The sequence below is a fragment of the Massilia sp. Se16.2.3 genome (assembly GCF_014171595.1).
Lineage (GTDB): Bacteria > Pseudomonadota > Gammaproteobacteria > Burkholderiales > Burkholderiaceae_D > Telluria.
Genome location: NZ_CP050451.1, coordinates 1,417,850 through 1,533,192 on the forward strand (window position 1 = coordinate 1,417,850; position 115,343 = coordinate 1,533,192).

Consider the following 115,343-nt stretch of genomic DNA (forward strand, 5'->3'; position numbering starts at 1 on the left):
GGCCACCAGGCCGTGCGAGCGCGAGATCAGCTCCAGGCCGAGCTCGCTCTTGCCCAGGCCCGAGTCACCGGTAATGAGCACGCCGACACCGAGCACGTCCATGAAGACGCCATGCATGATCACGCGCTGCGCCAGCTTTTTCGACAGATACACGCGCAGGAAGTCGATTACCTGGGCGGCCGGCAGCGGCGTGGAAAACAGGGGGATGTTCTGCTCGTCGCAGATGGCGAGGATGTCGGGCGGCGTTTCCAGGCCTTGCGCGATGATCAGCGCCGGCGGGCCGCCGCCGATGAGTTCGCCAATCACGTGGCTGCGCGAACTCGATTTCAGGCGGGTGTAGTAATTCAGTTCCTGGTGTCCAAACACCTGAATCCGGCCCGGGTGGATCAGATTCAGGTGGCCGACCTGGTCGGCGGCCGAGGCGACGTCGCCCGAGATCAGCCGCTCGCCACCGGGAAAACCGGCAAACCAGCCCAGTTGCAGGCTGTCCCGGTTATCGTCGTACAGCCGTTGGATAGTGAGGGGAGTCTGCAGCATGGTCTTGGTCGGTAGGGAAGGCCTGGAAGAGTCGGCCCCCCAAGTTTAACCCATGGCCTGCAAGCTTGGTTGCCAGTTGATAATACGCTCGTGCACGCTGCGCGGATCGGCATCGGTAGCCAGCGCCGTGCGGATCGCCTCGTCCGAGAACAGCTCGGCGATTTCCGACAGGATTTCCAGGTGCTGCTGGGTCACGTGGTCAGGAATCAAGAGGAAGAACAGCAGGCTGACCGGCTGGCCATCGGGCGATTCGAAGGGAATCGGCGAGGCCAGGCGGACAAAGGCGGCGATCGGATTCTTCAGGCTCTTGCTGCCCTTGACGCGGCCGTGGGGCACCGCGACGCCATGCCCGAGTCCGGTGGAACCGAGGCGTTCGCGTGCGAACAGGTTGTCCGTCACGGTCGAACGGGCAATGCCGCAATTGTTTTCAAAGATGAGTCCGGCCTGCTCGAAAGCACGTTTCTTGCTCGACACTTCGATATCGAGCTGGACGTTTTCAAGCGAAAGGATTTTGCTGAGATTGGTCATAACACGCTTCAAATGTTGCGGCGCACAACAGGCCACTTGCCGTGCAGAATTATAGGCCTGTTTCCCGGCCGTGGCTTGCGATTTCGCGTCGGTATGCTACCCCCGTCCGGCCCGCGTTTCGAGCCTCTGGTCAGCCGTGCGCAAAGGCTTGTTTGCGCTTCCACAAGAGGTGGCGCAATTTCTGATACGAAAAGTAATGCGCGCTGGGTGAATCGCGGGAGCGGGGCCGGTTTTGCCGTCTTTTCCCTGTATTTGCACAAAATTTGTGCAAAATTCAAACACTCTGTAACTGTTGTTTTCTCGTCAGTTTCTGTGGCGCAAAAGGTACGGCGAACCCGGCTGTAATGGCGCAGTGCCTACTGGCGCGCGCCGCGCAGGTTATGGGGACGGCCTGTACTGAAATTGGCGCGCCATGGATTGATGTCGAGGCCGCCACGGCGGGTATAACGGGCATACACCGACAGCTTGCTCGGCTTGCACTGGCGCAGGATGTCCATGAAGATGCGTTCCACGCACTGTTCGTGGAATTCGTTGTGTTCACGGAAGCCGATCAGGTAGCGCAGCAGGCCTTCCTGGTCGATCTGCGGGCCGGCGTACTGGATCTGCACGCTGCCCCAGTCGGGCTGGCCCGTCACCAGGCAGTTCGACTTGAGCAGGTTCGACACCAGGGTTTCTTCAACCGGGGCTTCCTCGAAATTGGCAGTCAGCAAGTGCGGCGCGGGGGCATAGTTGTCGACGTCGATGTCGAGACGGTCGAGCGACAGGCCTTCCAGCTCGCCCATCTTGAGCTTGCCGAAACCTTCCGGTTCCGTCAGCGTGATGTGGACCGGCGCGCCAAAGGCGTTCGACAGGTCCTCGCGCAGCAGCGCCTGCAGGGCCTCGATGCCCGCGACCCGGGTCTGGTTGAAGGAATTCAGGTAGAGCTTGAAGGACTTCGACTCGACGATGTTCGGCGAATCCGCCGGGGCGCTGACGGTGGCGATCGCGATCTGCGGTTTGCCGCGCATGTTCAGCCACGACAATTCGTAGGCATTCCAGATGTCCAGGCCAAAGAAGGGCATCGTGCCGGCGATGGCCAGCTCGTCGCGCTTTTGCTGGCGCGAAATCGGGAATAGCAGCTCCGGCGCGTACTCGGTCTGGTAGGCGGAGGATTTGCCAAGGGGCGATTGATCGGGGGTATTGTTCATGGTCTCTCTCGATACGCCGGCACCGCGCGAAAGCTTGCTCGCGCGTAATGAATGCCGGGCCGGCGGCGGCAAAGCGGCGTATCGTACACCTTAATCGCGGGTGCTGCGCGTCGGGGTTGCTTGCGGTGCGGAGAGACACGTGACGCGTGCACAAGGCGTAGGGTAGGCGGCTCGACTGCGACGGCTGAACATGGTGAACGCATGCGCCGCCTACGCGTTCAGCGCACGCATGAACGGGTGCGAGTTTTCCGAGGGCGCTTGAACGCGTAGGCGGCGCCAAGGTAAGCGATGATCTGATGGTCGGGTAGAGCCGCCTACCCTACAGGCTTCATCGCGCTTGCATTGTTACAAGAACAGCTTGTACACCGGATTGCCGCTCTCGTCCCAATACCGGTAGCCCAGCGTCGCCAGGAATTCGCGGAACTCGCCCATCTCCCCGGCCGGCACCTGCAGCCCGACCAGGATGCGCCCGACGTCGCCGCCCTGGTTGCGGTAGTGGAAAAGCGAGATATTCCAGTTCGGCGCCATGCTGTCGAGGAAGCGCATCAGCGCGCCGGGGCGCTCGGGGAATTCGAAGCGGTACAGCAATTCGTCGCGCGCCAGTGCGCTCTTGCCGCCGACGAGGTGGCGTACGTGCAGCTTGGCCAGTTCGTCGTGGGTGAGGTCGAGCGTGGGGAAATCGTGCTCCTCGAAGGTACGTGCCAGCAGCTTCGATTCGCCGCGGCTGCCCACCTGCACGCCGACAAAGATGTGGGCTTGGCGTTCGTCGCTGATGCGGTAGTTGAACTCGGTGACGTTGCGCGGGCCGACCAGGGCGCAGAAGCGGCGGAAGCTGCCGCGCTGCTCGGGGATCGTGACCGCGAACACGGCTTCCCGCGCTTCGCCCAGTTCGGCGCGCTCGGCGACAAAACGCAGGCGGTCGAAATTCATGTTGGCGCCGCAGGCCACGGCCACCAGGCTTTGTTCGCGCAGCGCCTGTCCTGCCGCCTGCGCGCGCTCCAGGTAAGCCTTGGCGCCGGCCACCGCCAGCGCGCCGGCCGGCTCGAGGATGCTGCGCGTGTCCGGAACACGTCCTGGATCGCGGCGCAGATCGCATCGGTGTCGACCAGGATGATCTCGTCCACCACCTGCTGCGCCACGCGGAAGGTCTCTTCGCCCACCAGGCGCACGGCGGTGCCGTCGGAGAACAGGCCGACGTCCGGCAGCGTCACGCGCTCTCCGGCCTGCAGGCTCCTGGCCATCGCGTCCGAGTCGACGCTCTGCACGCCGACGATGCGGATATCCGGCCGCACCGCTTTTACATAGGCACCGATGCCGGAGATCAGGCCGCCGCCGCCGATGGCAACAAAAATCGCGTGGATCGGACTGGAATGCTGGCGCAGGATCTCCATGCCGATCGTGCCCTGGCCGGCGATCACGTCGGGGTCGTCGAACGGATGCACGAACGTCAAACCCTGCTCGCGTTCGAGGATGAGGGCGTGGTGGTAGGCGTCGGTATACGAGTCGCCGTGCAGCACGACTTCCACCGCTGCGCCGCCGCGCGCCTTGACGGCATCGATCTTCACCTGGGGAGTGGTGGTGGGCATGACGATCAGGGCCCGGCAGCCGAGGCGGGAGGCCGACAGGGCCACGCCCTGCGCATGGTTGCCGGCCGAGGCGCAGATCACGCCGCGCGCCAGCGCTTCCTGGGGCAGGTGCGCCATCTTGTTGTAGGCGCCGCGCAGCTTGAAGCTGAAGACGCTCTGCATGTCTTCGCGCTTGAAATAGATGCGGTTGCCGAAGCGCTGGGACAGGGTAGGGGCGAGTTCGAGCGGGGTTTCCTCGGCCACGTCGTAGACGCGGGCGGTGAGGATTTTTTTCAGGTAGTCGATGGTCATGGTCGGGTCAAAAAGCGGGGCAGGCGTGAATGGGCGGCCAGTGTCCTGGTTCCTGTGACGCGAGACTGTGTTCCCTTGGCGGATGACCGGGGTGTGCAGTGCGATACGCGGCGCTGGGTGACAGCGCACCGTATCGTGTCGGGGCGATGAGTTTTCATCTCTATAATAAACACCTCCCACTCGAAATTCCACCGATGATCGAAACCGCCGTCCTTTGGCTGCTCAAGGTCCTTGCCGCTCCCACAGTCGGTCTCACATCGGTATTCCTCATCGCGTTCGTGTCGGCCACCCTGGTGCCGCTCGGCTCCGAGCCGGCCGTGTTCGCCGTCGTGAAGGCCAACGAGGCCATGTTCTGGCCGGCGATCATCGTCGCCACGATCGGCAATACCCTGGGCGGCGCGGTCGACTACTACCTCGGCTACCGCGCGAAGATCGCCTTCGCCAGGGAGCGCCAGAGCCGCTGGTTCGGCTGGCTGGCGAAATACGGTTCGAAAACCATGCTGCTGTCCTGGGTGCCCGGCATCGGCGACCCCTTGTGCACGCTGGCCGGCTGGCTGCACCTGCCGTTCTGGTCGAGCGTGATGTACATGGCGATCGGGAAGTTCGGGCGCTACCTGACGATGACGGCGGTGCTGCTGTATGTGCCGGACGGATTCTGGAAGCGGGTGGGCGACATGATCACGCAGGTGACCGGGTAGGCGGACGCGGCGATGTAGGGTAGGCGGCTCCGCCCGGAGCCTGCACCTACGGGGCATATGCGCCGCCTGCGCGTTCAAGCGACGCGTGATCGGTCTACACCTTGCGCTCTCCCTTCGTGAAGCTTCCTGGTGCATCAAGCATGCATTGGACGCGCAGGCGGCATGGCCGCCTACCCTACGCGATTTGGGTACTATCTACACACGAGATATATTCCATGCTCAACCGGCGTTTTTTGCAAAGCAAATTTGCATGCAGGGCTGCCTATGCAAATATAGTTGCGTAGCGGCCTTGGATGCAATAACCCGAACCCAGCGTTGTGCGCCGCAATAAGCTAGAATGGTTGTCCTTCGGGCCAGTCCTATACCGCGATCTCATCCATGAACGCCCCAGCACACGTCCACACCCTGCTCGCCGATAACGCACCGGCACGCCTGCGCGAAATCCCCTACAACTACACCTCGTTCTCGGACCGCGAAATCGTCATTCGCCTGCTCGGCGAATCCTGCTGGCAGCTGCTCGATACGCTGCGCGGCGCACGCCAGACGGGGCGCTCGGCGCGCATGCTCTACGAGGTCCTGGGCGACATCTGGGTAGTGCGCAGGAACCCCTACCTGCAGGACGACATGCTGGACAACCCGAAGCGGCGCCAGAAGCTGATCGACGCGCTGCACCATCGCCTGGCCGAAGTGGACAAGCGCCGCACCAGTGTGGATGCGAGCGAAGGCGGGAGCGAAGGCGAGGGCGCCAGCGCGCTCGCCCGCAGCGAAGCTGTCGCCCAATTGCTGGCCGCCGCACGCCAGGCCGTGGACGACTTCGGCCGCGAGTTCCGCGAGATGTACGACCTCAGGAAGCGCGCCCGCGCCGTGCTCGGCGCCTATACCGACAAACGCAACATCCGCTTCGACGGCATGCACCGCGTCTCGCACGTGACCGACGCCACCGACTGGCGCGTCGAATATCCCTTCCTGGTGCTGGTACCCGACAGCGAGGAAGAGATGGCGGGCCTCGTGAAAGGCTGCATCGAACTCGGGCTGACCATCATTCCGCGCGGCGGCGGCACCGGCTACACGGGCGGCGCGATTCCCCTGACCGCCAAGTCGGCCGTCATCAACACCGAAAAGCTGATTGGTCTCGGCGAAGTCGAGATGACACGCCTGCCGGGCCTCGAGCGCGACTACGCGACCATCCATACCGGCGCCGGCGTCGTCACCCAGCGCGTCTCGCAGGCAGCCGAAAAGGCCGGCTTCGTGTTCGCGGTGGACCCCACCTCGGCGCACGCGTCCTGCATCGGCGGGAACATCGCGATGAATGCCGGCGGCAAGAAAGCGGTGTTGTGGGGCACTGCGCTCGACAACCTCGCCTCCTGGCGCATGGTCGACCCGAACGGCGACTGGCTGGAAGTCACGCGCATCAATCACAATCTGTCGAAGATCCACGACGCGCCGACCGCCGAATTCCTGCTCGAATGGACCCATCCCGCCGTGAAGGGTGCGCCGAAAGGCGAACCATTCCGCACCGAGACCTTGACCATCGAAGGCCGCAAGTTCCGCAAGGAGGGCCTCGGTAAGGACGTCACCGACAAGTTCCTCTCGGGCCTGCCCGGCATCCAGAAGGAGGGCACCGATGGCCTGATCACCTCCAGCCGCTGGATCCTGCACAAGATGCCGAAGTTCACGCGCACGGTGGCGCTGGAATTCTTCGGCCAGGCGCGCGACGCGATTCCCTCGATCGTCGAAATCAAGGATTACCTCGACAGCCTGCCGAAAAGCGGCAAGCCGGAATTCGAGACACTGCGTCTCGCCGGCCTCGAGCACCTCGACGAGCGCTACCTGCGCGCGGTCGGCTATGCCACCAAGTCCAAGCGCGGCGTGCTGCCCAAGATGGCGCTGTTCGGCGACATCGTCGGCGACGACGAGAACGCGGTGGCAATCGCGGCCTCGGAAGTCGTGCGCATTGCGAACACCCGCGTCGGCGAAGGTTTTATCGCCGTCAGCCCGGAAGCGCGAAAAAAATTCTGGCTCGACCGCGCCCGCACCGCGGCGATTGCCCGCCACACCAACGCGTTTAAAATCAACGAGGACGTCGTCATTCCGCTGAACCGGATGGGCGAATACACCGACGGCATCGAGCGCATCAACATCGAGCTGTCGATCAAGAACAAGCTGCAACTGGCCGAACAGCTGCACACCTATCTCTCGGGCGGCCACCTGCCGCTGGAGAAGAGCGATGACGCCACCGGCGACGGCGTGGCACGCGACGAGATCATGGGCGACCGCCCGCAGCAGAACCGTGGCCCTCGTCGACGCCGTGCGCGCGCGCTGGAGCTATGTGCTGGCCAATCTCGACCAGCCGCTGCGCGCCGTCCACGCCCGGCTGGACGAACTCGGCCTCGGCCAACTGTCGAACGCTGTTGATGTGCGCATCGGCCAGCATCCCCATGCCACCCTGTTCGACCTGGTCCAGGACCATACGCTGCGCATCTCGTGGAAGACGGACCTGCGCGCGCCGCTGCGCCAGATCTTCAATGGCGCGGCCTACAAATGCATCCTCGACGAGTGCACGGCCATCCACGGCCGCGTGCTGCGCTCGCGCGTGTTCGTCGCGCTGCACATGCACGCGGGCGACGGCAACGTCCATACGAACCTGCCGGTGAACTCCGACGATTACGCGATGCTGCAGGACGCCCACAAGGCGGTGGAGCGCATCATGAAGCTGGCGCGTTCGCTCGACGGCGTGATCTCGGGCGAACACGGCATCGGCATCACCAAGCTCGAATTCCTGATGGAAGACGAAATCCAGTCCTTCCGCGACTACAAGCTGCGCGTCGACCCGGAAGGGCGCTTCAACAAGGGCAAGCTCCTCAATTTGAAGGATGCCCACGCCGACCTGCGCAACGCCTACACGCCGTCCTTCGGCCTGATGGGGCACGAGTCGCTGATCATGCAGCAGAGCGACATCGGCGAGATCGCCAATTCCATCAAGGACTGCCTGCGCTGCGGGAAGTGCAAGCCGGTCTGCACGACCCACGTGCCGCAATCGAATCTGCTGTACTCGCCGCGCGACAAGATCCTGGCGACGTCCGCCCTGATCGAAGCCTTCCTGTATGAGGAGCAGACCCGCCGCGGCGTGTCGATCCGCCACTGGGAAGAGTTCGAGGACGTGTCGGATCACTGCACCGTATGCCACAAGTGCGTGACCCCGTGCCCGGTGAACATCGACTTCGGCGACGTCTCGATGAACATGCGTAACCTGCTGCGCAAGATGGACAAGCGCAGTTTCAAACCGGCCAACCGCGCAGCGATGTTCTTCCTGAACGCGACCGACCCCACCACCATCAACGCCACCCGCGCGGCGATGGTCGGCATCGGCTTCAAGGCCCAGCGCATGGGCAACCGCCTGCTGAAGAAGTTCGCAAAAGAGCAGACCGCGGCACCGCCACCGACCACGGGCAAGGCGCCCGTGCGCGAGCAGGTGATCCACTTCATCAACAAGAAAATGCCGGGCAACCTGCCGAAGAAGACGGCGCGCGCGCTGCTCGACATCGAGGACGACAAGGTCATCCCGATCATCCGCAATCCGAAGGCGACGAATGCCGACAGCGAAGCGGTGTTCTACTTCCCCGGCTGCGGCTCCGAACGCCTGTTCTCGCAGGTGGGACTGGCGACCCAGGCGATGCTGTGGGAAGTGGGCGTGCAGACCGTGCTGCCGCCGGGCTACCTGTGCTGCGGTTACCCCCAGCGGGGAGCGGGCCAGTACGACAAGGCCGACAAGATGATGACGGATAACCGGGTGCTGTTCCACCGTATGGCGAATACCCTGAACTACCTCGATATCAAGACGGTGCTGGTCTCGTGCGGCACCTGCTACGACCAGTTGGCGACCTACGAATTCGAGAAGATCTTCCCGGGCTGCCGCATCATGGACATCCACGAATACCTGCTCGAAAAGGGCGTCAGGCTGGAAGGCGTATCGGGTACGCGCTACATGTACCACGACCCCTGCCACACGCCGATGAAGCAGCAGGATGCGGTGAAAACCGTGAACGCGCTGGTGCAGACCTTCGATAACGTCAAAATCGAGAAGAACGAGCGCTGCTGCGGCGAGTCCGGCACCTTTGCCGTGACGCGTCCGGACATCGCCACCCAGGTGCGCTTCCGCAAGGAGAGCGAAGTCGAGAAGGGCGCGGCCAGGCTGCGTGAGGACGGCTTCGATGGCCAGGTCAAGGTGCTGACCAGCTGCCCGTCCTGCCTGCAAGGCCTGTCGCGCTACAATGCCGACGCCGGCACCTCGGCCGATTACATCGTGGTCGAAATCGCGCGGCATTTGCTGGGCGAGAACTGGCTGCCGGATTACGTCGCGCGCGCCAACAGCGGCGGCATCGAAAGGGTGCTGGTATGACCGAACAAAGCCTGCGTGAACCGGGCTGCGAATTGTGCAGCCTGTCCATGCCGACCGTATGGGAAGACGACAAGCTGGCCGTCATCATCGTCGACGACGCCAACTATCCCGGCTTTTGCCGCGTCATCTGGCGCGACCACGTGCGCGAGATGAGCGACCTGGCGAAGGATGACCGCCTGCGCCTGATGGACGCCGTGCACGCCGTGGAGCTGGCCGTGCGCGAGGTGATGGCACCTACCAAAGTGAATGTCGCCAGCCTGGGCAACGTGGTACCCCACCTGCACTGGCACGTCATTCCGCGCTACCCCGACGATGCCCATTTCCCCGCGCCGGTCTGGGCCACCGCTAGCCGCGCCACCGACGACAGCGTCCTGGCCGCACGCCGCGCGCTGCTGCCGCAACTGGCGGACGCGATTGTCCGCTACATGAAACAAGCTTGAGAGAACCACCATGCCTATCCCAACCGACCTGACCGTCCGCCAGCAATCGCGCGTCCTCGAGATCGCTTTCGACGATGGCAGCAGCTTTTCGATCCCGCTGGAACTGATGCGCGTCTATTCGCCCTCGGCCGAAGTGAAAGGCCATGGTCCGGGCCAGGAAACCCTGCAAGTCGGCAAGCGCGAAGTCAGCATCCGCGGCGTCGAGCCGGTCGGCAATTACGCGATCAAGCCGCTGTTTACCGACGGCCACGAGAGCGGCATCTTTACCTGGGATTATCTGTACAAGCTGGGCAGCGAGCAGGACGCACTGTGGCAGGATTACCTGAACCGGCTGCATGCGGCCGGCTTCGAGGGCGACAGCGGGCGCGAGACAGGGACCGTGCTGCCAGGCGCGACCGTGCGCACCGGGTGCCACAGCCATTGAGTTGTCACCCGTGGATTGGTAGGGTAGGCGGCTCGGCCGCGACCGTCATGTCCAGGCAGCAGCAATGCCGCCTACGCGTTCAACGCTTGTCCGAGCGGCCGCGATCGATCGAGGGCCGGTTGGACGCGTAGGCGGCCGAGCCGCCTACCCTACGCGAACCCGGCGTGCCAGGTGATGCACACAAAAAAGCGCCCGCAGGCGCTTTTTTTATTCCCGATGACGACGTCGCCGCCGCCACGAAAACATTACTGCGGCTGGATGTTCGCAGCCTGCTTGCCCTTCGGACCGGTGGTGATCTCGAAGGTCACGCGCTGGTTTTCGGCCAGCGACTTGAAGCCTTGTGCGTTGATCGCCGAGAAGTGGGCGAACACGTCTTCACCGCCGCCGTCAGGCGTGATGAAACCAAAACCTTTTGCATCGTTGAACCATTTAACGGTACCGCTCGTCATGTTGTTACTCCCCAAAGATTAATTGTTGTTATGCCTTGCTCGTACTACGGTGTTGAACGCATGACGCCAGCGCCGATCTCAACAAAGCGAATTAATTATAGGGATAACTTGCCCTCTGTGAAGCACATTTCGTGACATTTTTTTATTGTTGAGTTGGATAGCGACGACGGGGCACCCCGGGCGCATGAGAAGCGTTGCTCTTAGAGACTTAGTGTTTCTTTCAGTAGTGCGGCATGGCGCCGCGATATCTCGATTTTCTTTCCGGTATCGAGTGTGACGAGGTAACCGCCGCTCATCGCCTCAAGCATCGTCACGATGGCCGACAAGTTCACGATGTGCTGGCGACTGACCCGCAGGAACAAAGTGCGCGGCAGGCGTTCTTCCACGCTGCTCAGCGATTTCTTCACATACGCATGGCCGTCGCCGAAATAGACCTGCACGTGGTTCTTGCAGCTCTCGAAGCAGCGGATGCTTGCTAGCGGCACCATGTGGCAACGCTCGCCGTCCTTGATGAAGATGCGGCTGTGCTCGTCGAGCGGCGCCCGCACGGGTTCGTCCGGCACGGGCAGGGCGCGTGCTCCGAGCTTGCCGATGGCTTGCGCCAGCCTTTCGCTGCTGATCGGCTTGAGCAGGTAGTCGACCGTATCGAAGTCGAAGGAGCGCACCGCATATTCCGCATGGGCGGTGGTGAAGACGATGCGCGGATGCGGGTCGAGCCGCGCCAGCAGGTCGAAGGCATCGGCGCCGGCCATCTGGATATCGAGGAAGAGGACATCCGGGCTGCTGGCCCCGATCAGCGGCAGGGCGCTGTCGGGGTGGTCCGCTTCGCCCACGACCTCGATTTCCGGGTGCGCGGCCAGCATCCGTATCAGGCCGCTGCGCGCGAGGCGCGAATCGTCGACAACAAAGGCCTTCATGCGCTCCTCTCCAGGGGCAGGGTGAGCGTCACGCGAAACTCGCTGCCGCTGTCGGCCACGGTGTGCATGGCGCGCTCGCCGTACAGCAGCGCCAGGCGCCGGGCCAGGTGCGGCAGGCCGATGCCCAGCCCCGGGCCGCTGCCCGCTACCGGCTTGTCGTTCGCGACAAGCAGCTCCCGGGCGTTCTTCCCACTGCGCCTGCCGCTCACTATCAAGGTTCCTCCTTCGCGCTGTGGTTCGATGCCATGCTTGACCGCGTTCTCCACCAAACCTTGCAGCAGCAGGGGCGGGACCAGGCACCCGCTCAGGTCGGCGGGAATGTCGATGCGGCAGCGCAGGCGCGCTTCCAGCTGCACGCCGACAATCGCCAGGTAGCGCTCGATGACCTCGAGCTCCTCGCCCAGGCTGACCTTGCCGTGCTCGCCGGCGCGCAGCGAATAGCGCAGGATGTCCGACAGGCCGACCAGCATCGCATCGGCGCGGTCCGCATCCTCGTGGATCATGAAGCGGATGTTGTTGAGCGAATTGAACAGGAAATGGGGATTGAGCTGGTTTGACAGGCTGTGCAGCTGCGCCTCGCGCAGCGCCGCCTGCAGGCGCGCATTGTCCAGCTCGCGCTCGCGCACGTCGCGGCTGCCTGTGAAGCTGATGTAGATGAAGATCCAGGCGCAGATGAACACCTGCGCCTGCAGGCTGGCGCTGCTGACCGTCTGCAGCAGGTGCGGACCGAGCGACAGCCTGACGTCGCGCACGGCATACCAGGCGATCAGCGCATCCCAGAAGAAGGGCAGCGTGAAGGCGGCGACGGCCAGCGCTACCAGTACCGCCGTCGCGCTGGCGTAGGCGACGGCGATGGCGATGAGCCGCGCCATCGGCAGCGCCTGCCAGCGGCGTGCCCTGTACAGCCAGCGAAACCCGAGCACTGCCAGCGTGTAGGGCAGCAGCCAGACGATGGTAGCCACGCTGTCCTGTTTTACAAGCGGACTCCACAGGAAGATGGTCAGCAGCGTGACCGCCATGCAGAAGGCACTTGCGCCCAGGTGGTAGCGCCAGAACAGGGAATCACGCGGGAAGAAACGCAGGGCCATCAGGGTCTCGTTGTTGTACTGCGGCAAATTCACGCGGCGAGTATAGCCGTTCACCAGACCCGCAGGCGATCTTGCGCTGGCACGAACATGGCATCGCCCTCGCGCGTGCCGAAAGTCTCGTGGAAGCCGTCGAGCTGCATGGCGGGGAAGTTGGCGCGCAGCGAAGGCGGCGCATGCGGGTCGCTTGCCAGCAACTGCCGGGTGCGCTCGTCGCGGCGCTTGGCGGCCCATTGCTGGGCGTAGGCCGGGAAGAAGCGCTCGGCGCCGCCGGAAGCCTGGCCTGTCTCCGGCAGACTGCGCCAGGCGCGCCAGGCCAGCTGCAGGCCCATCAGGTCGGCCATGTTTTCCGGCAGGGTGAACTTGCCATTTACGCGTGCGCCGGGCAAGACCTCGATCGCGTCGAAGCGTGCCACCACCTGCGTGGTCAAGGCGTCGAAGGCGGCGTGGTCGGCCGCGCTCCACCAGTCGCGCTGCACGCCACGGCTGTCGAACTGGGCGCCGTTCGAATCGAAGGCATGGCTGATCTCGTGGGCGATCAGGGTGCCGATGCCGCCGTAGTTGGCCGCGTCGTCGGCCTTGGCGTCGAAGAACGGCGCCGGCAGGATGCCGGCCGGGAGGTTGATCTGATTGAGCATCGGGTCGTAGAAGGCGTTCGGCTCGAGGGGACTCATGGCCCAGGCCTGGCGGTCGACTGGCTTGCCCGATAGCGCGGCCAGGCGCAGCCACTCATGGCGGCGGGCGCGGTCGCGATTGCCGAGGGCATCGGCGCGGCGGATTTCCAGCGCCCCGTAGTCGCGCCAGGCCGCCGGGTAGCCGACCTTGGCCGTCATGCGCGCCACCTTTGCCGCCGCTTCCGCGCGCGCCGCCGGCGTCAGCCAGGCCATCTGCGCCACCGCTTCGGCAGCCGCCTGGCGCAGCTGCGCGAACATCGCCTCTACCCGGGCTTTTGCGCGGGAGGGAAGTGGCGTTCCATGTAGAGCGCGCCCAGCCCATCGCCCAGCGCCTCGGTCAAGGCGTCCGGGGCCCGCTCCTGTTGCGCGCGTGGAGCGGACTGGCCACCCGGGGCCTTGCCGCGGAAAGCGAAATGGGCATCGCGAAAGGCCGTGGGCAGCAAGGGCGCCGCCACGTCCGTGGTACGCAGGCGGAAATACAGTTTCCAGTCCGCGAGCGGCAGTTCGCGCTGCAAGCCGGCGATCGCGGCGGCGGCGGGGGGCTGGGCGACGTTCACGGCTTCACCCCGTGCGATGCCGGCGCCTGCCAGGAAGGCTTGCCAGTCCAGGCCGGCGGCGGTTTGCGCCAGCGCGCCGGCATCCATGGTCTGCACCTGCGCCGGATTCATTGCCTGGGCGGCGGGCAGGTGGGCCGTGGCCAGGCGCGTTTCCAGCGCCAGCCAGCGCGCGCGGCGGCGGCCTGCGGATCCGGCTCGCCCGCAAGCCGCGCCAGCGCGGCAAGGTAATCGAGGTAGGCGCGCCGCGTCGCAAGCAGGCGCGCGTCCTCGCCCGGTAATAGTCGCGCTCGGGCATGCCCAGGCCGCCCTGCATCAGGATGGCGCGGTTGAGGTCCGGCTGCTTGAAATCGGCAAAGCCGCCCCACAGCCAGAGCGGCGTTTTCAGTATGCCTTGCATCTTTCCCTGCCACGCCGCCAGTTCGCGCGGGCTGCCGATGGCATCGATGGCGGCAAGCCGCGCCCGCATCGGCGCCAGGCCGGCACGGTCGATCGCCGCCAGGTCGAGCTGGCTGTCGTGGAAGTCGAGCAGCTTGCGGCCGATGCTGCCCGCCGGCTGGGGCTGGCGGCGCAGGTCGTCGACGATGGCCAAAATGCGGGCGTTGACGGTGGCGGGGAGGTCGGCGCCATACACTTCGGCGCGGTCCGGCGGAATCGGGGCATCCAGCCAGGCCCCGTTGGCGGCGCGGAACAGGTTCTGGGACGGGCGGACGAGGGGATCGATACGGGCCGGATCGAAGGCGTGGGCATTGCAGGTGGCGGCAAGCGTCAGGAGCAGGCCGGCGCGCAGGCGAGGGAAGTAGTGGGACAAATGGGCACCCTGGTTCGGTTAAATGCCACCAGTGTCCCTGTCCGCGCGCCCGTGCGGCGAAAGAGGTGCCGGACGGCGCCGGGCCCTGATGAGCGGCGCAGGGCGCGTGCCGAACGGCTCAGCTTACCTTGTTCGTCGTCGAACGCGACAGCAGCGTCACCAGCTGCTCGATGGTGTAGGGTTTTGCAAGCACCTGCACGCCCGGCAGCGACATCTGCTGTTCGGTGTAGCCGGTCGCCAGCACGACCGGCACCGCGGGGTAGCGCTGCTGGAGGATGCCGGCCAGGTCGATGCCGCTGACCTGGCCCGGCATCACGATGTCGGAAAACACCACGTCCGGGGTGCGCACGCCGCTCTCGAGCAGGCGCAGTGCGGCTTCGCCGCTGTCGGCCACCATCACGTCGAAACCGCTTTCGCCAAGCGCGCGCATCACCGCTTCGCGCACGAGGGCGTCGTCCTCGACGAAGAGCACCGTGCCGCTGCCGCGTACCGGTACCGTGGCGGCAAGCGGCGCGGCGGGCAAGGCCGGTTCGCCTTTCGCCCTGGCGAGGTAGAGGTCGACCCGGGTGCCGATACCGGGAATGCTGTCGAGGACGAGGGTGCCGCCGCCCCGGGTGGCGAAGGCGTAGGCCTGCGGCAGGCCGAGGCCGGTGCCCTGGCCGGGCGGCTTGGTCGTGAAGAAGGGGTCGAGCGCGTGGGCCATGACGTCTGGCGTCATGCCGCTGCCGCTGTCGGTCATGCGCACCAATACATAGTCGCCGCGCGCCAGGTTGCCGCTGCCGTCGTGGGCGAGGTTGCTCGCGTCCACCCGCAGCGTGCCCCCATTCGGCATGGCGTCGCGTGCATTCAGTGCCAGGTTCAGGAGCGCCACGTCGAACTGCAGCGGCTCGACCGTGACCGGCCACAGGTCTTCCTCGCAGTGCACTTCGACGACGATATCGTTGCGCAGCGATCCCTTCATTAATTGCACGGCGCTGTGCAGCTGCTCGCAGACGTCGACCGTGGCGACGCGGGCTTCCTGCAGGCGGCCGAAGGCGCCCAGCTGGCCGGTCAGCGCGGTGGCACGCGCGACGGTGCGCTGGCAGGTCTGGACCAGGCTGCGCACCTTTTCCTCGCGCGTGCTGAACGCGGCCAGCTGCAGCGCGGTGGTGAGCGTTTGCAGCAGGTTGTTGTATTCGTGGGCGATGCCGCCGGTGAGGCGTCCCAGCGCCTCGAGTTTCTGGTTCTTCAGCAGGGCGCTTTGCGCGCGCTCGGTGGCGGCGATGGCCGCGGCGACGCGTGCTTCCATCTCGGCGTGGGCGTGCCCGATACGCGTGCCCGCTTCCGCCATGCGCGCGGCGACGCTGTCGATTTCCGCCCAGCCGGCGCGCTGGTAGGGGGACCTCGGTGCCCTTGCCGAGGGCCTCGGCGCTGCGGCCGAGCGCCTCGAGGGGGACGATGGCGCGGTTGGCGAAGCGCCGCGCCGCGGCCAGCCCGATCAGCAGCAGGAAGGCCATCAGGCCACCGAGCAGGGCGGCCGCGCGCAGCGGTGCCTGGCGCAGCTCGCTCGACGGAACGCTGAGCAGGATCTTCCAGCCGGCGCCCGGTACCGTGCCCACATAGACGCGCACGTCGACACCGTCGAGGGTGCGCGATTCGAAGGTCGTTTCCCGGGCACCCATGACGCGGGCGCGCGTCCCCTCGCTCATCGGCTTGCCGACATACAGTTCCGGAGCGCGGGTGCGCGCAACAACGATGCCCTTGCGGTCGACCACTGTCGCCAGCCAGGCATCGGGCAGGCGCTGGCGCAGCAGCAGCGGTTGCAGCGCGCTGGCATTCACGCCCATCGCGAGCCGGTAGCGTATCGTGCCGTCGATCTGGACGGGCACCTGGATGGCAAAGTCGTAGTGCTGGCCCACCTGGCCCACGAACAGATCGGATACGAGCGTGCGTCCGGCGCCGTAGCGCTGTGCCAGCTCGGCAAGGTTCGAACTGGTACGTGCGGGCAGGGCGCTGCCGAAGGGGCGGCGCGTATTGATCAGCTGGCGCATCTGCGGATCGAACAGGACCACCGTCGTCGCCGGCGGTGGCACCACGCTCCTGGCATGGCCGTAGAAATCGGCCAGCTGTCCTTCCCGCAGCGCCGGCGACGCGGCCAATGCGCGCAGGATTTCTTCCTTCTTTTCCAGTTCGTTATCGACCAGCAGGGCCATGGCCCGCGCCGTCTCGGTCATGCTGCGGTGCTGGGCCTGCTGGGCGTCGTCATAGACGTAAGCCACCGCCAGTGCCGCCGCGATGAACGAAGGAACCAGGACGGACAGCACAAGCAGCAGGAAACGGCTCCTGGTTCTCATCGAAGAGTGTTGCCTAACGGGAAAAACAAAGTGAAGAGAGGAATTATACAAGAGCTAACTATTGCCTGTCGCACTGATGAGCGCGCCGCGCGCGGCAGAGCCCGCCCCGCCGCGTGGCCCTGGCCACGCCCCAGCCGGGCGCCGGTATGCTGCACGCTTGTATAATGTGGCAAGACTAAACTGCCTACGCCTATGACCAATACCACCCATTTCGGCTACAAGACCGTTTCCGAGGACGACAAGGTCCACGAGGTCGCCAAGGTTTTCCATTCGGTCGCGTCGAAGTACGACGTGATGAACGACCTGATGTCCGGCGGCCTGCACCGCATCTGGAAGACCTTCACCATCGCCCAGGCGGGCGTGCGTCCGGGTTTCAAGGTGCTCGACATTGCCGGCGGCACGGGCGACCTGTCGAAAGCCTTTGCGAAACAGGCCGGGCCGAGCGGGGAGGTCTGGCTGACCGACATCAACGAGTCGATGCTGCGCGTGGGCCGCGACCGCCTATTGAATAAGGGCCTGGTGACCCCCACCCTGTTGTGTGACGCGGAAAAGCTGCCGTTCCCGGACAATTATTTCGACCGGGTCAGCGTGGCCTTCGGCCTGCGCAACATGACGCACAAGGATGCAGCGCTGGCGGAAATGCGCCGTGTGCTCAAACCCGGCGGCAAGTTGCTGGTGCTGGAGTTCTCGAAAGTCGCGGCGCCGCTGCAGAAGCCCTACGACCTGTATTCGTTCTCGGTGCTGCCATGGCTGGGCCAGCGCATCGCCGGCGACGCCGACAGCTACCGCTACCTGGCCGAGTCGATCCGCATGCACCCGGACCAGGAAACGCTGAAGACCATGATGCAGGATGCGGGCCTGGAGCGGGTGCAATACTTCAACCTGACGGCCGGGGTCGCGGCCTTGCATACGGGTATCAAACTCTGACGATTCACCTGGGAGGGAGCGCGATGAAAAAATTCCTGGTCACGACGATGCTGGCGCTGACCGCCGCATCGATGATTGCCGAGGCCACCGCGCGCCCGATGGGCGGTAAACGCTCCATCGGGCGCCAGTCGCAGGCGGTGCGCCAGATGCGTGCACCGGCCCCTGCTCCCGCTCCCGCCCCGATGACGCCGATGGGGCGCCAGGCGGCGCAGCCGAATCCCGCCGCGCCGATGGCGGGCGCCGCCGCCGGTGCCGCCGGTAGCCGCGCCATGCAGCAGCAAAGGCGTCCGAGCATGTGGAAGGGCTTGCTGGGCGGCGCGCTGCTCGGCCTGGGCCTGGGCGCGCTGTTTTCGCACTTCGGCATCGGCGGCGCGATGGCGTCGATGCTGTCGAGCATCCTGATGATCGCGCTGCTGGCATTGGCCGTGATGTTCATCGTGCGCATGTTCCGCCGCAAGGACACGCCGGCCAACCCGGCCTTCCGGGGCGGCTACGGCCAGCCCGTACCGGCTGGCGGCACGCCCGAGATCGGTTCCGGCCTGCGCCAGGCGCCGCAGTCGTTCAACACCCAGCCTTCCAGCTCGAGCGTATCGCTGGACAAGGGCGCCGCCGCGCCGCATGTGCAATGGGGCGTGCCGGGGGACTTCGACAGCGAGGCCTTCCTGCGCCATGCCAAGTCCTCCTTTATCCGCATGCAGGCCGCCTGGGACAAGGGCGATGTCGCCGACCTGCGCGAATTCACCACGCCGGAAGTGTTTGCGGAACTCAGGATGCAGATCCAGGAGCGCGGCGGCAATGCCGACTTCACCGATGTGGTGAACATCGACGCCCAGCTGCTCGGCATCGAGACCTCCGCCACCGACTACCTGGCCAGCGTGCAGTTCAACGGCAGCATCCGCACCGCACCGAACGCGCCGGCCGAACCCTTCGCCGAAGTGTGGAACATGGAAAAGCCGCTCGACGGCAGCAGCGGCTGGGTACTTGCCGGGATCCAGCAGCTATCCTAGCGTGGCGCACGGGGAAAATTGTTCATGCGTGCGGTGCAACGTCTCGCTGTCCGGATTTCATAATTTCTTGCAAAGTTTCCCGTGCGCTCGGGTTTGTGCCCGGCAAACTGGTAAGATCGAAACCGCCCGTTTCACAGGGCGGTTTTGTTTTTTGAGTCGATAACCATGTTCCCGAGTCCAACTTTCCTGTCGCCGCAACGTGCCCTGACGGGTTCCGCCGTCGCCACCATCAACCACCTGCTGGCCGGGGAGGACTGGGCGCGCGCGTCGCTGCGGCGCCATGCCGGCAAGACTGCCTGCATCGATACCGGCCACCTGGCGCTGCGCATGCACGTCGGCGCCGATGGCCTGCTCGAGGCCGCCGACGAAGCGCAGACGCCGACGGTGACGATCCACGTCAGGCTGGCCGACCTGCCGCTGATTGCCCAGAACCGCGAGCGCGCCTTTTCCTACGTGCGCATCGAGGGCGATGCGGAATTTGCCAACACGATTTCCCAGCTCAGCCGAGGTTTACGCTGGGAGCCGGAACATGACCTCGAGCGCCTGTTCGGCCCGATCGGCGCCGTGCGCCTGGCCGGCGGCGCGCGCGCTGCCTTCAGCCATGCGCGCACGACGAGCCGGCGCCTGGCCGAAAACCTGGCCGAATTCCTGGTCGAGGAGCGCCCGGTGCTGGTGCGCCCCGCCGACGTGGACGAGTTCGGCAGCGGCGTGGTGCGCCTGCGCGACGACATCGAACGCACCGCCAAGCGCATTGCCCGTTTGGAGCAGGCGCTGGCGCAATCCGCGCAATCGGCGTCAGCCCCCGCACCCGGCACGGCCCTGCCGCCACCGACGCCACCTGCCGCCCTCATTCCGACAACCCGCCCCAGCGGGGACACTACCCTGGATAGCTGATGATATTGAAATTCCTGCGCCTGCTTAAAATCTTCACGGTCGCAACCAAGTACGGCCTCGATGAAATTGCAATGTCCGGCTTCAACGCCCCGCGCACGGCACGCTTTGTCAGCGGCATGTTTTTCTGGCGCAGGCGCATTACCACCCCACGCGCGATTCGCCTGCGCCTGGCCCTGGAAGAGCTGGGCCCGATCTTCATCAAGTTCGGCCAGGTGCTGTCGACCCGGCGCGATCTGATGCCGCAGGATATCGCCGACGAACTGTCTCTGCTGCAAGACCGGGTGCCGCCCTTCGATTCCGCGCTCGCCATTGCCCAGATCACCGCCTCGCTCGGCGCCCACCCCGACCAGCTGTTCGCCAGTTTCGACCCGGTGCCCGTCGCCTCGGCCTCGATCGCCCAGGTGCACTTTGCGACCCTGAAAAACGGCAAGGAAGTCGCCGTCAAGGTGCTGCGTCCGGGCATGAAGAAAACCATCGACGAGGACATTGCCCTGATGCACATGGCGACCGGCCTGATCGAACGGGTGTGGGCGGAAAGCCGGCGTTTGAAACCGCGCGAAGTGGTCGCCGAATTCGACAAATACCTGCATGACGAGCTCGACCTGATGCGCGAGGCGGCCAATGCCAGCCAGCTGCGCCGGAATTTCGCGGACTCGGAACTGCTGATGGTGCCGGAAATGTACTGGGACTATTGCTCCAGTAGCGTCATCGTCATGGAACGCATGAAGGGTATTCCCGTCTCGCAGATCGAGCGCCTGGCAGCGGAAGGTGTCGACCTGCAAAAGCTGTCGCGCGATGGCGTCGAGATCTTCTTCACCCAGGTATTCCGCGATGGTTTTTTCCACGCCGATATGCACCCCGGTAACATCCTGGTGTCGGTCGAGCCGGAAACCTTCGGACGCTACATCGCGCTCGATTTCGGCATCGTCGGCACCCTGAACGACTTCGACAAGGATTACCTGTCGCAGAACTTCCTGGCCTTCTTCCGGCGCGACTACAAGCGCGTGGCCGAAGCCCACATCGAATCGGGCTGGGCGCCGAGGAATACCCGCGTCGACGAGCTCGAATCGGCCGTGCGTGCCTGCTGCGAGCCGATCTTCGACCGGCCCCTGAAAGACATTTCCTTCGGCCAGATCCTGCTGCGCCTGTTCCAGACTTCGCGCCGCTTCAATGTCGAGGTGCAGCCGCAACTGGTGCTGCTGCAAAAGACCCTGCTCAACATCGAAGGTCTGGGGCGCCAGCTCGACCCCAACCTCGACCTGTGGAAGACGGCAAAGCCCTACCTGGAGCGCTGGATGGCCGAGCAGGTCGGCTGGCGCGGTTTCGTCGAGCGCCTGAAGGCCGAGGCGCCGCGCTACGCCCACATCTTCCCGCAACTGCCGCGCCTGGCGCACCGCGCGCTGGAACAGCAGGCGCAGCCGCACCTGGCCACCCATGAACTGCTGAGCATGCTGGTAGTCGAGCAGCGCCGCACGAACCGCATGATCGGCTTCGTCGCCTGGCTGGCCGGCGGTATCGCCTCCGGCATCATCTTCGCGGCCCTGTTCGCGCGTTATGGCCAGCACCTCTGACGTCCCTGCGTTCCGGAGCCGCGATCCGCTCGCCCCTGATTTCTGGGACGAGCGCTTCGAACGTGATTTCACGCCCTACGGGACCGCGGCGGCGTGCCTGCCGCCGTGCGCGACTTCGTGGCGCGGTCGCCCGGGGCCTGCACGACCCTGATTCCCGGCTGCGGCAACGCCTATGAACTCGCTTTCCTGTGCGAAGCCGGCTGGGACGCCATCGCCATCGACTTTTCCCCGGCGGCCGTGCGCCGCGCGCGGGAACAGGTCGGTCCCTGGGCGGCACGGGTGGAAGAGGCGGATTTCTTCGCCTGGGAACCGCCGCGTCCGCTCGCGCTGATCTACGAACGCGCTTTCCTGTGTGCGATGCCGCCGGCGATGTGGCCGCGGGTCGCGGCGCGCTATGCGGCCTTGCTGCCAGTGGGCGGCTTGCTAGCAGGATTTTTCTTCATTGGAGAAACGCTGAAGGGACCGCCGTTCGGGATCGACCGCGCCGCGCTCGCGACGCTGCTGTCGCCCGATTTCGACCTGGTGGAAGAGGAGGCGGTGACCGATTCCTTGCCGGTGTTCGGCGATGGCGAGCGCTGGATGGTGTGGCGGCGCCGCTGAGCCCTCGCGCCAGCGGAACCCTGGTCCGGATCGTCGCGGACAAGCTCGGGCTTGAACTGCCCGGTGTACCCGGTCATTGAAACAACCCCGAAAGTTGGTGTCCAACTTTCGGGGTTCAGCCCGGCGAACCGGCGGGCTATGGCAAGCGGGAGGCGCTCCGATTATTCGGCGACGTCTGCGCCCACGTTGATGGCAGCATAGGCACGGGTCACGGCCTTCGCTTCCTTGCTGCCTGCACCATACAGCTCCGTCGCCGCGGCGATCATCTTGGCGCGTGCGTCAGCATAGGTCGACGACGAGGTCAGCTTGGTCGTGTTGGCGCGGAACCAGATGCGGTAGGCATGGTCGATCCCGATACCGGTCATGGCCCTGGGCAGCTGGGTCAGGTAAGACGAGTACATCTCCGAGGTGGAGGTGGCATTCGACCCCATGGACAGGAAGTAGAACATCCGGTTGTTCGGGCCCGAGCTATTGTGCACGTCCAGGTTCCTCAGGCTGGTCGACCAGGCATCCTTGGAGACGCCATCCTTCGATGGTTTCCACATCCAGCGCAGCGGGGTACCGGTCTTCGAGATTTCCTTGCCCATCATCCAGTCGTTCTTGCCCGCCGGGATCACGGTGCCGGTGCCGCCGTTCCGGGCATACGCTTCCACCGCCTCGCCATTGATGTCGGAGGAGGACTCGTTCAGGCCGCCCGACTCGCCACGGTAGGTCAGGTTCGAGGTAGCGGCAGTCACGCCATGGCCCATTTCGTGGCCGATCACGTCAATCGAACCCAGGCTGTAGAACCTGTTGCCGTCGCCGATGTACATGCACCTGCAGGTGTCGGTATAGAAGGCGTTGTCATAGGCGGTGCCGACGTGCACGGCAATATAGGTCGCCGTGTTTCTGCCGTCCAGGGACCTCCATCCCATGACGTTCTTCATGGTGTCGTAGGTGTTCATCATGCCCCACAAGGCGTTGACCGCTGCGGTCTGGCCGTTGGCATTGGTGGTGCTGCCGCCGCTGATGTATTGCTTGCCATCGCCCCAGCTGTTACTCGCGTTGGTGTAGATCAGCCCCGGCTGCGGGTTGGAAGTCGAGCTGTGGTTGGCGTTGGTGATGGCCATGCCGCCGAAAGTGCCGCCCACGCCACGGGTAGTGTCGAGCATCTTGTACTGGGTGCCGCTCAGGGTGGTCTGGATCGGGACGGTGCCGTTGTACTGGCTGTAGCCGGTGCCGGCCACGGTGTGCAGCATGCTCCACTGGTCGAGCACGGCGCCGTTGGCAGCGTCGATCACGGTGTTGAAGTAGACGGGTTTGTTGCCCTTGTTCGCACGGGTCTCGACCAGATAGGCCAGCTTGTAGCCCTCGACCACGTCTTCGACGTCCAGTGCGTTCAGCTCGGCTTCCTTCTTGTTGGCGGCGCCGGCGACACGCTGCTGCTTCACGATCGGGAAGATGATGGTTTCAGCCTTTGGCGCCACCACATGCTTGTCGGCACCGCCCAGGCCGGCAACGGCTGCCTTGATGGCTGCGTCGGCGCTGATTGCGGCAACAAGCGACACGCCCGACCTGGAAATCTTGTCGCGGCGTTCCGAATGGGACTGGCTCACGATGCTGCCGCGCGCATCCGTCGTCACCACCGATTCCGATTCAAAAATGCGGATGCCCTTGTACGTGTGATGCAAGCGCGTCACCTGCAGGCCCTCGGGCCCCGGGTATTCCATGCTTTTTGCATAGCCGTGGTTGTTGTCCAGGCCATTCCTCAGGCGTTCAGCGTTCAGTGCGTTGACCACCTTATCGGTATTGCCATTACCTGCGTAAGCTCCGGTTGCTGCCAATGCGAGGGCAGCTGCAATCAAAGTCTTCTGCAAAATCATTTTTCCGTCTCCAGTTATTAATAAAATTTTATTTCTGACTTGCCTAGAGACGATAGGTTGCTGGACTAAACGGAGTCAACAGGAAACGCATGGCGCATTATTTGCCGTGTCGGATTTGGAACACCGCCAACCGTCGAGGATATTTTCCTGGCTATTTAATACGCTGATGCAAATGCGGGTGCAGCAGCACATCGACAATATCTGCGTAGAAAGCACGTATAAAACAAATGGGCCCAAGCTATGCGATTGCGCATTCATGCGTCGATTGAATCCAGAGCGGAGCGAGGCGACATGCCGAATACGGCAGGCAACGAAGCTGTCTTGAACCGCAGCTACCGGACGCGCTTTTCGCTTCACGACGGAGATTCGCATCGTATCGATGAGCGGGCTGCGAGAAATTTAAAGATGAAATGTGACAACATTCCCAATTTGTAATAATTGGGTGTGCCATTCCGCGCGGTCATATTCCCGTCGTGTAGCGGGCCGGTTCCCTATAAAGGCTATGCCGGGCGATTGAATTGCTGAGTTCAATACTCCCGGTTTTCAATTGCGGAGGCATTAATGCGGCTATCCCATGCGGCGATATGGAATCTGTCGATCACGCTCGCAAAATGCCCGAGCGAGTGGCGCAGCTTCGCCAGGTCGACCAGCCAGTCCTGCTCGGCCTTGCGATAACCCAGCGGCAGCATAATCGGCGGCAGGTTTCCCGGCCTTCGTTGCGGAAACCGAGCATCTCGTTGGTGAGGTCGGTGACGGTGTCGACCGACGCGACGGGCGTCATCTGGCTGGCCGAGCAGGGGAGGGGGAGCGCACTGTGCCTGCGCCTGTTTGCGCAAGCCCGCCTGGCGGCGGGACGGCTGGTCGAGGTGTTGCCGCAGCCGGGTGGTCGGACGCGCACGTTCCCGGTTGCCTGTCCGCCCCGCCGCGGCTTGTCGGGGGCGTCGCGCGCTGATCGACATGTTGGTAGCCGCGCGGGAAGGGGCGACGACAGGGCCAAAAAAAATGCCCGCTGATGCGGGCGACTGAAGTACAGCGTTCTTGTACGGCCATGCGGCGATCTGCATCGCGCAAACTTCTGTTTCTTAAACCATGCGGTCGACAGGCAGGCCTGCCGACAGGTGTGCTGTTCAGGGATGGTATTTAATCACATAGTTGACGCTTGGCAAACTGTGCGCAATGCAATGCTGACGAAATACAACACCTGAGGGCGGCACCGGGGCATCCGGGGCAGGGCGTGTTCGCCATGCCAGAGGCCTTTCCGCGGAATCGGCAACACCCGCCGTAAAAGCTTTATAATTCAGGGTTTTGAAGATTTTTGCGGAGTATCAAATGCCGATTTACGCTTACCGCTGCGACGAATGCGGTTTTTCCAAAGATGTACTGCAAAAAATTTCTGATCCTGTGCTGACGACCTGCCTGTCCTGCGGCAAGCCTGCGTTCAAGAAGCAGGTGACCGCGGCTGGCTTCCAGCTCAAGGGTACTGGCTGGTATGTGACCGACTTCCGTGGCGGCAGCGCCCCGGCCACCGGCACGGCGCCTGCGGCGACGGCGGGTACGGTCGCCGCACCCGCTGCTGATGCCGCCGCTGCGCCGGCGCCGGCGCCAGCCGCGAAAAGCGAGCCGAGCGCTTCCTGATGCACTGCGGCCCCCGGGCCGCAGCAATAAGAACAACGAGAAACAATGCGCAAATATTTCCTTACCGGCTTGCTGATCCTGGTCCCGCTGGCCATCACGGCCTGGGTGCTGAACCTCGTCATCGGCACGCTCGACCAGTCGCTGCTGCTGGTGCCGGTGCGCTGGCGCCCCGCCACCCTGGTCGGCTTCAACATCCCGGGTATTGGCGCCATCCTGACGATCGCCATCGTCTTCCTGACCGGCCTGCTGACAAATAACCTGGTCGGCGGCTATGTCGTGCGCCTGGGCGAACGCCTGCTCAAGCGTATTCCCGTGGTCAGCTCCCTCTATGGCAGCGTCAAGCAGGTGTCCGATACGCTGTTCTCGTCGTCCGGCAATGCCTTTCGCCAGGCCGTGCTCATTCCCTATCCGCACGCCGATTCCTACACCATCGCCTTCGTCACCGGCGCGCCCGGCGGCGACGTGAAGAACCACCTGGTCGGCGACTACCTGAGCGTGTATGTGCCGACGACCCCGAACCCGACTTCCGGCTTCTTCCTGATGATGGAACGCAGCAAGGTCGTCGAGCTGGACATGACCGTCGACGCGGCGTTGAAATACATCGTTTCCATGGGCGTCGTCGCTCCCGAATAAAATAGCATCAAGGCCGCCGCAGGCGGCACCGATATACCAACCTGGAATAGAGAAAAATATGTCCTCCATGCGTACCAACTACTGCGGCCTCGTCACCGAAGAACTGCTGGGCCAAACCGTCAGCCTGTGCGGCTGGGTGCATCGCCGCCGCGACCACGGTGGCGTCATCTTCATCGACCTGCGCGACCGCGAAGGCCTGGTGCAGGTGGTCTGCCATCCCGACAATGCGGATGTCTTCAAGGCCGCGGAGCACGTGCGCAACGAGTACTGCCTGCGCATCACCGGTACCGTCGTCAACCGCCTGGAAGGCACGGCCAACGCCAACCTGAAGTCGGGCAAGATCGAGATCAACACCACCCAGCTGGAAGTGCTGAACGCATCGGTGCCGGTGCCTTTCCAGCTGGACGACGACAACCTGTCGGAAACCACCCGCCTGACCCACCGCGTGCTCGACCTGCGCCGCGGCCAGATGCAGCACAACCTGCGCCTGCGCTATAAAGTGTCGATGGAAGTGCGCAAGTACCTCGACAACCTGGGCTTCATCGACATCGAAACCCCGATGCTGACCAAGTCGACCCCGGAAGGCGCCCGCGATTACCTGGTGCCCTCGCGCGTCAACCCGGGCAACTTCTTCGCGCTGCCGCAGTCGCCGCAGCTGTTCAAGCAGCTCTTGATGGTGGCGAACTTCGACCGTTATTACCAGATCACCAAGTGCTTCCGCGACGAAGACCTGCGCGCCGACCGCCAGCCGGAATTCACCCAGATCGACTGCGAAACCTCCTTCCTGACCGAACAGGAAATCCGCGACCTGTTCGAAGACATGATGCGCGTGGTGTTCAAGAACGCCGCCGGCATCGACCTGCCGAACCCGTTCCCGGTGATGGATTTTGCCACCGCCATGGGCAAGTACGGTTCGGACAAGCCGGACATGCGCGTGAAACTCGAATTCACCGAGCTGACCGAGCTGATGAAGTCGGTCGAGTTCAAGGTCTTCAACAGCGCCGCGAACATGAGCGGTGGCCGCGTGGTCGGCATGCGCGTGCCGCAGGGCGGTTCGATGCCGCGCTCGGAAATCGATGCCTACACCCAGTTCGTCGGCATCTACGGCGCCAAGGGCCTGGCCTACATCAAGGTCAACGAGAAAGCCAAAGGCCGTGACGGCCTGCAGTCGCCAATCGTCAAGAACATCGCCGACGAGGTGCTGACCCAGATCCTGGAAATGACCGGTGCGCAAGATGGCGACCTGATCTTCTTCGGCGCCGACAAGGCGAAGGTCGTCAACGATGCCATGGGCGCGCTGCGCGTGAAGATCGGCCACTCGGAATTCGCCAAGAAGGCCGGCCTGTTCGACGACGTCTGGGCACCGCTGTGGGTGATCGACTTCCCGATGTTCGAGCACGACGAAGAAAACAACCGCTGGACCGCGACCCACCATCCGTTCACCGCGCCAAAGGACGGCCACGAAGACATGCTGGAAACCAATCCGGGTGCCTGCATCGCCAAAGCCTACGACATGGTCCTGAACGGCTGGGAACTGGGTGGCGGCTCGATCCGTATCCACCGCGAAGACGTGCAGAGTAAAGTGTTCCGCGCGCTGAAGATCGACGCCGAAGAAGCGCAGCTGAAATTCGGCTTCCTGCTCGACGCCCTGCAATACGGCGCGCCGCCGCACGGTGGCCTGGCTTTCGGCCTGGACCGTCTGGTCACCCTGATGACCGGTTCGGAATCGATCCGCGACGTGATCGCCTTCCCGAAAACCCAGCGCGCACAGGATCTGCTGACCAATGCGCCGTCGGAAGTGGACGAGAAGCAGTTGAAGGAACTGCATATCCGCCTGCGCAACGAGCCGAAAGTGGGCTAAACACGCTCGGCCGTACGGCTGGGTAGAATAGGGGCTGGCGCCACGTCGCAGGACGGGCTCCAGCCTTTTTTGTTTGTCCCACGGAGAAACCAAGCGTGCACAAGATTCCCGAATCGGTCCTGGTCGTCATCCACACCGCGGATTTGCAGGTGCTGCTGATCGAGCGGGCCGACCGTCCGGGTTTCTGGCAGTCGGTCACCGGTTCGCTCGATGCGCCTGACGAGCCGCTGCTGGCGACGGCCACGCGCGAACTGTTCGAGGAGACCGGCATCGTTGCCGACGGCGAGCGTATCCGCCTGCACGACTGGAAGCTGTCGAACGTCTACGAGATCTATCCGACCTGGCGCCACCGCTACGCGCCGGGCGTCACCCATAACACCGAGCACGTGTTTTCGGTCTGCGTGCCGCGCGATATTCCCATCACGCTCAGCCCGCGCGAGCACCTGCAGTACGCCTGGCTGCCGCTGCTGGAAGCGGCCGACCGCTGCTTTTCCTCGTCGAATGCGGAAGCGGTGCTGCAGTTGCCGCGGCACCTGCACGGCGCCTCCTGAGGCGAGGACGCCGCCTGTTTCAGAATAAAAGAAAGCAACACAATGAAGTGGATTATCACGAAATACCTGATCACGGCGGCCGTCGTCGTGCTCGTGTCCGAAGCGGCCAAGCGCAGCGATCGCATTGGCGGGTTTATTGCCGCCTTGCCGATGGTGACCTTGTTGACGCTGGTATGGCTGTACCTGGAACACCAGCCGCAGGCCAAGCTGGCGAACCACGCCTGGTACACCTTCTGGTATGTGGTACCCACCCTGCCGATGTTCCTGGCCTTTCCCTGGCTGCTGCAGCGGCTCGGGTTCTGGTGGACGCTGGGCGCCTGCACGGCGCTGACGGTGGCCTGCTTTGCGGCGTTTGCGATGGTGGTGAAGCGTTTCGGGATTGTTTTGCTGTAGATGACCGAGTGGGCCCGGGGAGCCCACCCTACGCCTGCCGCGCCGTAGGGTGGGCGCCCCGAGCCCACGCGGAACCTCGAGGAGCGTTAGCTGCCGCCGTCCATGCGACATGAATAGCCGCCGATGCGTTAGCACGACGTCCGCATTTCGATATAAGAAAGTGTGATCAAAATCGTTCGCTTTTGGCCCGGCTTGGAGTAGTCTGGTCAAATGAACAACGATCAGACGGAGCAGGCCGGCTCCAGCCATTGGCACCTCGGCCCCATCATCGACGCGCTGCGCACTTCGCGCGAATCGACCCACAACATCCGCCACCAGGGACGCGTGCGCGAACTGCCGTCGCGCGCGGTGCTGCAGCAGGTGATCGAAGGCGTGTCGGCGGCGCTGTTCCCCACGCATTACGGGCGGCCAGACCTGAACGACGAAAGCATCGATTACTTCGTCGGCGACACATTGAACGTCGCGCTCGACCGCCTGGTCCAGCAGGTGCGGCGCGCGCTGCGCTTCAATCCTGGCCAGGAAGACCTGGGCGAGGCCGAGCTGACGACGCGCGCCTGCGCCATCACGCGCTCGTTTGCCACCAGCCTGCCGGAAATCCGCGCGCTGCTGGTGTCGGATGTGCAGGCGGCCCTTGCCGGCGATCCCGCGGCCAGCTCGGTCGCCGAAATCATGCTCTGCTATCCCGGCACCATTGCCGTGCTCTACCACCGGCTGGCGCATTGCCTGCATCGGCTTGGGGTGCCTTTCCTGGCGCGGCTGGCGGCCGACATCGCCCATACGCTCACCGGCATCGACATCCACCCGGCCGCGCAGATCGGCGCCAGCTTCTTCATCGACCACGGTACCGGCGTCGTGATCGGCGAGACGGCCATCATCGGCCAGCGCGTGCGCCTGTACCAGGCCGTCACGCTGGGCGCGCGCCGTTTCCCCACCGACGAACACGGCGCCCGGTGAAAGGTGCGCCGCGCCACCCGATCGTCGAGGACGACGTCGTCATCTACGCCGGCGCCACCATCCTCGGCCGCATCACGGTGGGCGCCGGCTCGACCATCGGCGGCAATGTCTGGCTCACCCAGAGCGTGGCACCGGGCAGCAACGTCACCCAGGCGCAGATGCGCGGCTGCTAGACCGGGCGCCGGCCCGCCCCGCGGCGGTACCGGCCAGCGTCGGCTACACGGCGTGCATCGCATGCAGGCTGGCCAGGATGTCCGCTTTTACGGAGGAGGCCGCCAGCGCCGCGCGCGCACGCGGCCGCGCCAGGCCCACCTCGAACTCCTCGCGCGGCGGGCCCGGTAGCTTATCGAGCAGGACGACGCGGTCGCTCAGTTGCAAGGCTTCGTCGATGTCATGGGTCACCAGCAGCACCGTCAAGCGGCGCTGTTCGGCCACGCGCGCCAGCAAGTCCTGCAGGCGCATGCGCGTGAACGCGTCCACCGCCGAAAACGGTTCGTCCAGCAGCAGCACACGCGGCTCCGGGTAGAGCCCGCGCGCCAGCGCCACCCGCTGTGCCTGGCCGCCCGACAGCTGCTTCGGCAGCGCTTGCGCATAGCCGGCCAGGCCCACTTCGTCGAGCAGCGCCGCCACGCGTGCCGCGTCAAACGCCCCCGGTGCCGCACCGAAGACGATGTTCTCTTCCACCGTCAGCCGGGGAAACAGGCGCGGCTCCCGGAAGATCAGGCCGATCTCGCGCTGCGGCCCGCTGACCTGTCCGCCGCGCAGGCGCACGCCGCCGCGGTAATGGGGATCGAGACCGGCGGCGATCGACAGCAGCGTGCTCTTGCCGCAGCCGCTGGGCCCAACCAGGCTGACGATCTCGCCAGCCTCGAGGAAGAGGCGCAGTCCGCGCAGGATGGTGCGCTCGCCATGGCGCTTTTCGTCGATGGCCACATCCAGCAGGGCGCTCATCGGGCCTCCCGGTAGCCGGTGCGGTAGCCGGCGCGGTAGCCGGTGCGGTAGCCGACGCGGTTGCCAAGGCTGTCGCGCCAGGACAGCAGGCGTGTCTCCAGCGCCCCCATCGCGGTATCGCTGGCCTTGCCCAGCAGGGCAAGCAGGAAGATCGCGGCGAGCATGATGTCGGCGCGGCTCGATTCGCGCCCGTCAGACAGCAGGTAGCCCAGGCCCTGGCTGGCCGCGATCAGTTCGGCGGCGACCATGAACATCCACGCCAGGCTCAGGCCGTTGCGCAGTCCGGTCAGGATCGACGGCAGCGCCGAGGGCAGCAGCACCCGCCTTGCCAGCGCCGCCGGCCGCAGTCCGTAGAGCTGGCCGACCTCGACCAGCTTGCGGTCGACGCCGCGCATGCCCGCCACCACGCCCATGTAGACGGGGAAAAAGGCGCCGATGGCGATCAGGAGCAGCTTGGGCGTCTCGTCGATGCCGAACCAGAGCAGCAGCAGCGGCACCCAGGCCAGCGAGGGAATCGCACGCAGGGCCTGGAAGCTGGGGTCGAGCAGGCGCGCGCCATGGCTGCTCAGCGCCACCGGGGCGCCCAGCAGCAGCGCCAGCGTGGACCCCGCCGCAAAGCCTGCCGCCACGCGCAGGCAGCTGCTGGCCAGGTGCCCGCCCAGGCCATTGTGCGCAAGCCAGGCCAGGGTGCCGGCGATCTCGCTGGGCGCCGGCATCAGGTTGGCCGGCACCAGCCCGCTGCGTACGCCTGCCTCGGCGCCGGCCAGCGCCAGCGCAGGCAGGATCAGTCCTAGCGGCAGGCGCAGGCGCGGCCGCGGCCGGGCCGAGGGCGGCGCCAGTTCGATCGACTGGGGCGCGTCGCGTTTCATGCTCAGGCGCGCGCGATCAGCGATCGAGCGAAACGGGTGTCGATCAGGCTGGAGATCGCGGCGTCCAGGTCGGTACCCGGCTTGACCAATGCCTCGTCGCGCAGGATGGGCGCGGCCAGCTGCAAGGCCTTGATGTGTTCGTTGGACGGCTGCGGGTTGCTGAAGTCGCTGCGCAGCTTCACCTGCAGCAGGGCGACCGGCAGCGACACCTTCGCTTCGTTCGACAGGATCTTGGCCGCCTCGACCGGATTGGCGCGGGTCCAGGCGCGGGCGCGCTCGTAGGCCCCGATCACGCGCGCCGTCTCCTGCGGATAGTTGGCCAGGAATTCCTCGCGCACGTTCAGGAAGCCATAGGTATTGAAGGCCACGTTCCGGTACAGCAGGCGCGCGCCGCCTTCGAGCTCGCTGGCCGCCATGTGCGGATCGAGCCCGGCCCAGGCGTCGACGCGGCCCTGCTCCAGCGCCGTGCGCCCGTCCGCGTGCTGCAGGCTGACGTGCTCGATGTCCTTGCGCCCGAGTCCCACGCTGTGCAGTGCGCGCAGCAGGAAGAGATACGGATCGGTACCCTTGGTGGCCGCGATCTTTTTGCCTTTCAGGTCGGCGAGCGTGCGGATCGGCGAATGCTTCGGCACCACCAGCGCGGTCCACTCCGGGCGCGAATAGATATAGGGCGTGCGGATCGGGTTGCCGTTGGCGCGGGCCAGGAGGGCGGCGAGGCCGGCGCTCGAGCCGAAGTCGATGCTGTTCGCATTCAGGTATTCGAGCGCGCGGTTGCTGCCGGCGCTGAGCACCCATTTGATGCGGGTGCCGTCGGCCTTGAAGGCTTCTTCCAGCCAGCCGAAATGGCGCAGCACCAGGCTGGTGGGCGAATAATAGGCGTAATCGAGGCGCAGTTCTTCCAGCCGGGCCGATGCCGAACGGGCCGACAGCGGCAGGATGGACAGGGCGGCGCCGCTGGCGGCTAGCTGGAGCAGGCTTCTTCTTTTCATGGTGTTCGCTTTCGGTCAGGCTGCGGGACGCAGCGCAATGTCGATCCGGACCTGGCGGCCCGGGTGGTTTTCCTGCAGGCGCGGGCCGGTGCCGAGCAGGCGTTCGCGCAAGGTGGTGGCGCTGTCCGCACCGGCTTCGTCTACCCTGTAGCGGCCGCGCCGCCGCAGTTCCGGCACCACCAGTTCGACGACGTTGCGCATGTCTTCTTTCGCCAGCGCATAGGCCAGGTTGAAGCCGTCGATGCCGGTCTCGTCGAACCATGTCAGCAATTCGTCCGCTACCTGGCGCGGGTCGCCCACGATCACGGGGCCGCGTCCCCCAGGCCGATGAAGCGCGCCGCCTCGCGCACGGTCCAGCGTCGCGACGGATCGGCGACGGAAAGCGATGCCAGCGCCGAGCGGCCGGCCTCGGTGTCGATGTAGTCGATCGTGGCGTCGAGGTCGTAGCGGGAAAAATCGACACCGGTCCAGCCCGAGAGCAGGGTGAGGGACGCGTCGATGTCGATGTGCTCTTCGTATTCGCGCAGGCGTGCGCGTGCTTCCTCTTCGGTGGCGCCCGTGACCACCAGCGCCTGCGCATACACCAGCAGCGCCTGCGGATCGCGCCCGGCGGCGGCGACGACCGCGCGCGCGCTGTCGACATAGCGCTTGACGATGGCGCGGGTGGGCGCGCTGACAAAGGTGGCTTCGGCGTGGCGCGCGGCAAACGCCAGCCCGCGCGGGGAGGCCCCGGCCTGATACAGGAAGGGCGTACGCTGGGGCGACGGCTCGCACAGGTGGATGCCGGGGACGGTGTAATGCACCCCTGCGTGATTGATCGGGTGCACCCGGCTTGGGTCGGTGTAGACGCCGCGCGCACGATCGCGCACCACGGCGTCCTCGTCCCAGCTCTTTTCCCACAGTTTATAGACGACTTCCAGGTATTCGTCGGCCAGGTCGTAGCGGGCGTCGTGGCCAAGCTGCTGCGCCTGGCCCAGGTTGCGCGCGGCGCTGTCGAGGTAGCCGGTGACGATGTTCCAGCCGATCCGCCCCCCGGTCAGATGGTCGAGCGTCGACATGCGGCGGGCGAAAGTGTACGGATGTTCGTAGGTGACGGCGGCAGTGACGCCGATGCCGAGGCGCGTGGTCGCACCCGCGATGACGGGTGCCAGCAGCAGCGGATCGTTCAGCGGGATCTGCACGCCGTGTTTCAGCGCCGCGTCCAGGCTGCCGCCATGGACATCGTAGGCGCCCAGCACGTCGGCGAGGAAGATGGCGTCGAAGCCGCCCGCTTCCAGCAGGCGCGCCAGCTCGGCCCAGTAGCCGGCATCGCGGTAGTCGGCGCCGCGCTTGAAGCCATCAGCGCGGGGATGGCGCCACAGCCCTGGCGACTGGTGGCTGGGCGTGTTCATCTGGAAGGCGTTGAAGCGGACCGGTTTCGAAAGAGTGTGCACCGCTGTCATTTTGCGTTTTTCTCCATCGCCAGCTGGTAGTCGGTCTTGGCGTAGTCCGCGAACAGGCGGTTCGTCACCTCCAGGAACTCACGCGAGCGGTAGGCCGCGGCGATGTCGCGCGCGAAGGGCTTGTCCTTGTCGGCGGTGCGCACCGCCACCAGGTTGGCATAGCTGGGCGAAATCTTCTCGGTGCGCAGCGCGTCGCGCAGTTTCAGGCCCGAGGCCAGGGCGAAGTTGCCGTTCACGAAAGCGTAGTCTGCGTCCTGCAGGGAGCGCGGCAGCTGCGCCGCTTCCAGCGGCAGCAGTTTCACGCCGCGCAGGTTGGCGGCGATGTCCTTCTCGGACGCCCGGATCGGGTCGATGCCGGGACGCAGGCGGATCCAGCCGAGTTGGTCCAGCATCACCAGTGCGCGCGCCTGGTTGGTCGGGTCGTTCGGCAGCGCGACCGTGCTGCCCGCCCTGGCCTCGTCGAGCGAGCGGTGCTTGCGGCTGTAGATGGCGATCGGCGCGGTCGGGATCTTGACCAGTTCCGACAGCGCCAGCTTGTGCTGCTCGGCGAAGCGGGTCAGGTAGACGATGTGCTGGAACACGTTGGCATCGAGCGAGCCTTCGGCCAGCGCGAAGTTCGGCTGGATGTAGTCGTTGAATTCCACCAGCTTGACCTTGTAGCCCTGTTTTTCCAGGATCGGCTTGATGCCGAGGCGGACCTGGTCGGCGTACGGCCCGGCACTGGTGCCGATGACGAGTTCCTTCGGGTCCCTGGCCTGGGCGCCGGCGAGCAGCGACAGGCCGAGCATGGTAGCGAGCAGGGAACGGCGGGCAGAAAACATGAGGGGTCCTTGTGGGTTGGATCAGCGTTTGTCGAGGCGGCGCGCCGCGCGGTTGCCGGCGAACTGGATCAGCTGCACCAGCAGCACCAGCAGGGCGACGGTCAGCACCATGACCTCGGTCTCGAAGCGGTAGTAGCCGTAGCGGATGGCGAGGTCGCCGATGCCGCCGCCGCCCACCACGCCGGCCACGGCCGAATACGACAGGAAGCTGATCGCCAGTACCGTCAGCGACAGCACGGGGGCGGCGCGCGCTTCCGGCAGCAGCACGCGGATGACGATCTGGAATTCGGAGGCGCCCATCGCCTGCGCCGCTTCGATCACGCCGCGCGGCACGTCGCGCAGATTCTGTTCGACGAGGCGCGCGAAATAGAAGATCGCCGCCAGCGACAGCGGCACGGCGGCCGCCAGCGGGCCAATGGAAGTGCCGGCCAGGGTGCGCGTGACCGGCACCAGCGCGACCATCAGGATGATGAAGGGGAAGGAGCGCACCGTGTTGACGATCCAGCCCAGCACCAGCGCGGCGGGGCGATGCGCCAACGCCTGGCCCTGCGATACCGGGAACAGCAGCACCCCAGCGGGCCGCCGACCAGCAGGGAACCGCGCCCAGGCCGATGCCGAGCATCAGCGCGGTTTGCAGGAAAGCGGTCCAGAGTTCGGGCAGGATGGCGATGAGTTGTTCAGGCATGGGCCGCTCCCCAGGCGGCCGCGGCGAAGGCCTCGGTACCGTAATAGGCCAGTTCGCGTCCCAGTGCGGTGCGGCGCGCGACGCTGTGGTCGGCCAGCGCGAACTCCTCGGCAACGAGGCCGTGTTCGATGACGGCGACGCGCCCGCACAGCGTGCCCAGCACCGGCAGCTCGTGACTGACGATGACGACCGTCACGCCCAGCTGGGCGTTGATGGTGCGCAGGGTCTCGAGCAGGGCGCGCGTGGTTTCGGGGTCGAGCGCGGAAGTCGGCTCGTCGCACAGCAGCACGGCCGGATGGCTGGCCAGCGCGCGGGCGATCGCCACGCGCTGCTTCTGCCCGCCGGAGAGCTGCGCCGGATAGGCGGTCGACTTGTCGGCCAGCCCGACCAGTTCGAGCATTCTTCCACGCGCGCTTGCAGGCGCGGGGCGTTCATCGCATCGTGGATGCGCAGCGGGAAGGCGACGTTTTCGAAGACGCTGGCGTTCTGCAGCAGGTTGAACTGCTGGAAGATCATGCCGATGCGCCGGCGCGCCGCCCGCAGCTCGCGCTTGCCCAAGCGCGTGAGTTCCTCGCCGTCGACGCTGACCGTGCCGCGGTCGGGCCGCTCGAGCAAATTCATCATGCGCAGCAGGGTCGACTTGCCCGCGCCGCTGCGCCCGACCAGGCCGAAGATCTCGCCGCTGGCGATGTCCAGGCTCGCATCGCGCACGGCATCGAAACAGCCGCCATCGGGCAGGGCGAAGGATTTGGCGACGCCGTCGAGGCGGATCGCGCTCGCCGCCGCGGGTTTCGGATAGCTGTCCATGGGTCAGGAGTAGGGCGTGGGTTCGGGCAGGCGGCCCTCGAGCGCATAGCGTCCGAGGTCGCGCAATTTGTAGTCGACCGGGTCGTGCAGCGTGTGCACGCGGGCGTTGCGCCAGTAGCGGTCGAAGCCGAAGCGGTTCGAGGTCGAGCGCGCACCGGTCAGCTCGAACATCTCGCTGCCGATGTCGAGCGCGGCGCGGTGCGCCAGCACCTTGGCTGCGGCGACGGAAACTGCCACCTCGCCCCGTTCCTGCGCGCTCAGGGCGGCACCCTGGTCGAAGGCCGCGTCGAGCAGGCGCGCGGCCTCGTCGGCCAGCAGGAGCGCCGGGCGCAGCTTGAGCCAGAACTCGCCATAGCGGTGCTGCACGAACGGGTCGTCGCTGGACTGGCCGACGCTTGATGCAAACCAGGGCCGCGCGTGGTCCAAAGTCCAGGTGCGCGCGGCGCCGAACGCCCCTTCGGCGATGCCGAGATACAGGTTGGTCATGATCAGCTGGGCCACCTGCGAGCGCAGTGTCGACTGGGGTGTTGGTGTCTGCCCGGGCGCCTGCAGGACCAGCGCCGACGGCAGGTAGACGCCGTCGAAGTGGACGTTGCCGCTGTCGGTCTGGCGCTGGCCGAAGGCATCCCAATCCGCCTCGACGCGCACGCCCACCTGGTCGGTCGGCAGCACCCCGATCAGGGCGGCGCCTGCCTCCTCGACCCAGGCCGACACCGTCAGCCAGTCGGAACCCACCGAGCCGGACGAAAAGCTCTTGACGCCGTCGAGCACGAAGCCGCCGGGGATGGCACGGGCCGCGGTGCGCTTGTCGAGCGGGTTCAAGGCATTACCCCAGAACAGGCCCTGCTGCACGGTCGCGCCCAGCAGGTTGCGCTGCTGGACCGCGGTGCCGTACAAGAGGATGCCCGCCAGCTGCAGGTGGTGAAAGCCGAACACGTGGGCCAGGGCGCTGTCGCTGGCCGCCAGCGTGCGCACGGCGGCCAGCACGGTCTGCCAGGACGCGCCCTGGCCGCCGAAGGCGCTCGGGATCGACAAGGTCAGCAGGCCGCTGGCGCGGATCAGGTCGCGTTCGTGCGCGGCATGGCCGCCGGCGCGGTCGCGCTCGGCGGCGGTGAGGGCGAACTGCGCCGCCAGTTCGGCCGCCAGCGCCAACGGGTCTTGCGGGGCGGTGGCGGCCGGCGTAGCGTCCGCGGTGGCCTGCACGGCCGAGGAAAGAGAAGGCATGGGGAAGCATTGTCGAGAAAGTGGCGGCCAGTATTGCACCGCCCAACGGCGTTCGTGAACGAAGAAATCCGGTCTTCGATATGCGCAAAACCTTAAAACGCCGAGCGCATATCGATGTGCGAAACGATTAGTTTTCTTTCAACACGCAGGGCTCTACGCTGTCCTCATCCATATTGATCGGACAACATCATGAGCGTCATCCTGCTGGGCGGAAGCCCCTCGCCGCATTCTTCTTCCTCGCGCCTGCTGCACTACATCGGCGACCGCCTGGCCCTGCACGGCCATCGCATCGCGGCCATCGAAGTACGCGAACTGCCGGCGCAGGCGTTGCTGGCCGCCGACCTTGCCGACGCCGAGATCGCGCGCGCCCTGTCGCTGGTGCGCCAGGCGGAAGCGGTGATCGTGGCCACTCCCGTCTATAAAGCGTCCCACACGGGCCTGTTGAAAGCTTTCCTCGACCTGTTGCCGCAGGACGGACTGGCCGGCAAGCTGGTGCTGCCGCTGGCCACCGGCGGCAGCCAGTCGCACATGCTGGCGCTCGACTATGCGCGCTGCGCCCGGTGCTGGCCTCGCTGGCGGCGCGCTTCATCCTGCCGAGCATTTATGCGACGGCGGACCAGCTGGGGCGCGGCGGCGACGGCAGCCTGGTGCTGGCCGCCCCGATCGCCGTGCGCGTCACCGCGGGCGTCGAGCAGCTCGCCTCCGAACTCCAGGGCGGCGCACCGGCGCCAAGTGCCGCCATCGACCGCGTCCACGCCCACGCCTGAATTCCCATCTATATAGAAGAGAGAACACCACATGCCTCCCGACCATCCTTCGCGGCCCGCGCGCCGCCACGCCCTTGGACCTGCTTGCCGCGGGCATCGCCGCCGGCCTGCACGGCCATGTCCTTGCCCAGTCCGCCCCGCTGTCGGAAGTCCGCATCGGCTACCAGAAATACGGCACCCTGACCCTGCTCAAGGGCCGCGGTACGCTGGAAAAGCGCCTGGCGGCGCGCAAGATCGCCGTCAAGTGGACTGAATTCCCGGCCGGCCCGGTCCTGCTCGAAGGGCTCAACGTCGGCAGCATCGACTTCGGCACGGTAGGGGAGGCGCCGCCGATCTTCGCCCAGGCTGCCGGCGCGCGCCTGGTCTATGTCGGTCACGAACCGGCCTCCCCGGGCAGCGAGGCGATCGTCGTGCCGAAGGGTTCCACACTGCGCACGCTGGCCGACCTGCGCGGCAAGAAAATCGTCCTGAACAAGGGCTCGAACGTGCACTTCCTGCTGGTGCGCGCCCCGGAAAAAGCCGGCATCGCCTACAACGAGATCCAGCCGATCTACCTGCCGCCCGCCGACGCGCGCGCCGCTTTCGAGCGCGGCAGCGTCGATGCGTGGGTGATCTGGGATCCGTTCCTGGCCGCCGCCGAGCAGCAGCTGGGCGCACGCGTACTGGCTGACGGCCGCGGGCTGGTGTCGAACCACCAGTTCTACCTGGCCTCGCGCAGCTTCGCCGAGGCGCACCCGGACGTGAACCGCATCCTGCTCGAGGAAATCGCCAAGGTCGACGAGTGGGGCCGCGCCAATCCGGCCGAGGTGAGCGCAATCCTGACGGCCCAGACGGGCCTCGCGCCGAATGTCGTCGAACTTGCCGCGAAGCGCTATGCCTATGGCGTCAAGCCGATGTCGCCTGAAGTGATCCGCGAGCAGCAACGCATCGCCGACGCCTTCCACGGCCTGAAACTGATTCCGAAACCCATCGCGGTAAAAGACGCCCAGCTGGCGACCCCGCTCTGAAGGAAAGTCCATGTCCACCCCTGACGTTTTCTGGTTCCTCCCTACCCACGGCGACAGCCGCTATCTCGGCACGGCAAAAGGTGCCCGGTCGGTCGACGCCGACTATCTGCGCCAGATCGCGGTCGCGGCCGACACGCTCGGCTACGACGGCGTGCTGCTGCCCACCGGCCGCTCTTGCGAAGATCCCTGGATCGTCGCCTCCTCGCTGATCGGCGCCACCCAGAGGCTGAAATTCCTGGTGGCGATCCGGCCGGGCCTGTCGACGCCGGGCCTGTCGGTGCGCATGGCGTCCACTTTTGACCGCCTGTCGAACGGGCGCCTCCTGATCAACGTCGTCACCGGCGGCGACCCGGGCGAACTGGAAGCCGATGGCTTGGTGGCCGACCACGCCAAGCGCTATGAAATTTCGGATGAGTTCATCCGCATCTGGCGCGCCAGCATGGCCGGGGAAGGTGGCGCGGCCGGCTTCGATTTCGAGGGCAAGCACCTGCAGGTGAAGGGCGCCCGCACCCTGTACCCTCCAGTGCAGAAACCCCATCCGCCGCTGTATTTCGGCGGCTCCTCGGAACCGGCGCACGAGCTGGCGGCCGATCAGATGGACGTGTACCTGACTTGGGGCGAGCCGCCGGCGGCGGTGGCCGAGAAGCTGGCCGATATCCGTGCCCGCGCCGCCAGGCGCGGCCGCACCGTGCGCTTCGGCATCCGCCTGCACGTGATCGTGCGCGAGACCAATGAAGCGGCCTGGCAGGCAGCCGATGAGCTCATCAGTCACCTCGACGACGAGGTCATCGCCAAGGCGCAGGCCGCGTTTGCGAAGATGGATTCGGTCGGCCAGCAACGCATGGCCGCGCTGCATGGCGGGCGCCGCGACAAGCTCGAGGTGTCGCCGAACCTGTGGGCGGGCGTCGGCCTGGTGCGCGGCGGCGCCGGCACCGCCCCGGTGGGCGACCCGGAAACGGTGGCGGCGCGCATGCGCGAGTACGCCGACCTCGGCATCGAGACCTTCATCCTGTCGGGCTATCCGCACCGGAAGAGTCCTACCGCTTCGCCGAACTGGTGTTTCCGTTGCTCGGCAAAGGGAAACAGCAGGGCGAGCAGTCGCTGACCGGTCCCTTCGGCGAGATGATGGCCAGCGACATCGTGCCGAAGAAGGCGGCCTGATGGCGGCGGCCGAGCTGACTGGGGCAGCCGCGGCCGGCACGCGGCAGGCGCCGGCACGGGGAGCGTGGACGCGGCCTGGCCGCGGCGCTGGCCGGCTGGGCATTGCCGGTCGCGCTCGTGCTGGGCTGGCAGCTGGCAGCCCAGCTCGGCTGGCTGTCGAGCCGCATCCTGCCCGCGCCCTGGCAGGTGCTGACGGCCTTCTGGTCGCTGGCCGAGTCGGGAGAATTGTGGACCCACCTGCGCACCAGCCTGTGGCGCGCCACCGTCGGCTTTGGCCTGGGCGGCGGACTGGGGCTGCTGCTGGGCTTGCTCACCGGCAGTTCGCGGCGGGCGGAAACGCTGCTCGACACCACCCTGCAAATGATCCGCAACATCCCGGCGCTGGCGCTGATCCCGCTGGTCATCCTCTGGTTTGGCATCGACGAGACGGCCAAGCTGTTCCTGCTCGCCGTCGGCGTCTTCTTCCCGGTCTACCTGAACACCTTCCACGGCATCCGCTCGGCGGACCAGGGCCTGATCGAGATGGCGCGCAGCTACGGGCTATCCGGCTGGGCGCTGCACCGCGACGTAATCCTGCCGGCGGCGCTGCCTTCGATCCTGGTCGGGATGCGCTTTTCGCTGGGCCTCGTCTGGGTACTGCTGATTGTGGCGGAAACGATTTCGGCGCAATCGGGGATCGGCTACATGACCATGAACGCGCGCGAATTCCTGCAAACCGACGTGGTGCTGGTCGGCATCCTGCTGTACGCCCTGCTGGGCAAGCTGGCCGACCTGGCGGCACGTCTCCTCGAGCGGCACTTTCTGCGCTGGAATCCCGCTTACCTTTGATAGGACCCACGATGCATATCACAACGGAAGAAGCGGCCCGGGTCAGCCTGGCAGCAAGGCAGGGCGCGCGCGGCGCGGCGGTATCGCTGCGCGGCTTGTCGAAACGTTATGGCGGGCGCAGCGTACTGGAAGGGATCGACCTGCGCATCGCGCCTGGCGAATTCGTTGCCGTGGTCGGGCGCAGCGGCTCTGGCAAGAGCACGCTGCTGCGCCTGATCGCCGGCCTCGAGCGTGCCGACGGCGGCGAGCTCGTCGTCGATGCCGGCAGCGACGGCCGGGGCCTGCGCCTGATGTTCCGGGGAAGCGCGGCTGCTGCCCCGGAAGACTGTGCTGGACAATGTCGCGCTCGGGTTGAAGGGCGCCGAGGGCATCCGGAAGGCCAGGGGGGCGCTGGCGACCGTCGGCCTGGCCGAACGTGCCGGCGAGTGGCCCGCGGTGCTGTCGGGCGGGCAACGCCAGCGCGTCGCCCGGCGCGCGCGCTGGTGCATGCGCCGCAACTGCTGCTGCTCGACGAGCCGCTGGGCGCGCTCGACGCTCTCACCCGCATCGAGATGCAGGAATTGATCGCCTCGCTCTGGCGGCAGCAGGGTTTCAGCGCCGTCCTCGTCACGCACGACGTCCAGGAAGCACTGGCGCTGGCCGACCGTGTCCTGGTTGTCGAGGACGGGCGCATCGCGCATGACCTGGCCGTCACGCTCCCCCATCCCCGGGAGCGCGGCAGCAGTGCGTTTGCCGCCCTCGAGCGCGCATTGCTGGACTGCGTGCTCGGTACGGGGTCTTGAAGGCCGGGCGGGTTGCTTTACGGCCGAGTGTTCGCGCAGCCAGCGCAGGCGGCGGGCTGGCGCCGTATCGCTGTATTTACATCTCAAGAGCAATAAAAGTGCCGCAATTCTGTGGCTTTAAAAAAGTCAAGCGTTTTCGCTAGTTCATGCATGAATACAACAGTCAGAAAGTATTAATCCTACAACTTAACAAGATTTTGTCGGACAAATTGATGGCCCATGGCAAAAGTTTCCACGCTTGCGTCGCCGTCTTGTCTTTCTTGACACAGTGAAAGTTGGCCAGAACAGCGAAAAATCCGGGTGAAATCCCCTACATTTAGATACAAATATGCAGCCTGAGTAGAATATTTTCTTCTAGGAAAATTTAATATTTGCCTAATTAAATCAATTATGCAACGTAAGTTACCTATAGGAAATTCGCTATGTGGCCTAGCGCACAATAGATTCTGCGTTTGACATTCAGAAACGGGTCGCATATCGTCATCGGTTCGCGTCGAGCGAGTTTTTGAACTGCAACACAGTCCAACTAGATTCTGGAGATACGCATGGAACCATCCGAACAGAAGCACGAGGAAAAAGTGAAAGCAGTGAGCGTGGACGATGAGTGCTTTTACATCGACCTGCAATGCGGCCTGCGCTTGAGCGGCCCGCGTCTGGTTTCCGTTCCGCTGTCCGAGGCAGAGAACCTGGCGTCGCCCCGCAATGCCGCGCTGCGCCAGGAATGGGAAGCAGCCCCCGCGTTCGAATGCGCGGGAGAGTGAGCTGAACGATTTCCTCCTCGCGGGGTAGCGGCCCCAAGAGGCCGCACCCCGTGCCGCACGATTGCGGACCTTATTAAAATGAACACGGACTGATGGGGTTAGAATGTTCCCATGAAGATTCGTGTCGCAACCTACAATATTCACAAGGGCGTCTCGTCGCTGCGCAGTACCCCGCGGGTGCTGGCGCTGAAAAAAGCGATTTCCGAATTCCACGCCGATATCGTCTTTCTGCAGGAAGTGCAGGGGCGGCATGACCGCCACCAGGAGCGCTACGGCAACCACAAGCGCCCGCACCGGGTGTGGCCCGAAGCCGCCCAATACGAATATTTCGCCGGCGACTCCCACCACGCGGCCTATGGCATGAACGCCGTCTACGACCACGGCCACCACGGCAATGCGCTGCTGAGCAGTTTTCCGATCGAAAACAGCCATAACCACGACGTCTCCGACCACGCCTACGAACAGCGCGGCATCCTGCACTGCGTACTGGAAACCCCGGCGGGCAAGGTGCACTGCTATGTCGTCCACCTGGGCCTGTTCGAAGGCGGACGCGGGCGCCAGGCCGAACAGCTGATCGAGGCCGTCCAGCGATCCTCGCACGGCGAGCCGGTGATCATCGCGGGCGACTTCAACGACTGGCGCAATACCCTCAGCGCGCGCCTGCGCAATGCGCTGGGCGTTGTCGAGGTATTCGACGAACTCGGGCCGAAATCGGCCCTGGGTGACATGGTGCGCAGCTGGGCAGGCCGCCAGCCGCGCCTGGCGCCGGCGCGCACCTTCCCGGCCGCGCTGCCCTGGTTCCGGCTCGACCGCATCTATGTGCGCGGCTTCAAGGTCGACAATGCCCGGGTCATGGCCGGGCCGATGTGGGCCAGGCTGTCCGACCATGCGCCGATCGTGGCCGAACTGCAGCTAACTGAAGCATGCGTAGCGTTACCTACGTAGCGAACAACGACGTCATCCTCCTCGAAACCGGCCGCCAGCTGTTCCCGGCAATGATCGAGGCGATCGACGCGGACCCGTCACGAAATCCTGTTCGAAACCTATATTTTCGCCGAGGACACGGTCGCGCGCGGCATCGAGGCCGCGCTGGTGCGGGCCGCCGCGCGCGGCGTCAAGGTGCGCGTGCTGGTCGACTGGTTCGGCACCGGCGGCCGCGCCTGCCGGCGCCTGGGCGAGGTGTTCGCCGCCGCCGGCGTCCATTACCGCATTTTCAACCGCTGGTTCAGGCGCGGCATCGCGCGCACCCACCGCAAGATCACCGTTGTCGACGGCACGGTCGCCTTTGTCGGCGGCATCAATATCAACGACGACATGCTCTGCGATTACGATCCCGACAAGGCGCTGCCCGCGCCGCGCTGGGATTTCGCGGTACGCGTGACCGGCCCCCGGTGGCGCAGATCCATTTCGAGGCCCAGGCCCAGTGGATGCGCGCCGGCCACCTCGACCTGCGTCACCGCATGGAGCTGTTCCGGGAGACGCGGCGCCAGCCGCCGACCGAGGGCGCGCGGCCGATGCGCGCCGGTTTCGTCGTGCGCGACAACCTGCGCAACCGCCGCACCATCCAGCGCGCCTACCTGCAGGCCATCGGCCAGGCCCGTAAAAGCGTGCTGCTGGCCAATCCCTATTTTGCGCCAGGCCGCAAATTCCGCGACGCCCTGGCCCAGGCGGCCAGCCGCGGTGTCGAGGTGACCCTGCTCATCGGCGTCGGCGAATTCCACCTGCAGGACGCCGTGGCACGGTCCTTCTATCCGAAACTGCTGGCGGCCGGCATCGAGGTCGTGGAATACCGCAAGACCCAGCTGCACGCGAAAATCGCCGTGGTCGACGATGACTGGGCGACGGTCGGATCGAGCAACTGCGACGGCCTGTCGCTGTTCCTGAACCAGGAAGCCAATATCGTCGTGCGCAACGCCTCTTTTGCCCGCGCCGTACGTACCCATATACAGAAAGGTATCGCCGACGGCGTGCCCGTGCTTCCCCAGCAGTTCGAGGGCATGGGATGGGTGCGCCGTGCTGCATATGAAATGGCGTACCTTCTCTATAAACTGACGATGCGCATATTCGCCATCGGCTACGCGTGATGGGTTCGATAAACCTGCTGCGCGTTGATACAAGGGTAAGGCATGGAAGACAATAACGTACGCATCGACAAGTGGCTGTGGGCGGCGCGCTTTTTCAAGACGCGTTCGATGGCGGCCGACGCCGTCGAGCGGGGCAGGGTGCGCATCGGTGGCGAACCGGTGAAGCCAGCCCGCAACGTCAAGGTCAACGACAAGCTGGTGATCGATAACGGTTCCGATCGCTGGGAAGTGATCGTTGCCGCCGTTTCGGACAAGCGCGGCCCGGCACCGGTGGCCCGCGAGCTCTACTTTGAAACCGAAGAGAGCATCGCCAAGCGCGAGAACGACAAGACGGCGCGCCGGCTGTTCCCGGAACCGAGCCTGGACATCAAGGGGCGGCCGACCAAGCGCGACCGGCGGGCGATTTCGCGGGCGGGTGGGTAGGATGGCATCGTAGGGTGGGCACGCTGTGCCCACGCGGAACGTGGTGTCATTGACAGCTCCCTGCATTTTGCTTGCACATCACCTGCGTTAAGCGAGGCCAACACTGCTCAGATTTCCGCGTGGGCACGGAGTGCCCACCCTACACGTAGCCTGGGCACAGGGTGCCCAGGCTACTAGAACCCCACCTCTAAGTTCCCGTTTGACATTCCACGGCCGATAGATAATAGTACGAGCGTTCGGATTTTTCGATTCACGCAGGGGACAGTCATCAACACTTCAGCCAAATTCATGCGCAAGGGCGAGCAGACGCGGGCGGCGATTCTCGACGTCGCGCTGGAACTCGCCAGTCGGAATGGCCTGGAAGGCCTGACCATCGGCCTGCTGGCAGATCGCATGAACATGAGCAAGTCCGGCGTGTTCGCGCACTTCGGTTCGCGCGAAGACCTGCAGATGGAAGTGCTCAAGCTCTACCACCACCGTTTCGAGCAGGAAGTGTTTTTCCCCAGCGTGAAAGAGCCACGCGGTTTGCCGCGCCTGGAATCGATGTTCGCACGCTGGGTCAAGCGGGTATCGGTCGAAATCGCGTCCGGCTGTATCTATATCAGCGGCGCGGTGGAGTACGATGACCGGCCAGGCCCCATCCGCGAAGCGCTGGTGTCGATGGTGCGTGCCTGGCAAGGCGCGCTGCTGCGCTGTGTCCAGCAGACCATCGATTGCGGCGCCTTGCAGCCCGGCACCGATCCCCAGCAGCTGGTGTTCGAAATGTACGGGATGATCCTTGCCCTGCACCACGACGCACGTTTCCTGCGGATCCCTGGCGCCGTCGAGCGCGCCAACCGCGGCTTCGTGCGGCTGATCGAGAATTACCGTAATCCCACTCAAGGCCAACAAGCGGGCTGATGCCCGCTTCAGTCAGTCAAATCATCTTACCTTCGTCAGGAGAAAACCATGGGTCAGTACGTCGCGCCAATCCGGGATATGCAGTTCGTTCTGCACGAGTTCCTCAACGTCACCGAAGAATTCAAGAACTTGCCGGCATACCAGGAAATCGATGCCGACATCATCAACCAGGTCCTGGAAGAAGGTGCGAAGTTCACGCAGGAAGTGCTGTTCCCGCTGAACCACTCGGGCGATCGCGAAGGCTGCCATTTTGACGCGGCCACCAAGACCGTCACCACGCCAAAAGGCTTCAAGGAAGCCTATAAGCAGTATGTCGAAGGCGGCTGGGCGGCATTGGCTTGCGATCCGGAATACGGCGGCCAGGGCCTGCCTGTCTCGCTGAACAATTCGTTCTACGAGATGTTGAACTCGGCCAACCAGGCCTGGACCATGTACCCGGGCCTGTCGCACGGCGCCTACGAGTGCCTGAAGGAACACGGCACCGAAGAGCAGAAGAAGTTCTACCTGCCGAAGCTGGTCTCGGGCGAGTGGACCGGCACCATGTGCCTGACCGAAGCGCACTGCGGTACCGACCTGGGCCTGCTGCGCTCGAAGGCCGAGCCGCAAGCCGACGGCACCTATAAAATCACCGGTTCGAAGATCTTCATCTCGGCCGGCGAACACGATGTGTCGGAAAACATCGTCCACCTGGTGCTGGCACGCCTGCCAGACGCACCGGAAGGCTCGAAGGGCATCTCGCTGTTCCTGGTCCCTAAATTCCTGCCGAACGCGGACGGTTCGATCGGCGAACGCAACCCGATCTTCTGCGGCGCCATCGAAGAAAAGATGGGCATCCACGGCAACTCGACCTGCCAGATGAACCTGGACGGCGCCGTCGGCACCCTGATCGGCCAGCCGCATAAAGGCCTGAACGCGATGTTCGTGTTCATGAACGCCGCCCGCCTGGGCGTGGGCATGCAGTCGCTCGGCCTGACCGAAGTGGCTTACCAGAACGCCCTGGTCTACGCGAAAGACCGCATCCAGATGCGTTCGCTGTCGGGCCCGAAAGCACCGGACAAGCCGGCCGACCCGATCATCGTGCACCCGGACGTGCGCCGCATGCTGCTCACCGCCAAGGCCTATGCCGAAGGCGCCCGCGCGCTGACCTCGTACATCGCGCTGCAGATCGACCGCGAACTGAACCACCCGGACGAAGAAGTGCGCAAGGCCGCCGCCGGCGAAGTCGCGCTGCTGACCCCGATCGTCAAGGCTTTCATTACCGACAACGGCTGGATCGCTACCTCGGAAGCGATGCAGGTCTACGGCGGCCACGGCTACATCAGCGAGTGGGGCATGGAGCAGTACGTGCGTGACGCGCGCATCAACATGATCTACGAAGGCACCAACACCGTGCAGTCGCTCGACCTGCTGGGCCGCAAGATCCTGATGGACAACGGCACCAAACTGCGCGCCTTCGGCGAGAAGATCAAGAACTTCGTCGAAGAGAACGGCCTGGACGAAAACATGTCCGAATTCGTGACGCCGCTTGGCGAACTGGGCGAAAAAGTCACCAAGCTGACCATGGAAATCGGCATGAAGGCCTTCCAGAACCAGGATGAAGTCGGCGCCGCCGCCGTGCCTTACCTGCGCGTGGTCGGTCACCTGGTGTTTTCCTACTTCTTCGCCCAGATGGCGAAGATCGCGCTGGCCAAGAAAGACTCGGGCGACAAGTTCTACGAAGCCAAGCTGCACACGGCGCGCTTCTACTTCGCCCGCCTGTACCCGGAAACCGCCATGCTGATCCGCCAGGCACGTTCGGGCGCGAGCAACCTGCTGGCGCTCGACGCCGACCTGTTCTAAGAACTTCTAGGGATAAAAACCATGACCAATTTCACCGTCAAGAAAGTCGCCGTCCTGGGCGCGGGCGTGATGGGCGCGCAGATCGCTGCGCACTGCATCAACGCCAAGGTGCCTGTCGTCCTGTTCGACCTGCCTGCCAAGGAAGGTAACAAGAACGGTATCGTCCTGAAGGCCATCGAAGGCCTGAAGAAGCTGTCGCCAGCCCCGCTGGGCAACAAGGAAGACGCAGCGCTGATCGAAGTCGCCAACTACGAGGACAACCTCGACGTGCTGCTTGGCTGCGACCTGATCATCGAAGCGATCGCCGAGCGCATGGACTGGAAGCACGACCTGTACAAGAAGGTCGCGCCGCACATTGCGCCGAACGCCATCTTCGCGTCCAACACCTCGGGCCTGTCGATCAACAAGCTGGCCGAGGGTTTCGGCGACGAGCTGAAAGCGCGCTTCTGCGGCGTGCACTTCTTCAACCCGCCGCGCTACATGCACCTGGTCGAACTGATCCCGACCACGTCGACCAATCCGGAAATCCTCGACCAGCTCGAGACCTTCCTGACCTCGGTGCTCGGCAAGGGCGTCGTGCGTGCGAAAGACACGCCGAACTTCATCGCCAACCGCGTCGGCATCTTCGGCATGCTGGCCACCATCCACGAAGCCGAGAAATTCGGTTTGTCGGTGGACGTGGTCGACGACCTGACCGGCGCCAAGCTGGGCCGTGCCAAGTCGGGTACCTTCCGTACCGCCGACGTCGTCGGCCTGGACACGATGGGCCACGTCATCAAGACCATGCAGGACAACCTGCAGGACGACCCGTTCTTCGCCGTCTACAAGACGCCGGACGTGCTGGCCAAGCTGATCGAGAAGGGCGCGCTGGGCCAGAAGGCCGGCGGCGGCTTCTACAAAAAGGTCGGTAAAGAGATCCAGCGCCTCGACTTCGCTACCGGCGAATACGTCGCCGGCGGCGCGAAAGCGGCCGACATCGTCGCCCGCATTCTGAAGGAAAAGGATCCGGTCAAGAAGTTCAAGGCCATGCGCGAATCGACCAACCCGCAGGCACAGTTCCTGTGGGCGATCTTCCGCGACGCCTTCCACTACATCGCGATCCACCTGGACACCATCGCCGACAACGCACGCGACATCGACTTCGCCATGCGCTGGGGCTTCGGCTGGAGCGTGGGCCCCTTCGAGACCTGGCAAGCCGCCGGCTGGACGCAGATCGCCGAATGGGTAAAAGAGGATATCGAAGCCGGCAAGGCGCTGACCAATGCTCCGCTGCCAGCCTGGGTCTTCGAAGGACAAGTCGCCGAGAAGGGCGTGCACACCCCTGAAGGTTCCTATTCCGCCGCCTCGAACAGCTACGTGCCGCGTTCGAACCTGGCCGTCTACGAGCGCCAGGCCTTCCGTGCACCGGTGCTGGGCGCCGGCGTCACGGACGCAAAAACCGCCGGCACCACCGTGTTCGAGGACGACTCGGTGCGCCTGTGGCACAGCGGCGACGATGTGCTGATCATCTCGCTGAAAACCAAGATGCACGTCATCGGTGACGGCGTCATCGAAGGCCTGAAGCGCGGCCTGGCGGAAGCCGAGGCGAACTTCAAGGGCCTGGTGATCTGGAATACCGACGCGACCGAAGGCGGTGCCTTCTCGGCCGGCGCCGACCTGCAATCGGCCATGCCTGCCTTCATGGCCGGCGGCGCGAAAGCGATGGACCCGATCGTCAAGAAGCTGCAGGACACCTTCATGCAGATGAAGTACTCGAACGTGCCGGTCGTTGCGGCTGTTGCCGGCCTGGCGCTGGGCGGTGGCTGCGAGATGGCCCTGCACGCTTCAAAACGTGTCGCTTCGATCGAGTCCTACATTGGTCTCGTCGAAGTCGGTGTCGGCCTGGTGCCGGCCGGCGGCGGCCTGAAGGAAGCGGCAGTGCGCGCCTTCACCGAAGCCAAGGGCAACGACATCCTGCAATTCCTGAAGACCGGTTTCACCAACGCGGCCACCGCGCAGGTGTCGAAGTCGGCACTGGAAGCCAAGGCGATGGGCTACCTGAAGGAAGACGACATCATCGTCTTCAACCCGTACGAACTGCTGCACGTGGCGAAAGTCACCGCGCGCTCGATGTTCGACGCAGGCTACCGCGCACCGATGCAGCGCCCGGTCACCGTCACCGGCCGCTACGGCTGGGCGACGATCCGCGGCCAGCTGGTCAACATGCGTGACGGCGGCTTCATCTCGGCCCACGATTACAAGCTGGGCGACATGATCGCCGAGATCGTGTCGGGCGGCGACATCGACCAGGGCAGCGTCGTGTCCGAGCAGTGGCTGCTGGACATGGAACGCAAGGCTTTCATCGAACTGCTGAACCACCCGAAGACGCAAGAGCGGATCATGGGCATGATGCAGACCGGCAAGCCAGTGCGGAACTAACGCTGAACATACAGGACGACTAACATGAGCAAACAACTTCAAGACGCATACATCGTCGCAGCGACCCGCACCCCGATCGGTAAGGCGCCGCGCGGCATGTTCAAGACCACCCGCCCGGACGACCTGCTGGTTGCCGCGATCCGTGGTGCGATGGCCGCCGTGCCGAACCTGGATCCGGCACTGATCGTCGACGCCATCGTCGGCTGCTCGTTCCCGGAAGCCGAGCAGGGCTTCAACATCGCCCGTAACTCGGTGGTGCTGGCTGGCCTGCCGAATACCGTCGGCGGTGTGACCGTCAACCGCTACTGCGCTTCGGGCATCACGGCCCTGGCCATGGCGGCGGACCGCATCCGCGTCGGCGAAGCCGACGTGATGATCGCCGGCGGCGTCGAATCGATGTCGATGGTGCCGATGATGGGCCACCACCCGTCGATCAACATGGACACGTTCAGGGACGAGAACGTGGGCCTGGCCTACGGCATGGGCCTGACCGCGGAAAAGGTCGCCCAGCAGTGGAAAGTGTCGCGCGAAGACCAGGATGCCTTTGGCCTGGAATCGCACCGCCGCGCCATCGCTGCCCAGCAGGCAGGCTACTTCAAGGACGAGATCACCCCGGTCGAGATCATCACCCGCACGCCGAACCTGGCCACCGGTGAAGTATCGGTCAAGCGCCGCACCGTCGACATGGACGAAGGCCCGCGCGCCGACGCCAGCCCGGAAGGCATGGCCAAGCTGAAACCGGTCTTCGCCGCCAAGGGTACCGTCACCGCTGCGACCTCGTCGCAGATGTCGGACGGCGCCGGCGCCCTGATCGTCGTCAGCGAAAAGATCCTGCGCGAGCACAACCTGACCCCGCTGGCCAAGTTCTCCTCGTTCGCCGTGCGCGGCGTGCCGCCGGAAATCATGGGCATCGGCCCGAAAGAGGCGATTCCTGCCGCCTTGCGCGCCGCCGGCATCACCCAGGACCAGCTGGACTGGATCGAGCTGAACGAAGCGTTTGCAGCACAGGCGCTGGCCGTCATTCGTGACCTCGGCCTGGACACCAGCAAGGTCAACCCGATGGGCGGCGCGATCGCTCTCGGCCACCCGCTGGGCGCCACCGGTGCGATCCGCGCCGCGACCGTCGTGCACGCACTGCGCCGCAACAGCCTGAAGTACGGCATGGTGACGATGTGCGTCGGCGCCGGCATGGGCGCGGCTGGTATCATCGAGCGCGTTTAATTTTCGGCCGTGGCCGTGGCCGTGTCAGCGTGTTGCGTTGATGCGGCTTGTAATCCGCGTGGGCATGAATGCCCGCCCTACCGAACCGTAGGGTGGGCACTCCGTGCCCACGCTGTCTTTCGTGCTTCCGAAAACCACCAATGATTCGCCACTGGGGACACAAGAAATGAGCATCCAAACCACCAAAACCGACGGCATCCTGAGCATCGAATTCGACCGCCTCGAGCGCAAGAACGCCATCACCGGCGCCATGTACACCACCATGGCCGAGGCCCTGCTGGACGCGGAACAGGACCCGCAAGTGCGCGCCGTCCTGATCACCGGCAAACCGGAAATCTTCACCGCCGGTAACGACCTCGATGACTTCCTGAATAATGTGGGCGCAGGCGCCATGACCGAAGACCGCCCGGTGTTCCAGTTCATGAAGGCCCTCGAAGGCTGCACCAAGCCCGTGGTAGCGGCAGTCGCCGGCGCGGCCGTCGGCATCGGCACCACGATGCTGATGCACTGCGACCTGGTCTATGCGGCCGACAACGCCAAATTCTCGATGCCTTTCACCCAGCTCGGCCTGTGCCCGGAATTCGCGTCCTCGCTGCTGGTGGCACAAGCTGCCGGCTACACCCGTGCGGCCGAAAAGCTGATGCTGGGCGAAGCCTTCGGCGCCCAGGAAGCGCTTGAAATGGGTATCGTCGCCCGCGTGCTGCCGGCCGCCGAACTGGTCGCCTTCGCCCGCGCCCAAGCCGCCAAGCTCGTCGCCCTGCCGGCCGCCTCGATCCGCGCCACCAAGGCCCTGATGCGCCGCCCACGCGCCGCCATCGTCGCCGATACCATCGGCGTCGAAAACAAGCAGTTCAGCGCGATGCTGGTCGGCCCGGAAGCGAAGGAAGCGTTTACCGCCTTCTTCCAGAAGCGCAAACCGGACTTTTCGAAGTTCGACTGATGTGAACGAAGCGTACTGCCCGCAGATGGGCAGTGCGCTCCGGTGCGACTCCGCTTCCTTGCCTTTCCTCGCTTGCCGAGGCCTCTACTCGGCGCCGAGTGCGATCCTTCCCTCACCCAGCACCACGCTGCCCTCGACGCCGGCCGTTGCCACCTGCGCCGTGCCGGCTTTCGCCCCCCGCGCTTGCGCCATTGTCGTAGTCGACCACCTCGCGCTGTGTCCCCGGCTCGCTATGCGCGATGCGCACGTGGATCCGGTCCTTGCCGCCCGTTTTTGCACCGGCCGTCGCCGTGAGCGTGAAGCGGTAGCCTACCTTGCCGTTGACGCTGCCCTGGCCTGCGTACTGGACGCGCGTGCCATCGTTCGTCACCGACTCGACCTGGCTGCTGCGCAGCGCCATGCCGGCGACGTTCACTTCGACCGCGGCCTTGCGCGCGCCGGGTCCCTCGGACAGGAAGGCGAAGTTGCCGATCGACGGCTTGCGCACGCCCGGCGTGACCGTGGCGGCAGGCGCGGCGAACGCACCTTCGCCGGCGATGGCGGCGCCGGTGCCGCTGACGATGACCTTGCGTTCCACGCTACTGCTCTTGCCGCTGCTATCCGTGAGGGTCAGGCGCGCGGTGTAGATGCCGGCGGCGCGGTAGGCGTGCTGGCCGCTGACGCTGCCGGTGCCACCCCGTTCGCTGACGGTGCCGACCGTCTTGCTGCCGTCGCCCCAGGACCAGACGGCCTTGTGCGTGTCGCGCAGGTCGACGTCCGTGAAGCCGGCCGAGAACGAGAGCAGGGCATTCGCGCGCGCCGAATCCGTGTATTTGACGGGGCCTGCCACCGGCGCCAGTGCATGGCAGGTGTTCGGTACCAGCAGCACCAGGGTACCGGCATTGGTGGCGGCGACGATGGTCCCGTTGTCGTTGATGGCCATGCCGCTAAACAGCGTCAGCTCGGGCGGCGCACCCACGACGCGGGAGGTGAGGTCGACGAAGCCGCCGCTGCGCGTCCACAGGTAGCCGCGGCCGTTCAGGCTGCCGACCACCTGGCCGCGGTTGTTGACGTCTGCCACGTCCGACGAATCCACGGCGGGCGTCCCGACCAAGAGCAAGCCGCTGTCACGGCTCCAGATAAAGCCGTTCCTGTCGACCGGGGAAGAATACAGTTGCCCGATCACGAGTCCCTTTTCGTTGATCTGATCCGCCCAGGACAGGTAGGAAGGCTCGGTGCCCAGGCCCTGCAAGCCGCCTGCCCGTGTCCAGAAGAAGGCCTGGTCGCTCAGCCGCGCGTCGAACGCGGCGCCGCCAACGATCTGGCCGGCGCTATTGATGTCGTACCCGATCGAGGCGATGCTGGGGAAGCTGTTGAGGGGGATCACGCCGCCGCCGGCCGGCCATTTGACGGCCAGGGTCAGGAGCGGCCCCGCGGCTTCGTCGGAAAAGCCAGTAGCAGTCCCGGCATCGTTGATCGCGAGGGCAGACGAGCTCGCCGTGGGGCCGAGCGAGCCGAGATCGACCATCCCGGTGTGGGGGCTCCAGCGGAAAGCGTGGAAAATCGGCGACGCGCCGGAGAAACGCGCCGCACCGACGACCTGGCCCTTTTCGTTGATGCCGTTTGCGCTCGAATACCCGGCTCCAGGCCTGTTGAGGTCGACCAGGCCGCTGTGCCTGCTCCAGCGGAAAGCGTGATACAGCCCTTCGGTGGCCGTCGATGCCGTCCCGGCAACCTGCCCCTGCTCGTTGAGTGCGCTGGCGAAGGAGTCCGGTCCTCCGAAGGTACCCAGGTCGCGCACGATTGCTCCGTCATAGAACCGCGCGCGCGGATTGTCACCGACGAACTCGGTGAACGCCACCTGGCCCCTGTTGTTGATGCCAGCAGGGAAACTGTTGGGCGCTAGCGGGACGACACGGTAGGTCGCCGGCGCCGAGGCGGGAGCGGCAGCGATGGCGCTGCCCAGTCCCATCGTGGCGCAGGCCGTGGCGACGAGGGAAGCGAGCCGCCAGCGCTGCGGACCGCGCGCCGGACCGTTTGCAGTTCTCATTTGCATTTGTTCCTCCTGGTTCAGAATCGTGCGCCTGATCAAGATGCCACGCGGGAATGGGTGGTAGATGGGCGACTGCCTATAGCTTAGGCAGCGCTGTCGAGATAGGTGCTAATGCAGGTCAAAGGATGTGCAGGCTGGCGCAATGCGTGGCCAATGCGCTGGAGAGCAGAAAATCTGGTGCCGGTATGTTTCCCGACCGCCGGCGCCGGTAGGGCAGCAGGGCTGCCATGTTCGTTTGAACAGCGACATCGTGCCTGTCGAATGTGACCGGCGTTTGACTACCGCATGAGAATGGGCGACGAGCGCCGTGCCCTGTCGCCCTCCGTGATGCCCGCAATGGGCCGGCGCTTGACAACCAGTCATCGCCTTGCCGGTCATGCTGGAAATTGCAGCAATCTTCGCACTGTCGAGCGTCGTATTTTTGCCAGCGAAGGCATGCGCACAGTATCTTTTGTGGCTTTGCGGAAACAATTTAAGTTCGAGGAAGCCGGCGGGGCACTATACTGGCAGCGTGGAACACCGCGGGCACGACCGTGCCCGGCGCTGCCCCGTTTCTGGAGATTGCCCTTTTGATGCTCATCGGACGCTATGATCCGTCGCTCGTGCTGGTGTCGGTGCTGGTGGCGGTGTTCGCCTCTTTCACTGCGCTCAGCGTGGCCGGCCGCGTCAAGCAGTCGCGTGGTTACGGCAGCCTGGCCTGGACGGCGGGCGGCGCCATTGCGATGGGCAGCGGCATCTGGGCCATGCACTTCATCGGCATGCTGGCCTTCAGCCTGCCCATCACGCTCGGCTACGACCTGTGGCTGACGCTGCTGTCGCTGCTGTTGCCGATCGTCGTGTGCGGCATGGCGCTGTGGCAGCTGCGCGAGCCGGAACTGGCGCGCAGCCAACTCGCGTCGAGCTCGATCCTGATGGGCATCGGCATCAATGCGATGCATTACACCGGCATGGCGGCGATGCGCATGGAACCGGGCATCGTCTACGATCCCTGGCTGTTCGCGCTGTCGGTGGCGATTGCCATCGCCTCCTCGTTCGGTGCCCTGTGGATCGCCTTCCGCCTGCGCCAGGGCGCGGTGGGTGCCGGCTCGGTCCAGGCCGCGGCCGCGGTCGTGATGGGTTTCGCCATCGCCGGCATGCACTACACGGGCATGGCGGCTGCCGGCTTCCCGGCGGGCAGCGTCTGTTCGGCGGCGACCGGCTGGATCAGCCAGCACAACCTGGCCCTGATCGTCACCGTCGTCATCGTCGGCATGCTGCTCGTCGCCTTGCTGGTGTCGGTCTACGATGCGCGCCTGGAAGCCCGCGCCGCCAGCCTGTACGCGTCGATGCAGATCGCCGAGCAGCGCAAGCACCTGTATTTGCACGAACTGGAAGCACGGGTCGAGGCCGAGCGCCTGAACCAGCTGAAGGATGAATTCCTCTCCACCGTGTCGCACGAGCTGCGCACCCCCCTGAACGCCATCCTCGGCTGGTCGCAACTGCTGTCCCAGAAAGGGCCCGTCAGCGACGTCATGCTGCGCAAGGGACTCGAGACGATCGAGCGCAACGCGCGCGCCCAGGTGCAGCTGATCGACGACCTGCTCGACATGAGCCGCATCCTCTCGGGCAAGGTCAGGCTCGACCTGCAGCCGGCCTGGCCGGCCGAGATTGTCGGCGCCGTGGTCGAGTCGCTGCGGCCGACGGCGCTGGCCAAGCGCATCCGCCTCGAAGCCGAACTCGATGCCGCGGCCGGCCCGGTGCTGGCCGACGGCGGCCGCCTGCAGCAGGTGATGTGGAACCTGGTATCGAATGCCGTCAAGTTCACCCAGACCGGTGGCGAAGTGCGGGTGTCGATGCGGCGCGAAGGCGAGCAGCTGGCGATTGCCATCGTCGACAACGGCGCCGGCATCAAGGCCGATTTCCTGGCGCACGTGTTCGACCGCTTCCGCCAGGCCGATACCTCGACCACGCGCCAGCATGGCGGCCTGGGACTGGGCCTGTCGATCGTGCGCCAGCTGGTCGAGCTGCATGGCGGCACGGTCGGTGTCGAGAGCGCGGGCGAAGGGCAGGGCGCCACCTTCACCGTCCGCATCCCGCTGCAGCCGGCGCTGCCGCCCCGGGATGTGGCATCCGATACGCCGCGGGGCGACGACGGTGTCACCCCCGTCCGGGCGCAGGCCGACCTGGCCGGCCTCACCATCCTGGCGCTGGACGACGAACCCGATTCGCTCGAGGTGGTGCAGGAGATCCTGTCCGCCACCGGTGCCCGCGTGATCGCCGCGCGCAATCCGCTCGAGGCCCTGCGCGTGCTCGAGGAAGAACGTCCGCAGCTCCTGATCAGCGATATCGGCATGCCGGGACTCGACGGTTTCGAGCTCATCCGCCGCGTGCGCGCGCTGGCCGACCCGAAGCTGGCGGCGATGCCGGCACTGGCGCTGTCCGCCTTCGCGCGCAAGGAAGACCGCCAGCGCGCGGTCGAGTGCGGCTTCACCGATTACCTGGTCAAGCCGGTCACGCCGGCCCTGCTGGTGGACGCCGCTGCGGCCTTGCTGGACGACGCCGCGCGCCGCCGCACCGCCGGCCAGGGCGCCTGAGTCCAATCTTTCGGCAGCTTTGCCCGTGGGCGCCGCGCCTGTCCGGCGGTGCTCGCCTTCCTCTTCCCTACCTGCAAGAAAAGAAGCGATAATCCCGCTTCTGTCCGCTGACATCACAGGAGTAGCCAGTGCAAGACCACGACCATCACGACGAGGCCGATCAGCCCGCCAGCCCAAGCCGCCGCCGCATCTTCCAGGCAGCGGCCGCCGTCGGCATCGGCGCCGGCCTGCCGGGTGCCGCCGAAGCCGCGACCAGGCGCCCCGCGAAACCGGCTGCCTCGCTCGACGCCAAGCTCAAGGCGCATGTCAAGAACGTGGTCGTGATCTTCCTGGAGAACCGCAGCTTCAACAACCTGTTTGCCGGCTTCCCGGGACTGGCCGAGCCCATGCCTGCTACTGCACCGCAGAAGGACCGCGACGGCTCGACCCTGGCCGAGTTGCCGAAGATCTGGGGCGGCATGGTGCCGGGACGCCAGGACATCGGCGGCAAGGAATACCAGATCGGCGAGGACAAGATCGTCCACCTGCCGAACGGGCCCTGGAAGCTGGTCGATACCGAAGGCAAGCCGCTGCCGGAAGGCCTCGTCACACGCGACCTGGTGCACAATTTTTATCACAACCAGATGCAGATCAACGGCGGCAGGAACGACGGCTTCGTCGCCTGGGGCGACTCCGGCGCGCTGGTGATGGGTTATTACGGCGAGACGGCGAAAAACCTCGGCCTGTGGCAGATCGCGCGCGAGTACACGCTGTGCGACAACTTCTTCATGGGCGCCTTTGGCGGCTCTTACCTGAACCACCAGTTCCTGATCAGCGGACGCACGCCGGAATTCTTCAACGCCGCCGAGACGCCGGCGAAGAAGAAGATCACGGTGCTGGCCGACGGCCCGCTCGGCCACCGGCTGGCCGTGGCGCCCGAGTCGCCCAAGTCGGCCTTGGCGGGCAAGCCGAAGTTCGTCAACGCCGGCACCATCACGCCGGACGGCTACGCGGTCAACACGATGGCGCCGCCTTACCAGCCGAGCTGGGTGCGCCCGGCCCCGGGGGCGACGCCAACGCGGCCGATCCGAACGACCCCTCGGTGCTGCCGCCACAAAGCTACGACACCATCGGCGACCTGCTCGCGCGCGGGCGTGAGCTGGGCCTGGGCCTGGTATGGCGGCGCCTGGCAAGCGGCGCTCGACGGCCGCGGCGCCGGCCAGCGGCCGAATTTCCAGCACCATCACCAGCCCTTTAATTACTTCAGGCAGTTCGCACCGGGCACCCGCGCGCGCGAAGAACACCTGCTTGACGGCGGGCTGGGCGACAGCCCGATCTCGAACCGCTTCATCGCCGATGCGGTGGCTGGCAAGCTGCCGGCGGTGAGCTTCTACAAACCGCAAGGCAACCTGAACCTGCACGCCGGCTATTCGGACATCGAGTCGGGCGACGCCCACGTGGCGAACGTCATCGAGCACCTGAAAAAATCGCCGCAGTGGAAGGACATGGTGGTGCTGGTGACCTTTGACGAGAACGGCGGCTGGTGGGACCACGTCGCGCCGCCCCAGGGCGACCGCTGGGGACCGGGCTCGCGCATCCCGGCCATCGTGGTGTCGCCGCATGCGAAGAAGGGCGCCGTCGACCACAACTTCTACGACACGACCTCGGTCCTGCGCTTCATCACGCGCCTGCACGGCCTGCCGCTGCTGGAAGGCCTGGCCGCGCGCGATGCCGCATTCGCCAAGCGCGGTGCGCGCGGGCCTGGCGACCTGACGGCGACGCTCAGCTTCCGCTAGCGCCTGCACCGCTCGCTGCACCCACGAAGCCGGCCATGCGCCGGCTTTTTCATATGCTTATGCGATTTTCTATTGCCAAAAGGCTACCGCGCGCTGGGTTCCGGAACGCGGCGGTACACTGATTTTCGGCTCGAGAATGCGCGCACCGTGACGCAGGCAGCGTCGGGGCGTCGCGCGGAGATGCCGATGCCAATGTAAGTGGAGCGGCACAGCGAGGACGTGATGCCGGCTCCATCCCCAACCCCCAGGAGAGCATCATGCAAAAAAACAAAGCATTGAAAGGACTGCTCGCCGTATCGGCAGTAGCAGCCATGTTGAGCGCCTTCGGCGTCCAGGCACAAACGGCCACCAGCTCCACCCAGAGCGCAGCCGACCTGCAGAAGCAGAGCGACCAGGGCAAACCTAACCTGACGGGCAAGGCCGCCCGCGACGGCACCGTCGGCAACACCAACAGCCAGGGCATGGAAGACCGCAGCGGCCAGGTCGGCTCGAGCACGGCCGGTTCCACCACCGCTGCCGGCACCCACGGCGCCAGCGGGCCACCAGAGCGGCACCGCCGGTACCGCCGGCATGAGCGGCAGCACCGGCGCAGGCGCGGCCGGCATGTCGACCCAGACCTCGGGCCAGTCGGGTGCGGCTGGCGCCACCGCCGCCGGCGGCGCGACGATGAGCAAGGCCGACAGCAAGGGCATCATGGACATGGCGATGGTGAACATGGCCGAGATCGAAATGGGCAAGCTGGCCCAGAGCAAGAGCCAGAGCGCCGAGGTGAAAACCTATGCCCAGCAGATGATCGACGACCACACCAAGGGCCTGCAGGAAGTGCAGACCGTCGCCCAGGCCAAGGGCATCACCCTGCCGACCGAGCTCGACGCCAAGCACAAGGCCATGTCGGCCAAGCTGGCCAAGCTCAGCGGTGACGCCTTCGATCGCGAGTACATGAAGGTCGGCGGCGTGGCATCGCACAAGGAAGCGCATGCCCTGCTGAAGAAAAACGAGAAGTCCGCCAAGGATGCCGACGTCAAGGGCCTGGCCACCAAGATGATGCCGACTGTCGAGCAGCATCTGAAGGCTGCCCAGCAGATGCCGGCAGCGAAGTCCGGCACCACCTCGGGCAAGTAAGCAGGTAGTCAGGTGCACGCCGGGCCCTCGGGCCTGGCCGAACAGGCGTACGCAGGCAGCAGCTTGCGTACGCCTTTTTCGTTTTCCGGTTTGGCGGCGCGCAGGTTTTTCCCATGTTCAACTCGGTCCCGCGCTATGATGGCTTGTCCATACGGCCATCTTGCCTGTGCGGATGATTTTCCTTGACCAGGAGCTCGCCATGACCGCCGGCCGTACCCCCGATCCGAACACGCCCCCGTTGCCCCACCTCGAGATTCCCGTTCCCTGCACGGAGTCGTGGGACGCCATGGAGGGCGACGAACGGGTGCGGCACTGCGGGCTGTGCAGGAAGAACGTGTACAACCTGTCCGCGCTGCCGCAGGCGGAAGCGGCCGCGCTGCTGGCCGGGGATGTCGACGGCCAGCTGTGCGTGCGTTTCTACCGCCGCAGCGACGGCAGCGTGATGACGAGCGATTGCAGCACGAGCCCGCGCGTCCGGCTGCACCGCGCCATGCGTACGCTGCCACGAACGGCGGCGGGCGCTGCGGGCGTGGCCGCGGCGGCGGCGGTTGCGGTGGCCGTCGCGCATGTGGCGCCCTTGCCGCCGGGCCGCGCCAGGCCCCATCCCTCCGTGGTGGAAGTCTCGCTCGTGCCCGAAATGATGCCGCCTGTATTGATGGGGTGTACCTGCCCATCTCGGAGCCAGCGACGAAGGCGCGTTCGGCCCGCAAGGGCAAGCGGCACGCGGACACGCAGGCACGCAGGGCCACCGACGGCGATCCGGTGCGCGTCGAGTAAGCGTGCCGATAAAGGAGGAGCCGGGCTGGCGGCTGACGATGTGACGCCGCTGCGCAGGTATACTTGACCCATGACGACGCCACGCTGCCGCTGGGCCAACCCGGCCAATCCCCGCTACCTCGACTACCACGACCATGAGTGGGGCGTGCCCTGCCACGACGAGTTGCGCCTGTTCGAGATGCTCAACCTTGAAGGGGCACAGGCCGGCCTGTCCTGGGAAACCATCCTCAACAAGCGCGAGAGCTACCGTGCCGCCTTCGATGGCTGGGACGCGGAAAAGATCGCCCGCTACGACGAGGCCAAGGTGGCGCAATTGCTGGCCAATCCCGGCATCGTGCGCAACCGCCTGAAGGTGGCTGCCGCCATCGGCAATGCGCGTGCCTATCTGGCGCTGCGCGACGAGGGCCGCACGCTCGACGACTTCCTGTGGGCCTACGTCGACGGCAAGCCGCTGGTCGGTCACTGGCCTGATGGCCTGCGGCCGGCAAAAACGGCGCTGTCGGACCGCTTGTCCAAGGATTTGAGCAAACGCGGCTTCAAGTTCGTCGGCTCGACCATCGTGTATGCCTACATGCAGGGCATCGGCATGGTCGACGACCACGATCCCGGCTGTTTCCGCCATCAGGGAGCGGCGTGAACCCGGCAGACTGCTGGCAGGGACGCGAACGCTATACCGTGTTCGACACGCGCCACGAGCCGGGTGCGGTGGCAGCCTTGATTGCCGCCTGGCGCGCCGATCCGGCACGGCCGGCACGCCTGCACATCGTCGCCCTCGCTACCGGGCTGCTGCCGGGTTTCCACCGCATCCCGCAGGTCGATGCGGCCGTCACCTTCGATCTGGTGTGCGCACCGCTCGAGGAGGCGCTGGCCCAGCTGTCGGCCCGCATCGATTACGTCCAGCTGCGTGACGTGCGCGGGCAGGGCGGCGCCTTCGCGCGCGGCCTGGCGCGCCTGGTGGCGGCCGATGCCCGTTTGTCGGCCGAGGGGCTGGACGCGGAGCAGCGCGCGGCGCTGGCGGCGCAGGGTTTCGTGTTCGAGGGCGGCAGCGGGACAGAAGCCCGCGCGCGCTTCGCCAGCCGCAAGCCGCGCCTGCCGCTGGACCCCGTGCCGGCGCGCCACGCCATCGTCATCGGCGCCGGGCTGGCCGGCTGCGCGGCGGCGCACAAGCTGTGCGCACGCGGCTGGCAGGTGACGCTGGTCGAGCGCCATGCGGGGCCGGCCCGGGGCGCCTCGGGCAACCTCGCAGGCATCTTCATGCCGATCTTGTCGAAGGACGACAATATCCCGACGCGGCTCACGCGCGCCGCCTACCTGTACGCGCTGCGCTACTGGGAGACAATCGGCGGCATCGGCCGCGCGATCGAAGGCGCCGCCTGCGGCGTGCTGCAGCTGGCGCGCGACGGCGACCACGCCGAGGCTTCGCGCGCGATCGCCGCCGATGGCACGCTGCCGCCGGAGTTTGCCGAATGGCTGGAAGCGCCGCAGGCCGGGGCGCTGCTGGGCCTGCCCGCGCCGCTGGGCGCCTGGCTGTTTCGCCAGGGCGGCTGGGCCCGTCCCGGCAGCGTGTGCGAGGCCATGCTGGACGCCTGCGGTACGCGGCTGACGCGCCGCTTCGGTGTCGGCGAGGTCAGCCTGGCGCGCGATGGCGAGGCCTGGACCGTTCGTGGCGCCGGCGGCGACATCGTCGCCAGCGCCGCGACGGTGGTGCTGGCCGGCGGGGCGGAGTCCGTGCGCCTGGCGCAGGCGCAATCCCTGCCGCTGGCCGCGCTGAGGGGCCAGGTCACCCACCTCGACGCCGCCACGCTGCCACGCCTGCCCTTCGTTCTCTGCCGCGAAGCCTACCTGACCCCTGCCGCCGGCGGCATCGCCTGCGCCGGCGCCACCTATGACAGCGACGCCGACCCCGACTTGCGCGCAACCAGCCAGCAGGAGAATGTGGCGCGCCTGCGCGTGCTGGTATCCGATCCCGATGTGGCGGCGGACGCGCCACTGGCAGGCCGGGTCGGCTTTCGCAGCGTTGCCCCCGACCGCCTGCCGCTGGTCGGCGCGCTGCCCGATGTCGCGGCCCGGGGCGGCACCGAACGCCTGCGCGACGTGCCGCGCCATCCCGGCTTTGTACGGTCTGCTCGGCTACGCCTCGCGCGGGCTGATCTGGGCGCCGCTGTGCGCGGAATTGCTGGCGGCGCGCCTCGAGAACGAACCGCTGCCGCTGGAGGCCGCGCTGGTCGATGCGCTCGACCCGGCCCGTTTCGTGTTGCGTGCGCGCCGCAATCGGCGCGGGCCGGCTGCCCAAATGGGGAGTGGCGCCCTCGAATAAGCGAAGATGCGCTGGCGCAAGGCGCACCCCGGCCTCTATCTGCGTATAATTGGCGTACGGCAACTTTTTTTGCGCCAGTGGAGGGCGCCGTCGCATGGACGACACGCCTCATCCCCTGGACTGGGCCGGCAAGCACTACCGGTGGCCGACGATGTCGCCGGCGTGCGCCAGCTGCTGCGCGAGGCCCTGCGCAGCCTGGGCGCGAAGAACATCGACCAGGCCGCCAGCGGCGGCGAAGCCATCGCCCTGCTGGCCAGGACCCGCTACGACGTCGTGCTGTGCGACTTCAACCTGGGCGAAGGCAAGAATGGCCAGCAGGTGCTCGAAGAAGCGCGCGTGCGCAACCTGCTGCTGCCGTCCTCCGTGTGGATGATGGTCTCGGCCGAGAAGAGCGTCGAGTCGGTAATGGGCGCGGCCGAGCACCAGCCGGACGCCTACCTGGTCAAACCGATCACCGAGGGCGTGCTGCTCACGCGCCTGAACCGCGCCTGGCAGCGCAAGCAGATCTTCCGCCCGATCGACCAGGCCTGCGCCGAGAAGGATTACCTGCGCGCGGCGCGTCTGTGCCAGGAGCAGATCGACGGGCAGGACGGCGGTCACCGCGTGCACGAGATCGACCTGCTGCGCATGCAGGCGCGCCTGATGGAAAAGAGCGGCGAGCCGGAACGCGCGCGCGCGTGCTACGAACGCGTGCTGGCCCAGCGTGAATATCAATGGGCGCGCGTCGGCCTGGCGAAGATCCGCATGGCCAATGGCGACCTGGAAGCGGCGCGCCAGATGTTCCAGGGCGTGATCGCGGAGAACCGCTACTACATCGATGCCTACGACCAGCTGGCGCAGGTCTACGCCGCCATGGGCAAGCTGGAAGAGGCCTGCGCCATCCTCGAACGGGCGGCGAAACTGTCGCCAAACTCGGTGCCGCGTCAGCGCAAGCTGGGCACACTCGGTCTCAAACTCGGCAATGTCGCGCTGGCAGAGAGGGCCTTCCGCAAATGCATCGCCATCGGCGCCTGGTCGGTGCTCCGCTCGCCCGACGCCTATCTTGGCCTGGCGCGCGTATGCGGGCTGAAGAACGATCCGAAGGAAGCGGTCGTGCTGCTACAGGGTGCGCTGCGCGAGTTCGGAGAAGCCCATCCGGACCTGGCCCTGCGCGCCAAGATCACCGAGGGGCTGGTCTATCACGAAAGCGGCGACTACCGCCACGCGCGCAAGGCCGGCGACGAACTCGAAGCGCTGCTGGCCTCGAGCGAGGAGCGGCCCGACGTGCCGACCTGCCTGGAGATGGCGACCCTGCTGTTCGCGGTCGGCGTCAAGGACGCGCCGGTCGAGCTGCTGTGCTACCTCACCCGCAACAACCACGACAACGCCAGCTTGCTGGAAGAGGTGCAGGCCATCTTCGAGCAAGCGCGCATGGGCGACGAGGGTGGTGAACTGATCCGGGAAGCGAAGAAGGAAGCGGCGGACCTGATGAACGGCGGCGTGCTGCTCTGGAAAACGGGCAAGCTCGGTGAAGCCGTCGCGTGGATGCGCAAGGCCCGCGCGCGCCTGCCGAACAACCAGCGCATCCTGTTCAACGCCGCCCAGGTGCTGGTATCGCAGCTGCGCGAGCAGGGCTTTGACGCCGCGCTGGCGGACGAAGCGCATGCGGTGCTGATGCACGTCGACCGCTTGCAGCCGGGGCAGCCGCGTTTTGCGCAATTGATGGAGCAGCTGGCGGCGCTGGCGCCGCGGCCTGAGGCGCTTGAGGTCGACACAACGGCGTAGGGTGGACGGCTGCACCTCGTCGGACCCGCATGGTCGCGACGGTAGCGCCGTCCACGCGTTCAACGCACGCCTGATTCGTTCGCGCCTGTTCGCCGGATGCCTGGACGCGAGTGCCGACGCCTTGCCGCTGCGGGTCGAAAGCACAGTGCGTACCGCGTGGGCACGGGGTGCCCACCCTACAAGGGCAGTTCGTTACCGCATGCGGCTTCGCTCGACGGGGCTCGGCCGGATGTCGATTCCGCCAGCGCCAGCCCATGCGGCCGCATCAGATGCGCGCACAGGGCCGCGATATCGTGCCCGCCGCCCGCCATCTCCGATGCACCCGCCGCCCCTGCCAGCGCTGCTTTCGTGATGTGGTAGCCGAGCGCGCGGTAGCTCTCGAACTGCGCCTCGTCGAACCACTGGTCGGCCGTGCTCTGGTGCGGGTAGGCGGGATTCGCCTTCCGATAATTCAGGACGTCGGCGTTCTCGGAGCCGACGATCGCCGGCTTGATGTACAGGAGGGTGCCGTCGACCCCGATCGGATCGACGTGGCTGTAGCGGATCGCGCCCACGGCGCAGCTGGCGCCGCACAGGCCCGTGTCCTTCACCAGGTCCATCTTCGAGACATCGATCTCGATGCTCACATGCAGGTCGGTCGCGCACTTGCGGATCGCATTGCCCAGGTCCTCGAAAGCCATCTCCTTGTCGCTGGCGACATCGACCGCGACGACCAGGCGGCAGCGCCGCCGCACCAGTTCGTAGATGCCCAGGTTCTCGAAGTGGCCGCCGTCGGACAGGTAGACGTAGTTGGCGTCGGCGTTGGTCATGCCGAACAGCTCGGCGATGAGGCTGAACAGGCCGATGCCGGGCGAGGAGTGGGTCCAGGTGGCCTTGCGCGGGTTCGGGCACCAGCGCCCGAGGCGCACGTTAAACATCGTCATCAGGAAGTTCAGCGGCGGCGACGAGTGCGTGCCCATGTTCGGACTGGCCGCGGCGCCGGACAGGGCCACCGCCATGCCGAGGCGCACGGTGGCGTCGTCGTCGCCGGCGCCCGACTTCGACGCGTATTCGCGCGTGGGCCGGTAGATGCCACGCCGGGCGTCGCCCCTTGCGCCGGCATCAGCGGCATCTCGAAGCCGCAGAAGCGTGGCGTGAAGGCGAACGAGGCGGCGACCTTGCGGGTCTGCCACGCGAGTTCTTCGCCGCTGACCAGGTTCAGCGCCGTGTTGACGATGTGGTAGGGGCGCTGGTCGGCCATGTCGGCCAGCTGCGGGTCGTCTTCCGGGTCGAAGCCGGTGAACGGATGCGGCTTGCGCGCGGCGCTGCTGGCGCCGAAATAGGCGCGCACCAGTCGGTTCCGGTACAGCATGTAGAGCGAGAACTTGTTGATGTCGACGCGCCAGCCCAGCAGCAGCGCCGCGCCCGGGGAAGCAGCCGAACGCGATGAGCAGGGTGCCGCCATCGGTGGCCAGGGTGGCGTTTGCGTGCGCCGCGTAGACGCAGGGGAGCGACACCGGTGCCGGGCAGCGCACCTCTGGCAGCGCCACCACCGCCTGCACCAGGCTCGATAGCAGCGCGAAGATACCGATCGTGAAAAAGTAGGGCGCCAGGCGCGCGACGATTTCGCGCTTGGCGCAGTTGCCGTCGCGCGAGCCGGTGGCGCTTCCGCTGCCGGCCTTCAGGCCGATCCAGGTCATCACCAGCCAGCCGAGCGCGGTGCCGGCGTTGGCGATCGGTTCATAGGTCAGCCAGGCCCAGTGCAGGAGCGGTGCGCAGAAGAAGGCGATGCCGAACATGGCCACCCAGCCCAGCGAGAAGATCGTCGACCAGGCGCCCTGGCGGCTCCACCACTCGCGGCTGGCGTCGCTGTACAGGGAGCCGATCAGGCCGATCATCAGCGTCATCGTCACCGAGAACAGCGTCGTCATCAGCGGCATGCCGAAGCTGCCCAGCGCGATGGCGTTGTTCAGAATCGGATGCGCGGCGGGATTGGGCAGCAGCGCCAGGCCGGCCAGCAGCAGCAGGGTACCGGCCGCGAGCGCGCCGATCGCGCACAGGAAGTGGCCCAGGCCTTCGAGCAGTTCGGCGCGCGAGATGTCCGGGATCGGCCGGTGGCGGCGCAATTTCTGTTCCAGCGCCAGTCCCAGGCCATGGAGCAGCAGCACGGCGCACAGCCCGGGAAAAACGCGCCAGGCCAGCAGCTGGGCGACGTCGATCGGCACGAAGTGGGCGACCGCGCCGGCGGCGAATTCCAGCGCGGCCGACAGCGACATGGCGGCGACGGCCGCCGCGCCGGCGCCGCAGATGACGTAGCCGGCGGCGCGATACGGGCTGGTGCGGTCGTGCGCCAGGTACCAGCCGCTGGCCCAGACAATGAAGTAGACCAGTCCCGGCACCAGCAGCCAGCCCCCCCCAGCCACGGAAGCGCGCCGGCAGCCCCACTTCCCAGACGGCCGGCACCACGCCGCCATGGCGCCACAGGCCGATACTCACGAGGGAAACCGGCCGCCAGCAGCGGCAGGTTGACGTAGCGTAGCACCGCCCCCCTGCTGCAGCGGAAAGCGGCGCAGCCCGCGCGAGCTTTCCGGCTTGCTCGAAATGGAGAGGGCGATGCAGAACACGGCGAACAGGAACAGCAGCGTGCCGGCCAGCCAGATGGCGTCCGACCAGGTGGCCCGGGGCGCTCGCGGCCCAATGACCCGGTGCACGGCCCAGACGGCGAAGCGGGGCAGGAGCAGCAGCGCGCACAGCCAGGCCACCAGCATCGCCAGGTTCAGGCAGGTATTGCGCACATAGGTGCCGATCAGGGTCCAGGTATCGGCGCTGAAGGTGCCGCTGCGGGGCGACAGGTAATTGCTGTACTGGCGCAGGAACTGGATCTCGACCGGCTCGGCCGCCACCGCCTGGCCGGCCGCGCCGGGCGTGAGCAGGGCCTCGACGGCGGCCACGTCGCCGCGCCGCTCGCGGATGCATTTCGACAGCCAGCCGCCGATGAAGCCGCCTCCCGACACCGTCGACAGGTAATCGAAGTCGCGCAGCAGGCGCGCTTCGGCCAGCGCCTGCAGGGCGCCGAGGTTGAAGGTGGCCGAGCGCACGCCGCCGCCGGACGGAACCAGTCCGGCCAGCTGGGCGCCATGCGCCCGTCCCAGCAGTTCGCCCGTGCAGGCGGGGTGTACATCGTCCGCGCTGCCAGGCGCGACGGCGGGGCGCAGCAGGTCGAGCTCGTTCTGGAACACTTCGCTGAATACGCTGCCGCTGTGCGCGTTCAGGCGGCGCCAGGTGGCTTCGTCGAGCGGACCGGTCGTGTCGATGTCCTGCTGCTTGCGGAAGGCGGCAATGGCGCTGCCCAGTTCGTCGAGCGTGTGGGCGCGCGGCGGCACCGGACAACCGGCACTCTCGAGCTTGCGGCGCAGGTCGGCGACTTGCTCGGCCGACAGGTAGGAAAAATCGCGGGGAAGGTTGTGGAACTGATCAGTGGCGGACATGCCGGCCTCCAACGTGAGAACGCGGCGGCGGGAGGTCCGGGCCGCGCTGTCAAGTTCAGCACGGCGGATAGCGGTGTGATGCCCGTCAAATCAAATGACGGGCGCGGCAAGACCGATTAAGTGCCGGATGATTAAGGTTTGTCGGCTTTCGTGCGCCCCGGTTTCGGTGCCGAGGTGCCTGGCGTGCCGCCGACATCGCCACCCGTGGTGGCGCGCGGCGCCGGGTCGGGCGCGCCCCGACCTGGGCCGCCTGGTTGCCGGCCGTGCCGTCGGCGGGCATCGCGCTGCTCACCGCCTGGCGGAACTGGTCCTGCAACATGTTCCACCACGCAACTGCAGCCGGCATCGCCGCGTCGGGCGCGGGCGCATCGGCCCCGGGCTGGGCTGCCGCGGCGCCGGTACCGCCCCGGGGGGCGCCATTCGCACCGAAGAAAGCGGCGAAGGGCGGCAGGGACGCGGTCTGCTCGCCTGGTTTGCTCATGGCCTGGGCCATGCTGTCGCTCATCGATTTCAAGGCGGCAAGGGTGCCGCGCTGCACTTCGAGTGCCTGGATCGAGGTGCGCAGCATCGACAGATTCAGGTTGAGCCAGCTTTCGACGGCCTTCAGGTCGGCGATGCGCTTGTCGAGGTCCTCGGTGGACATGCTGGGCACGCCAAGGCTGGAGGATCCCATTCCCGACATGCCGACCCCGGGCACGCCCATGCCGCCCCACAAATTCTTCACGAACTCGAGCGTATCTGTCATGCCGGGAACGTTCTGCGAGGGAGGTTTGAGCATGGTGGTCTCCGATAGTGGTCGTGTTGGTGTGATGGGAAGCGCCTGGCAAAGTCCGCAGGCCATGGGCTTCATGAGGGCTCCTAGCGTAGCAGATAAATAACACGCGTACAAAGGCATGGAACAGACTGCCGGACAGCAAGCCCGGACGCGGGCGGTTACACTAGTCGTCATGGGTATTGTTTCCTACATCGCAAGCCGGCGCCGCCCCGTCCTCCTCGGAACGCTGATCGTGGTGCTGCACGCACTGCTGTTTTCGTTCATGGGCCAGGTCGGGCTGCCGCGCATGCCGGCTGCCATGCCCGGGATGGACCTGGTGCAGGTGCGCGTGCTGCCTACGCCCACGCCGCCGCCGGCTGCAGTGCCGCTGCCGCTGCCCAAGCCGCCACCGCCGCCGCCCTTGCCGGAGCTGGCGCCGATTGATGCCGCGCCTCCCGCACTTGTGGACGACGCCGTCGCGCCCGCGGTCGAGCCGGGCCAGGGCGGCGCCGGCGAGGGCAACCCGCCACCCGAGTCCACGGCCCTTGCCGCTGCCGAGCCCGCCGCACCCGAGGCAGCACCCACGCCGCCTGTGCCCGAGCCGCGCCGCTACAAGGTCGACGTGCCGCCGCCGGCCAGGGTGACGCTGGACGTCGCCCGGGTCGACGCCGACGGCACCCGCTGGAGCGGCGAAGCGCAACTTGCCTGGACTTTCAACGACGACCGCTACCGCATCGATTTCGAAGCCGGCATCCGCATCGTATTTACGCGCGTCAATCTCGCGGTGCTGACCAGCGAAGGGGCGCTTGGCGCCACCGGGTTTGCGCCGGTCAGGATGACGGAAAAGCGCCGCGGCCGGGCACTGACGGCCACGCATTTCGACTGGGGCAGCAACAAGATCACTTTTTCTTCCTCGCAGAAGAACGTGCCCTTGACGGCCGGCGCTCAGGACAAGGCCAGCGTGCCGCTGCAGTTGGCGGCGATCGCCCGGGGCGACCCTACGCAACTGAACGGCGACATCGATATCCAGGTGGGCGAAGACCGCGACGCGGTCGTGTTCCGCTTCGTCGTGGTCGGCAAGGAGGAGATCGATACCAAACTCGGCCGCCTGCAGACCGTACACCTGTCGCGTCCGCCGAAAGAAGGCTCCTACCGCTCGAGGCTGGACGTCTGGCTGGCACCGGACAAGGGCTGGTATCCGGTGCAGATTCGCAATACCGAGTCCAACGGTGCAGTGACCACGCAAACCGTGAATAATATAGCCCTCACCGATAACGGAAAACGATAATGCGAAGCAATTTTTGGATGCGGACCGGGCTGCTTGCCGCGCTGGCCCTCAACCTGGGCCTGGCGCTTGCCGCGCCCGCCAAACATGCGGTCGAGCTGCCGCCATCGGCCGACCTGGCCTATGAATTGACGGCCCAGCAGCGCGGCTTCGGCCTGAAGGGCGACGCGCAGATCGCCTGGCGCGCGGACGAGGGCAAGTACGACGTCAACGTCGAGGCCAGCGTCTCCCTGCTCGGCAAACTGACCGAATACCGCAGCCACGGCACGATCGACGCTTACGGTCTGGCCCCAAGCGAGTTCTACGAAAAGCGCTACCGCAAGGAAGCCACCACCACGAGCTTCGACCGCGAAGGCAAGACCATCGCCTTTACCGAGGGCAAGGAGCAGTACACCATGAAGGGCGGCGAGCAGGACCGCGCCTCGGTGACCTGGCAGCTCGCTTCGGTGGCACGCGCCGCCGGCGCCACCCGTTTCAAGCCGGGCAGCGAATGGACTTTCATTGTCGCCGGCCGCCGCGATGCCGAGCCCGGACCTTCAAGGTCGTCAAGCGCGAGAAAATCCAGACGGCGATGGGCGCGCTCGACACCCTGCTGGTCACGCGCCAGCCGCGCGCCGAGGGGAAAAGCGAGGGCGTCGACATCTGGCTGGCACCTGGCCAGGAGTGGTACCCGGTGAAATTGCGCTTCCGCGACGACGAGCGCGAGACGATCGAGCAGACGGTGACGAAGATTACGCGCAAGTGAGCGTCCCGGGCTCAGGCACCGCCCACCCGCGCCGCGGACCGTAGGGTGGGCGCCCCGTGCCTACGCGGCGCTGGCGTTGACGCTCGACCCGGCCTGATCCTCGTGGGCTGAGCGCGTTCAACCTGGGGACTGTGTCATTCTCGCCAACCCGCCCAGCCCGGGCCGCTTTCCGCTGCTAGTTGCCCTTCCTTAACTGTTATACTGGCGCCCCCGCGAAAAACGCCGGGCGGCCGACAAGCTGCCGGATTTTTGCGCATTCGCGAAACTGGTATCCCACATGATCGACATACAGGCAGGCGCGGCCCTCGCCGCGGAACCCCATGGAGTGGCGCAGGACGAGATCGACACCCTCGATCCGCTCGCCGCGCATTTCCAGAATGGCATCGCTCCGGACGAAATCGAGCAGGTTTTCCACCTCAAGCGTGCGCAACCGATGCTGTCCGCCTTCTCGGCGCTGTTCCACGGCAGCCAGGACGGCGTGCTGGTGCGCCTGCTGGTGCTGCGCGAGCTGGCGGCCGACACGGCCAGTTCCGCCTTTTCGCGCGCGGACATCAACCAGAAGCTGGCCTACCTGATCCCGGAAAGCACGGAAACGGTGCTCAATCGCCTGCGCTCACACGGCTTGCTGGCCTGGGACGCGCCCTCGGCCGTGTACCGCATCACGCCGCTGGCGCGCAACGTGCTCTCGGCGCTGGACACCCTGATCGCGCTGGCCAAACCCGAGGAAGACGATGCCGAGATGGGCTTCCTGCTGTCGCAGGTGGCCGGCGCCCAGGCGGTCGGCGGCGTCACCGTCGAACAGTTGCGGCACCTGCTGGGCCGCCTGGTGGAACTCACCGAGGAATTCCGCGATGCGATCGCCTCCGGTTCCGAATTCAAGCTGCGCACCTCGCAGGCAAAGTGGCACATGGCCTGCGACTGGGTCGAGAAGGGCTCCGTGATCCTGCGCGCGATCACCTCCGACGAACGCGCCGATTCGGCCACCCACAAGGCGGCCCAGGCGATCGGCCGCGCCCAGAGTGCGCTCTTGAACATGCAAGGCATGTTTTCTCGTGCGTTGAACCAGATCGAACGCCAGCGCGTACACCTGGGCCAGTCGGGCCTGTCGACCACCGACGTGAAACGCTGGCTGCTGGCGCACGAAGACCTGGCCAGCCTCGCCGCCGGTGCGATCGACCGTCCGGTGGTGCCGCTGTTCGGCACGCCGGCCGAGATGATCGACGTCGCCGAGACCGAACTGCTGACGGAACGGGTGGTCGTCGCCGGGCCCGGGGGTCTGCCGAGCGGTGCCGATGCGCCGCTCACGGTCAACGACAACCCGGCCATGCAGGCGGAACTCGACGACTGGATCAACAAGCTGGCCGACTTCGCCAACCTCGGCAACTTCCCGGAATTCTCGGAGACCGGCCCCAAAAAGTGCAGCTGCACGAGTCGCTGCTGCCGACCGGCTTCGCCGTCGCGTCCTACCGCGCCTCGCTCTTGCCGCTGCTGGGCGACGCCGCCGAGGCCAGCCTGCAGGGTGCCACGGCCGAACTGGCGCGCCTGCCGATCCGCTTCGAAGCACGCGACGAACTGATTCAATTGGACGATCCGGAAGTGGCGGCCATGTCCTTTGCAACCCTTTCACTAGATTTAGATAGCGGCACGCCCCATGAATGACGATGCACAAATCCTGATTGCGCGGCTGCTGACGCACCAGACCCTGCGCCGCGACGACAAGATGGTCAAGCGCGCGCTGTCGGACGAGCAGTTCCGCGCCGAAGTCGACAAGCGCCTGCTCGAATCCGGCCTCAAATTGCTCGACAACGTCTATGCCGACCACGTCACCATCGCGCTGCACCGCAATGTCGAACCGAAGATTTTCGGCGCCAAGGACATCTGGCAAAACAATAATTTCGGCCTGACGCGCGACGGCGTGGCCTTGCTGGTGGTGCTGTGGGCGCAGATCATCCTGCCCAAGCGCGAGCGCCAGGAAACCCACACCACGGTGGCGGACGACCAGAACGATTTGTTCGACAAGGACAACCCGATCCCGCGCGCGGAAGACGCCTCGATCGGCATTTCCTACACGGCGCTGCTGTCGGACTTCGGCGACAAGCTGGGCAAGAAGACGCGCATGGACATGAACCTGGGCGTGCTGGGTAAACTCGGCTTCATCGAGCGCCGCGGCGACGTCATCCTGGAAGGCCCCTTGCTCGACCTGATGATGGACACCGACGTGCTCAAGGAGCGCATCATCAACGGCGCGCTGTCGGACGTGTTCAAGCGCGCACCGCTGGCGGCAGTGCCGCGCAAGGTCGACGCGGCTAACGACGCCGAAGTCCTCGAGCCAACAGACACTTCGAACTGAGACAGCATGTTCCACATTAAATCACTCGAACTGGTCCACTGGGATTACTGGCAGCGGATCAAGAACATCCCGCTCGACGCCAAGATCATCACCATCGCCGGCCAGAACGGCTCCGGCAAGACGACCCTGCTCGATGCGCTGCGCACCCTGTTCGGGCTGGACTGCTCGATGGGCCGCACCTATAAACACTATGCGCGCCACTCCGGCCAGCAGAGCGCCTGGCTGCGCGCCGTGGTCGACAACAAGCCGGTCGGGCGCCAGCTGTCGAACCGCCCGTTCCGCCATTCCGGCTTCTTCGCCGACGACGAAGTCACGCTCTTCTGCCAGGTGCAGAAGAACGGCGGCGACTGGAAGCGCCAGTACCTGATGCGCCCCGGGAATGTCGAGATCGAGGAAGTGACCGAGGCCACCGACTGGCTCGGCGTCGAGAACTATCGCAAGCGCCTGGCTTCGGCCGGCCTGTCGCCGGCGATGTCGAAGGTGCTGGCGCTGGAGCAGGGCGAGACCGATAAACTGTGCGAATACGCGCCGCGCCAGCTGCTCGACCTGGTGTTCCAGGTCTTCGGCGACAAGGAAGTGCTGGATGCCTACGACGAAGCCAAGCGCCACCAGCGCGACACCGAGACGGAACTGAAGCGCTTCGAGGCCGAACTGGAAACTTCGCGCATCAACCTGGAAGGCCTGCGCCTGCGCGTGGCGAACTACCATCAGTGGGAAGACCTGCACAAGGAACGCCGCGATCTGAAAGAAGAAGTGCTGCCGAGCCTTGAGTACCACGAGGCGCGCGAAAAGGCGGCGGCGATCAGCCGCAACCTGCGCGAGCAGCGCAAGCCCATGGCGCAGGCCGACAGCATCCTGAACGAAAAGCGCCAGGCCCTGGCCGCGCAACAGCGCGCGCTGACCGAAGCGCAGCAGCAGGAAACCCTGCTCGAGCAGGAAGGCACTGTCCTGGCGAGCCGCCTGACCGCCGTCAACCAGAAACTCAAGCCGCTCGAAAACCTGCTCGAGCAAAAAGAGCGCTTGCAAAAGCTGGCGGCGGAGGCCGGCGCGGACCTGGCCGAAGTCGCGACCCAGTTGGAAGAAAAGGAAGCGGAACTGGCACGCCAGCGCGCCGCGCGCGAAGCCATCACGGCGAAGATCGCCGGCGAAATGGCGACCATCTCCGCCCTGCAGGGCAAGAGCGCGATGCCGGAGCCCGAAGCCCAGCGCCTGATGCGCCGTGCGCTGCGCGACGAGGGCATCCCGCACGCGATGCTGTCGGATATCGTCGAAGTGACGGACCCGAAATGGCAGGGCGCCGTCGAGGGCGTGCTGGGCGGTTATGCCTCGGTCGTGCTGCTCGAGCGCGCGAAGGATGCGCCGGCGGCTTACCGTCTGGCGGAGAAGGAGCGCTATCGCCACTTCATCGTCCCGGACTGCATCGACGCGCCGAAAATGAAGGACGACAGCCTGCTGTCGGTGGTGAACTTCTCGGCACCGGCCCCTGGCTGGCTGATCGACCAGCTGGCACGCATCGACCGTGTCGATTCCGTCGACGCCGGCTTCAAGTCGGGCACCGACGAGTGGATCACGCCGGACGCCTACCACCGCGAACGCCGCGGCGGCCGCTCGCTGTTCGTCGAACCCTCGCGCTACCGTTTCGGCGCTGCGGGCAAGACCCAGCGTTTAGAGGCGATCCAGAAGTCGCTCCCTGCGCTGGAAGCGAAGGAAGACGCGCTGACGCTCACTATCAGCAAACTCGCGGCGGAAGTGGGCGCCCTGAAGGCGCGCATCGCCGGTGTGGACGCGGCCAAGGAACTGGCGGCACGCCAGGCCGAATTCGAGGAAGCGACCCGTTCGATCGCGCCGCTGAAGGCCGAGCGCACGGAAGTCGGCGCGCGCCTGGGCGAGTTGCAGACGCTGACGAAAAACGCGACGGTCGCACGCACCCGCGCCGACACGGTCTGGCAGAACGCGCGCATGGCGCTGTCGGAAGCGGAAGCGGGCCTGCGCCTGAACCACCGCCGCCAGATCGAGCAGCGTGCCGAACACGCGAAGGCGCTGCTGGCCCTGCGCCGCGGCTGGCGCAATATCCCGGCCAGCTGGCGCCGTCCGGCACGGCGCGCGGCGCTGGTGTCGCAGCACCAGAACGCGCACCAGGTCAACCTGCGCATTTCCTCGCTCGAGCACGCCCTGGCGCGCGACGACTGGGAACTGGACGCCACCGTCATCGACCAGTACGCACGCCTGAACGACCAGCTGGCCGGCCGCCAGGTGGAGACCGAGGAGCGCCGCTACCAGAACAACCGTGCGATCGAAGCGACCGGCAACGCCCGTGGCGCCTACATCGAGCGCCTGCGCTATACCATCAAGACCTATTCGAAGAACATCAAGGAATTGGGCGCTCTGGCGGGTATCGACGTGCAGGCCGACCCGGTGCGCCTCGAGAACGACGACGTGCAACTGGCGCAAGCCGGCCTGCACGTGCGCTTCAAGTTTGACGGCAAGGACCAGATCGGCATGAACGACGGCGAGGCCTCCGGCGGCCAGCAGGTGATGAAGTCGCTGGTGCTGTTGATCGGCTTGCTGAAGTCGGAAGAAGGTTCCGGCGGCTTCGTCTTCATCGACGAACCCTTCGCCCACCTGGACATCCGCAACATCCAGCTGGTCGGCGAGTTCCTCAAGAATACCGACGCCCAGTACCTGATGACGACCCCGCTGACGCACAATACCGACGTCTACGATCCTTCGGAACTGACGCTCATCACGAGCAAGAAGAAGAAGGACACGCAGTGGGCGCAGCCGATTTTCGTGCTGCAGCGAAGGAAGGAAGAGGCGAAAGCCGCTTGATGGAAGGAGCCCGATGGGCTCCTTTTTTTTGTTCGTGTATTCGAGATTTGAAGTCAATCTACCCACGGTGGGTATCTATGCATGGATCATAGATAACCGAATGGGGATTGCTTATAAACGATTCATGACAGATTACAAAACGTCTAGGTGAGGAAAAGAAAATTTGACAATTGGCTTGTTTCTTTTCCTCTGTGCAAACGTTAAGATAACTTGCTTCGTGAATTCGGAAAATAAAATGAAGAATTACTCACCTTACGGTAAAAACTATACAATTTATTTGAAACAACTATTTTTTCCTGCCGGTAAGTCGCGAGCCTTTTCTTGGCCGATATGCCTATGTGGAATATTTATAATGTTTTGTTTTGGTGAGGGCAGTGCTTGGGCGCAACTTCCATCTCAACCGCCTGAGGTGAAGCCACGGTACGCCTTTTTCGAACCCGGCCGGAACGAATTAGTTTGGACTGAAGTAGGTTCGCATGCCGAAGCGTGTATTGGTTCTATGAATGCGCATAACGCGTTAGCCGCGCCAGATCCAGGTTATTCTAACCCACGTGTCGTCCCATGGCATGCAACTGGCGAAATTGACAGTGATTATGTTGCCCAGGAGCAATTAGATTGCCTTTGGTGGTACTCTGTCCAGAGCGTAGACATCCCGGCTACCGCCGGGTGGGCAATCTGCGGTGGCGATTTCTCATACCCTTTTAGCTCAAAGGGACTTGTCCTAAATATCGCAACGATTAAATGCGAATGCCAGCCACCGGCACGGTGGTTTGCCGATGTGCAACAATGCATTGAGGTTCAAAAAGTAGTCCCAACGAACGTCGGCCCACCGGATTGCGACGTTTGCAATAGTAAAGATGGTCCACAGTTCGGTGAACCGATCGATCCCGCTACGGGAAATATGTGGCACGTGGAAACGGATTTTGCGGCAGTTGCTCCAGGCGGACTCGAGGTAAAACGGACATATAACAGTTCCCCTCTTAGCGAAGAAACTCGTGGCATGCATAGTTTCGGTGCCAATTGGGTTTTTCGATACGATGCTATGCTCCGGCACGAGCAGCCCCCCCCAACGTCTGAGGATGCGTGGGGTAAGCAGTGTTGGCAACGTATGGATACTGAATTCATTTGGTGTGAACCATTCCTTTACACGAAATTCACGAACAACCCTTCTGCTATCTCTATTTTGCGCGGCAACGGTAAGCGGTCCTATTTCAAGCTGATAAATAGCGAATGGGTAAGCGGTGCTGCGACAAACGACCGTATTGCACCTCTATACGATTCCACATCTAAGGCAATCGTCGGCTGGTCTTACACAGCAGCGCCTGGCGACTTCACTGAACGTTACGATGCGGGCGGTAAATTAATTTCGATTAGCTCGAGAGCAGGTGCTCGACAGAGTTTGACATACAGTAGCGGTGACACGAATAACACTGCCATATCCAGGTGGCCTGCTGACGCCCCAGTTTGCTCACACGTGCAGGACGGTGAGACTCTACCCAGCGGGAGGCTGCTCTGCGTAACAGATCAGTGGGGACAGCAAATCCAGTTCGAGCATGATCCGGCTGGCCGAATTACAAAAGTGATCGATCCGAACGGAAAATCTTACCTGTATGAGTACGATGGGGTATCCGGAGGATGTTTGGGGCCTGGCTTCGGCGGCGCGAGCTGCTCAGCAAATAATCTAACGAAAGTTACTTTTCCAGACGAGAAAAGTCGCACTTACTTTTATCACGAATCGGCCAAAATCAATAGTGGACAGTCCTGTTCCTCAGGAGATTTTTCCGGGGCAGGTGATGTGTCGCTCAATGCATTGACTGGACTTATTGACGAGAACGGTCAGCGTTATATCACTTGGGAATACGATTGCATGGGTCGCGCTACATCTTCCTATTTGGGAAACGGTGTAGACAAGGTCAGGATCACCTATTCCAGCAACATGGGGCGAACCGTTACTGAGTATATCGGGTCTCCGGACGCTCCAAGCACTGTGACGAGTACACTCACATACAAGAGAGTGCTGGATGACGTAAAGAATTCCAAGTTAAGCGGTTCCTGTGTGGGGTGTGGACTTTTCAAGTCCAGGCTGTACGACGCCAACGGCAACGTTTCACAGACTGAGGATTGGAATGGGGGTAAAACAAGTTATCAATATAACCTCACCCGCAACCTGGAGAAAGTACGTATTGAAGCGTACGGAACGACGGCACCTAGAACGATCTCGACCGAATGGCATCCTAAATTCCGTTTGCCAGTCAGGATAGCTGAGCCAAAACGTATCACCATTAACACTTACGATAACCAAGGAAACTTGCTTTCAAGGCGACAAGAGGCGACGGACGATAGCGATGGGAGCAAAAAATTTTCCGCTGTATTGTTAGGGAAATTCCGAGTGTGGAACTACACATATAATACTGCAGGAAGAATTGCCACGGCCACCGATCCAAATAAATACACAACCATTTATGATTACGATCAGAAGGGTAATTTGGAAAAAATAACCAACGCCCTCGCTCAGATAACGACGTTATCGAACTATGATGCAAATGGGAGGGTTGGCCGTATTATCGAGCCAAATAAGGTGACCACCGATCTGACATATCATCCGCGAGGTTGGCTCGAAACCAAAACTGTTGAGGCCGGGGGAGTCAAGCACGTAACGCGTTACGAATACGATGGAGTGGGGCAGTTGAAGGCCGTGGTCAATCCGGATGAATCATATATTCGCTACGAATATGACGACGCACACCGATTGACAGATGTGACCGATAGTCGAGGAAATAAGATTCACTACACACTTGATTTGAAGGGAAATCGGATTAAGGAAGAAGTAAGTGATGCAGAGGGATTGGTGATTCGGAAAATTAGTCGGCAATACGACAAAATGAATCGCTTGCAACAAGTTACCGGGGGAACGCAATGATCGCGAACATGGCCGATAATACATGCTGGCGACATATGCCAGCCGTTATCTTGCTGGCATCCAATTCGGTGAGTGCTCAAATCCAGAACACTGTTTTCTTCCATAGCTATGGCAGGCTGGCTAACCATACCGTTATCAGGAATGCACTGGGTCAGACTGGCGGTGCCCTGTGAAGCATTCGCCTGCAAAACGCACGGTCGCGGCCGTGATGACGCTAGTTACGGCGTATTCGCCTTTGTTTGCTTCGCTCAACAGTTCAGCGGCCTATGCGCAGGCAACGCAGAATACGAGCTACAGCTACCTGTACGACGCGAACGGGAATGTCAAACAGATAACTGACCCATTAGGCAGAGTTACAAATCTGAGCTTTGACACGCTTGGACGGATCAAACAGCAGTTGCAGCCAGCACCAGTGGCTACCGCAACAAGGCCGGCAGTAGACTACACGTTTGATTTGCTCGATCAGCCAGTTACGGTAAGCGATCCACGTGCTTTGGTGACAAAGTATGGTCACGACGGCCTGGGTAATGCAGTCAGTCTCTCCAGCCCGGATACAGGCGGGACCACGCGTACCTTCGATCTGGCTGGCGCAGTAGCTACATCCAAGGATGCTCGGGGTGAGATAACGATTTATCAATACGACGCTTTGGGGCGGATCAAGAGTGAGAGCTATGGAACCGGTACCGCGACCGTTTTCGAATATGACGGAGGCACCGGCGGAGCACCCAATACGGTCGGCAAACTCACGAAGATCACCGACGAGTCGGGTTTCACCGTTTACTCCTATACCGATTTGGGCCAAGTGGCGAGCAAGACCCAAACGGTAACAGGGGGAGGCAAATCGCTGGCGCAGGTAGTGTCATATGCCTACGGTACGGAGGGCACATCGACCGGCAAGCTCACCGCGATGACCTACCCGAGCGGCAATCGAGTGAACTACCGCTACGACGACGCCGGCCGCGTGAGCATGATCACAGTGAACCCGGTGAACACGAATGGCACAGGTACCAACCTGAGCGTGGAGTACGCCCTGCTTACGAACGTCGAGTACGCGGCGCACGGTCCTGTCCAGGCTTGGAAATGGGGTAACAGCACGGACGCCAGTCCAAGTGGTTACAGCCGTGCGTTCGACCTCGACGGGCGTGTAATACGCTACAACCTCGGTAACCCCGCTTCGACTGGTGTTATGCGCACGGTGGAGTGGGACGCAGCAAGCCGTATCAAAGCCTATACGCATGTGAGCACCGGGGAGGGCACCAATGCAGCGGTGCTCAACCAGCGCTTCGAATATGACGATCTCGACCGCCTGACGAGCTTCATCGGAAACGGCGCGACCCAATCGTTTTCCTACGACGCGAACGGCAACCGAACCGCTGCCACGTTCGGAGGGACCGGCTACACGAACACGATTGCTGCTAGCAGTAATCGTCTCGAAGCCACCACAGGTCCCACGCCCGCCAAGACCAATACCCATGATCTGGCGGGAAACCTGACCAACGATGGAACCATTGTCTACGCTTATAGCGCCCGTGGTCGAATGAGCAGTGCCACCATCGGTGCGGTCAAGACTTCGTATCTCTACAACGGAATGGGACAGCGCGTCAGACAGGTGGCCGGTACGCAAGCCAATGCAGCAGGATTGCTCATGTACGACGAAGCTGGCCATATCATCGGCGAGTACAACAGCTCAACTGGGAAGGCGAGCAAGGAATTCATCTATCTGGGTGACATGCCAGTCGGGGTCCTTGAGCAGGTGGTCACGAGCACCGCTCCGAATCAGGTGCATGCAATGAACATGTACTATTTGTATGTCGACCACTTAAACACGCCGCGCTTTATCACGCGTTCGCCGGATGGGAAGGTAGCGTGGCGCTGGGACAGCACCGACCCGTTTGGCTTGCTACCACCGAACGACAATCCGGCTGGCCTCGGTGTGTTTACGATGAACCTGCGCATGCCTGGGCAGTACTTCGACAAGAACACAAATCTGTTCTACAACTATTACAGGGATTATGATCCGCAGACGGGGCGGTATGTCGAAAGTGACCCTATTGGTTTGCGCGGCGGGATCAACACCTATGGTTATGTTGGCGGAAATCCCGTAAGTAGAATTGATCCATTAGGACTGGAGCAATGTGATATTGATGCTGCCAGGGTAACAGCAAAGCGGTATCTTCCAAATTTGAATGTCGGCGCCGGTCCGCCAAAAGCAGACTACGCTGGGGGCGGCTGGTGGGGGGAAGCGCAAATTATAGGTAGGCAGCCACATTACGATGGCTATATACATATGACTATAAAATTTCTTGAACCGCTCGATCTGGCCATGCAAGCCAGAGTGTTAGAAAACTATTATCACGAGGCTGGGCATTTTACATGGCCGGATGCTGGTCACGAAACTATTTACCCTTACGCAAGAGCCAACTTGGAGAGAAGTTGGAAGGACTTTAAGGCTTTACGAGACAAACTCTGCAAATGCAAAAAATAATGTCGCTTTTATGTTGGCCTTCAATCGTTCGGGCGATAATGGCGCGCATATGTGTTGCCGAATGCTGAGTTCGCATCCTTGCCAACGTAGAGGAGTAGGCAATGCCTGAATAGTGGCCGGGCGTGCGCATGGCCTAGTTCAACAAGCAAAAAATTTCCGTCTTAGCAACTTATTCCGTAGGCTGAGCGCCTAAAAATCGACTTCGGCTGACAGCAGAAATATACCTGCTAACCTGACGGAGCAATTGGAAATTTGCGACTCGCTCAGTAGCAGATTTACTGAAGTGTTGAAGCTAAAAAATAGAAATAAATGAATACTGAAAATGAACGTTGCTTTCGAAGTTCTCTAACCGTCTTTGGCGCCGTAAGCTTGACGGTGCTCGCTGCGGTCATGCTTGTTCTTATCTTTGTCCGGCCTCATGTTCGAATGGACCCCGAAACTTCAATGGTAAGGGTGTCAAATGACACTGGCGTGCCAATAAACAATATTATTCTAAATGACGTATCATTTGGTTATTTGTCGAATAAGCAAATAAGCGAATATAAGCCATTAACTAACGCTTATCCATATGCGCACTTGCGATTAGAGGTAGCTAACAAAAAGTTCGAGTGGATGCCAGATGACCATTATGGAGAAAAACCATTAGGAAAAGGAAATTATACATATTCAATTCGGAGGGCAGAAACTCCGGTTGGTCCCCAGTTTGAAGCACATATTCGCGACGACTTCGAGCACTAAAGTTATACAACTTCTAGCGAGTACTACGATTTTAATAATATTCCGTGTCCAAGTGATGCATATTTCGTGATTCTGTTCTTAATATGGTTAGCTCTGGCAATGCTATTAATGGCTTGCTTTAAAATATGTGCGAAGAGGTTCATTGACTGAAGACGAACTAGTCATTCGTCTTGATTTTCGGTCGATCCTGATTAACTGGCTGCGAAGGCGAATCTCTCGCTTGGTATAGTGTCGGGACACAGTAGTTCAACGCGCTACCGGCCTGCACGTGCATTTCAAGTTCGACGGCAAGGACCAGATCGGCATGAACGACGGCGAAGCCTCCGGCGGCCAGCAGGTGATGAAGTCGCTGGTGCTCCTGATTGGCTTGCTGAAGTCGGAAGAGGGCTCCGGCGGCTTCGTCTTCATCGACGAACCGTTTGCCCACCTGGACATCCGCAATATCCAGCTGGTCGGCGAGTTCCTGAAAAATACCGACGCCCAGTACCTGATGACGACGCCGCTGACGCACAACACCGACGTCTACGATCCTTCGGAACTGACGCTCATCACGAGCAAGAAGAAGAAGGACACGCAGTGGGCGCAGCCGATTTTCGTGCTGCAGAGGCGGAAGGAAGAGGCGAAAGCCGCGTAAAGCGAAAGGGACCCGCGGGTCCCTTTTTTGCTGGCGGTGTTCCTTGTACCTGTCGGATGAAACGTCGATCCGTAGGGTGGGCGCCCTGTGCCCACGCGGTATGGCGTATGCGCGTCGACACGCTTGCGCGATCGGGAAGCGTTGCACCGCGTGGGCACGGGGCGCCCACCCTACGCGTGCGAGCGAGCAGGCAGTTCACGCGTGATTTGAACGCGTGGGCGGGAAACCCGCCCACCCTACAAGATCACACCCGGTCGATTTCCTGGCGCATCTTCCTGCGCCATAGCAGCAGACCAATCGAATAGCTCAGGAAATACGCCCCCGTCAGCCCCACGCACAGCATGGTCAGCGGGCTGTCGGTAAAGCCCGGTGCAGGTGCGCCGCTGCCGCGGTTGGCGTAGACGCCAAAGAAAATGTAGAGCACGCGCGCGACCAGGATCATCGCCATCAGGATCCCCAGGCGCATCGGCGGGGTGAAGAAGTAACCGCCTTCGGTGTCCTCGAACACGGTGCGGCGCAGCGCGAAGACACCCCAGAACACGCCCAGTGCGGTGCCGGCGGCCAGCGCGCCCAGCTCGTAGGGCAGCGTCAGCACTTTCGACAGCGACACCAGGATCATCGCCGCGAACACCAGCACGCCCGTGTAATGGCGCGAGACGATCGAACGCTGGCGTGACATCTGCGTCTTCAGGCGCGTGTAGACGCGCCAGACGAGAATCGGCGTCAGGAGGAGCAGGGCGAGGGTGGAAATGTCCATGTGAATCGGGTACCTGGGTTGAGCTGAAGCGGCATTGTAATCGACTGCCGGATGGGCGCGCGATGCGGGCGTCGAGACCAAGGCGCTCATGCTAAGGTGTTCACTTCACCGAATCAGGAGACCTGAAGATGATCTCAGCAAGCCCCGCAGTTAGTTCGGCACCGCTGCGCCTGCACCGCGCCCCCGACCCCGTGCCGATCGAGGAACCCGTGCCCGAGCCCTTCGATGCGCCGCATCCGCATCACACGCCCATCCATACTCCGCAAAACGAAGATCCAGTGCCGGATCCCAAACCGAGCTGAGGGAACCTCGATAAACCTACTGCGCGTCGGATTGCTGTCCTGCGATGCTCGCTGTACCGCCGTACAGCTGCGCTTCTCTGACAGCACTCCTTCCGCTCGCTACGGTTTCTCGAGGTCCCGTGGGGCTAGCTTCAATCAAAAGCCCAGGCATACAGCACGTCCAGCGCCGTATTCGTCCCCGTCTGGAACTGCAGCGTGAACTTCGGCGTCAGTTTATAGCGCAGGCGCACCAGGCTCGATGCCGTGGTCGCGCCCTGTTCGAAGCTGATGTAGGCGCGCGAGGAAATCCGCTTGCCCACGGTCACCACCGTATTCGCCAGCCCCTCGGCCTCGCCATTGCGGCCCTGGCCCACGCCGAGTTCGTCCACGCCCAGCGCATTGGCCAGCTTCGACTGGATGCCGCCGGTGCCGCCCTTGCCGCCGAGCAGGGCACCCGCGGCGGCGCTCAGCACATCCTTCTCGTTGCCGCTCGTGCCTTCCATGCCGTGCCCCAGCACCAGCCAGGACAGTTTTTCGCTGTCGGGTACGTTCGGCGTGGAGACCAGGCGCGCCTGCGGCGAGCGCGCCGTGCCGCGCACCTGCACGCCGGCCTCGACGTTGGTCTCGCTCAGCTGCTCGCCCTCGGGCTGCTTGCGCACGGCCAGCACGTCGAGTGTCGGGTTGTCGTAGGGACCGTTGAACGTAATCACGCCGCGTTCGATCGCCAGCTTCTGGCCATAGGCCGCGTAGTTGCCGCTGGCCACGCGGATGCTGCCGTTCACGCGGGGCGCCCCCCCCCGGTCATGCGCACGCGGGCGCTGCCCTCGAGCATGGCGTCGATACCGAGGCCGCGCAGGTGGAAGTTGTCGCCCAGGTCGGCCGCCAGGTTCACGCTCAAGGGCACTTCGGCTTCCTGTTTTTGCGGCGGCGCCGGCTTGCCGCGGCCGAGGACGATGACGTCGTCGGACATGGTCGGGCGGCCCCGGGGCGCGAATTCGATCAGCGCACGGTCGGCCTTGAAGCGGCCTTCGAGCGAGAACCGGGTCGCATCGCGCACCAGTGCCGCATTCCCCGTCAGCACCACGGTGCGGTCCGGCCGCGACAGCGCTTCCAGCTGATTCGCCACCAGGTTCAGCTGCATGGCCGGGTCGCCCGCGCCGAAGCGGATCGAGCCGTCGGCCGTGGCATTGCCGGTATTGCCTTCCGGGTAAAGCCGCTGCAGCACCAGGCGGTCGCCCGTCAGCTGGGCGCGCAGCTGGCCGTTGCGCAGGCGTACACCCTGCTCGGGCCAGCGCACGGCCAGCGCGTCGCTGGACACCGTACCGTTCAGCGAAGGCGTGCCAATGGTGCCGGCGCCCGTCGGGCCAGCTTCAGGTTGCCGTCCAGTTCCAGGTCGCGCTGTCCGGCAAACGGCGCCAGCCAGCCGATCGAGGCCATGTCGGCGTTCGCCGTCATGCGCAGCGGACTGTCGCGGTTGACGCGCCCGCCGATCATTTGCACGGTGCCGTCCACCTTTGCCGTGCCGGTGCGAGCGCCGTCCAGCGTCAGCTGGGTGCGCAGCGAACTGCCCTGCACATCGGCGCGCGCATCGAACGTGCGCAGGCCCAGCGGCACCGGTGAATCGACGCCGACGCTGGCGTCGCCCGCTTCGCGGAAGACGTGCACGCCGCCGGCGAGGGCAGGTGTGCCGCCGGTGGCGCTGGCCGTGCGCAGGTCCAGCGACCAGTCGGCGCCGAGGGTCAGGTTGCCGCGCACGTTCTCGCGCAGGCTCGGCGAGAACTGCGCCAGGTAGTTCAGCGGTACGCCGGCCGCGGCGCCGCGGCTGTTCCAGCGCGGCCCGGTTTTGGTCAGCGATTCGATGCGCACGGTGCCGGCCGGCAGGCGGATCAGCGCGCCGTTGAAGGCCACCGATTCCGGCTTCGCCAGGCCGGCCACGCCGGATCCCGGCGCCACGCCGATCCTCAAGGGCACCGGCTGCGCCAGCGTCAGCGCGAAACGGCCCCTTGTTCTGCAGGGCGGCCAGGGTGCCGGCCCAGGCATTGCCGCTCCAGCCGCCACGCACCTCGACCCGGGGCGTCGTAGTCGTCGCCGCGGCCTGCTGCGCGCAGGGTATGCGAAGCGCGGGTGCCGGTGGTCTGCAGGCTGGCGGCCGCCACGCGGGTCTCGCCGCTGGCGAATTCCGTGATCTGGATATCGCTGTTCAATGGGTCGGCGCCGCCGCGGCCGGAACCGAGGTTGACGTTCGCGCGCAGCGTGCGCAGCGAATGCTTGCCCATCAGGCGCAGGTTCTGGCCTTCCAGGTTGGCCGCCAGCGAAGGCGTGTCCATCGTGCCTTCGACGCGGCCGGCGCCGCGCAGCACGCCCGCGTAGTCGGGGCCGAGTGCGGCCAGCTGGGGCGCGTCGATGCGCCAATCCAGGCGGTCGCCGCCGGCGCCGAAACTGCCGTTCGCGGCCACCACGTTCGCACCCACGTGCAGGTCGACATCGGCGCCGGACACGTGACGGCGGTCGGCCGCCAGGCGCGCGCGGCCCCAGAAGGGGGATTTCGCCAGCGTCGAGTCCTGCACGGCCAGGTCGAGCGCGCCGTGCCAGTCGGCGCCCGAGCGGCCGCTGGCATCGAAACGGCCATTGATGCTGCCGGGGATCGGGCTACCAAAGGCGGCGGGATTGAAGCGTGCCATGGTGCCGCCCGCCTTGCCTTCGACAAAGCGCGCACCTTCGCCTCCGGCCAGCCAGGCTTCGCCGCTCACGTGCAGGTTGCTGGTATTGGCCTTGCGTTGTGCCGCCACCCAGCCGAGGCCATTCGCGTCGGCCACAAAAGTGGTGCGTGGATTGGCCATCGTGCCGGTGACGACGCCATTGGACCAGCAGCGCGCCATACAGATCGCTGCGCAGGGCGGCGAGATTGCGGCCGTCCACGTGCCAGGCCAGGCTTTCGCCAGGCGCGCCGAAGCTGCCTTTCAGATTCACCGTGTTCTGGCCCAAGGCCAGGTCGGCGTCGACGCCACTGACGTGCTTCGCATCGGCGGCCAGCTTGCCGCGGCCCGACAGCGGCTGGTCGAACAGGCGGCTCGGTCGCAGGGTGAAATCGGTGTTGACCTTCCATGCCGGCGCCAGCACGCCCTTCGCATTGACCAGGGCATTGATGTCGGCCTGCGGGTAGTCGCCCAGTGCCGCCGGGTTGAAGCGGCTGGCGTTGGCGGTCACCTTGAAGGCTTTGTCGTCGAGGAGCTTGGCGCTGCCGCTCAAGGCGATGCTGCCGTTGCCGGCGCTGAGGCGTGCTTCCGGCACGTCGACGACATTGTTTTCGAGTTTCGCGTGTGCGCTCAAGCGCAGGCCGCTACCGACCAGGCCTGTTTCGACCAGCTTGACATCGAGCGTCTGCACCTTGCCCACGTTCGCTACCGCGATGTCGCCGGCGATTTTCGTCGGCTTCATGCTGCCGTGGATGCCCTTCAAGTCGAAGCGGTCGGTGTGCAGCGCGAAGTTGGCGGCACCCAGGCCTTCTTCGTCCTTGCCGCGCTGGACGCTGCCGCTGCCTGTGAAGCGCCCCGCGTCACCGAAGTCGATCAGCACGTCGGCAAGGCGCATGGCATCGAGGTTGCCGCCGAGCTGGCCGCGGAAGGCGCGCAGCGGCAGGCGCTGCTGGTCGATGGTGCCGGCCGGGCCGTCGTTGACCAGGTTGACGCTGCCGGAAATGGCGCGCGCGTCGTCGAGCTTTGCGGCCACCGTCAGCGTCAGGTCGGCGGTGGGCAGCGCGGGATTGAAGAAGCCGGGGTCGATATTGCGCGCATTCAGGTTCATCGTGCGCAAGGGGATATCGGCGAAGGGCGACAGCGTCAGGCGCGCTTCACCGCCCGCGCGGCCGGCGTTGCCGGTCGCATCGAGCGTGGTGAGATTCAGGTCGCCGCCGGCACGCAGTTTCAGTTGCGCCGGCGTGGCGCCTGGTCCCACCTTGGCCTGCGACAGGCTCGCCGTGGCGTCCAGCTTGAACGGACGGGCGGCGGCGATATTGCCGTTGGCCGCAAGCTGCCCCCGGGGCGTGGTGGCGGCGGCGTCGCGCAGCTGCCATTGCAGCTTGTCGCCGTGCAGGCGCATGCGCACGTTGGTGATTTCAGTGGCCGCGCCCTTGCTCACGAACGTCGCCTTGGCCAGGCGCGCGTCGTCGAGCGAGATCGGGAAGGGAGAAGCCAGCGAGGCCGGCATCTTGGTCTTCTCGTCGGTTTCCTTCAGCGTCTCCATGCGCAGGTCGGCCGCATGCAGGCTGTTGATCGCTATGCCTTTCGAGAGCAGCTGGCGTGGAGACCATTTCAAATCGATGTTGGTCGCAATCGCCAGCTGTTCGTCGGTACGCCAGACGATGCGGTCGATGTGCATGGCCCCATACAGCGAGCCGCGCACGCCGCTCAATGTCAGTTTGCCGCCGGTGGAACGGGCGACGCGTTCGGCGATCATTTGCAGGGTCGTCTCGCGGCCCAGGTACCAGGCGGCGCCGCCGATGACGAAACCGGTCGCGACCAGGCCGATGGCGACCCGGCGCGACCAGCGCCGCGGTTTTTTCGCCGGCGTCGGCGCCGGCGTGGCGGGAGTAGGGGGAGTGTGGTCGTCCATCAGAACGTGAATCCAAGTGAGAAGTGCAGGCGCGCCTTGCGTACCGCCTGGCCGTAGGCGATGTCGACATTGATCGGACCGACCGGGCTGCGCCAGCGCGCACCGACGCCGTAGCCGACTTCGGGTTTCAGTTCCTTGAACTTGTCGGCGGCGTTACCGGCGTCGACAAAGAAGGCCACGCCCCATGGTGGACGGAACCAGTACTGGTATTCGGCGCCGCCGGTGAGCAGGTAGCGCCCGCCGACGATGGCTTCGCCCTCGCGCACGCCCAGCTGCTGGTAGCCGTAGCCGCGCACGGACTGGTCGCCGCCGGCGCGGAACAGCAGGGTGCTCGGCACGCCCAGCTTTTTCCCGCGAGCACGGCACCGGCCTCGCCGCGCAGGATCAGGGTGCCGCTGGTGCCGACCGGGCGGTAGTAGATGCCGCGGGTATAGCCGCGGATGAATTTCTCGTCGGTGAACAGCGGCAGCGGCGCCACGCTGACCTGCCAGTTGAGGGCATAGCCGCGCGTCGGCTGCACCAGGTCGTCGAGCTTGCGGCGGGTGACGTTGTAGGTCAGCGGAACGCTCTTGCTGCGGGTGGTGTCGAGGCCCTCGACTTCGCGCTGTTCCAGCAGCGCCTCGAGCGTCAGGCTGCGTTCCAGTTCCGGCGTGCCCCAGGCGCGGCGAGCGGCAACGGTGGCCACGGTCAGCAGTTCGCCGCGCAGGTCAGTGCGTTCGATGCCGCCGCCGACGCTGTCGTTGTAGCCGTCCGGCGTCGTCGGCCAATAAAAGTCGACACGCGCGTTCTGGCGCTTCTGCTCGTAGACCAGGTCGCTCTTCATGCGCTTGCCGAACACGTTCAGGTCGTCATAGCTGACGGAAGCACGCCCGCCGGTATTGGTCGAGAAGCCGACACCGATTTCGACGTTCTTCTGCTTGTTCTCGACCACGCGCACCAGCACCGGCAGCATGGTGGGGCCAGGGCTCGGCGGTTTGACGCCGGTGACGGCCTGGCCGGGCGCTGTATTGCTTGCGGCCGCATCGTCGCGCGCCGCCTGCACGGGCGCGGGCGCGGCGGGCGCATCGCCGTCCTGGTCTTCCTTGATTTCCTTGATCTCGGCGTTGAGCACGGCGCGCATGTCGGCGCTCACTTCGACGCTGGAGAAGTAGCCGGTTTCCTGCAGGCGCCCCTGCAGCGCCTGCAGCGCCGCTTCGCTGTAGAGGTCGCCCGGCTTGATCTTGTTGAGGTTGGTGATGACGGTGGCCGGGTAGCGTTTCAGGCCGCGGATGCGCAGTTCGCCGAAGCGCATTTCAGGGCCGCTGTCGATGACCACGCGCAGCGAGGCCTGGCGCGCATCCGGGTCGACAGTGGCGCTGTGTTCGACCAGCTGGGCACGCGGAAAGCGCGACTGCATCACTTCGCGCAGCAGGTCGCGCTTGGCCGCTTCCCAGTCGCCCATGCGAAAGCGCGCGCCGACCGGCAGCGACCAACGGTTGCGCAGGGCGCCGGCATCATACGGGGCGCCGCCTTCCTCGAACGGCACGAAACCCTGCAGCACCAGGTCGAGGTCGGAGACGACGGTGGGCTGGCCCGGGTCGACATTGACGCGTGCCACCGGGGTGCCGCCGCTCGTGTCGAGCGTGGCGGTGATCTGCGGGGAGTAATAGCCTTCGGTTTCGAGCAGCGTCTTCGCTTCCTCGGGGGCGGACTTGACCAGGCGTTGCAACTGGTCGAGGTCGACGCGCGGGTTGCCGCGCCAGCGCAGCAGCTCGAGATTGTCTTCCAGCAGATTGTCGAGGCGGCCGGGCGCATCGATGCGCACGTTGTAGTCGATGCCCTGCGCGAACCCGGCCGGCGCGGCCAACGCGAGGTACACGGACAGCATGAATTGTGCCAAAATCCGTGGTTTCCCTGGCGCCTGTGCGCTCCGGTGGGGTGTCGCGAGGACCATGTCTCTCCGTCTCAGTGTCAGTATCAATGCTGAGCGCATCTTAACGGAATTGCAAAAATGATGGCGAACGCTTAACTGTTAATGCAACTTTCGCGATCACCGTCGCGACTGACTACCGGATGACCCCCATGCACGCTCCCGATACCGCCCTCGTCCTCTTCAGCGGCGGACAAGATTCGACCACCTGCCTGGCCTGGGCCCTGCAGCGTTATGCACGCGTGGAAACGATCGGCTTCGACTATGGCCAGCGCCATGCCATCGAGCTGGACGTGCGCCCGACCGTGCTGGAGAAGATGCGCGCGCTGTCGCCCGAGTGGAATGCGCGCCTGGGCGAAGACCACCTGGTCGACCTGTCGCTGATTTCCCGCATTTCCGACACTGCGTTGACGAGCAATGTCGCCATCGAAATGCAGGCGAATGGCTTGCCAAACACGTTCGTTCCCGGCCGCAACCTGCTGTTCATGACGGTGGCGGCCACCGTGGCCTACCGCCGCGGCTTGACCGTCCTGGTGGGCGGCATGTGCGAGACCGATTTTTCCGGCTATCCGGATTGTCGCGACGACACCATGAAGGCCCTGCAGGTGGCGCTGAACCTGGGCATGGCCACGCGCCTGAAGGTCGAAACGCCGCTGATGTGGATCGACAAGAAGCAGACCTGGCAGCTGGCGGAAGAGGCCGGCGGCCAGGCCCTCGTCGACCTGGTGCGTTTCGACACCCACACCTGCTACCGGGCGAGCGCGGCGCTCGCCACGACTGGGGCTATGGTTGCGGTACCTGCCCGGCCCTGCGCGCTGCGGGCACGGGGTTACGAACAGTTTGCGGCGGAAAAAGCTGCCTGATCTGAAGTGCTGCGGGCGGCGGCGCGATCGGGATCGGCGCCGCCGGATGACTTGCCTCAGGCCGTCGGGTGGCTCACCGGTTCGCTGACGGCGTGGCTCACGGGCTGGCTCATCGCCTGGCGCTTGCGCGAGCGGCTTGCCGGTAAAGGATCAGCGCCAGCGGCAACAGCAGCGGCAGCAGGAAGGGCACGATGGCCGCCACCACCGCGATGCCGGCGATGCACAGGGCACCCAGCACCGCGATGCCGACGCCGGCGAACACCACCGCCAGCACGACGGCGACCACGACCGCCACCAGTACCCCGATCAGCGTGCCCCCGCTTGCGAGCAGGATGCCAAGCATGGCGCCGAGCGGCCCATCGAACTCTTCGCCGTCGATGTGGAAGCTGGCGTCGCCGAAGGTAAACAGCATGTCCCACAGCAGCAGGGCGCACAGCAGCAGGATCAGGTAGGGAAGGATCTTTTTCATGGCAGGGTCCTCGAATTGGGCTGGAATGCATTCACTTTAGGGACGAGGCGCAGGCCGTGCCAGCGGACTGCGACGGATGGTGTTTTGGACGGGCCGGAGCGCAGCAGGCGCCGATGAATGCGGCCCCTTGCTCATGCATTGCCGACCTTGCAATGCGCGGCTCGGCGCCTATACTGACAGCCTGCTCTGTTGGAGGAGGGACCCCATGCATGACGTCAGCTCAATGATGAAACTGCAGCGATCCGGCTGCCACCAGATGCGGGCAGGCGGCGGGCCGAAGGGACCGCCATCGGCACCGCCCACCATCCCGCCGATCATCATCAATCCGTTCAATCGCGAGGCGCCGCGCCAGTCCAGTATCGACCCCTTGCGCACGCCCTTGCCGCCTCCGGTACGGCGGCCAGGCCTGCCTGGCATGCGCCTCCGCGCTGCCGGCCCGTAGCGGCCCGCGGCGCAGGTTTCCACGCTCCAAATTTGTGAATCTTGTGTGTCTGATATCCCATTGGCCTCTCCATTTGCACTATGATCTGTGCTTTGGGCGAAAGCCCTGCAGATGGAAGCAGTGAGCGATGAACGACGAAGAAAATAGCCTGGAAAACGGTGGCGAAGACGCCCTGGTCCAGGAAGCGCGCCTGTGGCAAGCCAACGGCTGGACCGCGCGCGTGATCAAGAACGAGGACGACGAAGGCTGGGCCGTGGCCATGTACAAGGACGGCGAGCCGGAACCGGCCCTGGTCGGCCCCTGGACCATGGGGCGCGACAAGAAAAACCCGAAGCCGCTGGACGTGAACGCCTTCCATACGCTGGTCAAGACGGCGTCCGAGGTGATCCGCCGCCACGAGCAGCACCTGCACGCGATGCTGCACAAGAGCACGGTGGTGTCGACCGAGCAGGGCGAGCTGAAAGTCACGCTCGACATCGTGCCCGACGACGACGACCCGTATGCCATGCTTGCCGCCATCGACGAGATGGGCGAGCAGGTGGCACGGGTGCGCGTGGCCGCCAGCTTCAAGCTGACGCCGGCTTCGGCCTACGCCTGGATCGAGAACGAGTTCCGCGCGCCGCGCTGAGTTCTATCACGCGGGGCCGGGCTGCCATACCCCGGCCCTGCGAATATTTACAACGATCAACGTGCCTGCGCTGGCGGCTCGCCTTCACGCCGCAACAAGGCCTCGACCAGCGCGTGCCGGTTGTACGGATCGTCGGCCAGGACAATGTCCGGCTGCACCATGACCGCGCCCGCCGCGCCCGCCGGCCGGTCGAGCACCATGCGCGGCACCAGCAGTTCCAGTCCGGTATGGGGCAGGGTGCGGCTCTGCAGGCCGCCGCTCTGGCGCGCGCGTGCATAGCCGCCGGTGCCGACGAGCTTGCCGAACCCGAAATCCTGCATGACGTTACTGAACAGCACCGCTGACGAGTAGGTCATGCCGCCCACCAGCACATAGACCCGGCCGCCGAAGCGCAGCGGATTGCCCGGCTCGGGCTGCTCCCACTTGTCGTAGTTCGCCTGGACGATGTCGCCCTCGCGTTCCGTCTCGCTGCCCCGGCCCGGCAACACCTTCTTTATATAGGCCGAGGTGTGGCGGTAGGGCGTGGTGGCGATATACGGCAAGATGCCCCGTTTCCACAGTTCGTCGTCGCCACCGCCGTTCTCGCGCACATCGATCAGCAGGGTCGTCGTGCCCGCTTCACGCATGCGCGCAAACGCCGCGGCGGTAAAGGCATGGAACTTTTCCGGATCCGGCCACAGGAACTGGTTGATGGTCAGCAGGGCGGCACGCTTGCCCAGCAGCTCGAAACGGAAGACCTGGTCGAAGTCCGCGGCGCGCGTGCCGACGACAGCTTCGGGCCGTGCCCGGCTTGCTGCGAGGGTCAGCGGTTTGCCGTCGATCGACAGGGTAAAGCGGGCCGGCGCGCCGTGGTGCTTCCAGTAGAAGAACCACCAGCGCCGCGACATCAGCTCGGCCCGGAATTGCGGCGTGTCGCCATGCGCCAGTTGCAGCAGCTTCGGCGCAAGCTGCGCCACGGGCACGCCATTGATGCGCTCGATCCGTCGTCCCGCCAGCGCGCTGCTTTTGCCGCCCAGTTCGGAACGGACGAACAGCTTGCCTTCCGGCGTCACCCGCACCTCGAAGGGGAAGAAGGCGCCGCCCGAGGCCAGGAACGCTTCGGCCTGGGTGCGCCACTCCGGCTGCACCACGGCAAAGTGGGCATCGGCGAAGGGGGGATTGAGCCGGGCCAGTACACGCCAGGCTTCGTCGCGGCCCATCGGTACGGACAAGTCCCGCCGTGCGGTGTCCAGCACCGCGTCCAATTGTTCGCGCGGGATCGACGACTCGGGCTGCGGGTGGATCTCGTCTATCGTTTTGCGGATGAACGCCACGTCCTGCTGGAGTTGCTCCACGGTGAACTCCGGCTCGGCCGCATGGACGGCGGCGCTGGCCAGCAGGCCGGCAATCAGGAGGGGAAAAGGCAGTCGCATCGAACGCTCGTGTTGTGAAAACGCCTATTGTATAGTCCGCTATTTGGGTAGGGGTTTACCTCAACCGACTGCTTGATTAAGGCTGGACCATATGCTCAATAGCGATGACCTGCGTTTCTTTTGTGCCGTGGCGAGCCAGCCGACGCTGGCGGCCACCGCGCGCCTGCTGCACGTGACACCACCATCGGTAACCCAGCGGCTGCAGGGGCTGGAAGCCAGGCTCGGCCTGCGCCTGCTCGACCGTTTCGGCCGGCGCACCAGCCTGACCGACGAAGGCCAGCTGCTGGCGGCGCGCGCCCGGCTGATCCTCGACGAAATGGACGCGCTGGCGAATGCGCTGGGCGACCGCAAGAACGACATGGTCGGTTGCCTGCGCATCCCTGGCGCCGCTGGGCTTCGGCAATGCCTATGTGGCGCCGCTGGCCGCCCGCTTCCAGGCCGATCATCCCTTGCTGTCGGTCGAGCTCGAGCTGTCCGACCGCCCCAACCTGGCAACCGGCGACGGCTGGGACATCGTGCTGCACATCGGCGAACTGCGCGACTCGACCCTGCAACGTCACGTGCTGGCGAAGAACCGGCGCCTGCTGTGCGCGGCACCAACCTACCTCGAACGCCATGGCACGCCGCGCACGGTCGACGATCTCCGCCACCACCGCTGCCTGATGCTGCGCGAAAACGCCGAGCACTGGGCCTGTGGCGCCTGCGTGCGCCGGGCGGTACGGGCTACGAGGCGGTGCGCATCCAGCCTGCGCTGTCGAGCAACGACGGGCGCGTCATCAAGGGCTGGGCGCTGGGCGGCTACGGCATCATCCAGCGCTCGGGCTGGGATGTCGCGCACGAACTGCGCCGGGGAAACTGGTGCAGGTCCTGCCCGACCATGCGCTGCCGGATGCGGATATCGTCGCGCTGCTCGGCGCCCACGGCGGCCGCCGCTCGGCCCGTACCGAGCGCTTCCTCGCCCTGCTGAAGCAGGAAATCGGCACGCTGCCCTGGGAGGAATAGGCCCCTGGTCTAGCCGGCGTTGCGTTTCTGCTGTCTTGCTCTGTTCGGGCCTCCAGGAAGCTGTATGCAGCGACGATCTGCTGCTAATATTTCCACCTGGAATTAATTGTCAGGGAAATCCATGGACCGTCTCGCCCGCCTGGAAGCGGTGCAATCGATGCTGCTCGAAATCGGGCAGCTGTCGACCAGTTGCAGCGACATCAGCGTGTTTCTGCGCGCCGTACACCGCGCGCTCGGCCGCATCATGTATTCGGCCAATTTCTATGTTGCCCTGTCCGACCGCGAGGAAGGGACCGTGCGCTTCGTGTATTTCGTCGATGAACGCGATGCACTGGACGCGCTGGCGATGGACCAGACGGTGCGCCTGGCTTCTCCGGAAGAGTCGCCGACGTCCTGGGTGATCCTGAACCGGCAGCGTCTGGTGATGACGGCCGCCGACTTCGAAGCGCGCGAAGCGCAAGGGGTGTTCGGCGCGGGCAGCAACGCCGAACACTGGATGGGTTGTCCGCTGCTGGACCAGCAGCAGCAATCGCTGGGCGCGATGGTGATCCAGAGCTATACCCCGCAGCACACCTACAGCGAGGAAGACCAGGCCCTGTTCGCGGTGATTGCCAACCATGTGTCGGTTGCCCTGCAGAGCCTGCAGAGCATGGACCGGCTCGAGCGCGCCGTGCAGGAACGCACTGCGCGCCTGGCCCATGAAGTGGCCGAGCGCCGCCGCGCCGAGCAGATCCAGCATGCGCTGTACCAGATCGCCAACCTGTCGGCCAGTGCCGTGTCCACCGACGTGCTGACGGCCAGCCTGCACCGCATCATCGGCGAACTGATGGTGGCGAAAAATTTTCTGATCGGCCTGTATCACCCGGACACCCAGGAAATCAGCATCCCGTATTTCGTCGACCAGCACGATGCCGAGCCTCCGGTCAAGCGTTTCCCCTATGGCAAGGCGATGTGTTCCTACGTGCTCGCCTCACGCCAGGCCCAGCTGCACGATGCCGGCAGCTTCACGCGCCTGGTGGCGAGCGGGCTGGTCAAGGAGCCGCTCGGCAATGTCGATATCGCCAGCTGGATGGGCGTACCGATGCTGGTGCACGACCAGCCGTATGGCGTCCTGATCGTGCAGAGCTATGACCCGGCGGTGGTGTACACCAAGGCCGACCTCGACCTGCTGGCCTTCGTTGCCAGCCACGTCGCCGTGGCGATCGCGCGCATGCAGGCCGACCGCAGCATGCGCAAGACCAAGGAACTGCTGGAAGAGCAGAACGCGGCGCTGAACACGGCCCTGCAGCAGCTGCGCGAAGCGCAAGGCGAACTGGTGCGCCAGGAAAAGCTGGCTTCCCTGGGCGAACTGGTGGCCGGCGTCGCCCATGAAATCAACACCCCGCTCGGCATCTGCGTCACCGCCACCAGCCACCTCGTCGAGGAACTGCGGCTGACGCGCGCCGAGCTGGCCGCGGGCGAGATGACGCAGGAGAGCCTGGCATCCTTCTTCGACATCGTCGACCAGTCGCTGCGCATCATGACCACCAACACCCAGCGCGCGGCCAGCCTGGTGCGCAGCTTCAAGCAGGTGGCGGTGGACCAGTCCTCGGGCGACATCCGCAGTTTCAACCTGCGCGCCTACCTCAACGAAGTGCTGCTGTCGCTGCAGCCGCGATTGAAAGGGCGCCCGGTGAAGGTGGAAGTCGACTGCCCGCCGGACGTGGCGATGGAAAGCTACCCGGGCGCGGTGTCGCAGATCGTGACCAACATGGTGATCAACTCCCTCATCCACGGCTTCGAACGCGACCAGCCCGGCCATATCGCGATCCGGGTAGCGGTGGAGGGCGAGCAGGTGGCCATGTCCTACGCGGACGATGGCGCCGGCATGGACAAGGAAACGCTCGATAAGCTGTTCGACCCCTTCTTCACCACCAAGCGCGGCAGCGGCGGCAGCGGGCTTGGCGCGCACATCCTGTACAACCTGGTGACGGGAGCCCTGGGCGGGACCGTGAAAGTGGAAAGCGCGCCGGGGCAGGGCCTGCGCTACGACCTGAGCTTTCCGCGCAGCCGGCGGGCGGAAAAGGCGCCAGTGTGACGCGGAACGCCTGAAAGACGGGGTCGACGGCAGGGCGGACGGCTTCCACGCGAACGGTGCATCAACGCACCGCCGGCGCCGTCCACGCGTTCAAACGGTGCATGCATGGACGCGACCAGGCAAAGGAGTCGAACGCCTGGACAGCCACGATACTGCGAGCGTTCATGCTTGCGCGCCGTCCACCGTGCGCCGCACGCGGCGGCGCGAGCGATCAAAAGGCCGTTTTCGGGCTGAAGGCAAGATTGCCCTGCAGCTTGATCGTGCCGGCGCCCGTGGCCATGTCTTCGCCGCCGCTCAGGGTACCGCCGCCCAGGGCATTGCGGTATTTGCCGGTGCCGCCGGTGATACGGAAAGTCGCGCCGGAGAAGACGAACTTGGTGCCTTCGCCGGTCGGGACGAACTGGCCGCTATAGGTGGCGAAGAGCTGGTCGCCCGAGGTGTCCATGACGATGAATTTGCCATCGCTGAAGTTGAACAGTGGTCCCTGTGGCGTGATGCAGTCGGTGGCGATGAAGACGACCTTGCCGTACATCCGCTTGCTGTCGCCGTGGCCGGCGATGGTGCCGCCGAAATTCGCCGGACAACGTGAAGAAAACCCCACGGTTTCTTGCAAAACGCCTTCGATGGCGAAGGTTGGCTGCAACACCTGTGCCGATGCAGTGGCCGAGCTTGCCAAAAGGAGGGTAGCGGCAACGGGACCAGCAACAGCGCGCACGATGGATTTGAACATGTATCAGCTCCGAGGTAAGTTGAAGAAGGACGTGATGTTACCTATCCTGCAACACTTCGGAGATATTTTTTTGCTACTTGTGGTAAACAATAAACATATAATTGCGGCAACATTTGTTCTGTTCCGCGGGCGTGCTGGACGAGGGTGGAACCGCCAGGATGCGGCTGTGCCGTCGCTGCTTGAACGCGTAGGCGGCAGTGACGTAGCGGGACGATTGAACGGACGGGTGGAGCCGCCTACCCTACGTTGAGCGCCGGCCGCATGAAGGGTGCCAGGCTTGCCACCCGCGGCGTTCATTCACGGCGGGGAAGCGGCCAGGTTCAATCCGGCCACTGCCGGTTGATTTCCACCGCCTTGTCGATGTTCTGGATCAGCAGGTCGACGTAATACGGGTCGAGGTGCTGGCCGGCGACTTCGCGCAGGTAGTCGGTCACCTGTGGCACCGGCCAGGCGGACTTGTAGCAGCGCTCGTGGCAGAGGGCATCGAACACGTCGGCCACCGCGACGATGCGGGCGTACGGGTGGATCGCTTCGCCCTTCAGGCCTTGCGGGTAGCCGCTGCCGTCGTATTTTTCGTGGTGCTGGTGGGCGATGACGGCGGCGGCCTTCAGGATGGGGCGCGTCGAGCCGTCGAGGATCTGCAGGCCGACGGTGGGGTGCTGCTGCATGACTTCCCATTCGTCCGGGCTCAAGCGGCCGGGCTTGAGCAGCACGGCGTCGGGCGTGGCGATCTTGCCGATGTCGTGCATGGGCGCGGCGTGCATCAGGGTCGCGGTTTCATCCTCCGGCATGCCCGAAGCTTGCGCCAGCAGGTGGCAGACTTGCGCCATGCGGCGCACGTGGTTGCCGGCTTCCTGCGAACGCGATTCGACCACGTCGCCCAGGCGCAGGATCAGTTCGGCCTGGGTATCGGTGATTTCCTGGTTCAGCAGGATGTTGTCGAAAGCGATCGCCACGCCCGAGCAGAACACTTCCAGCAATTGCGAGTCGATCTCCGAGATTTCCTCGACGCCCTGCAGCACGAGCAGCGACGCCTTGCCGCTGCTGTTCGGGAAGTAGCCGACATAGGTGTCGCCGTGCAGTTTCGAGATGCGGTTGTGGCGCGCGTCGTCGAGCTGGGCCACCAGGGCCGGGTCGATGTCGTCGCCGAAGTCGCCGATCTTGGCCAGCACCTCGTACTGGCTCTCGCCGCTGATCATGCTCGCGCCCTTCAGGCGCAGCAGCATGCTCTGCTCCAGGCGCAGCAGCGCCACCACCTGCTGCAGCAGGCCGCTGGCGAAATCCTTCAGGCTGCGCTGCTTGAAGATGTGCGAAGAAGCGGCCAGTACCCGTTCCAGGCCCTCGCGGTAGTTCTGCTGCACGCGGCGTGCTTCCTCGACCTTCATGATGTCGCGGTAGGCACGCAGCGCGGCGAAGGTGGTCGTGAACAGCTTGGTGCGATCGAGCTCGGTCTTTTCCTTGTAGTCGTTGATGTCGTAGTCGACGATCACGCGTTCTTCCGGCGCCTGGCCCGGCTGGCCGGTGCGCAGCACGATGCGGGTAAATTGATTGTCCAGTTCCTGGCGCATCCAGCGCGCCACTTCCAGGCCGCTGTCCTCGCGCTCCATCACCACGTCGAGGAACACCAGCGCGATATCGCTCTCGCGCGCCAGCACTTCCTTCGCCTCGGCGCCGCTGTGGGCGTGCAGGAAGGTCAGCGCACGGCCATCGAGGCGGAAGCGGTTCAGCGTCAGCTTGGTGATGTCGTGGATATCCGGTTCGTCGTCGACGAGCAAGACCTTCCAGGGAGCGAGCTTGGGCGCGGCAGGGGACAGAAAGGACATGGCGGTTCCGATACCGTAATCAATCGAGACGAACGAACAGGAGTTTCTGCACGAACATGCAGGATGAATCGATTGTAGTATGGGTCTACGGCATTAACAACAAGCAATAGATGAAGTCCTGGTGCAACTGTCAAGGAATGTGGGGCGGATGAGTCAGGTATAGCGTTTCTGGCAGCGTTCGCAGAAAAAGCTGCGCCGGTTGGTGCGGCCGAGGTGGGCCTTGTGGAAGGGAATATTGCAGCGCGGGCAGATTTTTTTGGCATGGGCCAGCCAGTGCTGTTTCAGTACATATTCTTTTTTCCAGGCCAGGAATTCGAAACTGTACTGGCGCGCCTGCTCGACCAGGGCGCGCAGCTTGGGCGCGGGCAGGGCGCCGACCGTCGACGCCGGATGCACGCGAATGCGGAACAGCACTTCGTTCTTGATGATGTTGCCGACGCCGGAAAAGATGTCCTGGTCGAGCAGGGCATCGCAGGCCAGCAGGTCGGGCCTGGCGCGCAGCTTCTTGAGGGCGCGGCGCGGGTTCCAGGCCTCGGACATGACATCGGCCTGCCAGTCGTACAGGCTGTCGAGCTCGCCCTCGATTTCGCGTACCGAACACGCATAGAAATTGATTTCTCCGCCATCGGCCATACGTAGGAAGAGGCGCGGCGGTTTGTCACGGCGCTCGTTCACGCGGTAGGTGCCGAACAGCAGGAAATGGATGCGCACGACCATGTTCGGCAAGACAATCAGGAAGTGCTTGCCCCAGGTGCGCAGCGAGACGAGCGTCTGGCCGACCAGGCGCCCCGGGTCGATGGCGGTCGTGTTGCCGCCGGCCTCGACGATTTCCTGGCCGACGAAACGGGCGGTGTCTTCCCGCAAGATGACGAGCGATGGTCCTTCTGGCACGGTGAGCCTCCTTGTCCCCATTCTTGCCCAACTCAGGCAGGGCCGGCTGTGCGAGGACTAACAGACTGAAACAGGATTTACATGGAGGCTACCGCATGGCGCCTCGAAGCAAGGTATATTGAGTGGTTGCATGAGAAGCTAAACAAGATAGCGAAAGGAATCGCCATGAAGATTCGACACCTGGCCGTAACAAGCCTGCTGGCGCTGGCCGCCGGCGCCGCCTCGGCCGACGTGACTGTCAATTACGTGGAGCCTGATAACTTCACGGACCTGCCGTTCACGAATTGGGAGCGCGAGGCCACCCTGAAAGACCTGACGAACCACTTCACCAGGCTCGGTGCCCAGCTGCCGGCCGGACAGAACCTGAAGATCGACGTGATCGACGTCGACCTTGCCGGCCGCGAGTATCCGGGACGCGGGCCGCGCGACTTGCGCATCGTGAAGCAGATCGACTGGCCGCGCATCGACCTGCGCTACACCATCGAGCAGGATGGCAAGGTATTGCGCAGCGGCGATGCACAGTTGCGCGACATGACCTTCATGGACCGCTTCACCCGCGCCAACGAAAGCGGCTCGCTCCGATTCGAGAAACGCATGATCGACGAATGGTTCTACTCGACGATCGTGCCGCGCGAGCAGGCCGCACGGCGCTGAACGCAGCCCCGGCACGCCCCACAAACCGCAAGCCGGCGCCGCCGTGCTTGCGGTTTTTTATTGCACCCGCGGCGGTGGCCCGCCCGGGCCTGCTCCCCGGGTTTTACTCGCCACGCTTGCCGGGCTCGCGCCCTGACCGCGGCCGGGCGCCGGCACCCCTGTCCTTCACGGTAGTCGGCCGGCACCGTGAACAGCGCCGGGTCCGGTTCGCCACGCTTGAGGCCTTCCGGGCGGTAGACATAGTCGCCGCTGCGCGGGTCGCTGTGCTTGGCATACACCGTCAGCTGCAAGTCGGGCGCATACCAGCTTTCGTCGGCGACGATAATCGGATTGCGGTTGCCGACTTCGCCGGCCGGAATTTCGTAGCTGCGCAGCTTGCCCTCGGCCTTGACGCCGTCGAAGTCGCGCGTGCCGAGGTCGCGGCTGACGGCCTTGCTTGCCCATTTGCCGTCTGCCGCGGCGCCGGCGATCAGCGGGCCCAGCTGGCCGAGCTGCGGACCGAGGCCGCGCAGCTCGGCGCCGAGTTCGCGCGGCAGGCGGATCACGCGCACGGTTTCACGCATGCCTTCGCGCGCCTCCCTGCCTTGCCCGGCACGTCCGGGCTCGCCACCCCGCGCTCGATCCGGACCACGGTGCGGCCTTCGCCGCCGCGCTCGAGGGCCGGCAGGCGGCCCTCCTTGCGCAATTGCTCGACTCGCGCCCGCGCCGCCTCGGCAATGCGGGCGACATCCGGCCCCGAGGGAAGTTTTCTCGCCGTGCGTGTTTGCGGGCTCAGCAGCCAAGTTGCGTTCGCTACCGGATCCTTGATCGTCACGCTGCGCAATTCCCCCCTTCGCATCGCGCACTTCGTGGCGAGTGCGGCCGGCGCTGTCGCGATAGCTGGCAGCGCTCGTGCGCTGCTCGATCCCGTTACCGTCGGCCAGTTGCTGCAGTCGCTCGGAGACGATCCGCGCGCTGTAGGGCGCATCCTTGACGGCCGCGCCATGGCCGCGCAGGTGCAGGCGCGGGACGTTCTCGAAACGCATGGCCCCGGCCATGGCCGGCGGTTCCGGGCTCTCCAGCTCTTCGGCGGCAAAGGCAGGAGAAGACAGGCAGGCCAGCAGGGCCGCCAGCAGCAATCGGTTCTTGTTCATGGTGTCCTCGGTTGTAGTGATTGGAAAGTCAGGAGCTCCTGACAAAACCGCCATAGCCGCGTTGCGGCTCCTTGCCGTACAGGCGTACTGTCCGCGTCGCCGCGCCTTGCTCTGACGGTTTTGTTAGAAGCTCCAGGTGTCATGGATCATTCGAAGGCGCCCAGGCGCAGGGCAAGCGGCTCGCCGGCCGCGTCGACCAGCATTTCGGCGCGGATGCTGTCGCCCGCGTATTCCGGATCGATCGGCAGGCCGAGTGTGGCCAATACCGTACGTGGCAGGTCGGCCGCGACCAGGCGCGGCGCGGGCTCGCGTTCGATCCGTTCGAGCGAATCGAGGGCGACAAATGCGCCGCCGTCGTCCAGGCGCAGCAGGGGCGCCTGCGGATAGCCATCGCCGGCCAGGCGCGGCGGCACCAGCAGCAATGCCAGCATGGCGGCGCCCAGGCCACCGGCGAGCGCGGTGGCAATCCACTCGAGCGCGCCGAGGCGGCGGTACCGGGGCCGGCGGGAGAACTGGGCCTGGAAGGCCTGCATCAATTCCTTGTCGACGCAGCGCGGCGTGTCGACGGCAGAGAGCGCCTCGCGCAGGCCGGCCAGGCGCAGGTCGAGTTCCGCGGTGTCGCCAAGTGGGTCGGGCAGGTGGTCGGGAGGGTGTCTGGTGTCCATGATGTGATCGGTATCCGTGTCGATTCAGGCATGCTCGGCGTGGGCACGCAGGGGCCTTGGCCGGGGCCGCACGTCCGCGCGCGAGGCGCGAGCGCACGGTGCCGATATCCACCGCGCAGATCGTCGCGATCTCGAGGTAGGACAGGTCGTGCAGTTCGTAGAGGATGAGGGCGTCGCGGTAGTGCGGTGCCAGCCGCGCCAGCGCCCGGCGGGTCTGTTCGGCGGACTCGTTGGCGAGCACCCGCACGAGCGGGTCGGCGTCCTCGCAGGGCAGGTCGATCTCGTCCGCGTCGCCGTCGGCGCCGGTTTCTGGGCGGGCAGGGCGGCTTCGCGCCGGCGCCCTTCCTCCTGCTTCAGGATCAGGAGGCGCACGACGCCGAACAGGAAGTTGGGCAGGGAGCCGCGCAGCGGGTCGTAGGCGAGGCGTCCGTTCAGGAGGCCCATGAAGGCTTCCTGCACCACGTCGGCGGCGGTGCCGCTGGCGCTGGCGCGTAGCAGCGCGAAGCGGTACAGCGGTCCCCGGTGGCGCCGGTACAGCGCGGCGAAGGCCGCGGCCTCGCCGGCGCGCATGCGGCGCAGCAGTTCATCGTCGGAAGTGGAGGGCGTGATGTTCATGGGTGGTCTCTTACCCATATTCCAACTCAGCGCCCGGAAAGTTCCAACTATTTTGCTGGCCGGGAGGCAAGGAGGGGCGGCTGGCCTGGCGCGGGCGGCCGGCGGCTGGCGCCGTGCATGCCGGGAGATCCTCGGCTCCGTATGCGGCGCGCAGCGTCTGCTTGACGGAGCGCGGCGGCACCGCGGCGCCTGTGGGAGGTGCGCCGTCGATCCAGCTCAGTCGATCCAGCTCAGTCGATCCAGCTCAGTCGATCCAGTTCACCCGCTCGAACTTGGTGCGGAACTCCTCGGGCATGGCGACGACCTGGCTGGTCTTGTAGTTGTAGAAGACGAAGCCGGACTTGGCCATGGCGACGAGGGCCTTGTCGCGCGGGCGCGTGACGCGGAAGGTGATGTCGCCGCCGTACTTGTTGAAGTCCATGACGCCGACCTCGAACAGCAGCTGGTCGCGCGCATGGGCTTCGGCCCGGTAGGTGGTGGCCAGGTCGGTGACGATGATGCCGGTGCCGTCGCGCTCGGTTTCGGCGACACCGAACTCGAACAGGAAGCGTGCGCGCGCCTCGGAGATCATCGAGATCATCGAGTCGTTGCCGAGGTGGTTGGCGGCGTTGATGTCGGTGACGCGCACCGTCAGCGGCGTGGAATAGTAATACTGGTCTTCGGGGAAGTGGAGGTGTAGTCGGGCCATGGGGCGATTCTACCCCGAGCTGCCGCGGGCGATGCGGAAGATGCGCCCGGCCGCACTGACCACGTACAGCTCGCCCGCGCCGTCGCGCCCGAACGAGACGACCTGGGTGGCGCTCAAGCCCCAGTCGCGCTGCTCGACGACCCCGGCGCCGGTGGCGAAGAAGCTTTTCACGAAGCCGCGGCAGAAGTCGGAATAGAAATAGCGTCCGACCAGTTCGGGCAGGGCCGTGCCGCGGTAGACGTAGCCGCCGGTGAGCGAGCAGCCGTTGACGTCGTTCGCGCCGTGTTCGTATTCGAAGACGGGCAGGGTCATGCCCGTGCGGTCGCAGCTGGCGGCGTTGTAGCAGATGCTGCCTTCCATGATGTCCCAGCCGTAGTTCAGGCCGCCCTGGGAAACGGCGGCGATGTCGACTTCCTCGCGCGTATCCTGGCCGACGTCGGCAATGTAGAGCTGTTCGCCGTCGAAGCTGAAGCGCCATGGGTTGCGCAAGCCACTGGCCCAGATTTCGGGACGGCGCCCGGCCTGGTTGACGTAGGGGTTGGTGGGCGGAATGGCATAGGGCTGGGCGACGCTGGCATTGCGCACGTCCACGCGCAGGATCTTGCCGAGCAGCGAATCGAGGTTCTGGGCATTGCCGAAGGGGTCGCCGGCACCGCCGCCATCGCCCGTGCCGGCATACAGCATGCCGTCCGGCCCGAAGGCGACCTGGCCGCCGAAGTGGTTGTCGAACTGCGGATGGGCCACGCGCAGGATGGCCAGGGCCGAGGTCGGATCGCCCACGTCGGGCAGCGGCGAGCTGGCATAGCGCTCGACGACGATGTTCTGCGCGAGGTCGGTGTAGTACAGGTAGACGTAGCCGTTGCGGGCGAAATCCGGGTCGAAGGCCATCGACAGCAGGCCGCCTTCGCCGCCGGTGAAGACACGGTCGCTGATGTCGAGCCAGGGCTGGGTCAGCACGGCGCCGTTGCGCACGATGCGGACCAGGCCCGCGCGCTCGACGACGAACAGGCGCTCGTCGCCGGGCGGCGCAGTGACGAAGACCGGTCGGGTGAAGGTGGGGCCGATGTCGGTCAGCGTCAGTGTCACTGGCCCGCTGGCATAAGTAACGCTGGCGGTGGCCGTGGCGCCGGCCGCGACGACGACATTCTGGGTAGCGGGCGTGGGCGCATAGGTGGCGCCGCCGACGGCGACGTTGGACGCGGCCACGCTGTAGCTGCCGGGTGCGAGATTGGGCAAGGTTTGCGTGGCGGTCAGGTCTTGGGCGAAATTATTTGGACCGGTGACGCGCACGGCGCCGTTGACGCCGGCGGGCAGGGCCGTGATCGTTACTTGCAGGCTGCCGGTCGTGGCGCCGCTGCCGGTACCGTCGCCAGGTGTGGGGCCGAGGGTGCCGGGATTGCCGCCGCCACCGCTGCAGGCCGCCAGCAGGAAGGAGGACAGCAGGCAGAGCAGGAATATCCGTACGCGATCGACCAGCATGGCAGCCTCCACGGGGAACGGCAATCGACGCGGCCATTCTGCCACTGCCGGGCCGTGCCGCGCGCACGTTAGCCGGCGCACAATTGATTCTGTTCGGAGGAGGAAGGCGGCGCGTCGCGCGGACGTTCAGGGTGCGGCCGGCGGACGCTGGCGCGTTTTGGCCACCACGCCCGACGGGGCGATCAGGACGACGAACTCGGCAAAGCGGCCGGCGCCGGCGGGCGACTGGTACAGCCAGGCTTCGTAGCCGCTATCGAACACGACCGACCTGGTCTTGCCAAAGGCAGCCAGCAGCTCGGCCTTCGTCGTGCGGCCCGGGACGATGCCGCTGGCCAGGCGCTCGGCGGCGACCGACCTGCCGGGCGGCACCGCCTGCGTGGCGCAGCCGGCCAGCAGCAGGGCCGCGAGCAGGAGGGCAGCGCGCCTCATCGCGCCACCTCGGCCGGCGCCGTGACCGACGCGGCCGGCACGTCCACCATGTAGTCGAACTCGACCAGCGTGTCGTCCGGCCAGCGGCTGTCCCAGATCGGTGCGTAATAGGTGCGGTCGAGCAGCACCTGGCAGTCGCAAAAGGGCAGCATCTCGCGGGTCTGCCCGCCGCCGGCATAGAGCATGCTGAAGGGCAGTACTTCAGAGCGGTCGCCAAAGCGCAGGCGCACCGCGAACAGGGGGCGCTCGGCGAAGAACAGGTAGTTGCCGTCGGGGCTGTTGCAGACCCCGTCGGCGCTCGTCAAGGCATCCGCCAGCCAGCCAAACAGCGGCGAGCTGTTCGAGACCAGGCCAGCTTCCATGCCGACCCGGCATTCCAGGCGCAAATCGCCCAGGCGGCGCGTGCCAGGCGGCAAGCCCGGGGTGGCGATGGTAGCGCGCCAGGTCATGCTGGTGGTCTTGCGGTTGGCGAGCACGGCGGCGTCTTCGCGCAGGGCTTGCTCGTTGCGGGGCAGCACGAAACTGTTGTCGGGCGCGACCGGCACCGGTACCGACAGGGTGTCGCCGGCGATGCGCAGGGTGATGCCTGTCATGTTGACGTCCGGCGTGCGCGGCAACAACTGGAAACGCAGGCTGGCCGCAGGAGCGAGCGCATGTTCGCGTTCGAAGCGTTCCATGCCTTTGATCATCTTGCGGTAGGATTTGTCGACCGGGTCGCGGGTGCCCTTCACGCTGACGGTGGCGACCTTGCTCGGCGAAGGGACAGGCGAGGAAGAGGCTTCCTGCGCGCCTGCCGTGGTGGCGAAGGCAAGCGCGCAGAGGAGGGTGAGGCCGGTGCCTTGCGCGAGCGGCCCCATGCTGCTTACCAGTAGCGGACCCGGCCGGTGTCCATGTGCACGAACTGCGAGTCCGGGTAGTAACCGACGCCGCCGGCGCGCATCGACACGGCCGCCTTGCGCAGCTGGGCCAGGTCCTTGCCCGGCAGGCGGATGTCGATGGCCTTGCCGTCCATGTGCATGCTGTGCTTGGCCACGCCACTGCTATTGGCGTGCAGCTTCGCGTTCGATTCCGGCGAGCGGTAGCCGGAAATGATGTGCAGGGTCTGGTTGTCGCCGAACTTGGTGCTGACCTCGTTGAGCAGGACGATCAGCTTCGTATCCATTTCGGCAATCTTGTTGTTGCGGTGGTCGCGCAGCAGCTTGTTGATGTCTTGCAGCGCGTCCGGGATGAACTGGCCTTCGGCCCAGAAAACACTACGCAGGCTTTCACCGGTATGCGTGTTGTACAAGCGCAGGGTACGTTCGCCAGGAGCGGCCTGGGCGGCTTTCGCCAGGGCGGGCATGCCGATCGCGGACGCGAGTGCAACAGAGCTTTTGAGGAAAGAGCGTCGTTGGTTCATTGAGCATCCTTTACGCAGGTTCGGAAACAACGATGATACCCCGTTTTCGTCGAGCTTGCAGGGGATGACGGGTAAATGCGACACGATGACGGTTGAATAACAACTTTTAACGGAGATTTGCATGCAATTCCGCCAACACGGCAGTTTTTCGCAACGCGTCCGGACCGCCTCGTGCGCGCTTCCTTTCCTCATCGCCGCCAGTAGCGCCGCGCACGCCCAGGTGCAGGCGAGTGGCGCCCCGCCCGAAGTCAAAGGCTGGCGCCTCGAAACCGTCACCGACGCGCTGCCCCAGGCCTGGGGCATGGCATGGCTGCCGGACGGGCGCATGCTTGTTACCGGCAAGGAAGGCACGCTGCACCGGTAGCGGGCGGCAAGGTGCAGGACCTGCCCCTGGCTGGCTTGCCGAAGCTGATGACGGGCGGCCAGGGCGACCTGCTCGACATCGCCGTGCATCCGGCCGACAAGGGGCCGCAGGTGCGCGTCTACATGACGATGGCCAACGGCACCGAGGCCGAGAACCGGACCATGCTGGTGCGCGGCACCTTCGATGGCAAGCGGGTGACCGGCATCGTGCCCCTGTTCACGGCCTCACCCTCGAAGAACGGCGGCGAGCACTTCGGTTCGCGCATCGCCTGGCTGGCCGACGGCACGCTGCTGATGAGCATTGGCGATGGCGGCAACCCGCCCCAGCGCGTGGGCAGGATGCTGGCCCGCGACCAGGCCCAGAACCTGGGCAGCCACAACGGTTCCATCCTGCGCCTCACCAGCGAGGGCAAGCCGGTGCCGGGCAATCCGCTGGCGAGCAAACCTGGCGCCCTGCCGGAAATCTGGTCCTACGGCCACCGCAACATCCAGGGCCTGGTGGTGGATGCGGCCGGCAAGCAGGTGTTTGCCAGCGAACACGGCCCGCGCGGCGGTGACGAGATCAACCGCATCGAGGGCGGCAAGAACTACGGCTGGCCGATCCAGACTTTTGGCCTGGACTACAAGACGCGCGAACCGGTCGGCAAGCCCAGCGTGCCGGGCATGGTCGATCCCCTGGTCGCCTGGTCCCCGTCCCCGGCGCCCTCGGGCCTGGCCTGGTACACGGGCCACGCCTTCCCGCAATGGCGGGGCAGCCTGTTCAGCGGCAGCCTGGCCGGCATGGACGTGCGCCGCATCGCCTTCGACGCGGACGGTAAAGTTGTGAAGCAGGAAAAGCTGGCGATCGGCAAGCGCGTGCGCGACGTGCGCCAGGGGCCGGACGGCCACCTGTACCTGCTGACGGACGAGGACCACTCGCGCATCCTGCGCGTGGTACCGGACAAATCCTGATCGCCTGCCGGGCCGTGCGCCGCAGCGCGCGGCTTTCTCCGATACTCGCCCGAAAGGAGGAGAGAGATGGAACACTTTTCGATCGATCTCGCCAGTACCGCCCTGGTACTGGTTGACCTGCAAAACGGCAACGTTGCACGCGAACTGGCGCCCTATTCGGCCGAGCAGGTGGTGGGCAACTGCGTGCTGCTGGCGGGGGAAATGCGCAACCGCGGCGCCATGGTCGTCTATGTACGGGTGCTGATGAACGAATTGCAGCCCGGCCCGAGCGACGCGCCCCTGCGCGCGCCCGGCAGCCCGGCGCCACCGCCGGATGCCTCGCACCTGGCGGACAACGCGGGCGTCGAGGCCACCGACATCGTCGTCACCAAGCGCCAGTGGGGCGCCTTCTATGGCACCGAACTCGACCAGCTATTACGGCGGCGCGGCATCAAGACGCTGATTTTGGGCGGCATCGTCACCAATTTCGGCGTCGAGTCGACGGCGCGGGCGGCGCATGACCGTGGCTATGCGATCGTGTTCGCGGAAGATGCGATGAGCGGGATCACGGCCGAGGCGCACAATTTTGCCTGCGCCAACATCTTTCGCGTGATGGGGCGGGTGCGCAGCACGAAAGTGCTGATCGACATGCTGCAGGAGGGGACGGGCGACGCCTGAGGCCTGGACAGGGTTCGCGGGTCAGGGATACGCCGCAAGAGCGCGCACGCTGAGACCGCGTGGGGCAATGGAAGCCGGTGGCTTCCATTGCAAGCCCACCCTGCGAACTGCGAAATCGCTACGCCGCCGCGTGAATCGCCGCCGTGATCTCGTACGAACGCAGCCGCGCCGCGTGGTCGAAGATCTGCGAGGTAATCATGAGCTCGTCGGCACGGGTGTGGGCAACGAAGGCCTGCAGCTGGGCCGCCACCGTTTCCGGCGCACCGATGGCCGAGCACGACAACACGCTGTCGAGCATCGCGCGTTCCTGCATGCCGAGGCTTTCCAGATAGCCACGCTTGGGCGGTTGCAGCCTCGTCGGGCGACCGCTGCGCAGGTTCACGAAGGCCTGCTGCATCGAGGTGGCCTGGTACCGGGCTTCCTCGTCGCTGTCGGCCGCGAACACGTTGAAGCCGAGCATTACATACGGCTTGTCCAGCTGCGCCGACGGCTTGAAATTCGCACGGTACATGTCGATTGCCTGCATCATCATCTGCGGTGCGAAGTGCGAGGCAAAGGCGTAGGGCAGTCCGAAGTGGGCGGCCAGCTGGGCGCCGAACAGGCTGGACCCGAGGATCCACAGCGGCACGTTCAGCCCGGCACCGGGCACGGCCTTGACTTGGCGGCGCGGCGAGTCGGCAAAATAGTCCTGCAGCTCGAGTACGTCCTGGGGGAATTCGTCGGCGTCCGAGGCCAGGTTGCGGCGCAGGGCACGCGCGGTGACGTGGTCGGAACCCGGCGCACGGCCCAGGCCCAGGTCGATACGGCCGGGGAACAGCGACTCGAGCGTGCCGAACTGTTCGGCGATAACGAGCGGCGAGTGATTCGGCAGCATGATGCCGCCGGCGCCCACGCGGATGCGCGAGGTGCCGGCCGCGACATAGCCGATCAGCACCGAGGTGGCGGCGCTGGCAATGCCCGGCATGCCGTGGTGTTCGGCCAGCCAGAAACGGTTGAAACCCCAGCGTTCGCCATGCTGGGCGAGGTCGAGCGAATGCTGGAAGGAAGCGCGCGCATCGCTGCCTTCGGCGATGGGCGAGAGGTCGAGTATCGAAAAGGGAATCATGAGCCGCATGATACGCCGAAGGATTTTTTCCCGCTGCGCGCCACTGCACAGGCGGCTTGTCGCCGGTGCAGCGGTTGACAGCATGCGGCCCTCGGACCGGCGCGGTCCCGCTGTAAAGATTGACCAGCAGATATTGCCTGTCTATGATTCCCGGCTCCTGCCGCCGCGCCGCCGCGGCGCGCGCCAACTGCTCCAGGCCCGGATGTTCATGCGTCGTCATTCTTCGTCCAAACGTTCCCGGCACCGATACGCCATTGGCGCCTGCCTGGCGCTGCTGGCCGGGTGTGCGCCGCTGTCCGGGGACAGTCCTGCAGGGGGGCACACTGGCTGCACATGGGCAACTCGACCCTGCCCAGTTCGCACGCATCGACGCGGCAATCGGCGCCGCCATCGCCGAGCGCCGCCTGCCGGGCGCGGTGTTCCACCTCGAGCGGGGCGGCGCCGTGCACGAACGCGCCTACGGCCAGTTCAGCTACGAATCCGGCGCCGCGGCGGTGACGCCCGACAGCGTGTTCGACGCCGCCTCGCTGACCAAGGTATTGGCCACCGCGCCCGCCGTCCTGCTGCTGGTCGAGGAGGGCAAGCTCGAGCTCGACGCGAAGCTGGTCGACTATTTTCCCGAATGTGGCGGTGGCGGCAAGGAGGCGATCACGATCCGCCATCTTCTGACCCATACCTCTGGCTTGCCTGCCGGCCTGCCCGCCAGGCCATCCTGGCAGGGCGATGCGGCCGCGCATGCGCTCGCCTGTGCCCAGACCGTCACCCACGCGCCGGGGGAGCTTCTTCCGCTATTCCGACATCAACTACATCCTGCTCGGCCAGCTGGTGGCGCACCTGTCCGGCGAGCCGCTCGATGCCTACGCGCAGCGCCATATCTTCACGCCGCTGGGCATGCGCGACACCGGCTACCTGCCGCTGCGCCGCATGGCGGCGTCCAGCATCGTTCCCACCCACCGGGCGCCCGCCGGTGGCGACGCGGCCGGTGCACACGGGGACGTGCGCGGCGGCGCGCGGCTGCAGGGCGTGGTGCACGACCCGACCGTGCGCCGCATCGGCGGTGTCGCCGGTTCGGCCGGCGTGTTCAGCACCGCGCGCGACCTGGCCCGTTTTGCGCGCATGCTGCCGGGAGAAGGCGAGCCGGAGGGGGTGCGCGTGCTGTCGCCCGGGAGCGTGCGCCTGCTGACCACCGTCGGCAGCCCGCCCGGCATCGCCTCCCTGCGCGGCCTCGGCATGGACATCGATTCGCCTTATGCCGAGCGTCCGCGCGGCACGCTGTTCCCGCTGGGCAGCTATGGCCACACGGGCTTTACCGGCTGCATCCTGTGGATCGACCCCGGTTCGCGCACGTTCTACGTGTTCCTGTCGAACCGCGTTTATCCCGACGACAGGAGCAATGTGTTGCCCCTGTACACCCAGCTCGGCACGCTGTCGGCCCAGGCTGCGGGCATGGGCGCGGCCAGCCCCCGAACCAGTGGTGGTCGGTGATCGCGCACAGGTCTTTGTAGACCAGGTACCACCAGTGATAGATGCTGTTGCCCCATGGGCGGGCACTCCGTCCCTTGCGCGCTGCGGCGGCCGCCAGGTCGTAGACCTTCGCCTTTTTTGGCTCTCGGGTGCCCAGCACCTCGTCGGCCAGCTCGTGCATCGTCCACACGGTATCGGTCAGCACCACGCCTCGCACCTCCCGGCCGTTCTTGCCGTTGGTGGTTCCTACCAGGCGAAGCACGCGCAGGCAATCACTCGCGGACGGGTCGGCCTTGATGCCGGCCAGCGCGCGGATAAGGGCGCCCTGTACGAGGCGCCAGACCGGCAGGGCCTTGTCGGGGGGCGGCTCCAGGAGCCAATACAGGTGCATACCGCGGCCTGAGAAGACGGCAAACGACGGCGCCGGCAGCTTGGCAGCGCGGAGCAGGTCGAGCGCATCCTCGAGGTTGCCGGAGCCGTCGACGTCGACGTAACACGCGCGCAGGCTACGCAGCTGGCGAACGTGGCGCCAGCCGTGAAACTCGTTCACGGTCAGGTATGTGTCGACGCCGCCGGCGAAACCGGCTACCAGTTTCGCGACAGGGTCACCCGGGTAGATCTTCGTCCACCGGTTTGCCTCCTTGCGCTGCTCCCAATACAGCACCGCGCCATGGGCTGCGTGGTGCAGCTTCTACATTTCACCATGTCGCTCTGGACGTGGTTGCAAATGCCGTGGCCGTAGGATGCCCGAGTCGGAAAAACCACAAGAGGATCGCCAAACGCTGTACTGGGACACTTCGGGTGCGCCTTTTTGCGAGTCGTGATGGTAGGCCGGGCAGTGTCGATGGAAAACCCACCAGAGGAAGGCAGCAGTCGAAAGTGAAACACTTCGGCCCGCATACGTACCGCCGAGTCGTGACACCATGATTAACTGCAGCTGGTTAGGAAAACTTGCCGAAGACCAGCTGCGCGCGACTGGCAAAGTGCGCCTACCTAAACCTGAAGAAGGAATTTCCTAATGCAATTCGATCTCACTCCGGCCACCATCACAGCCTTGGCCTTGCTTGTCCAAGTGCTCGGCAGGAACCGTTTTGGCTCCGTAATGGTCGTCCTACTCATCCTCGCCGTTGGCGTAGCTGCAGCCCTGCCAGGTCTACCTGCTGCCCTAGTCGCCTAAGCATGGCGATCCCACGTTTGGCCAGGTCACCACCGGCACACCTGTGAGCTGCCACAACTCATCGCACGGCACAGCAGCAAAAATACAACTACGCATCTTGCGAAGTTGCATTGGTATTTTATGGTGTCCAGAGGGTGCAAATACAGTTTGTAGGCACACATTCTGAAGACGATAAATGGTCGAAAGATAATCGCAAAAAATGAATCATCAAAACCAGTCGAGCAGCGTAACGCCCGGCCTTAAAATGGCTTGGGCTACGCTGCAGGATCAAGCCCTGTTACGCCCGATTCGGAACGACACTGATTTTGAACGTGTACATGCTCTAGTTAACGAGCTGGCCTACGAAGTAGGGGATGACGAGAGTCATCCCCTCTTTGATCTTTTTGAGCTAGCAATGTTGCTAATAGAAAAGTGGGAAGACGAGCATGTAGAAATTCCGGATACGGAACCAAAAGAGGTATTCCGCTTTCTGTTGGAAGAACATGATCTAAAGCAAAAGGACTTGGCTGATATCGCGTCGCCTACTTTGATTAGCGATATTTTGGCAGGTCGTCGTGAAATAAGCCGAGTTTTAGCGAAGAGCTTAGCAAAACGTTTCAACGTTGATGCCAGTGCATTTCTGTAACTAGCGAATCAGCGGCCACCTTGGCCATGCTCGATTTTGCGCTGTCTTACTTTGCCCACGAATGGGCCCAACTACTAAGTCAATTAGGTGCCGGCTGCGCAAGCAGTTGAGCGCACGCGCCCGCTTATCGGGACTGCGAAGTGCCGGTACCGTCCTTCTCCATGCCTGTCCAGGTGAACTTATAGTGGCGGCAACTCATCCCCATATTCCCGCATGAGGTAGGCGTGCATCGCGGCTACCAGCGGCGACACGTCTGCTGGGCTGTAGTCCTTCCGCTGTTCAGCGCGACAGCATTGGTGCCACTGCTGCTTTTGATTTGGGCTGATCGGATGCTGCTACTCATTGCCAGTCTGTAGCTGGGCCGTGCACTACGCTCGAGCACGCGCAGCGTTTCTCCAAGCAATTCAGTACGATTATAGATTCGCAGCCGCCCTGCTAAAATGAACATTCAACCAATACGTCAACATAGCTCAGGTCCACTAGCAATTTATGACCTTCGATATCTGGGCAATCAGGACTATCTATAATCTCGCACATAACGAAATTCATATCGAGGAATCCGTAGGGATTCCAGTCGAATAGATCGATGAATTGAAGGGAAACATTAGAATCTAGTTCTTTAACCGGATGATCCCAATAGCCAGCAGACTCCCGCTTCTCGCGATTTATCATAACAGCTGTTTTACGTCGGCTACGTAATTTTACTTTGATTAATCGCGAAGATTTTCCGAGGACATAATCGTCGTCACTACAATCA

At 64.9% G+C, this 115,343-nt stretch carries 88 protein-coding genes and 22 pseudogenes (2 of these 110 running past the window's edge); 61 read left to right on the plus strand and 49 right to left on the minus strand.

Annotation, left to right across the window (positions count from 1 at the left end):
- The 4 genes and pseudogenes from hprK to ilvA all read right to left on the minus strand — a co-directional run.
- Window positions 1-537, minus strand: partial view of an HPr(Ser) kinase/phosphatase gene (hprK, locus tag G4G31_RS06565; RefSeq protein WP_182990768.1) — the 5' portion only. The gene continues 399 nt to the left of window position 1, outside the view; only the first 537 of its 936 coding nucleotides appear in the window; its start codon is at window positions 535-537; the stop codon falls past the left edge of the window.
- A gap of 45 nt (window positions 538-582) precedes the next feature.
- Entirely contained in the window at window positions 583-1,065 is a 483-nt protein-coding gene (locus tag G4G31_RS06570; protein ID WP_182990769.1) for a PTS sugar transporter subunit IIA, read from the minus strand.
- A 356-nt stretch (window positions 1,066-1,421) separates the two neighbouring features.
- Window positions 1,422-2,252 carry an NADPH-dependent 7-cyano-7-deazaguanine reductase QueF gene (gene queF / locus G4G31_RS06575; protein WP_182990770.1) on the minus strand — a complete coding sequence of 277 codons (831 nt, stop codon included), beginning with the start codon at window positions 2,250-2,252 and terminating at the stop codon, window positions 1,422-1,424.
- A gap of 345 nt (window positions 2,253-2,597) precedes the next feature.
- Window positions 2,598-4,129 (minus strand): annotated as a pseudogene (ilvA, locus tag G4G31_RS06580) (threonine ammonia-lyase, biosynthetic).
- A gap of 194 nt (window positions 4,130-4,323) precedes the next feature.
- Between ilvA and G4G31_RS06585 the strand changes: the two are divergent.
- From G4G31_RS06585 to G4G31_RS06600, 4 genes and pseudogenes are all read left to right on the plus strand, one after another.
- On the plus strand, window positions 4,324-4,827 hold the full coding sequence (locus G4G31_RS06585; protein WP_182990771.1) for a YqaA family protein: 504 nt from the start codon (window positions 4,324-4,326) through the stop codon (window positions 4,825-4,827).
- 378 nt (window positions 4,828-5,205) lie between these two features.
- Window positions 5,206-9,226 (plus strand): annotated as a pseudogene (locus tag G4G31_RS06590) (DUF3683 domain-containing protein).
- On the plus strand, window positions 9,223-9,666 hold the full coding sequence (locus G4G31_RS06595; protein ID WP_182990772.1) for an HIT family protein: 444 nt from the start codon (window positions 9,223-9,225) through the stop codon (window positions 9,664-9,666). Before G4G31_RS06590 ends, G4G31_RS06595 begins: the two are co-directional and overlap by 4 nt.
- 10 nt (window positions 9,667-9,676) lie before the next feature.
- Complete coding sequence (locus tag G4G31_RS06600; protein WP_182990773.1) at window positions 9,677-10,090, plus strand: gamma-butyrobetaine hydroxylase-like domain-containing protein; 414 nt, start codon at window positions 9,677-9,679, stop codon at window positions 10,088-10,090.
- 245 nt (window positions 10,091-10,335) lie between these two features.
- On the opposite strand, the gene G4G31_RS06605 is transcribed toward G4G31_RS06600, so the two are convergent.
- The 7 genes and pseudogenes from G4G31_RS06605 to G4G31_RS06635 form a co-directional block, all read right to left on the minus strand.
- Entirely contained in the window at window positions 10,336-10,539 is a 204-nt protein-coding gene (locus tag G4G31_RS06605) for a cold-shock protein (protein WP_182990774.1), read from the minus strand.
- 200 nt (window positions 10,540-10,739) lie between these two features.
- On the minus strand, window positions 10,740-11,456 hold the full coding sequence (locus tag G4G31_RS06610; RefSeq protein ID WP_182990775.1) for a LytTR family DNA-binding domain-containing protein: 717 nt from the start codon (window positions 11,454-11,456) through the stop codon (window positions 10,740-10,742).
- Complete coding sequence (locus G4G31_RS06615) at window positions 11,453-12,598, minus strand: sensor histidine kinase (protein WP_182990776.1); 1,146 nt, start codon at window positions 12,596-12,598, stop codon at window positions 11,453-11,455. Before G4G31_RS06615 ends, G4G31_RS06610 begins: the two co-directional genes overlap by 4 nt.
- Entirely contained in the window at window positions 12,595-13,428 is an 834-nt protein-coding gene (locus tag G4G31_RS06620; protein WP_374011300.1) for a M13-type metalloendopeptidase, read from the minus strand. Before G4G31_RS06620 ends, G4G31_RS06615 begins: the two co-directional genes overlap by 4 nt.
- A pseudogene (locus G4G31_RS27460) lies at window positions 13,411-13,895 on the minus strand (hypothetical protein); the annotation flags it as partial. The gene G4G31_RS06620 and the pseudogene G4G31_RS27460, both read right to left, overlap by 18 nt.
- Window positions 13,777-14,580, minus strand: a complete 804-nt coding sequence (locus G4G31_RS06630; protein WP_182990778.1) for a hypothetical protein — start codon at window positions 14,578-14,580, stop codon at window positions 13,777-13,779. The gene G4G31_RS06630 and the pseudogene G4G31_RS27460, both read right to left, overlap by 119 nt.
- A gap of 118 nt (window positions 14,581-14,698) precedes the next feature.
- Window positions 14,699-15,910 (minus strand): response regulator, encoded by a 1,212-nt coding sequence (locus G4G31_RS06635; RefSeq protein WP_182990779.1) that lies wholly within the window; start codon window positions 15,908-15,910, stop codon window positions 14,699-14,701.
- Window positions 15,911-16,466: 556 nt separating this feature from the next.
- On the opposite strand from G4G31_RS06635, the gene G4G31_RS06640 reads away from it, so the two are divergent.
- The 6 genes and pseudogenes from G4G31_RS06640 (at window position 16,467) to G4G31_RS06665 (ending at window position 21,912) form a co-directional block, all read left to right on the plus strand.
- Window positions 16,467-17,078, plus strand: a complete 612-nt coding sequence (locus G4G31_RS06640) for a hypothetical protein (RefSeq protein WP_210283927.1) — start codon at window positions 16,467-16,469, stop codon at window positions 17,076-17,078.
- Between the two features lie 27 nt (window positions 17,079-17,105).
- Window positions 17,106-17,840, plus strand: a complete 735-nt coding sequence (gene ubiE, locus G4G31_RS06645) for a bifunctional demethylmenaquinone methyltransferase/2-methoxy-6-polyprenyl-1,4-benzoquinol methylase UbiE (RefSeq protein WP_182990781.1) — start codon at window positions 17,106-17,108, stop codon at window positions 17,838-17,840.
- A 23-nt stretch (window positions 17,841-17,863) separates the two neighbouring features.
- Window positions 17,864-18,847 carry a Tim44 domain-containing protein gene (locus G4G31_RS06650; protein ID WP_182990782.1) on the plus strand — a complete coding sequence of 328 codons (984 nt, stop codon included), beginning with the start codon at window positions 17,864-17,866 and terminating at the stop codon, window positions 18,845-18,847.
- A gap of 165 nt (window positions 18,848-19,012) precedes the next feature.
- The gene (locus G4G31_RS06655) at window positions 19,013-19,741 is read left to right on the plus strand and encodes an SCP2 domain-containing protein (protein ID WP_229425415.1); all 729 of its coding nucleotides are present in this window, start codon (window positions 19,013-19,015) and stop codon (window positions 19,739-19,741) included.
- A gap of 2 nt (window positions 19,742-19,743) precedes the next feature.
- Window positions 19,744-21,312 (plus strand): annotated as a pseudogene (gene ubiB, locus G4G31_RS06660) (ubiquinone biosynthesis regulatory protein kinase UbiB); the annotation flags it as partial.
- Window positions 21,296-21,912: pseudogene (locus G4G31_RS06665) on the plus strand (methyltransferase domain-containing protein). The pseudogenes ubiB and G4G31_RS06665, both read left to right, overlap by 17 nt.
- A 161-nt stretch (window positions 21,913-22,073) precedes the next feature.
- Here G4G31_RS06665 and G4G31_RS06670 read toward each other — a convergent pair.
- On the minus strand, window positions 22,074-23,774 hold the full coding sequence (locus tag G4G31_RS06670; RefSeq protein ID WP_182990784.1) for a M4 family metallopeptidase: 1,701 nt from the start codon (window positions 23,772-23,774) through the stop codon (window positions 22,074-22,076).
- 527 nt (window positions 23,775-24,301) lie between these two features.
- Window positions 24,302-24,463, minus strand: a complete 162-nt coding sequence (locus G4G31_RS06675; protein WP_182990785.1) for a hypothetical protein — start codon at window positions 24,461-24,463, stop codon at window positions 24,302-24,304.
- Window positions 24,464-25,103: 640 nt separating this feature from the next.
- On the opposite strand from G4G31_RS06675, the gene G4G31_RS06680 reads away from it, so the two are divergent.
- From G4G31_RS06680 to epsC, 6 genes and pseudogenes are all read left to right on the plus strand, one after another.
- Entirely contained in the window at window positions 25,104-25,409 is a 306-nt protein-coding gene (locus tag G4G31_RS06680; RefSeq protein ID WP_182991695.1) for an FmdB family zinc ribbon protein, read from the plus strand.
- Between the two features lie 45 nt (window positions 25,410-25,454).
- Window positions 25,455-26,042 carry a DUF502 domain-containing protein gene (locus G4G31_RS06685; protein ID WP_182990786.1) on the plus strand — a complete coding sequence of 196 codons (588 nt, stop codon included), beginning with the start codon at window positions 25,455-25,457 and terminating at the stop codon, window positions 26,040-26,042.
- A 58-nt stretch (window positions 26,043-26,100) separates the two neighbouring features.
- The gene (gene aspS / locus G4G31_RS06690; protein WP_182990787.1) at window positions 26,101-27,903 is read left to right on the plus strand and encodes an aspartate--tRNA ligase; all 1,803 of its coding nucleotides are present in this window, start codon (window positions 26,101-26,103) and stop codon (window positions 27,901-27,903) included.
- 95 nt (window positions 27,904-27,998) lie between these two features.
- Window positions 27,999-28,454 (plus strand): dihydroneopterin triphosphate diphosphatase, encoded by a 456-nt coding sequence (gene nudB / locus G4G31_RS06695; protein WP_182990788.1) that lies wholly within the window; start codon window positions 27,999-28,001, stop codon window positions 28,452-28,454.
- A gap of 42 nt (window positions 28,455-28,496) precedes the next feature.
- A complete protein-coding gene (locus G4G31_RS06700) occupies window positions 28,497-28,847 on the plus strand; it encodes a DUF3147 family protein (RefSeq protein ID WP_182990789.1) in 351 nt (116 codons plus the stop codon).
- Between the two features lie 210 nt (window positions 28,848-29,057).
- Window positions 29,058-29,974, plus strand: a pseudogene (gene epsC / locus G4G31_RS06705) (serine O-acetyltransferase EpsC).
- A gap of 43 nt (window positions 29,975-30,017) precedes the next feature.
- On the opposite strand, the gene G4G31_RS06710 reads toward epsC, so the two are convergent.
- The 8 genes and pseudogenes from G4G31_RS06710 to G4G31_RS06745 form a co-directional block, all read right to left on the minus strand.
- On the minus strand, window positions 30,018-30,752 hold the full coding sequence (locus G4G31_RS06710) for an ABC transporter ATP-binding protein (protein WP_182990790.1): 735 nt from the start codon (window positions 30,750-30,752) through the stop codon (window positions 30,018-30,020).
- Window positions 30,749-31,621: an ABC transporter permease gene (locus tag G4G31_RS06715; protein WP_182990791.1), complete on the minus strand. Its 873-nt coding sequence runs from the start codon at window positions 31,619-31,621 to the stop codon at window positions 30,749-30,751. The genes G4G31_RS06710 and G4G31_RS06715 overlap by 4 nt, the downstream gene beginning before the upstream one ends.
- A gap of 2 nt (window positions 31,622-31,623) precedes the next feature.
- Window positions 31,624-32,610: an aliphatic sulfonate ABC transporter substrate-binding protein gene (locus G4G31_RS06720; protein WP_182990792.1), complete on the minus strand. Its 987-nt coding sequence runs from the start codon at window positions 32,608-32,610 to the stop codon at window positions 31,624-31,626.
- Between the two features lie 15 nt (window positions 32,611-32,625).
- Window positions 32,626-34,052: pseudogene (locus G4G31_RS06725) on the minus strand (LLM class flavin-dependent oxidoreductase).
- Window positions 34,049-34,873 carry a MetQ/NlpA family ABC transporter substrate-binding protein gene (locus G4G31_RS06730; protein ID WP_182990793.1) on the minus strand — a complete coding sequence of 275 codons (825 nt, stop codon included), beginning with the start codon at window positions 34,871-34,873 and terminating at the stop codon, window positions 34,049-34,051. The pseudogene G4G31_RS06725 and the gene G4G31_RS06730 overlap by 4 nt, the downstream one beginning before the upstream one ends.
- A 21-nt stretch (window positions 34,874-34,894) precedes the next feature.
- Window positions 34,895-35,558: pseudogene (locus G4G31_RS06735) on the minus strand (methionine ABC transporter permease).
- Window positions 35,551-36,365 (minus strand): annotated as a pseudogene (locus tag G4G31_RS06740) (methionine ABC transporter ATP-binding protein). Before G4G31_RS06740 ends, G4G31_RS06735 begins: the two co-directional pseudogenes overlap by 8 nt.
- A gap of 3 nt (window positions 36,366-36,368) precedes the next feature.
- A complete protein-coding gene (locus G4G31_RS06745; RefSeq protein ID WP_182990794.1) occupies window positions 36,369-37,589 on the minus strand; it encodes an acyl-CoA dehydrogenase family protein in 1,221 nt (406 codons plus the stop codon).
- Between the two features lie 189 nt (window positions 37,590-37,778).
- Between G4G31_RS06745 and ssuE the strand changes: the two are divergent.
- From ssuE to G4G31_RS06815, 14 genes and pseudogenes are all read left to right on the plus strand, one after another.
- Window positions 37,779-38,356: pseudogene (gene ssuE, locus G4G31_RS06750) on the plus strand (NADPH-dependent FMN reductase).
- A 74-nt stretch (window positions 38,357-38,430) separates the two neighbouring features.
- On the plus strand, window positions 38,431-39,363 hold the full coding sequence (locus G4G31_RS06755) for a sulfonate ABC transporter substrate-binding protein (protein ID WP_374011277.1): 933 nt from the start codon (window positions 38,431-38,433) through the stop codon (window positions 39,361-39,363).
- A gap of 10 nt (window positions 39,364-39,373) precedes the next feature.
- A pseudogene (ssuD, locus tag G4G31_RS06760) lies at window positions 39,374-40,524 on the plus strand (FMNH2-dependent alkanesulfonate monooxygenase).
- Between the two features lie 75 nt (window positions 40,525-40,599).
- Window positions 40,600-41,352, plus strand: a complete 753-nt coding sequence (ssuC, locus tag G4G31_RS06765) for an aliphatic sulfonate ABC transporter permease SsuC (protein ID WP_229425567.1) — start codon at window positions 40,600-40,602, stop codon at window positions 41,350-41,352.
- 11 nt (window positions 41,353-41,363) lie between these two features.
- Window positions 41,364-42,134, plus strand: a pseudogene (locus G4G31_RS06770) (ATP-binding cassette domain-containing protein).
- Window positions 42,135-42,679: 545 nt separating this feature from the next.
- Window positions 42,680-42,895 carry a hypothetical protein gene (locus G4G31_RS06775; protein WP_182990795.1) on the plus strand — a complete coding sequence of 72 codons (216 nt, stop codon included), beginning with the start codon at window positions 42,680-42,682 and terminating at the stop codon, window positions 42,893-42,895.
- A 111-nt stretch (window positions 42,896-43,006) separates the two neighbouring features.
- Window positions 43,007-43,840 (plus strand): endonuclease/exonuclease/phosphatase family protein, encoded by an 834-nt coding sequence (locus tag G4G31_RS06780; RefSeq protein ID WP_182990796.1) that lies wholly within the window; start codon window positions 43,007-43,009, stop codon window positions 43,838-43,840.
- Window positions 43,819-44,979: pseudogene (gene clsB, locus G4G31_RS06785) on the plus strand (cardiolipin synthase ClsB). Before G4G31_RS06780 ends, clsB begins: the two are co-directional and overlap by 22 nt.
- Window positions 44,980-45,021: 42 nt before the next feature.
- Window positions 45,022-45,402, plus strand: coding sequence for an RNA-binding S4 domain-containing protein (locus G4G31_RS06790; protein ID WP_182990797.1), 381 nt, complete (start codon window positions 45,022-45,024; stop codon window positions 45,400-45,402).
- A gap of 288 nt (window positions 45,403-45,690) precedes the next feature.
- Window positions 45,691-46,302: a TetR/AcrR family transcriptional regulator gene (locus G4G31_RS06795; RefSeq protein WP_182990798.1), complete on the plus strand. Its 612-nt coding sequence runs from the start codon at window positions 45,691-45,693 to the stop codon at window positions 46,300-46,302.
- A 48-nt stretch (window positions 46,303-46,350) separates the two neighbouring features.
- A complete protein-coding gene (locus tag G4G31_RS06800) occupies window positions 46,351-48,141 on the plus strand; it encodes an acyl-CoA dehydrogenase C-terminal domain-containing protein (protein ID WP_182990799.1) in 1,791 nt (596 codons plus the stop codon).
- 21 nt (window positions 48,142-48,162) lie between these two features.
- Complete coding sequence (locus G4G31_RS06805) at window positions 48,163-50,559, plus strand: 3-hydroxyacyl-CoA dehydrogenase/enoyl-CoA hydratase family protein (protein WP_182990800.1); 2,397 nt, start codon at window positions 48,163-48,165, stop codon at window positions 50,557-50,559.
- 24 nt (window positions 50,560-50,583) lie between these two features.
- Window positions 50,584-51,780, plus strand: a complete 1,197-nt coding sequence (locus tag G4G31_RS06810; protein ID WP_182990801.1) for an acetyl-CoA C-acyltransferase — start codon at window positions 50,584-50,586, stop codon at window positions 51,778-51,780.
- 166 nt (window positions 51,781-51,946) lie between these two features.
- On the plus strand, window positions 51,947-52,720 hold the full coding sequence (locus tag G4G31_RS06815; RefSeq protein WP_182990802.1) for an enoyl-CoA hydratase: 774 nt from the start codon (window positions 51,947-51,949) through the stop codon (window positions 52,718-52,720).
- Window positions 52,721-52,832: 112 nt separating this feature from the next.
- On the opposite strand, the gene G4G31_RS06820 is transcribed toward G4G31_RS06815, so the two are convergent.
- Complete coding sequence (locus G4G31_RS06820) at window positions 52,833-54,755, minus strand: PKD domain-containing protein (protein WP_182990803.1); 1,923 nt, start codon at window positions 54,753-54,755, stop codon at window positions 52,833-52,835.
- Between the two features lie 569 nt (window positions 54,756-55,324).
- On the opposite strand from G4G31_RS06820, the gene G4G31_RS06825 reads away from it, so the two are divergent.
- The 8 genes and pseudogenes from G4G31_RS06825 to G4G31_RS06855 all read left to right on the plus strand — a co-directional run bounded on the left by G4G31_RS06825 (window position 55,325) and on the right by G4G31_RS06855 (window position 65,080).
- Complete coding sequence (locus G4G31_RS06825; protein ID WP_229425568.1) at window positions 55,325-57,325, plus strand: MHYT domain-containing protein; 2,001 nt, start codon at window positions 55,325-55,327, stop codon at window positions 57,323-57,325.
- Window positions 57,326-57,453: 128 nt separating this feature from the next.
- Complete coding sequence (acpA, locus tag G4G31_RS06830) at window positions 57,454-59,100, plus strand: acid phosphatase (protein WP_229425416.1); 1,647 nt, start codon at window positions 57,454-57,456, stop codon at window positions 59,098-59,100.
- A gap of 570 nt (window positions 59,101-59,670) precedes the next feature.
- Window positions 59,671-60,222: a DUF4142 domain-containing protein gene (locus tag G4G31_RS06835; RefSeq protein WP_182990805.1), complete on the plus strand. Its 552-nt coding sequence runs from the start codon at window positions 59,671-59,673 to the stop codon at window positions 60,220-60,222.
- Between the two features lie 199 nt (window positions 60,223-60,421).
- Complete coding sequence (locus tag G4G31_RS06840) at window positions 60,422-61,066, plus strand: hypothetical protein (RefSeq protein WP_182990806.1); 645 nt, start codon at window positions 60,422-60,424, stop codon at window positions 61,064-61,066.
- A 3-nt stretch (window positions 61,067-61,069) separates the two neighbouring features.
- Window positions 61,070-61,636, plus strand: coding sequence for a DNA-3-methyladenine glycosylase I (locus G4G31_RS06845; protein ID WP_182990807.1), 567 nt, complete (start codon window positions 61,070-61,072; stop codon window positions 61,634-61,636).
- Window positions 61,637-62,103: 467 nt separating this feature from the next.
- A pseudogene (mnmC, locus tag G4G31_RS28125) lies at window positions 62,104-63,006 on the plus strand (FAD-dependent 5-carboxymethylaminomethyl-2-thiouridine(34) oxidoreductase MnmC); the annotation flags it as partial.
- A gap of 106 nt (window positions 63,007-63,112) precedes the next feature.
- Window positions 63,113-63,316, plus strand: coding sequence for a hypothetical protein (locus G4G31_RS28130; RefSeq protein WP_308622196.1), 204 nt, complete (start codon window positions 63,113-63,115; stop codon window positions 63,314-63,316).
- 141 nt (window positions 63,317-63,457) lie between these two features.
- On the plus strand, window positions 63,458-65,080 hold the full coding sequence (locus G4G31_RS06855) for a tetratricopeptide repeat-containing response regulator (RefSeq protein WP_183108023.1): 1,623 nt from the start codon (window positions 63,458-63,460) through the stop codon (window positions 65,078-65,080).
- A gap of 176 nt (window positions 65,081-65,256) precedes the next feature.
- Here the strand turns inward: G4G31_RS06855 and G4G31_RS06860 are convergent, their stop codons facing one another.
- The 3 genes from G4G31_RS06860 to G4G31_RS06870 all read right to left on the minus strand — a co-directional run bounded on the left by G4G31_RS06860 (window position 65,257) and on the right by G4G31_RS06870 (window position 69,325).
- Window positions 65,257-67,482 (minus strand): hypothetical protein, encoded by a 2,226-nt coding sequence (locus G4G31_RS06860; RefSeq protein ID WP_182990808.1) that lies wholly within the window; start codon window positions 67,480-67,482, stop codon window positions 65,257-65,259.
- Between the two features lie 69 nt (window positions 67,483-67,551).
- Window positions 67,552-68,547, minus strand: coding sequence for a patatin-like phospholipase family protein (locus tag G4G31_RS06865; RefSeq protein WP_182990809.1), 996 nt, complete (start codon window positions 68,545-68,547; stop codon window positions 67,552-67,554).
- Between the two features lie 85 nt (window positions 68,548-68,632).
- Window positions 68,633-69,325: a PhaM family polyhydroxyalkanoate granule multifunctional regulatory protein gene (locus G4G31_RS06870; RefSeq protein ID WP_182990810.1), complete on the minus strand. Its 693-nt coding sequence runs from the start codon at window positions 69,323-69,325 to the stop codon at window positions 68,633-68,635.
- Window positions 69,326-69,494: 169 nt separating this feature from the next.
- Here G4G31_RS06870 and G4G31_RS06875 point away from each other — a divergent pair, with 169 nt between their 5' ends.
- On the plus strand, window positions 69,495-70,589 hold the full coding sequence (locus G4G31_RS06875) for a DUF3108 domain-containing protein (protein WP_182990811.1): 1,095 nt from the start codon (window positions 69,495-69,497) through the stop codon (window positions 70,587-70,589).
- Window positions 70,590-70,899: 310 nt separating this feature from the next.
- On the opposite strand, the gene G4G31_RS28915 is transcribed toward G4G31_RS06875, so the two are convergent.
- Window positions 70,900-71,088 (minus strand): hypothetical protein, encoded by a 189-nt coding sequence (locus tag G4G31_RS28915; protein WP_374011278.1) that lies wholly within the window; start codon window positions 71,086-71,088, stop codon window positions 70,900-70,902.
- On the opposite strand from G4G31_RS28915, the gene G4G31_RS28920 reads away from it, so the two are divergent.
- From G4G31_RS28920 to G4G31_RS06915, 7 genes and pseudogenes are all read left to right on the plus strand, one after another.
- On the plus strand, window positions 71,077-71,331 hold the full coding sequence (locus G4G31_RS28920; RefSeq protein ID WP_374011279.1) for a DUF3108 domain-containing protein: 255 nt from the start codon (window positions 71,077-71,079) through the stop codon (window positions 71,329-71,331). The two genes, G4G31_RS28915 and G4G31_RS28920, sit on opposite strands and share 12 nt — an antisense overlap.
- Before the next feature lie 277 nt (window positions 71,332-71,608).
- The gene (locus tag G4G31_RS06885) at window positions 71,609-72,907 is read left to right on the plus strand and encodes a hypothetical protein (protein ID WP_229425418.1); all 1,299 of its coding nucleotides are present in this window, start codon (window positions 71,609-71,611) and stop codon (window positions 72,905-72,907) included.
- A gap of 75 nt (window positions 72,908-72,982) precedes the next feature.
- A complete protein-coding gene (locus G4G31_RS06890; protein ID WP_182990812.1) occupies window positions 72,983-73,681 on the plus strand; it encodes a hypothetical protein in 699 nt (232 codons plus the stop codon).
- 6 nt (window positions 73,682-73,687) lie between these two features.
- A complete protein-coding gene (locus tag G4G31_RS06895) occupies window positions 73,688-76,510 on the plus strand; it encodes an ATP-binding protein (protein WP_182990813.1) in 2,823 nt (940 codons plus the stop codon).
- 163 nt (window positions 76,511-76,673) lie between these two features.
- Entirely contained in the window at window positions 76,674-79,430 is a 2,757-nt protein-coding gene (locus G4G31_RS06900) for a DUF6531 domain-containing protein (RefSeq protein WP_182990814.1), read from the plus strand.
- Window positions 79,431-79,599: 169 nt separating this feature from the next.
- Window positions 79,600-81,915 carry an RHS repeat protein gene (locus G4G31_RS06905; protein ID WP_182990815.1) on the plus strand — a complete coding sequence of 772 codons (2,316 nt, stop codon included), beginning with the start codon at window positions 79,600-79,602 and terminating at the stop codon, window positions 81,913-81,915.
- 994 nt (window positions 81,916-82,909) lie between these two features.
- Window positions 82,910-83,287 (plus strand): annotated as a pseudogene (locus tag G4G31_RS06915) (chromosome segregation protein SMC); the annotation flags it as partial.
- A 244-nt stretch (window positions 83,288-83,531) separates the two neighbouring features.
- Here the strand turns inward: G4G31_RS06915 and G4G31_RS06920 are convergent.
- Window positions 83,532-84,044: a hypothetical protein gene (locus tag G4G31_RS06920; protein WP_229425419.1), complete on the minus strand. Its 513-nt coding sequence runs from the start codon at window positions 84,042-84,044 to the stop codon at window positions 83,532-83,534.
- A gap of 128 nt (window positions 84,045-84,172) precedes the next feature.
- Here G4G31_RS06920 and G4G31_RS06925 point away from each other — a divergent pair, with 128 nt between their 5' ends.
- The gene (locus G4G31_RS06925) at window positions 84,173-84,346 is read left to right on the plus strand and encodes a hypothetical protein (RefSeq protein ID WP_182990817.1); all 174 of its coding nucleotides are present in this window, start codon (window positions 84,173-84,175) and stop codon (window positions 84,344-84,346) included.
- 131 nt (window positions 84,347-84,477) lie between these two features.
- Here the strand turns inward: G4G31_RS06925 and G4G31_RS28925 are convergent.
- From G4G31_RS28925 to G4G31_RS06935, 6 genes and pseudogenes are all read right to left on the minus strand, one after another.
- A pseudogene (locus G4G31_RS28925) lies at window positions 84,478-85,466 on the minus strand (translocation/assembly module TamB domain-containing protein).
- 185 nt (window positions 85,467-85,651) lie between these two features.
- Window positions 85,652-86,365 (minus strand): hypothetical protein, encoded by a 714-nt coding sequence (locus G4G31_RS25395; RefSeq protein WP_229425422.1) that lies wholly within the window; start codon window positions 86,363-86,365, stop codon window positions 85,652-85,654.
- Window positions 86,311-87,075: a hypothetical protein gene (locus G4G31_RS25400; protein ID WP_229425423.1), complete on the minus strand. Its 765-nt coding sequence runs from the start codon at window positions 87,073-87,075 to the stop codon at window positions 86,311-86,313. The genes G4G31_RS25395 and G4G31_RS25400 overlap by 55 nt, the downstream gene beginning before the upstream one ends.
- Window positions 86,975-88,936, minus strand: coding sequence for a hypothetical protein (locus G4G31_RS25405; RefSeq protein ID WP_229425424.1), 1,962 nt, complete (start codon window positions 88,934-88,936; stop codon window positions 86,975-86,977). The genes G4G31_RS25400 and G4G31_RS25405 overlap by 101 nt, the downstream gene beginning before the upstream one ends.
- Window positions 88,936-89,274, minus strand: a complete 339-nt coding sequence (locus G4G31_RS27465; protein ID WP_308622141.1) for a BamA/TamA family outer membrane protein — start codon at window positions 89,272-89,274, stop codon at window positions 88,936-88,938. The genes G4G31_RS25405 and G4G31_RS27465 overlap by 1 nt, the downstream gene beginning before the upstream one ends.
- An 86-nt stretch (window positions 89,275-89,360) precedes the next feature.
- Window positions 89,361-90,908 (minus strand): annotated as a pseudogene (locus G4G31_RS06935) (autotransporter assembly complex family protein); the annotation flags it as partial.
- An 89-nt stretch (window positions 90,909-90,997) separates the two neighbouring features.
- Between G4G31_RS06935 and queC the strand changes: the two are divergent.
- Window positions 90,998-91,708: a 7-cyano-7-deazaguanine synthase QueC gene (gene queC, locus G4G31_RS06940; RefSeq protein WP_229425425.1), complete on the plus strand. Its 711-nt coding sequence runs from the start codon at window positions 90,998-91,000 to the stop codon at window positions 91,706-91,708.
- A gap of 109 nt (window positions 91,709-91,817) precedes the next feature.
- On the opposite strand, the gene G4G31_RS06945 is transcribed toward queC, so the two are convergent.
- Entirely contained in the window at window positions 91,818-92,177 is a 360-nt protein-coding gene (locus G4G31_RS06945; RefSeq protein WP_182990818.1) for a hypothetical protein, read from the minus strand.
- A 205-nt stretch (window positions 92,178-92,382) separates the two neighbouring features.
- Here G4G31_RS06945 and G4G31_RS06950 point away from each other — a divergent pair, with 205 nt between their 5' ends.
- Window positions 92,383-92,619: a hypothetical protein gene (locus tag G4G31_RS06950; RefSeq protein ID WP_182990819.1), complete on the plus strand. Its 237-nt coding sequence runs from the start codon at window positions 92,383-92,385 to the stop codon at window positions 92,617-92,619.
- Window positions 92,620-92,746: 127 nt separating this feature from the next.
- Window positions 92,747-93,247, plus strand: a complete 501-nt coding sequence (locus G4G31_RS06955; protein WP_182990820.1) for a hypothetical protein — start codon at window positions 92,747-92,749, stop codon at window positions 93,245-93,247.
- 56 nt (window positions 93,248-93,303) lie between these two features.
- Here G4G31_RS06955 and G4G31_RS06960 read toward each other — a convergent pair whose 3' ends face one another.
- Window positions 93,304-94,659, minus strand: a complete 1,356-nt coding sequence (locus tag G4G31_RS06960; protein WP_182990821.1) for a S41 family peptidase — start codon at window positions 94,657-94,659, stop codon at window positions 93,304-93,306.
- A 91-nt stretch (window positions 94,660-94,750) separates the two neighbouring features.
- Here G4G31_RS06960 and G4G31_RS28930 point away from each other — a divergent pair.
- The 3 genes and pseudogenes from G4G31_RS28930 to G4G31_RS06970 form a co-directional block, all read left to right on the plus strand.
- Window positions 94,751-94,879, plus strand: a pseudogene (locus G4G31_RS28930) (LysR family transcriptional regulator); the annotation flags it as partial.
- A gap of 112 nt (window positions 94,880-94,991) precedes the next feature.
- Window positions 94,992-95,288 (plus strand): annotated as a pseudogene (locus G4G31_RS28935) (LysR substrate-binding domain-containing protein); the annotation flags it as partial.
- Between the two features lie 494 nt (window positions 95,289-95,782).
- Window positions 95,783-97,738, plus strand: coding sequence for a GAF domain-containing protein (locus tag G4G31_RS06970; protein WP_182990822.1), 1,956 nt, complete (start codon window positions 95,783-95,785; stop codon window positions 97,736-97,738).
- Window positions 97,739-97,949: 211 nt separating this feature from the next.
- Here G4G31_RS06970 and G4G31_RS06975 read toward each other — a convergent pair whose 3' ends face one another.
- Window positions 97,950-98,270 carry a hypothetical protein gene (locus tag G4G31_RS06975; RefSeq protein ID WP_182990823.1) on the minus strand — a complete coding sequence of 107 codons (321 nt, stop codon included), beginning with the start codon at window positions 98,268-98,270 and terminating at the stop codon, window positions 97,950-97,952.
- Between G4G31_RS06975 and G4G31_RS06980 the strand changes: the two genes are divergently transcribed.
- Complete coding sequence (locus G4G31_RS06980) at window positions 98,248-98,718, plus strand: hypothetical protein (protein ID WP_182990824.1); 471 nt, start codon at window positions 98,248-98,250, stop codon at window positions 98,716-98,718. The two genes, G4G31_RS06975 and G4G31_RS06980, sit on opposite strands and share 23 nt — an antisense overlap.
- 70 nt (window positions 98,719-98,788) lie before the next feature.
- On the opposite strand, the gene G4G31_RS06985 is transcribed toward G4G31_RS06980, so the two are convergent.
- Both G4G31_RS06985 and G4G31_RS06990 read right to left on the minus strand, forming a co-directional pair.
- On the minus strand, window positions 98,789-100,291 hold the full coding sequence (locus G4G31_RS06985) for an HD domain-containing phosphohydrolase (RefSeq protein WP_182990825.1): 1,503 nt from the start codon (window positions 100,289-100,291) through the stop codon (window positions 98,789-98,791).
- 153 nt (window positions 100,292-100,444) lie between these two features.
- A complete protein-coding gene (locus tag G4G31_RS06990) occupies window positions 100,445-101,182 on the minus strand; it encodes a DNA-formamidopyrimidine glycosylase family protein (RefSeq protein WP_182990826.1) in 738 nt (245 codons plus the stop codon).
- A gap of 165 nt (window positions 101,183-101,347) precedes the next feature.
- On the opposite strand from G4G31_RS06990, the gene G4G31_RS06995 reads away from it, so the two are divergent.
- Window positions 101,348-101,836 (plus strand): DUF3016 domain-containing protein, encoded by a 489-nt coding sequence (locus G4G31_RS06995; protein WP_182990827.1) that lies wholly within the window; start codon window positions 101,348-101,350, stop codon window positions 101,834-101,836.
- On the opposite strand, the gene G4G31_RS07000 is transcribed toward G4G31_RS06995, so the two are convergent.
- From G4G31_RS07000 to G4G31_RS07035, 9 genes and pseudogenes are all read right to left on the minus strand, one after another.
- Entirely contained in the window at window positions 101,794-102,969 is a 1,176-nt protein-coding gene (locus G4G31_RS07000) for a hypothetical protein (RefSeq protein WP_182990828.1), read from the minus strand. The genes G4G31_RS06995 and G4G31_RS07000 overlap by 43 nt on opposite strands.
- Before the next feature lie 146 nt (window positions 102,970-103,115).
- Window positions 103,116-103,634, minus strand: a complete 519-nt coding sequence (locus G4G31_RS07005; protein WP_182990829.1) for a hypothetical protein — start codon at window positions 103,632-103,634, stop codon at window positions 103,116-103,118.
- 127 nt (window positions 103,635-103,761) lie between these two features.
- A pseudogene (locus tag G4G31_RS28940) lies at window positions 103,762-103,881 on the minus strand (sigma factor-like helix-turn-helix DNA-binding protein); the annotation flags it as partial.
- Window positions 103,882-104,042: 161 nt separating this feature from the next.
- Window positions 104,043-104,267 (minus strand): annotated as a pseudogene (locus G4G31_RS28945) (RNA polymerase sigma factor); the annotation flags it as partial.
- A 226-nt stretch (window positions 104,268-104,493) separates the two neighbouring features.
- The gene (locus tag G4G31_RS07015) at window positions 104,494-104,937 is read right to left on the minus strand and encodes a thioesterase family protein (RefSeq protein WP_182990830.1); all 444 of its coding nucleotides are present in this window, start codon (window positions 104,935-104,937) and stop codon (window positions 104,494-104,496) included.
- A gap of 9 nt (window positions 104,938-104,946) precedes the next feature.
- Window positions 104,947-106,416: a sorbosone dehydrogenase family protein gene (locus G4G31_RS07020; protein ID WP_182990831.1), complete on the minus strand. Its 1,470-nt coding sequence runs from the start codon at window positions 106,414-106,416 to the stop codon at window positions 104,947-104,949.
- Between the two features lie 126 nt (window positions 106,417-106,542).
- Window positions 106,543-106,845 (minus strand): hypothetical protein, encoded by a 303-nt coding sequence (locus tag G4G31_RS07025; protein ID WP_182990832.1) that lies wholly within the window; start codon window positions 106,843-106,845, stop codon window positions 106,543-106,545.
- Window positions 106,842-107,702: a hypothetical protein gene (locus G4G31_RS07030; RefSeq protein ID WP_229425426.1), complete on the minus strand. Its 861-nt coding sequence runs from the start codon at window positions 107,700-107,702 to the stop codon at window positions 106,842-106,844. The genes G4G31_RS07025 and G4G31_RS07030 overlap by 4 nt, the downstream gene beginning before the upstream one ends.
- Before the next feature lie 5 nt (window positions 107,703-107,707).
- Entirely contained in the window at window positions 107,708-108,244 is a 537-nt protein-coding gene (locus tag G4G31_RS07035; RefSeq protein WP_182990833.1) for a DUF882 domain-containing protein, read from the minus strand.
- 121 nt (window positions 108,245-108,365) lie between these two features.
- Here G4G31_RS07035 and G4G31_RS25415 point away from each other — a divergent pair, with 121 nt between their 5' ends.
- The 3 genes from G4G31_RS25415 to G4G31_RS07045 all read left to right on the plus strand — a co-directional run bounded on the left by G4G31_RS25415 (window position 108,366) and on the right by G4G31_RS07045 (window position 110,215).
- Window positions 108,366-108,608, plus strand: a complete 243-nt coding sequence (locus G4G31_RS25415) for a PQQ-dependent sugar dehydrogenase (RefSeq protein ID WP_229425427.1) — start codon at window positions 108,366-108,368, stop codon at window positions 108,606-108,608.
- Window positions 108,609-108,619: 11 nt separating this feature from the next.
- Window positions 108,620-109,558 (plus strand): PQQ-dependent sugar dehydrogenase, encoded by a 939-nt coding sequence (locus tag G4G31_RS07040; protein WP_229425428.1) that lies wholly within the window; start codon window positions 108,620-108,622, stop codon window positions 109,556-109,558.
- 66 nt (window positions 109,559-109,624) lie between these two features.
- On the plus strand, window positions 109,625-110,215 hold the full coding sequence (locus G4G31_RS07045; protein ID WP_182990834.1) for an isochorismatase family protein: 591 nt from the start codon (window positions 109,625-109,627) through the stop codon (window positions 110,213-110,215).
- 118 nt (window positions 110,216-110,333) lie between these two features.
- On the opposite strand, the gene G4G31_RS07050 is transcribed toward G4G31_RS07045, so the two are convergent.
- Window positions 110,334-111,320, minus strand: coding sequence for an LLM class flavin-dependent oxidoreductase (locus G4G31_RS07050; protein ID WP_182990835.1), 987 nt, complete (start codon window positions 111,318-111,320; stop codon window positions 110,334-110,336).
- A 143-nt stretch (window positions 111,321-111,463) separates the two neighbouring features.
- On the opposite strand from G4G31_RS07050, the pseudogene G4G31_RS27470 reads away from it, so the two are divergent.
- The 3 genes and pseudogenes from G4G31_RS27470 to G4G31_RS07060 all read left to right on the plus strand — a co-directional run.
- A pseudogene (locus G4G31_RS27470) lies at window positions 111,464-112,000 on the plus strand (serine hydrolase domain-containing protein); the annotation flags it as partial.
- Between the two features lie 55 nt (window positions 112,001-112,055).
- Complete coding sequence (locus G4G31_RS25425; RefSeq protein ID WP_229425430.1) at window positions 112,056-112,805, plus strand: serine hydrolase; 750 nt, start codon at window positions 112,056-112,058, stop codon at window positions 112,803-112,805.
- Window positions 112,806-114,160: 1,355 nt separating this feature from the next.
- Window positions 114,161-114,586, plus strand: a complete 426-nt coding sequence (locus G4G31_RS07060) for a type II toxin-antitoxin system HigA family antitoxin (RefSeq protein WP_229425431.1) — start codon at window positions 114,161-114,163, stop codon at window positions 114,584-114,586.
- Window positions 114,587-115,021: 435 nt separating this feature from the next.
- Here G4G31_RS07060 and G4G31_RS07065 read toward each other — a convergent pair whose 3' ends face one another.
- Window positions 115,022-115,343, minus strand: the 3' portion of a protein-coding gene (locus tag G4G31_RS07065) for a hypothetical protein (RefSeq protein ID WP_182990836.1). 173 nt of this gene lie beyond the right edge of the window; 322 of the gene's 495 nt are visible here — the last part of the coding sequence; its start codon lies off the right edge, out of view; it ends in the stop codon at window positions 115,022-115,024.

Excerpts from the sequence above, each read along its gene's own strand:
- G4G31_RS07020 (WP_182990831.1), bottom strand. The coding sequence starts at position 106,416 with ATGCTGGTCGATCGCGTACGGATATTCCTGCTCTGCCTGCTGTCCTCC.
- G4G31_RS06675 (WP_182990785.1), bottom strand. The coding sequence starts at position 24,463 with ATGCTGCCGCTGGGTTATCGCAAGGCCGAGCAGGACTGGCTGGTCGAC.
- G4G31_RS06570 (WP_182990769.1), bottom strand. The coding sequence starts at position 1,065 with ATGACCAATCTCAGCAAAATCCTTTCGCTTGAAAACGTCCAGCTCGAT.
- G4G31_RS06885 (WP_229425418.1), top strand. The coding sequence starts at position 71,609 with ATGATCGACATACAGGCAGGCGCGGCCCTCGCCGCGGAACCCCATGGA.
- G4G31_RS06805 (WP_182990800.1), top strand. The coding sequence starts at position 48,163 with ATGACCAATTTCACCGTCAAGAAAGTCGCCGTCCTGGGCGCGGGCGTG.
- queC (WP_229425425.1), top strand. The coding sequence starts at position 90,998 with ATGCACGCTCCCGATACCGCCCTCGTCCTCTTCAGCGGCGGACAAGAT.
- G4G31_RS06655 (WP_229425415.1), top strand. The coding sequence starts at position 19,013 with ATGTTCCCGAGTCCAACTTTCCTGTCGCCGCAACGTGCCCTGACGGGT.
- G4G31_RS06595 (WP_182990772.1), top strand. The coding sequence starts at position 9,223 with ATGACCGAACAAAGCCTGCGTGAACCGGGCTGCGAATTGTGCAGCCTG.
- G4G31_RS06970 (WP_182990822.1), top strand. The coding sequence starts at position 95,783 with ATGGACCGTCTCGCCCGCCTGGAAGCGGTGCAATCGATGCTGCTCGAA.
- G4G31_RS06790 (WP_182990797.1), top strand. The coding sequence starts at position 45,022 with ATGGAAGACAATAACGTACGCATCGACAAGTGGCTGTGGGCGGCGCGC.
- G4G31_RS06840 (WP_182990806.1), top strand. The coding sequence starts at position 60,422 with ATGACCGCCGGCCGTACCCCCGATCCGAACACGCCCCCGTTGCCCCAC.
- G4G31_RS25425 (WP_229425430.1), top strand. The coding sequence starts at position 112,056 with ATGCGCTCGCCTGTGCCCAGACCGTCACCCACGCGCCGGGGGAGCTTC.
- G4G31_RS06730 (WP_182990793.1), bottom strand. The coding sequence starts at position 34,873 with ATGTTTTCTGCCCGCCGTTCCCTGCTCGCTACCATGCTCGGCCTGTCG.
- G4G31_RS06845 (WP_182990807.1), top strand. The coding sequence starts at position 61,070 with ATGACGACGCCACGCTGCCGCTGGGCCAACCCGGCCAATCCCCGCTAC.
- G4G31_RS06600 (WP_182990773.1), top strand. The coding sequence starts at position 9,677 with ATGCCTATCCCAACCGACCTGACCGTCCGCCAGCAATCGCGCGTCCTC.
- G4G31_RS06815 (WP_182990802.1), top strand. The coding sequence starts at position 51,947 with ATGAGCATCCAAACCACCAAAACCGACGGCATCCTGAGCATCGAATTC.
- G4G31_RS06715 (WP_182990791.1), bottom strand. The coding sequence starts at position 31,621 with ATGAAACGCGACGCGCCCCAGTCGATCGAACTGGCGCCGCCCTCGGCC.
- G4G31_RS06870 (WP_182990810.1), bottom strand. The coding sequence starts at position 69,325 with ATGCTCAAACCTCCCTCGCAGAACGTTCCCGGCATGACAGATACGCTC.
- G4G31_RS06925 (WP_182990817.1), top strand. The coding sequence starts at position 84,173 with ATGATCTCAGCAAGCCCCGCAGTTAGTTCGGCACCGCTGCGCCTGCAC.
- ubiE (WP_182990781.1), top strand. The coding sequence starts at position 17,106 with ATGACCAATACCACCCATTTCGGCTACAAGACCGTTTCCGAGGACGAC.
- G4G31_RS06650 (WP_182990782.1), top strand. The coding sequence starts at position 17,864 with ATGAAAAAATTCCTGGTCACGACGATGCTGGCGCTGACCGCCGCATCG.
- G4G31_RS06825 (WP_229425568.1), top strand. The coding sequence starts at position 55,325 with ATGCTCATCGGACGCTATGATCCGTCGCTCGTGCTGGTGTCGGTGCTG.
- G4G31_RS06975 (WP_182990823.1), bottom strand. The coding sequence starts at position 98,270 with ATGTACGGCAAGGTCGTCTTCATCGCCACCGACTGCATCACGCCACAG.
- G4G31_RS28915 (WP_374011278.1), bottom strand. The coding sequence starts at position 71,088 with ATGAAAGTCCATTCGCTGCCCGGCTTGAAACGGGTGGCGCCGGCGGCG.
- G4G31_RS06745 (WP_182990794.1), bottom strand. The coding sequence starts at position 37,589 with ATGCCTTCTCTTTCCTCGGCCGTGCAGGCCACCGCGGACGCTACGCCG.
- G4G31_RS28920 (WP_374011279.1), top strand. The coding sequence starts at position 71,077 with ATGGACTTTCATTGTCGCCGGCCGCCGCGATGCCGAGCCCGGACCTTC.
- G4G31_RS06995 (WP_182990827.1), top strand. The coding sequence starts at position 101,348 with ATGAAGATTCGACACCTGGCCGTAACAAGCCTGCTGGCGCTGGCCGCC.
- G4G31_RS06895 (WP_182990813.1), top strand. The coding sequence starts at position 73,688 with ATGTTCCACATTAAATCACTCGAACTGGTCCACTGGGATTACTGGCAG.
- G4G31_RS25405 (WP_229425424.1), bottom strand. The coding sequence starts at position 88,936 with ATGGACGACCACACTCCCCCTACTCCCGCCACGCCGGCGCCGACGCCG.
- G4G31_RS06720 (WP_182990792.1), bottom strand. The coding sequence starts at position 32,610 with ATGAAAAGAAGAAGCCTGCTCCAGCTAGCCGCCAGCGGCGCCGCCCTG.
- G4G31_RS06875 (WP_182990811.1), top strand. The coding sequence starts at position 69,495 with ATGGGTATTGTTTCCTACATCGCAAGCCGGCGCCGCCCCGTCCTCCTC.
- G4G31_RS06620 (WP_374011300.1), bottom strand. The coding sequence starts at position 13,428 with ATGGCCTGGCTGACGCCGGCGGCGCGCGCGGAAGCGGCGGCAAAGGTG.
- G4G31_RS06700 (WP_182990789.1), top strand. The coding sequence starts at position 28,497 with ATGAAGTGGATTATCACGAAATACCTGATCACGGCGGCCGTCGTCGTG.
- G4G31_RS06985 (WP_182990825.1), bottom strand. The coding sequence starts at position 100,291 with ATGTCCTTTCTGTCCCCTGCCGCGCCCAAGCTCGCTCCCTGGAAGGTC.
- G4G31_RS06835 (WP_182990805.1), top strand. The coding sequence starts at position 59,671 with ATGAGCGGCAGCACCGGCGCAGGCGCGGCCGGCATGTCGACCCAGACC.
- G4G31_RS06585 (WP_182990771.1), top strand. The coding sequence starts at position 4,324 with ATGATCGAAACCGCCGTCCTTTGGCTGCTCAAGGTCCTTGCCGCTCCC.
- G4G31_RS07035 (WP_182990833.1), bottom strand. The coding sequence starts at position 108,244 with ATGAACCAACGACGCTCTTTCCTCAAAAGCTCTGTTGCACTCGCGTCC.
- G4G31_RS06775 (WP_182990795.1), top strand. The coding sequence starts at position 42,680 with ATGGAACCATCCGAACAGAAGCACGAGGAAAAAGTGAAAGCAGTGAGC.
- G4G31_RS06610 (WP_182990775.1), bottom strand. The coding sequence starts at position 11,456 with ATGAAGGCCTTTGTTGTCGACGATTCGCGCCTCGCGCGCAGCGGCCTG.
- G4G31_RS06635 (WP_182990779.1), bottom strand. The coding sequence starts at position 15,910 with ATGGCGGAAGCGGGCACGCGTATCGGGCACGCCCACGCCGAGATGGAA.
- G4G31_RS07050 (WP_182990835.1), bottom strand. The coding sequence starts at position 111,320 with ATGATTCCCTTTTCGATACTCGACCTCTCGCCCATCGCCGAAGGCAGC.
- aspS (WP_182990787.1), top strand. The coding sequence starts at position 26,101 with ATGTCCTCCATGCGTACCAACTACTGCGGCCTCGTCACCGAAGAACTG.
- G4G31_RS06955 (WP_182990820.1), top strand. The coding sequence starts at position 92,747 with ATGAACGACGAAGAAAATAGCCTGGAAAACGGTGGCGAAGACGCCCTG.
- G4G31_RS06800 (WP_182990799.1), top strand. The coding sequence starts at position 46,351 with ATGGGTCAGTACGTCGCGCCAATCCGGGATATGCAGTTCGTTCTGCAC.
- G4G31_RS07000 (WP_182990828.1), bottom strand. The coding sequence starts at position 102,969 with ATGAACAAGAACCGATTGCTGCTGGCGGCCCTGCTGGCCTGCCTGTCT.
- G4G31_RS06945 (WP_182990818.1), bottom strand. The coding sequence starts at position 92,177 with ATGAAAAAGATCCTTCCCTACCTGATCCTGCTGCTGTGCGCCCTGCTG.
- G4G31_RS06890 (WP_182990812.1), top strand. The coding sequence starts at position 72,983 with ATGAATGACGATGCACAAATCCTGATTGCGCGGCTGCTGACGCACCAG.
- G4G31_RS06685 (WP_182990786.1), top strand. The coding sequence starts at position 25,455 with ATGCGCAAATATTTCCTTACCGGCTTGCTGATCCTGGTCCCGCTGGCC.
- G4G31_RS06605 (WP_182990774.1), bottom strand. The coding sequence starts at position 10,539 with ATGACGAGCGGTACCGTTAAATGGTTCAACGATGCAAAAGGTTTTGGT.
- G4G31_RS06820 (WP_182990803.1), bottom strand. The coding sequence starts at position 54,755 with ATGCAAATGAGAACTGCAAACGGTCCGGCGCGCGGTCCGCAGCGCTGG.
- G4G31_RS07025 (WP_182990832.1), bottom strand. The coding sequence starts at position 106,845 with ATGAGGCGCGCTGCCCTCCTGCTCGCGGCCCTGCTGCTGGCCGGCTGC.
- G4G31_RS07045 (WP_182990834.1), top strand. The coding sequence starts at position 109,625 with ATGGAACACTTTTCGATCGATCTCGCCAGTACCGCCCTGGTACTGGTT.
- G4G31_RS06865 (WP_182990809.1), bottom strand. The coding sequence starts at position 68,547 with ATGTCCGCCACTGATCAGTTCCACAACCTTCCCCGCGATTTTTCCTAC.
- G4G31_RS06670 (WP_182990784.1), bottom strand. The coding sequence starts at position 23,774 with ATGATTTTGCAGAAGACTTTGATTGCAGCTGCCCTCGCATTGGCAGCA.
- G4G31_RS06810 (WP_182990801.1), top strand. The coding sequence starts at position 50,584 with ATGAGCAAACAACTTCAAGACGCATACATCGTCGCAGCGACCCGCACC.
- G4G31_RS07030 (WP_229425426.1), bottom strand. The coding sequence starts at position 107,702 with ATGGGGCCGCTCGCGCAAGGCACCGGCCTCACCCTCCTCTGCGCGCTT.
- queF (WP_182990770.1), bottom strand. The coding sequence starts at position 2,252 with ATGAACAATACCCCCGATCAATCGCCCCTTGGCAAATCCTCCGCCTAC.
- G4G31_RS06680 (WP_182991695.1), top strand. The coding sequence starts at position 25,104 with ATGCCGATTTACGCTTACCGCTGCGACGAATGCGGTTTTTCCAAAGAT.
- G4G31_RS07060 (WP_229425431.1), top strand. The coding sequence starts at position 114,161 with ATGAATCATCAAAACCAGTCGAGCAGCGTAACGCCCGGCCTTAAAATG.
- G4G31_RS07015 (WP_182990830.1), bottom strand. The coding sequence starts at position 104,937 with ATGGCCCGACTACACCTCCACTTCCCCGAAGACCAGTATTACTATTCC.
- G4G31_RS06980 (WP_182990824.1), top strand. The coding sequence starts at position 98,248 with ATGAAGACGACCTTGCCGTACATCCGCTTGCTGTCGCCGTGGCCGGCG.
- G4G31_RS07005 (WP_182990829.1), bottom strand. The coding sequence starts at position 103,634 with ATGGACACCAGACACCCTCCCGACCACCTGCCCGACCCACTTGGCGAC.
- G4G31_RS06780 (WP_182990796.1), top strand. The coding sequence starts at position 43,007 with ATGAAGATTCGTGTCGCAACCTACAATATTCACAAGGGCGTCTCGTCG.
- G4G31_RS06795 (WP_182990798.1), top strand. The coding sequence starts at position 45,691 with ATGCGCAAGGGCGAGCAGACGCGGGCGGCGATTCTCGACGTCGCGCTG.
- G4G31_RS06960 (WP_182990821.1), bottom strand. The coding sequence starts at position 94,659 with ATGCGACTGCCTTTTCCCCTCCTGATTGCCGGCCTGCTGGCCAGCGCC.
- G4G31_RS06950 (WP_182990819.1), top strand. The coding sequence starts at position 92,383 with ATGCATGACGTCAGCTCAATGATGAAACTGCAGCGATCCGGCTGCCAC.
- G4G31_RS06920 (WP_229425419.1), bottom strand. The coding sequence starts at position 84,044 with ATGGACATTTCCACCCTCGCCCTGCTCCTCCTGACGCCGATTCTCGTC.
- G4G31_RS25395 (WP_229425422.1), bottom strand. The coding sequence starts at position 86,365 with ATGCCTGGGCCGGCACCCTGGCCGCCCTGCAGAACAAGGGGCCGTTTC.
- G4G31_RS25415 (WP_229425427.1), top strand. The coding sequence starts at position 108,366 with ATGCAATTCCGCCAACACGGCAGTTTTTCGCAACGCGTCCGGACCGCC.
- G4G31_RS06710 (WP_182990790.1), bottom strand. The coding sequence starts at position 30,752 with ATGAGCGCCCTGCTGGATGTGGCCATCGACGAAAAGCGCCATGGCGAG.